This window comes from Pseudomonas sp. Marseille-QA0332, from assembly GCF_054950175.1.
This window is the reverse complement of sequence record NZ_CM143106.1, coordinates 3,375,268-3,486,801: the sequence shown is the minus strand read 5'-3', so window position 1 is coordinate 3,486,801 and position 111,534 is coordinate 3,375,268. Positions and strand designations below refer to the sequence as shown.

Below are 111,534 nucleotides of genomic sequence, written 5' to 3'. Positions count from 1 at the left end.
TTGCGAGCTGCGCTTGTCCTGGCTGTCGGCGATCCGCTCGACCATGCCGGCGCTTTCCAGCCGTGCCAGCCGATTGGTCATGGCACCGGAGGTGACCAGCAGCGAGCGGTAGAGCTCGGTGGGGGTGAGCCGATACGGCGCCCCCGCGCGGCGCAACGTGGCCAGCACGTCGAACTCACCTTCCTTGAAGCCATACTGGGCCAACGCCTCGGCGCGCAGGCGTTCGAGATGCTTATGGATGCGCACCATGCGCCCGAAAATCGCCATGGAAGAAACGTCCACTTCGGGCATCGCCTGCGCCCACTGCGCCACCACGAAATCCACATGATCGTCCATCGTTTCCCTCGACCGTGCCCTTCATCACTGTTAACCCGCACACAAACCTGAACCCCAGCGCCTTTAAAGTATCTTAACGTTAAGTTATCTTTCGAGCATGCGACTGAAGGATCAGGAGAGACACATGGCATTTTTCACACAGGGGCCGCACCGCCACTATTACTACGATGCCGGTGCCGGCAGCCCGGTGCTGTTGCTGCACGGCCTGGGCAACAGTGGGCGCGCCTGGATGCCCCAGGTCAGCGCGCTGCTGGGCCTGGGTCACCGCGTCATCGTACCTGACCTGCTGGGCCACGGCGCCTCCAGCCAAGCGCCGGAAGGTATCACAGCCCACGCCCAGGCACTGCAGATGCTTGCACTGCTCGATCACCTGGGGTTGGAATCCACGCATGTCATCGGCCTGTCGCTCGGCGGCATGGTGGCGCTGGAGATGGCCTGTCATGCGCCGCATGCCGTGCAGAAGCTGATCGTCGCCGGCACCTTCGCCCACATGAACGATCGTCACCGCCAAGCGACGCTCAGCGACTGGGCCGACGGCCTGCGGCAAACCGATGGGTGCTCGAAGCGCTTCAAGTCGACCTGGCCGGCATTGGTCGGAGCCGAGTTCGCCGCTTCCAGTCGTGGTCAACGGCTGTACCAGGCTTGGCCCAGGCCGCGCAGCTGGCCACCGCCAACCAGGTGCACTGGTGCCAGGGCATGCAGCAGTACGACCTCAGGGAGCAGCTGCCGGCGATCCAGGCCGCGACCCTGGTGCTGGCGGCCACAGGCGACCAGCTCAGTCCGCGTTCGGAAGCCGAGCTTCTGAGCGAGCGCATCGGCCATGCCCAGCTGCTGACCTTGGCAGGCGACGGTCACGTCTTCAACATTCCGCTCGCCCCAGCGTTCAATCAGGCGATGGGCAGTTTTCTGCAGGAGCAACCTGAGCATGCGTAACGTACCGAGTAAAGCCTGCGTCGGCCTGTTGGCCGTATTGATTGGCCTGAATCTGCGCCCGATCATGGCGGCCATCGGCCCGCTGCTCGGCATCTTGCAGCAGGACCTTGGCCTGAGCAACGCGCAGGCCGGGCTGCTGACTACTTTGCCGGTGATGATGATGGGTTTGTTCGCCCTCTGCGGCCCCTGGTTGCTACGCCTGATTGGCGCGATCAAAGGGGTAGCGTTGGGCATCACCTTGATCGCCATCAGTTGCGCGGCGCGCGCCTATGTCACTTCAGGCGCAGCGTTGATCGCCACGGCCATGCTCGGCGGCGTGGGCATCGCGGTGATCCAGGCGCTGATGCCTGCGTTTCTCAAGCGCAGCCACCCGCAAAGCGCCGGCATGCTCATGGGGTTGTTCACCACCGGAATCATGGCCGGTGCGGCGCTGGCGGCTGCTTTCGCGGCGCCCGGCGCAGCAACCTTCGGCTGGCAGCTGACGCTCGGCTGGGCGGCCTTGCCTGCGCTGACCGGCTTGATCGCCTGGGTGCTGGCAGCCGGTAGCGACCCGGCGCGTACCACCGATGCGAGGTTGCCGTACGACAGCGCGCGGGCCTGGTTGCTGCTGGCGTTCTTTGGCATCGGCACCGGTGCCTACACCTTGGTGCTGGCGTGGTTGCCACCGTTCTATGTGGAGCTTGGCTGGAGCGCTGCCGAGGCCGGTTATTTGTTGGGTGCCCTGACCCTCACTGAGGTGGCCGCCGGGCTGATGGTGTCGGCACTGATCCATCGCTATCCGGACCGTCGCCAGCCACTGACGGTGGTTATTCTGCTGTTGCTGGCCGGTCTGATCTGCCTGATGAGCGCACCGCTGCAACTGGCGATCTTCGCCACCCTTTGCCTGGGCCTTGGCATCGGCGCATTGTTTCCGCTGTCGCTCATCGTCACTCTCGACCACGCTGACTCCCCGGCCCAAGCCGGTGCGCTGCTGGCCTTCGTACAAGGCGGTGGCTACCTGATCGCGGCTAGCGTGCCGCTGATCGCCGGTATCGTGCGCGATCAGCTCAGCTCGTTGCACTGGGCCTGGGGCATCATGGTCATCGGCGCCCTGTGCCTGCTGGGCCTGGCCACACTGCTGCGCCCACCGGTAGTACCAGCGGCGCAAGCGAGCAGTGCCTAGATCACCTTGACCGCGCGGCCGATGAATTTCACCGGGCCGGTGGGTCGCCCGCTCGGCGAACCACCGGCCTGCTCCAGGTCAGCTCGAACAGCTGGTTACTATCCGGGTACCAAAGGCTTGGTGGCTTGAACATGAAACTGAACATCGGCGCCCGGGCGGGCAGGGCCTCCGCGAAAGCCAGGTCTCTCACTGCTGCAGATCGCGCTGCCCTGGAGGCCCTCCCTGCTGAGGGATGGTTCATTGCTGCAACCGCACCGATCGCAAGGGCCTCTTTTCGCTGTGAGCGATTGGCGTACCAAGCGGACTCATCACCCATTGCTAAGTAGGTGCCCCATCCTTTCTGAACTAACCTCGAAAAGCCGTGCACGCCAAGATCCAGCGTCAAATCATCGATGTCGTCATAATGCGAGAGGATTGCTTTTGTGATGATCTCAAGCGAATTCTCTATGTGCGCAGCATCATTGTCGACAGCCTTATCCCGCATGCGAATGGCCGCAAATTCGAGGTCTTTTTCCAGCCAGTAGATATCGTGCCACGTTGTGACCCCTTCTGGCATCGAAGCCTGTACCTTGCGCCGCACAGCGCTCACTGCAGGAACAAAGCACGTTCCAAATATGAGCGAAGTGACTCTTCAGCCTGAATTTGCAAACGCGGTATGGCGAGCATGCTGAGGCTGCCTGGTAACGTAACTGAGGTGTGCTGACTGACGCGACCACGCCCCCCCTAAAGGAGGCCGCGATCGCGCATGACAGCTTTTATTATCGCGGGACCGCTTTTATTGTCGGAAACCATTGGTCCCGAACAGGGTTACCTGCGACAGCTTTAATTCCCGTGCGACAGGTTTAATTCCCTAAATCTAACTGGGGATCAACAATATAGTTTGACACAGCCCACCCCATAATTCGTGGTCTCCAGCGCGATGACCAGACACTGCTGACGAATCAAAGTTTGACACAACCAGATGTACTGCCGAAAAAAGCACTCCGATTTTTGCATTATAGTTTGACACAAGCCACGGATAGCCAGCTCTGTGCGACTTCACCATCCTCAAGCTTATTTACTGATCTTAGATGTCCTGGGCTTGTGGGCACGCAGGCGAGCAGCTTGATGAGCGCCTCGAAGATCTGATTGCCAGGAGGCGCGCCATCCCTGCGGAATGGGGCGAAGGCTCGTCCACAATCATCCAAATACATGTGAGGGACGGCGTAGTACCGGATCGAATGGATTGACGCGTTCACCAATCGCTGCCGCCTCGCGTTTGAGCAATGCCACTACGGTGGGCATGCGGTTAGGCCCCAAGCGGTCGCTGATGGTCGCCACGCTCAATGCCGCTACGGCATGGCCGTTGCGATCAAGAATTGGCACCGCCAGACCGGCCATGCCATCAAGCACACCGGTATTGCGCCCGGCATACCCTAAGCTGCGCACATTGTCGATTTCGGCACGCAGCAGCACTTCGTCGTAATGGTGAAAGTCCTTGAGCCGCGGCAGGTTGTATCGGATCACCTCGTCACGTTCTTCCTCAGGCAGGAAAGCCAGAATGGCCAGGCTGCCCTGCCCCACGCCCAAGGCCACACGGCCGCCGATGTCGCCGGTAAAGGTGCGGATCGGGTATGGCCCTTCGCTGCGGTCCAGGCACACCGCATCGAACCCCGAACGCGCCAGCAGGAACAGCGAATCACCCAACGAGGCCGACAGCCGCAGCAGGCTTGGGCGCACCACATCGCGCAGGTTGCCAGCTTGCCCGGCCTTGGCCGCCAGGGCAAAAAAATCCAGGCTCAGGCGGTAGCGCTTGCTGGTCGCGCACTGGTCGACCATGCCTTCTTCAATCAGGCTGCGCAGCAGACGGTGAGTGGTGGGTTGCGCCAGGCCCACCCGCTGGGCCAGCTGGCTGACCTTCTCGCCCTCGCCGCCGCACTCGCCCAACGCTCGCAGCACGGCGAACAAACGGGACACGGCACTGACGCCCACTTCCCTGGCTTGCTCATTTCGTTTATCGGAATCCACTTTTCGCTAAACCCTTTTAAATTTCATTTAGTGGAATAATTTCAAAATAGCTGTCACTCAGTGAAATTACCCTTTGTCGCCATCCTAATCATTGCCCTACTCTCCGGTCCATAGGGCGATATCACAACATCGGCCGCCGCCACAGAAGCGAGCGCCAACGTCCGTAAAGCACTGCTTTTCGCCGCTGGCGCTCTGCCCACCCTGAAACTTCCGGTTTATCCCGGTTCCGTTTGCGATGGAGCACAGCCATGACCTTTCTGTTGATCGACAAACTCTGCAAGCGCTATGGCGCCATGGAGGCCGTGGCCAGTTCGTCACTGGCCATCGAAAAAGGTGAGTTTGTCTCCCTGCTCGGGCCTTCCGGCTGCGGCAAGACCACCACCCTGCAGATGATTGCCGGCTTCGTCGAGGTTACCAGTGGCCGCATCGTGCTCGATGGCCGCGACATCACCCACGCCAAACCAGCCAGCCGCGGACTAGGCGTGATGTTTCAGAGCTATGCGCTGTTCCCGCACATGACCGTGCGCGACAACGTTGCCTTTGGCTTGCGCATGCGCAAGGTGGCCAATGCCGACATCGCCCGCCGCGTCGACCAGGCGCTGGCGCTGGTACGCCTGGACAAGCATGCCGACCGCTACCCGCGAGAACTGTCCGGCGGCCAGCGCCAGCGTGTGGCACTGGCACGCGCGCTGGTAATTGAACCGCCAGTGCTGCTGCTAGACGAGCCGCTGTCCAACCTGGACGCGCACTTGCGTGAAGAAATGCAGTTCGAAATCTGCCGTATCCAGAATGAAGTCGGCATTACCACGTTGATGGTCACCCACGACCAGGCAGAAGCCTTGTCGATCAGTGACCGGGTGGTGGTAATGGAAGCCGGGCGCATCACCCAGGTCGATGACCCTTACCGCCTCTACGAACACCCGGGCACGCCGTTCATTTCCGATTTTGTCGGCAAGGCCAACCGCCTGCGTGGCATCACAGGCCCCGGCGGTCAACCGCAGGCGGCGGCCCAAGGGCCGCTGACCCTCAGCCTGCGCCCGGAAAAGATCAGCCTCGGCCCGTCGGGCAGCGGAAAACTGACAGGGCGCATTAGCTGTCGCTACTTCCTCGGCAGCCAGTGGCTGTACCGCGTTGATACTGCCCTGGGCAACCTGGCCGTGGTCCGCGCCAACGATGGTAGCGCGCCGCTTGACGAAGGTGCGCCGGTCGGACTGGACTGGAACGATGCCCTGCTTCGGGTGCTGAACGCGGCCGAGGTGGCGGCATGAGTACGGCAAAACTGCGCAACAACGCCTGGGGCTACGGCCTGAGCAGCCCGGCCCTGCTGTTATTCCTGGCCTTGCTGGTGATGCCGCTGGGGTTGACCGTACTGCTCTCATTCAACGCGTTCGACTATACCAGCGGCATCCAGGCCGGCCAGTACACCCTAAGCCATTACCTGAGCCTGGTGACCGACACCTATTACTACGAGATTTTCTTCCGCACCTTCTGGATCAGCGCCCTGGTCACCTTGCTGTGCGTGCTGATCGGCATCCCCGAGGCCATGGTGCTTAGCCGCATGGGCGCGCCGTGGCGCTCGATCTTCCTGATCCTGGTGCTGACCCCGCTGCTGATTTCGGTGGTGGTCCGCGCCTTCGGCTGGAGCCTGCTGCTGGGCTCTGATGGGCTGATCAACCAAGGCATCAGCGCCCTCGGCGGGCAGCCGGTAAAGCTGCTGTACACACCGTTTGCGGTGATCATCGGCCTGGTCCACGTGATGCTGCCGTTCATGATCATCCCGGTATGGACCTCGCTGCAGAAGCTCGACCCGGCCGCCGAGCAGGCTGCACTGTCGCTGGGCGCCAGCCAGTGGACGGTGTTCCGTCGCATCGTGCTGCCACAAATCATGCCCGGCGTGCTGTCGGGCACGCTGATCGTATTCGGCCTGGCGGCCAGTTCGTTCGCAATCCCCGGCCTGCTGGGCGGGCGCCGGCTGAAGATGGTCGCCACCATGATTTACGACCAGTACCTGGCCGAACTGAACTGGCCGATGGGCGCCACCATCGCTGTCGCCCTGCTGCTGATCAACCTGCTGGTGATGCTCAGCTGGAACCGGCTGGTGGAACGCCGCTACAAACGCGCACTTGGAGTTTGAGCCCATGACCCGTAACGGCCCGCTGGCCCTGTCTTTTCACGCCCTGGTGATGCTGTTCATGCTCGCCCCTCTGGTGGTGGTGTGCCTGGTGGCATTCACTCCGGAAAACACCCTGAGCCTGCCCACCGCCGGCTTCTCGCTGCGCTGGTTCAGCGCCGTGTTCGAGCGCGCCGACTTCCTTGACGCGTTCTACAACAGCCTGAAACTCGCCGCCCTGGCGGCCTCGCTGGCCACCTTGATCGCCGTGCCCGCAGGCCTGGCGCTGACACGCTACAACTTCCCGGGCAAGGGCTTTGTCAACGGCCTGCTGCTGTCACCTATCATCATCCCGCACCTGGTGCTGGGTGTGGCCCTGCTGCGGCTGTTCGCCTTGCTTGGGGTCAATGGCAGCTTCGCCTGGCTGGTGTTCGCCCATGTGGTGGTGATTATCCCCTACGTGCTGCGCCTGGTGCTGGCTGCCGCCATTGGCATCGACCGCAGCGCCGAGCAGGCCGCACAGAGCCTGGGCGCAGGCCGGGTCACGCTGTTCTGCAAAGTGACGCTGCCGATGATCTTGCCGGGTGTAGCCGGTGGCTGGCTGCTGGCGTTCATCAACAGCTTCGACGAAGTCACGCTGTCGATCTTCGTCACCTCACCCGCCAGCCAGACCCTGCCCGTGCGGATGTACGTGTACGCCACCGAATCGATCGACCCGATGATGGCTGCCGTTTCAGCGCTGGTAATCGCCGTCACCGCCCTGACCATGATCGCCCTGGACCGGGTATACGGCCTGGACCGCGTACTGGTGGGCAAGCAATGACAAGGAATGCCCCGATGCCCCTGTTCAAGCGCGTGGCCGAGCACGACCGCGAACCACTGCCCTTTCTGCTCGATGGCCAACCAGTCCAGGGTATGAACGGCGACACTCTGCTGACCGCCATCCTGACCAATGCCACGCACCTGCGCGGCAGCGACTTCAGCGCCGAGCCGCGCGCCGGCTTCTGCCTGATGGGTGCTTGCCAGGACTGCTGGGTACGCCTGCAGGATGGGCGCCGGGTGCGAGCCTGCTCGACATTTCTGGAAGCCGGCCAGTGCATCACCCGCGACCCGGGGCGCCGTCCATGACTGCAATCGTGATCATCGGTGCCGGCCCCGCCGGCATCCGCGCCGCGCAAACCCTGGTAGCCCACGGCGTGCGCCCGGTGCTGCTGGACGAAGCCAACCGCGGCGGAGGGCAGATCTACCGCCAGCAGCCGGTCAACTTTCGCCGGTCGGCAAACGCGTTGTACGGCTTCGAGGCCGGCAAGGCACAAGCCGTTCACACCACCCTTGAGCAACTACGCGGGCAACTCGACTACCGTCCGGATACCTTGGTGTGGAACGCCGAGCAGCAGGTGCTGGACACCTTGCAGCAGGGTGAGTTGGCCGACCGCCTGGCGTTCGACCGGGTGATTGTCGCCACCGGCGCCATCGACCGCGTGTTGCCGATCCCCGGCTGGACCTTGCCTGGGGTCTATACCCTGGGCGCCGCACAGATTGCCCTGAAGTTCCAGGGTTGCGCCATCGGCGAGCGGGTGGTGCTGGCAGGCAGTGGGCCGCTGTTGTACTTGGTGGCCTATCAGTACGCCAAGGCCGGGGCCACGGTCAGCGCAGTGCTCGACACCTCGCCGTTCAGCGCCCAAGTACGTGCCCTGCCACGCCTGCTGCTGCAGCCGGGTACCTTCGCCAAGGGCCTCTACTACCGCGCCTGGCTTGCCCGCAAAGGCATACCGGTGCACCAGGGCGTAACCCTGACAAGCATTGACGGCGAACAACGCGCCAGCGGCGTTCGCTGGTCACTCAACGGTCAGCAGCATCAACTGCCTTGCGATGCCGTGGCATTTGCCCACGCCCTGCGCAGCGAAACCCAGCTCGCCGACCTGCTGGGCTGCCAGTTTGCCTGGAACGCTCTCAACCGCGCCTGGCTACCGGTGCGTGACCCCCAGGGCCGCGCCAGCAGCCCCGGCGTGTACCTAGCAGGCGACGGTGCCGGCATCCTGGGTGCCGATGGTGCGGAAATGACCGGCGAACTGGCAGCCCTGACGCTGCTGGCCGACCTCGGCAAACCTGGCAACCCGCAACGCCAGCGACAGCTGCAAAAGCGCTTGGCCACGTTGCAGCGCTTTCGTCAGGGCCTGGAACAAGCCTTCCCGTTCCCCGAACAATGGGCCAGCCAAGCCTCGGACCTGTTGACAGTGTGCCGTTGCGAGCAGGTCAGCGCTGGGGAAATCCGCGCTACCGTGCGCGCCGGGCACTGGGAAATCAACCGGGTCAAAGCCATGTGCCGGGTCGGCATGGGCCGCTGCCAGGGCCGCGTGTGCGGCGCCGCTGCCGCCGAACTGATTGCATGCGAAAGCGGTCGGCCCATTGACCAGGTCGGGCGCCTGCGCGGCCAGGCACCGGTCAAGCCCCTGCCCTTTGGCCTGGAGATCAAGCCATGAAGCTGATCGAGTTGGACGCCATTGTTGTCGGCGGTGGCATCGTCGGCAGCAGCGCTGCATTGACCCTGGCCCGCGGTGGCAAACAGGTGGCGCTGCTTGAACGCGACTTCTGTGGCTCGCATTCCAGCGGGGTGAACTATGGCGGGGTCCGACGCCAGGGCCGCTCGCTCGCCCAGCTACCATTGTCGATGCGCGCCCACGTCATCTGGGGGCAATTGCGCGAGTGGGTCGGCATCGACGGTGAGTACACCCGCAGCGGCCACCTGAAGCTGGCACGCAGCGAAACCGACTTCGACGCCTTGAAGGCTTATGCCCGGCGGACCGCGGCCTTTGACCTGCGCCTGCAACTGCTGGAGCACCGCGAACTGCGCCAGCGCTTCCCTTGGGTGGGCGATATCGCCGTCGGTGCGTCATATTGCCCCGAGGACGGCCATGCCAACCCGCGCTTGGTGTCACCGGCCTTCGCCCAGGCGGCCCGGCACAGCGGCGCCCAGTTGCACGAACAATGCAAAGTGCTGGAGGTAGACCACGACGGCCAGCGCTTCACCGTGCGCACCAGCACAGACCAGTGCTTCAAGGCACCCTGGCTGCTGAACTGTGCCGGCGCCTGGTCGGCGCACCTGGCCGAATACTTTGGTGAACCAGTACCGCTGACGGCGGCCCACCCGGCCATGCTGGTCACCGAGCCACTGCCATTGTTCATGACCGCAAGCACCGGGGTCGAAGGCGGCGGTATCTACGCCCGCCAGGTGGCGCGTGGCAACTGCGTACTGGGCGGCGGGCGCGGTTTTGCCCTGACGGCCACCACCGCACGCCCGGGGCAAGCCGCAGTGCTCGACATCCTGCGCAACGCCACCGAGCTGTACCCGGCCCTGGCCGGCGCCCAGGCGATTCGCACCTGGAGCGGCACCGAAGGCTACCTGCCCGATGGCGAGCCGGTGATTGGCCCCAGCCTGCGCCAACCCGGCCTGCTGCATGGCTTCGGCTTTGCCGGCGCTGGCTTTCAGATTGGCCCGGCAGCCGGTGAAGCCTTGGCGCAATGCGTGCTTCATGGCGCGCCGGCCATCAGCCTGGCGGCCTTTTCCATCAACCGCTTTCAGCCCAACCACCACTACAAGGAAAACCTGTCATGACGCACAAGCAACGTTTGCTCGCCCTGTTCTGCACCGTACCTGGCCTGTTCGCCTGCCTGCCCGCCATGGCGCAACCCACGCTGTACCTGGGCATGAACGGCGGTACCATGGAACGGTTGTTCAGCGACAACATCCTGCCCCGGTTCGAGAAGGCCAACGATGTAAAGGTGGTGATCGTGCCCGGCACGTCGGCCGACATCCTGGCCAAAGTCCAGGCTACGCCGAACAAGCCGTCGATCCATGTGATGGTGCTGGATGACGGCATCATGTACCGCGCCATTGGCATGGGGCTGTGCAGCACGCTCAAGCCAAACCCGACACTGGCCCAGCTGCCGGAAAAGGCCCTGATCAAGGACAAGGCCGCCGCCGTCAGCCTGGGGGTAACCGGGCTGGCCTACAACAGCCGCCTGTTCAAGGAAAAAGGCTGGGCCGCACCCACCTCCTGGAATGACCTGGCCGACCCGCGCTTCAAAGACAAGGTGGTGTTCCAGTCGATGGCCTCGTCCACTTTCGGCCTGCACGGTTTCCTGATGTACAACCGCCTGCACGGTGGCACCGATACCGACGTCAACCCGGGCTTCGCTGCCTGGAAGCAGAACGTTGGCCCGAACGTGCTGGAGTACATCCCCAACTCAGCCAAGCTCTCGGAAATGGTGCAAACCGACGAAGCCGCGCTGTTCCCGCTCACCCCCACCCAGGTGACGGCACTGAAGCTCAAAGGCATCTCGGTGGAGTACGCAGCGCCGAAGGAAGGCGCCGTGGTGCTCAACCAGGCCGAATGCGTCACCGCCAACAACGACCAGCCGGAGCTTGCGCAAAAGCTCGCCGAATTCCTGCTGAGCCCCGAAGCGCAGGCACCGGCTCTGGAGCTGGGGGACCAGATCCCGTCCAACCCCAACACCCCGACCAGCGACAAGACCCGTGGTCAGGTCGAGGCCATGCAGACCTACCTGCAAACGGCCGTGACCATCGACTGGGACCAGGTAAACACCCAACGTCCGGAATGGAACGCCCGCTGGAATCGCCAGATCGAGCGATAGGCCGAGGCCACCTGGCCCGCTGCCGGTACCTCGGGTACCGGCCAGCGGGCGCACCACCCGCTTGAGCCATCTGTAAACGTACGAATGCTCTGCCCTGCACAGGCGCGGACAGGGCTTCTGCACGCCTGCAAAACGGCTCAGGCACCCCTTGCATCACGCTGCCACCTAAATAGAACAAGCAAACGGAGCATGAAATGAGCATCAACACACTCGGCGTCACCGCCCTTTTGCTGGTGTCTGCCAGCCCCTTGCTGCAGGCCAGCGAGCAGTCCGAATCGCCAGGTTTCATCGGAGGCAGCAAGCTGTCTGTCAAGGCACGCAACATGTACATGCAGCGTGACAACCGCGCCAGCGGCGCACGGCAAAACTACGGCGAGGAATGGGCCCAGGGGTTTATCGGTACCTTTCAGTCCGGCTTCACCCAAGGCACCGTTGGCTTTGGCATCGACCTGATCGGCCAGTACGCTTTCAAGCTCGACACGGGTGACGGCCGCATGGGCGGGGGTACGGGCTTGCTGGAGCAGGACACCCATGGCGCCAAGCAAGACATGAGCAAAGCCGGCGCAGCGCTGAAAATGCGCGCGTCCAACACCGTGCTCAAATACGGCACGCAGGTCATGGTAGTGCCTGTGTTGGCCACCTCCGACAGCCGCCTGCTGCCGGAAACCGTCGACGGTTTCTCACTCACCAGCAAGGAAATCCGCAATCTGCAGTTGGACGCGGGGCACTTCACCGGCCTGACCAACCGTAACCAGTCATCCCGAGACAGCGGGCGCATGACCGCCGTGGACTACCTGGGCGGGGTGTACACGTTCAATGAGCGGCTCTCCAGCAGCCTGTACTACGCCAAAACTGCCGAGCACTTTCGCAAGTACTACGTGAACACCCGCTACCTGTTGCCGCTGGGTGGCGGCCAGTCGCTTAAGTTCGACTTCAACGCCTACGACACGCAAAGCATCGGCCAGGCCCGCAGTGGCGACCTGGACAACCGCATCTGGAGCCTGGGGGGTACCTGGACGCTGGGCGCTCATGCCTTCACCCTGGCCTACCAGAAGGTGTCCGGCACCGGCGACTACGTGTACGGGCCAGACGGCAACGCGGTCTACAACTTTGCCAACTCGGTGCAGTACTCCGACTTCGACTACGAGAACGAAAAGTCCTGGCAGGCCCGTTACGACCTGAATATGGCCGCTTATGGCGTACCGGGGCTGAGCTTCATGACCCGCTATGTGAGAGGCACCGACTTCAAGAGCGGCACCGGCGGCGACCTGGATGGCAAGGCCTGGGAGCGTGACGTTGAAGTACGCTATGTGGTGCAGGCAGGCGTAGCCAAAGACTTGTCGTTCCGGGTGCGGCAGGCCAGCTACCGTAGCTCAGATCGCGGAGGGCGTATTGATGAAGTCAGAGTGATCACCGAGTACCCTTTCAACTTCTTCTAGATGCTGGTCCCAATAAGCATACGGCATCACTGGGTGACCCTAGTGGTGCCTGCACTGACAAAATAGTTCTAGGAAAAACCGACGTACCAAGCGGCTCGTCGATGGGCTTCCTACACTACTCCCGCTGACAAGCGAAGCGGCTTATTCAGATCAACGGCTTGACCCAAAAACGTAAAACCCCCGTAGATACGGGGGCTTAAGCGTTGTGTCAAACTTTAAGATCTTGTGTCAATCTTTGTTGTTCAAAGCCACCGTGGTTGATGGCGACACTGGATTGAATCGCTCCTGGTTTCGTAGACACCTTCAAGCCTCATAATGAGGCCCAAATAGGAGGTGCCATGAGTCGTCAGTTACCCGGAAGAGTTCAAGATCGAAGCGGTCAAGCAAGTGACCGAAAAAGGCAAGCCTGTCGCCGATGTCGCCCAGCGCCTGGGCATGTCCGTGCACAGCCTCTACGCCTGGATCAAGGTCTACAGCAAGCCCCAAGAGCAGCGTCAGCAAGACGACGATCAGCAGGCCGAACTTCGCAAGCTACGCGCTGAACTCAAGCGTGTGACTGAAGAGCGAGATATCTTAAAAAAGGCCGCCGCGTACTTTGCCAAGGAGTGCGGCTGAAGTACGCCTTCATCAAGAAGCACTCGACTGATTACTCGGTGCGGCGCCTTTGCCAAACCCTCAAGGTGCACCCCAGCGGCTACTACGCCTGGCTGGCCGAGCCTCAGTCTGCCCGAGCAAAAGAAGATCAACGTCTGCTTGGCTTAATCAAACACGCTTGGCTGGAAAGCGGAGGTGTATACGGCTACCGCAAAATTCACGATGACCTGCGTGAGCTGGGGGAGGAATGCGGTCGAAATCGAGTCGGGCGCTTGATGCAGGCGGAGGGGCTGCGTTCGCAAACGGGCTAACGGCGGCGTCCAGGGTTTCATGGTGGAAAACCAACAGTGGCCTCGCCCAACCACCTCGCGCGGCAGTTCAAGGTCAGTGAGCCGAACAAGGTCTGGGTGACAGATATCACTTACATCCGCACCTATGAAGGGTGGCTCTACCTCGCGGTAGTGCTGGATCTGTTCTCACGCCAAGTAATTGGTTGGTCAATGAAGCCAAGGATGTGCAGCGACTTGGCAATCGACGCGATGTTGATGGCCGTTTGGCGACGCAAGCCACAGCAGCAAGTGATGATTCACTCAGACCAAGGCAGTCAGCTCAGTAGTTCAGATTGGCAAAGCTTCTTGAAGGCCAACAATGTAATCAGCAGCATGAGCCGCCGGGGAAACTGCCACGACAATGCCGTAGCCGAGAGCTTTTTCCAGCTTTTGAAGCGGGAGCGAATCCGACGAAAGATCTACACAACGCGTGAAGAAGCCCGAAGTGATATTTTCGATTACATCGAGATGTTCTATAACCCTAAGCGCCGACACAGCAGTGCTATGCAGCTGTCTCCAGTAGAGTATGAGAAACGCTATTTCCTGAGCTTGGAGAGTGTCTAGGAAACCAGGGGCGATTCAGTTTTAGGATATCTCGGATACCTCACACCTATCGCGGTCGCGATCGCTTGTGCACGCTCAATCGGAAACAGTGGGTACTGCTCACGAATATCCACTACATCTTCAGAGAACTCGCAAACAAGAAAGTAAGAACGCTCAAGATCGGAAAAAAAATGGTGGATCCGATCTACCTTTACTCCCTGGATCTTGTGTGAGCGCCCTCTCGAAGGAACGTCCTGCACTCGGAGCCATGGCACATAGCTGACGCCGGCGCCCTCGCCAAATCCATTTGCTACGTGCCGTTCAATGTCCTGCTGTGATGCAAACCTGCGACCTCGCAACCCACGCCTCCTCAGTCCATGCGTACAGCTTCACCTCACGCCGGAAAAAGACAGTAGGGATCGCCGTGGCGACCAGCTAGAGGGACTCCTACCCTACACCCGTCACAAATCGAAGCGATGAATCCAGACCAGTGGAAAAGGCCTGGAAAAGGAAAACCCCGTAAATACGGGGGTTTCAGGAACGTGTCAATCTATGTTACGTGGTGTCAAACTTTATTGTTTTGTGTCAATCTTTATTGTTCAAAACCACTAACCCCGTGAAGCGATCCGACGCTTATTCCACCGTCACCGACTTGGCCAGGTTGCGCGGCTGGTCCACATCGGTCCCCTTGAGCACTGCCACATAGTACGACAGCAGCTGCAGCGGGATGGTGTAGAGGATCGGTGCCAGGGCGTCGGCGATATGCGGCAGCTCGATGACATGAGTGCCTTCGCCATTGGTCAGGCCGGCCTCGGCGTCGGCGAAGACCACCAGCTGGCCACCTCGGGCGCGGACTTCCTGGAGGTTGGACTTGAGCTTCTCGAGCAGCTCGTTGTTAGGTGCCACGGTGACGACTGGCATGTCGCTGTCGACCAGCGCCAGCGGGCCATGCTTGAGTTCGCCTGCCGGATAGGCCTCGGCGTGGATGTAGGAGATCTCCTTGAGCTTCAGTGCTCCTTCCATGGCCACGGGGAATTGCGCGCCACGGCCGAGGAACAACGTGTGGTGCTTGTCGGCGAACAGTTCGGCGGTCTTCTCCACCACGTTGTCCATCGCCAAGGCTTCGCCCAGTCGTGCCGGCAGGCGACGCAGTTCTTCGACCAGCTCGGCTTCCACGCCCTGCTCCAGGATGCCACGCACCTGGCCGAGCGCCAGGGTCAGCAGCATCAGCGACACCAGCTGGGTAGTGAAGGCCTTGGTGGAAGCCACGCCGATTTCCGGACCGGCCAGGGTCAGCAAGGTCAGGTCGGACTCACGCACCAGCGAGCTGATGCCGACGTTGCAGATCGCCAGGCTACCAAGGAAGCCCAAAGCCTTGGCGTTGCGCAGGGCAGCCAAGGTATCGGCGGTCTCGCCGGACTGGGAGATCGAGACGAACAGCGTGTCGGGCTGCACGACCACCTTGCGATACCGGAACTCGCTGGCCACTTCCACCTGGCACGGAATGCCCGCCAGGCTTTCGAGCCAGTAACGCGCGACCATGCCGGCATGGTAGCTGGTACCGCAGGCGACGATCTGCACGTTGCGGACCTTGGCGAACAGCTCGGCCGCCTGGGGTCCGAAAGCCTGGACCATCACATGATCCTTGCCAAGGCGGCTTTCCAGCGTGCGCTGGACCACGCTAGGCTGCTCGTGGATTTCCTTGAGCATGAAGTGACGATAGCTACCCTTGTCGGCTGCCTCGGCGCCTTCATGGTATTGCACCGTCTCACGCTGCACGCGCTCGCCGTGCTGGTCCCAGACGGTCACCTGGTCGCGGCGGATCTCGGCGATGTCGCCCTCCTCCAGGTACATGAAACGGTCGGTGACCTGGCGTAGCGCCAGCTGGTCGGAAGCCAGGAAGTTCTCGCCTAGGCCCAGGCCGATCACCAGCGGGCTGCCGCTGCGGGCTGCCAGCAGGCGGTCGGGCTGGGCGACACTGATCACGGCCAGCCCGTACGCGCCATGCAGGCGCTTGACGGCTGCCTTCAGCGCATCGCCCAGGTCGGGCAGTTCCTTGAGCAAGTGATGGATCAGGTGGACGATGACTTCGGTATCGGTCTGCGAACTGAACAGGTAACCCATGCCCTTGAGCTCTTCGCGCAGGGCTTCGTGGTTCTCGATGATGCCGTTGTGCACCACCGCCAGCTCGTGGCCGGAGAAGTGCGGGTGGGCATTGTCTTCGCTAGGGGCGCCGTGGGTTGCCCAACGGGTATGGGCGATGCCCAGCTGGCCGGACAGCGGATCGTCAGTCAGCGCCGCTTCCAGTTCGCTGACCTTGCCGATGCGGCGGCGGCGCTCCAATTGTTCGTTGCCAGTCAGCACTGCCAGCCCGGCACTGTCGTAGCCGCGGTATTCCAGCCGCTTGAGGCCTTCGATGAGGATGGCGGTGATATTACGCTCGGCAACGGCTCCGACGATTCCACACATGGGTTTTGCTCCTAGCTGAGAGCGGCGCAGATCAGGTTTACGCCGCGGGCTTGAATCTGTTCGCGCGCCTCTGCGGGCAGGCGGTCATCGGTGACAAGGGTATTGATACTGTTCCACGGCAGTTCGAGGTTGGGGATCTTGCGGCCGACCTTGTCGGACTCGACCATGACGATCACCTCGCGAGCCACTTCGGCCATCACTCGGCTCAGGCCGAGCAGTTCGTTGAAGGTGGTGGTGCCGCGGTCCAGGTCGATGCCGTCGGCACCGATGAACAGCTGGTCGAAGTCGTAGGAGCGCAGCACCTGTTCGGCGACCTGCCCCTGGAAGGATTCGGAATGCGGATCCCAGGTGCCGCCGGTCATGAGCAAGACGGGCTCGTGCTCGAGTTCGCTGATGGCTTGGGCGACGTTCAAGGAATTGGTCATGACTACCAGGCCTGGCTGCCGTCCCAGTTCGGGAATCATCGCGGCCGTGGTGCTGCCGCTGTCGATGATGATCCGCGCATGCTCGCGGATGCGCCCTACCGCAGCCCTGGCGATGGCTTGCTTGTACAGGGAAACGGGCTGGACCGAATCGGCCAGCAGTTCCTGAGGCATGGTGATGGCGCCGCCATAGCGACGGAGCAGCAGACCGTTGGCCTCGAGCGCGGCCAAGTCCTTGCGAATGGTGACCTCCGAGGTCTCGAAGCGTTTGGCCAGGGCATCGACGCTCACCTCGCCCATTTCGTTGAGCAAGGCCAGGATGTTGTGACGACGCTGGGGCGTGTTTCGTTTCGACATGACCGCTTTAAGTTTCGATTCGAAAGATAATGGTTGCAATCAAAACCTAAAGCGGGCCTTTCGTCAAGTCATTTGATTGTGGACAGAAACTGCCGGCCAGAGACGAAAAAACCGACTTATTCACATAAGTCGGTTTTTTCATGCTCCTGTGGATATCAGTCCTTGCGGATCTTTTCCGGACGTTTCCAGCCATCGATATTGCGCTGACGACCACGGGCCACGGCCAGTTGCCTGGCTTCCACCGACTGGGTGATGGTAGAGCCCGCCGCCGTGGTCGCGCCTGCCTGGATTTCCACCGGCGCCACCAGGGAATTGTTGGAACCGATGAAGACGTCCTCGCCCATTACCGTCTTGAATTTGTTGGCACCATCGTAGTTGCAAGTGATGGTCCCGGCACCGATGTTGGTGCGTGCGCCGATCTCGGCATCGCCCAGGTAGGACAGATGACCGGCTTTGGCGCCTTCGCCGAGGTGAGCGTTCTTCAGTTCCACGAAGTTACCCACATGCGCACGGGCTTCGAGCACGCTGCCAGGGCGCAGGCGAGCGAACGGACCAGCATCGCTGCCCTCGCCCAGTACGGCGCCCTCCAGGTGACTGTTGGCCTTGACCACTGCGTTCCTGCGCAGCGTACTGTCCTTTATCACACAGTTCGGACCGATCTGCACGCCATCCTCGAGCACCACCTTGCCTTCGAGGACCACGTTGACATCGATCAGCACGTCACGACCGACCGTCACCTGCCCACGTACGTCGAAGCGTGCCGGGTCACGTAGGGTCACGCCCTGGGCCATGAGGCGACGGCCTTCGCGCAGCTGGAAGTGACGCTCGAGCTCGGCCAGTTGCCGACGGTCGTTGGCACCCTGCACTTCCATCGGATCCTGCGGTTGCTCGGTGGCTACCACCAGGTCATCGGCGACCGCCATGGCGATCACGTCGGTCAGGTAATACTCGCCTTGCGCATTGTCGTTGGACAACCGGCTCAGCCAGTCGGCAAGCCGCGCAGCCGGGACTGCGAGGATTCCGGTATTGCCTTCCTTGATCGCGCGCTGGGCTTCGCTGGCGTCCTTGTGCTCGACGATCGCCGTCACCTCACCGCGTTCGTCGCGCACGATACGGCCGTACCCGGTCGGATCTTCCAGCGAGACGGTCAACAGGCCCAACTGACGATCGTTCACCTTGGCCAGCAACCGCTGCAGAGTTTCCACTTCGATCAGCGGCACGTCGCCGTAGAGGATCAGCACGGTATCGGCAGACAGTGCCGGCAGCGCCTGGGCCACCGCGTGGCCAGTACCGAGCTGCTTGTCCTGCAGGACGAAATTCAGGTCATCGGCGGCCAGGCGTTCACGGACCAGCTCGGCGCCATGCCCGATGACCACATGGATGCCCTGCGGCTGCAACTGGCGCGCGCTGTGGATGACGTGACCGAGCATCGAGTTGCCAGCAACCGGATGCAACACCTTGGGCAGCGCAGAGCGCATGCGGGTACCTTGGCCTGCAGCGAGAATTACGATATCGAGTGACATTGACTGGCTACCAATCCTGGGCGGTCAGCGATGACCGGTTATGAGTGACGGAAAAAGAAAAAGGGTAGCCGATGGCTACCCTTTTTCTCAATCGGCGCGAAGCCAGTGACATCAGCCACCGAACTTCTTGCGAATCTGCTGGACGGTACGCAGCTGGGCTGCGGCCTCGGCCAGACGTGCGGCGGCGGCTCCGTAGTCGAAGTCGGCGCCTTTTTCGTGCAGGGCCTTTTCGGCGGCCTTGACCGCTTCCTGAGCCGAAGCCTCGTCCAGGTCTGCAGCACGTTGCACGGTATCGGCAAGCACCTTGACCATGTTCGGCTGCACTTCGAGGAAGCCACCGGAGATGTAGAACACCTCGCGCTCGCCACCCTGCTTGGTCAGCGTGATCGGACCCGGCTTCAGATTGGTGATGAGCGGGGCGTGGCCTGGGGTGATACCGAGATCACCCAGGTTGCCGTGCGCAATCACCATCTCGACCAGACCGGAGAAAATCTCTCCTTCCGCGCTGACGATATCGCAATGGACTGTCATAGCCATCTGCTTGCCTCAACCTGATTAGCGCCCCTTGCGAGGCGCCGGGATTACAGTTTCTTGGCTTTCTCGACCGCTTCTTCGATGCTGCCGACCATGTAGAACGCTTGTTCCGGCAGGTGGTCGTAGTCACCCTTGAGAATGCCGCTGAAGCCAGCGATGGTGTCTTTCAGCGAAACGTACTTGCCTGGCGAGCCGGTGAAGACTTCTGCCACGAAGAACGGCTGGGAAAGGAAGCGCTGGATCTTACGAGCGCGGGATACCAGCTGCTTGTCGGATTCGGACAGTTCGTCCATACCCAGGATCGCGATGATGTCCTTGAGCTCCTTGTAGCGCTGCAGTACGTACTGCACGCCACGCGCGGTCTCGTAGTGCTCGGTGCCGATCACGTTCGGGTCCAGCTGGCGCGAGGTCGAGTCCAGTGGATCGACCGCTGGGTAGATACCCAGGGAGGCGATGTCACGCGACAGAACGACGGTAGCGTCCAGGTGGGCGAAGGTGGTGGCTGGCGACGGGTCGGTCAGGTCGTCCGCAGGTACGTATACGGCCTGGATCGAAGTGATCGAGCCCTGCTTGGTGGAGGTGATGCGCTCCTGCAGGACACCCATCTCCTCGGCCAGGGTCGGCTGGTAGCCTACTGCCGAAGGCATACGGCCCAGCAGTGCGGATACTTCGGTACCGGCCAGGGTGTAACGGTAGATGTTGTCGACGAACAGCAGAACGTCGTTGCCTTCGTCACGGAACTTCTCGGCCATGGTCAGGCCGGTCAGAGCGACGCGCAGACGGTTTCCTGGTGGCTCGTTCATCTGGCCGTAGACCAGTGCGACCTTGTCCAGTACGTTCGAGTCCTTCATCTCGTGGTAGAAGTCGTTACCCTCACGAGTACGCTCGCCCACACCAGCGAACACGGAATAACCGCTGTGCTCGATGGCGATGTTACGGATCAGTTCCATCATGTTGACGGTCTTGCCGACGCCGGCGCCACCGAACAGGCCTACCTTGCCGCCCTTGGCGAACGGGCAGACCAGGTCGATGACCTTGATGCCGGTTTCCAGCAGGTCGTTGCCGCCTGCTTGTTCTGCGAACGAAGGCGCGGCACGGTGGATGCCCCAGCGCTCTTCTTCACCGATCGGACCGGCTTCGTCGATGGGGTTACCCAGGACGTCCATGATGCGACCCAGGGTCGCCTTGCCGACCGGTACTGCGATCGCAGCGCCAGTGTCGGCAACGCTCAGGCCACGCTTGAGGCCTTCGGTCGAACCCATTGCGATGGTACGAACCACGCCGTCGCCCAGCTGCTGCTGAACTTCCAGGGTGGTTTGCGCGCCTTCTACCTTCAGCGCGTTGTATACACTCGGTACCACGTCGCGTGGGAATTCCACGTCGATGACGGCGCCGATGATTTGAACGATGCGTCCGCTACTCATAGCTGGATCCTCTGAATATGTGAACCGTTAAACCGCGGCAGCGCCGCCGACGATTTCCGAGATCTCCTGGGTGATCGCAGCCTGACGCGCCTTGTTGTAGATCAGCTGGAGGTCGCTGATCAGGTCACCGGCGTTGTCTGTGGCGTTCTTCATGGCGATCATCCGGGCAGCCTGTTCGGCCGCATTGTTCTCGACCACCGCCTGGTAGACCTGCGACTCCACGTAACGCACCATCAGGCCGTCCAGCAGCTCCTTGGCGTCGGGTTCGTACAGGTAGTCCCAGTGGTGCTTGAGTTCCTGATCCGGGGTTGCCACCAACGGTACCAGTTGCTCGACCGTCGGTTGTTGAGTCATGGTATTGATGAACTTGTTCGACACCACGGAGAGGCGATCGATACGGCCATCGAGGTAGGCGTCCAGCATCACCTTGACGCTGCCGATCAGATCGTTGATCGACGGCTCTTCGCCCAGGTGGCTGATCGCGGCCACGACGTTGCCGCCAAAGCTGCGGAAGAATGCCGCACCCTTGCTGCCGATCACGCACAGGTCGATTTCCACGCCCTGTTCGCGGTTGGCGTTCATGTCCTTGACCAGGGCCTTGAACAGGTTGGTATTCAAGCCGCCGCACAGACCACGGTCGCTGCTCACCACGATGTAACCGACGCGCTTGACGGCGCGCTCGATCATGAACGGGTGGCGGTATTCCGGGTTGGCGTTGGCCAGATGACCGATCACCTGGCGGATACGCTCCGCGTAAGGACGGCTAGCAGCCATGCGCGTTTGTGCCTTGCGCATCTTGCTGACCGCCACTTTCTCCATGGCGCTGGTAATCTTTTGCGTGCTTTTGATGCTCGCAATCTTACTGCGAATCTCTTTTGCGCCTGCCATGTATCACCTATCAGGTTAGCAAGCGGGGGCCGGGCCCCCGCTGCGGCTTACCAGGTCTGGGTGGCCTTGAACTTCTCGATGCCGGCTTTCATGCCAGCGTCGATTTCGTCGTTGAAGTCACCTTTCACGTTGATCTTGGCCATCAGGTCGGCGTGATCGCGGTTGAAGTAGGCGATCAGCGCTTGCTCGAAGCTGCCGATCTTGGCGATTTCGACGTCGGTCAGGAAGCCACGCTCGGCGGCGTACAGCGACAGCGCCATGTCCGCGATGGACATCGGAGCATACTGCTTCTGCTTCATCAGCTCGGTAACGCGCTGACCATGCTCCAGCTGCTTGCGGGTCGCTTCGTCCAGGTCCGAGGCGAACTGGGCGAAGGCCGCCAGTTCACGGTACTGGGCCAGCGCGGTACGAATACCACCGGACAGCTTCTTGATGATCTTGGTCTGAGCGGCACCACCGACACGGGATACCGACACACCGGCGTTCACTGCAGGGCGGATGCCCGAGTTGAACATGGCCGATTCCAGGAAGATCTGACCGTCGGTGATGGAGATCACGTTGGTCGGAACGAACGCGGAAACGTCGCCAGCCTGGGTCTCGATGATCGGCAGCGCGGTCAGCGAGCCGGTCTTGCCGGTCACGGCACCGTTGGTGAACTTCTCGACGTATTCCTCGGAAACGCGCGAAGCACGCTCCAGCAGGCGGGAGTGGAGATAGAACACGTCACCTGGATATGCTTCGCGTCCTGGTGGACGGCGCAGCAGCAGGGAGATCTGACGGTAGGCGACAGCCTGCTTGGACAGGTCATCGTAGACGATCAGCGCGTCTTCGCCGCGGTCACGGAAGAATTCGCCCATGGTGCAGCCGGCATAAGGTGCCAGGAACTGCAGCGCGGCGGATTCCGAAGCACTGGCAGCCACGACGATGGTGTTGGCCAGGGCGCCGTTCTCTTCCAGCTTGCGCACGACGTTGGCGATGGTCGACTGCTTCTGGCCGACGGCCACGTAGACGCAGAAGATGCCGCTGTCTTTCTGGTTGATGATCGCATCGACCGCCATCGCGGTCTTGCCGATCTGACGGTCACCGATGATCAGCTCGCGCTGGCCACGGCCGACAGGGATCATGGCGTCCACGGCCTTGTAGCCAGTCTGTACAGGCTGGTCTACCGACTTACGCCAGATCACGCCTGGAGCGACCTTCTCGACAGCGTCGGTCTCGGTGTTGTTCAGCGGGCCCTTGCCATCGATCGGGTTGCCCAGTGCATCGACGACGCGACCCAGCAGTTCCTTGCCGACCGGAACCTCCAGGATGCGGCCGGTGCACTTGGCGCTCATGCCCTCGGCGAGGGTGGTGTACGCGCCCAGCACGACCGCGCCCACGGAGTCTTGCTCCAGGTTCAGGGCCATGCCGTACACGCCGCCCGGGAACTCGATCATTTCGCCGTACATGACGTCGGCCAGACCGTGGATCCGCACGATACCGTCGGAAACGCTGACAACGGTACCTTCGTTACGGGCTTGGGAGCTGACATCGAGTTTCTCGATGCGGCCCTTGATGATTTCACTAATTTCGGAAGGATTGAGTTGCTGCATTGCTCTGCTGCCCCTTCAAACTCAAGATTTCAATGCTTCGGCCAGTTTCGCGATCTTGCCGCGAACAGAGCCATCGATTACCAGGTCGCCGGCGCGGATGATGACACCGCCGATCAGGCTGGCATCCTCCGACGCGTGCAGGCGCACTTCCTGGCCTAGCCGTGCACTGAGAACCTTGGCGAGTTTGTCTTGCTGTTCTTGGTTCAACGCAAAAGCACTGGTGACTTCCACGTCCACGGATCTTTCCTGCTCGGCCTTGTACAGCTCGAACAGGTTGGCGATCTCCGGCAACAGCAGGAGACGGTCGTTTTCCGCGGCAACATGAATGAAATTCCGTGCCTGTTCGTCGAACTTGTCACCGCACACTTCAATGAAAGTGGCGGCCTTTTCTGCGCTCGTCAGTCGCGGGGCCTTGAGCAGGCGCTGCATGGTGTCGTCTTCCGACACCGCAGCAGCCAGGCCGAGCATGGCTGACCAATTGGCCAGCTGCTGATGGGCCTGGGCGTGCTCGAAGGCAGCCTTAGCGTAAGGTCGGGCCAACGTGGTCAGTTCTGCCATGATCGCCCTCGCTTAAATTTCAGCGGCCAGTTTGTTAACCAGCTCCGCATGCGCGTTTTGATCGATTGTGGCGCCAAGGATCTTTTCAGCACCGCCGACCGCCAGGCTGCCCACTTGGGCACGCAGGGCGTCCTTGACGCTGTTGAGCTCCTGTTCGATCTCGGCCTGAGCCTGAGCCTTCACACGGTCAGCTTCGACGCGAGCCTGATCACGGGCTTCCTCGACAAGCTGAGCAGCGCGTTTCTTGGCCTGCTCAATGATTTCAGCCGCCTGTGCCTTTGCTTCGCGCAGTTGCTGACCCACTTTCTCCTGGGCCAGCTCCAGATCGCGAGCAGCGCGGTTGGCAGCGTCCAAACCATCGGCAATCTTCTTCTGGCGATCCTGCAGAGCGGTGATGACCGGAGGCCACACGTACTTCATGCAGAAGACGACAAAAATCAGGAAAGCAACGGATTGGCCAATCAGGGTTGCATTAATGTTCACGCCAACACCTCGCTCGGTCTTTGTTCATCACAGCCATCCACTCGTTGGAAACGAGTGATTAGCCGGCGATCTGACCAACGAAGGGGTTTGCGAAGGTGAAGAACAGAGCGATACCAACACCGATCATGGTCACGGCGTCGAGCAGACCGGCGACGATGAACATCTTGACCTGCAGCATCGGAACCATCTCTGGCTGACGAGCAGCACCTTCCAGGAACTTGCCGCCCAGCAGGCCGAAACCAATGGCGGTGCCCAGAGCACCCAGACCGATCAGCAGAGCAACAGCGATAGCGGTAAGACCAACTACAGTTTCCATCTTTCCTCCCGACTTTTACGTCGTATTGGTTAGGTTTTTAGTTTGAAGCGGTAAAACAAATCGTCAGGTACAACTGCCCTTGCGGACTTATTCCGGCCTTCCTCCCGGACGAGCGAGGAAGGCCTTCAGACACGCCAGGCGGTCTTAATGGTTATCTTCATGGGCCATCGACAGGTAGACGATGGTCAGCATCATGAAGATGAAGGCTTGCAGGGTGATGATCAGGATGTGGAACACCGCCCACGCCCACTGCAGCACCACGCCCAGGCCGCTGAGCCAGAGGATGCCGGCACCGAACATCACCGCGATCAGGATGAACACCAGCTCGCCGGCATACATGTTGCCGAACAGACGCAGCGCCAGCGAGATCGGCTTGGCGATCAGGGTGACGAACTCGAGCAGGAAGTTGACCGGGATCAGCAGGATCTGCACGAAGATGTTCTTGCTGCCGAACGGGTGTAGGGTCAGCTCGCCGATGAACCCGCCCAGGCCCTTGACCTTGATGCTGTAGAAGATGATCAGGGCGAACACGCAGAACGCCATGGCCAGGGTCGCGTTCGGGTCGGTGGTCGAGACCGCGCGGAACGGGATGTGCGGGTCACCCGAGATCAGGATGGCCAGCTGCGGGATCCAGTCGACCGGCACCAGGTCGATGGCGTTCATCAGGAACACCCAGACGAAGATGGTCAAGGCCAGCGGGGCGATGACCGCGCTGCGACCGTGGAACGAGTCCTTGACGCTGCCGTTGACGAAGTCGACCAGCACTTCGACGAAGTTCTGCAGGCCGCTCGGCTGGCCGGAGGTGGCTTTCTTCGCCGCCATGCGGAAGATGAACAGGAAGATCAGACCCAGCGCGACGGACCAGCCCAGGGTGTCCAGGTGGAACGCCCAGAAGCCCATTGCCTTGGCTTCGGCGGCCGAATGGGCGAAGCCCCAGCTGCCGTCTGGTAGTTGACCGTAGGTCAGGTTCTGCAAGTGGTGCTGGATATAGCCCGAAGCGGTTTCTGCTGCCATGGTTGCCTCAAACGCCCTAAGGTCTCGAAAGTCTTTTATTCATCAGCAGGGGCGTGAACCAGCTGACCGACAAGGTCAGCACGAAGACGCCGAATACTGCCAACGGCGCCAATGGCTTCACTCCTGCGAAGGTCAATGCGAACAGCACTGCCGTCATAATCAATTTGCCTGCCTCGCCCGCGTAGAACGACCTGACGATGGCCTGCGCTGCCCTGGCCCCGCTGTAGCGAAAGGCCTTCCAGGCGAAATACACGTTCGGCAGCCAGGCGATCAGCCCTCCGCAGAGGCCCGAGTATCCGCTGACCGCGCCTTGCCACTGCCACAACACCATTGCTGCCAGCAGAAACACGATGCATTGAGCCAGCAGTACCGGAAAGACCGCCCAGCGATGGAATGGCAAGCGGTTCGGCGTGCGTGTTTCCATCACTGCTGCTCCTCGAAAGTCGACCTGCCAGCCAGCGATGACTTGGCATAATTTGTGCCGACAAAATGCGCGCAGAGTATAGGGGGGGATCCACCCCTATTCAACTATCGGGTAGTGATTTCCGACTACGCGCTACAATGGCAATTGTTTCAGCGAATGTGTGCAAGGACACCCTGCAACTCGTCCAGCGAGTTGTAGCGAATCACCAGCTGGCCCTTGCCCTTGTTGCCGTGGCGTATCTGTACCGCCGAGCCCAGGCGCTCTGCGAGCCGCTGCTCCAGGCGTGCGATGTCGGGGTCGGGACGAGCCGGTTCCACCGGTTCGGGCTTGCCAGTGAGCCACTGCCGGACCAGTGCTTCGGTCTGCCGCACGGTCAGCCCACGTGCGACAACATGTCGCGCCCCTTCGACCTGTCGTTCTTCGTCCAGACCGAGCAGCGCGCGGGCATGCCCCATCTCCAGGTCGCCATGGGCGAGCATGGTCTTGATCTCATCAGGCAAGCTGATCAGGCGCAACAGGTTGGCCACCGTCACCCGCGACTTGCCGACCGCATCGGCGACTTGCTGCTGGGTCAGCTCGAATTCCTGTTGAAGACGCTGCAACGCCATCGCTTCCTCGAGCGGGTTGAGGTCTTCGCGCTGGATGTTCTCGATCAGCGCCATGGCGATGGCCGCCTCGTCCGGCACTTCGCGAACCATTGCCGGGATGCTCTCCAGGCCAGCCTGCTGGGTCGCGCGCCAGCGGCGCTCGCCGGCGATGATCTCGTAGCGACCGCCTTCGATCGGACGTACCACGATCGGCTGCATCACGCCATGGCTGCGAATCGAATGCGCCAGTTCCTCCAGCGCCTGCGGGTCCATGTCGCGGCGCGGCTGGTACTTGCCACGCTGGATCAGGTCCACAGGCAGCTGCTGCAGCTCCTTCTGGTCGATCTTGACAGCCTGCTCCTCGAGCGCGCTGACGGAAGGACCACTGAGCAGTGCGTCCAATCCACGTCCGAGACCCCGTTTCTTGACGGCCATGCGGGTTCCTTAACTTGTCTGTGCAGTACGGGATTGACGACGTTGGCGACGGACCAGCTCGCCGGCGAGCGCCAGGTAGGCCTGGGCGCCACGCGACTGCTTGTCGTAGGCCAGGGCCGGCATCCCGAAACTGGGCGCCTCGGCAAGCCGGATGTTTCGCGGGATGACGGTGTCGTAGAGCTGCTCGCCGAAGTGCTCTTTGAGCTGGGCGGAAACATCGTTGTTCAGGCTCAGGCGCGGATCGTACATGGTTCGCAGCAGGCCCTCGATCTTCAGTGCGGGATTGAGCTTGGCGGCGATGCGCTTGATGTTGTCGACCAGGTCGCTCAGGCCCTCGAGCGCGTAATACTCGCACTGCATGGGGATGATCACCCCGTCGGAGGCGACCAGGGCGTTGAGCGTGAGCATCGACAGCGACGGCGGGCAGTCGATGAGGATGTAGTCGTAGTTGTCGCGGATCGGCGCCAGCGCATTGCGCAGACGACTCTCCTTGACCTGCATCTCGAGCAACACCACCTCGGCCGCGGTGAGATCCCGGTTGGCCGGCAGCAACTGGTAGTTGCCGTGCTCGGAGAAGTGCATGGCCTGGGCGAGGTCGCACTCGCCGATCAGCAGGTCATACACCGAGTGCTCCAGCACGTGCTTGTCCACGCCGCTGCCCATGGTGGCGTTGCCCTGTGGATCGAGATCGATCAGCAGCACCCGGCGCTTGGTCGCGGCCAGCGATGCGGCAAGATTGATGCAGGTGGTGGTCTTGCCCACGCCACCCTTCTGGTTCGCGATTGCGAATACCTTAGCCATTGTTGCGTGTGTTCCCAGTCATGCCTTGCGGCGCAGTATCAGTAGATGGCGTTGGCCTTGGCAACCCGGTACGGTCAAGGCGTGTTCGCTTTCCACTGTGAAGTCTGCCGGCAATGCTACCAGTTCATCGGCAGGATGCAGCCCTTTCATTGCAAGCCAGCGCGTTTCGACGTCGCCAAGGTGACGTGTCCAGCCGGTGAAGTTTTCCATGCTGCTGAATGCACGGGATATGATTCCGCAGAAAGGCCGTGGCGGCTGGAACGCTTCGACCCGGCTGTGGATAACCTGCAGGTTGTCCAGGCCCAGCTCCATCTTCACCTGAGTCAGGAAACGGGTCTTCTTGCCGTTGCTGTCAAGCAGGGTGACCTGCTTGCCAGGATGGAGAATGGCCAGCGGGATGCCGGGCATGCCCCCGCCGCTGCCGACATCCAGCCAGTGCTGGGTGTCGCTGTGGATAAACGACATGACGCTGAGGCTGTCGAGCAAATGTCGAGACACCATCTCGTCAGGGTCACGTACGGCCGTCAGGTTGTACGCTCTGTTCCACTTGATCAGCAACGCCAGGTAATCCAGCAGCCGCTGCTGCTGCTGGGCATCCAGCTTCACGCCCAGCTCGCGGGCACCTGTGGACAACTCTTGTGCATGTTGCGGGGTGACCAGGGCATTCAAGCGCTTTGCTCCAGTTCGCGGCCAGCGCCACGCTTTTTCAGATGGATGAGCAACAGGGAAATCGCCGCCGGCGTCACGCCAGGGATCCGGGACGCCTGGCCGAGCGTTTCCGGACGCGCCTGGCTGAGCTTGCCCTGGATCTCCTTGGACAGTCCGCAGATGCCGGAATAGTCGATATCCACAGGCAGGCGAGTATCTTCGCTGGCCCGCAGGCGGGCGATTTCTTCCTGCTGCCGATCGATGTAGCCGGCGTACTTGGTCTTGATTTCCACCTGCTCGGCAACCTGGGGATCGACCAGCGCGGCCCCTGTCGCCTCGACCAGCCCGGCGTAGTCCACTTCCGGACGAGTCAGCAGGCTGAGCAGGTTGTATTCGTGACTCAGCGGCGTGCCGAAGCGTTCGGCGATCGCTTCGCCCTGGGGCGTGTTTGGGCGAACCCAGGTGCTCCTGAGACGTTGTTCCTCGCGTTCGATGCCTTCGCGTTTGCTGCAGAAGGCCGCCCAGCGAGCGTCGTCGATCAACCCCAGTTCACGGCCTTGCTCGGTCAGGCGCAGGTCGGCGTTGTCTTCGCGCAGGATCAGACGGTATTCGGCGCGCGAAGTGAACATGCGGTACGGCTCCTGGGTGCCCAGGGTGATCAGGTCATCGACCAGCACTCCGATGTAGGCCTCGTCGCGGCGTGGACACCAGCTTTCACGGCCCTGCGCGCGCAAGGCGGCGTTGGTACCGGCCAGCAGGCCCTGCGCGCCGGCTTCTTCGTAGCCGGTGGTGCCGTTGATCTGCCCGGCGAAGAACAGGCCTCCGATGACCTTGGTCTCGAGGCTGTACTTGAGGTCACGCGGATCGAAGTAATCGTATTCGATGGCATAGCCGGGACGGACGATATGGGCGTTTTCCATGCCGCGGATCGAACGGACGACTTCCAGCTGCACGTCGAACGGCAGCGAAGTGGAGATCCCGTTGGGATACAGCTCGTGGGTCGTCAGGCCTTCGGGCTCTATGAACACCTGGTGGCTCTGCTTGTCGGCGAAACGATGGATCTTGTCCTCGATCGACGGGCAGTAGCGCGGGCCGATGCCTTCGATCATGCCTGAATACATCGGCGAGCGATCGAGATTGGCAGCGATGATCTCGTGGGTACGCGCGTTGGTGTGGGTGATCCAGCAACTGACCTGCCGTGGGTGCAGGTCGGCGCTACCCATGAAGGACATTACCGGGATGGGCGTATCGCCTGGCTGTTCGGTCATCACCGAGTAGTCCACCGAGCGGCCATCGATACGTGGCGGCGTCCCGGTCTTGAGCCTGCCGACCCGCAGCGGCAGCTCGCGCAGGCGATGCGCCAGGGCGATCGACGGTGGATCACCGGCGCGGCCGCCGGAATGGTTCTGCAGACCGATGTGGATAAGCCCGCCAAGGAAGGTCCCGGTGGTCAGCACCACGGCATCGGCGAAGAAGCGCAGGCCCATCTGGGTCACCACGCCCTTGACCTGGTCCTGCTCGACGATCAGGTCGTCGCACGACTGCTGGAATATCCACAGGTTGGGCTGGTTTTCCAGGATCTCCCGCACGACCGCCTTGTAGATGGCGCGGTCGGCCTGGGCGCGAGTAGCGCGTACCGCCGGGCCCTTGCGGTTGTTCAGGACGCGGAACTGGATGCCGCTCTTGTCGGTGGCCAACGCCATGGCACCACCGAGCGCATCGATCTCCTTGACCAGATGGCTCTTGCCAATGCCACCAATTGCTGGGTTACAGCTCATGTGACCGAGGGTTTCCACGTTATGGGTCAGCAACAGGGTCTTGGCCCCCATGCGTGCCGACGCAAGCGCAGCCTCGGTACCGGCATGGCCGCCGCCGATGACGATCACTTCAAAACGGGAAGGGAAATCCACCACGCACCTCGTGCCTGTTTCGCGAATAGAGAAGGTAAGCCGCCAAGTATAGGGACTTCAGAGGGTTACAGGAAAGCGTTTGGACAATTTTTGATCAGCCTGTGGATGAACGGCAAGCAATAGACATCATGAAGAGAAATTAAGAAAAGCTTGTTTTTATGTTTATTCTTAAGCACCACACCTTCTGTGGATAAATCTCTACAAGCCTTTGTTTGCACGATGTACAGAGATTTTGAAAGCTGTTATCCAAAGGCCCTGAACCCTCTGTATAACTCTGTTCATCCTGTGGACTGAATGGTTCGTTATGCACAGGGCGGTTTATGCACAGGCATGCTGGACGGGTTATCAACGGAGCTGCCGATAGGTTTTCCACAGGGCTCCGAAGGATGGGACGCGCTTGGATGGGGTCATACGTTCGCACTGGAGGGAAGCCGGAAGGGCAAGCAGGGCTGGAAGCGAACGAGAAAGGCCGACGTCACTGAGGGACGCCGACCAGCTGTGAGCTATTTACCGATACAGAAACTCGAGAAGATACGGCCGAGCAGATCATCCGAGCTGAAGGCGCCAGTGATCTCGCCAAGCGCGTGCTGCGCCTGGCGCAAGTCTTCGGCCAACAATTCACCAGCACCAGCCAGAGTCAGCTGGTCACGCCCGTGCTCCAGATGCGAACTGGCCTGGCGCAGCGCTTCGAGATGACGTCGGCGAGCGCTGAAGCTGCTTTCGGCGGTCTGTTCATACCCCATGCAGGACTTGAGATGTTCGCGCAACAGATCGAGGCTCATGGCGTCCTGGTTGGCACTCAAGGTGAGCGTGACGTGGCCGTCGGCGCTTTGCTCGAGCCCGACCACCTCGCCACTCAGGTCGGCCTTGTTCCTGATCAGGGTGACCTTGGCGGCATCCGGTCGCTCGGCGAGGAATTCCGGCCACAGGGCGAAGGGATCGTTCGCTTCCGGCGCGGTACTGTCGACGACCAGCAGGATCCGGTCGGCTTCACCAATCGCTTTGAGGGCGCGCTGCACGCCTATCTGCTCCACCTGGTCCTCGGTGGCACGCAGACCCGCGGTATCCACCACATGCAGTGGCATGCCATCGATGTGGATATGTTCACGAAGAATGTCTCGAGTGGTGCCGGCGATATCGGTCACGATGGCGGCTTCACGTCCGGCCAGCAGGTTCAGCAGGCTGGACTTGCCGGCGTTCGGCCGGCCGGCGATCACCACGGTCATGCCATCGCGCAGCAGAGCGCCCTGCCCGGCCTCGTGCCGTACTGTGGACAACTCTTGGCGGACGGCGTCGAGCATCGACAGCACATGTCCGTCGGCCAGAAAGTCGATCTCTTCCTCGGGAAAGTCGATCGCCGCCTCGACATAGATCCGCAAGGCGATGAGCGCTTCGTTGAGCTTGTGCACACGTTGCGAGAACGCCCCTTGCAGCGAACGCAAGGCATTGCGTGCCGCCTGGGCCGAACTGGCTTCGATGAGGTCGGCGATGGCTTCGGCCTGGGCCAGGTCGAGCTTGTCATTGAGAAAAGCCCGCTCGCTGAACTCGCCAGGACGGGCAAGCCTGCAACCATGTTGCACACAGGCCTGCAGCAACATGTCCAGGACCACCGGGCCGCCATGTCCATGCAGTTCGAGCACATCCTCCCCGGTAAACGAATGCGGTCCCGGGAAGAATAACGAGATGCCCTCGTCGAGGACTTGTCCGTCTCCGCCACGCAACGGGCCATAGTGGGCATGGCGTGGCGTCAGGCTGCGTCCGGTGACGGCTTGCCCGACCTTTCCGGCAAGCGGACCGGATAGCCTTACGATACCGACTCCGCCACGTCCTTGGGCCGTGGCGATGGCGGCAATGGTTTCACGCGTGGTGTTCATGCTTGCAAGCCTCTACGACGATTCGACAGATAACAAAAACGCCCCCGAAGGGGCGTTTCATTCACAGGCTAGCGCAGTCTGCCATCAGGCAGTGGCTTTCTTGCCTGCTTCGATCCTGCGAGTGATGAACCACTGCTGGGTGATGGACAGGCAATTGTTCACCACCCAGTACAGCACGAGACCTGCCGGGAACCACAGGAAGAAGAAGGTGAAGATGATCGGCATCATTTTCATCACCTTGGCCTGCATCGGGTCCGGTGGGGTCGGGTTCAGACGCTGCTGGAGGAACATGGTCGCGCCCATGATGATCGGCAGGATGAAGAACGGATCCTTGATCGACAGGTCGGTGATCCACAGGATCCACGGAGCCTGACGCATCTCGACGCTTTCCAGCAAGACCCAGTACAAGGCCAGGAAGACCGGCATCTGCACCAGGATCGGCAGACAGCCGCCCAGCGGATTGATCTTCTCCTTCTTGTACAGCTCCATCATTGCCTGGGACATCTTCTGGCGATCATCGCCGAATTGTTCCTTCAGCGCCTGCAGGCGAGGCGAAACCGCGCGCATGCGCGCCATCGAACGATAGCTGGCAGCCGAGAGCGGGAAGAACAGGCCCTTGATCAGCATGGTCAGGACGATGATGGACCAGCCCCAGTTACCCAGCAGGCTGTGGATATGTTGCAGCAGCCAGAAGATCGGCTGGGCAATGAACCAGAGGAAGCCGTAGTCGACGGTCAGTTCCAGGCCTGGGGACAACTCCTTGAGCTTGGACTGGATCTTCGGCCCCGCATACAGCGTCGCGCTGGTCTGAGCCTGCGCGCCCGCTGCCACGTTCAGCGCAGGTCCGGTGTAGCCGATGATGTAGTTGCCCTGGCTGTCCTTGCGGGTCTGGACGATGTTGCTGTCCGACTTCTCGGGAATCCAGGCGGTCACGAAGTAATGCTGCAGCCAGGCGACCCAGCCACCAGCGACGGTTTCCTTCAGGCTGCCCTTGTCGATGTCCTTCATCGATACTTTCTTGTAGGGCTCCGAACTCGTCCACAAGGCCGCGCCCAGATAGGTGGCGGTGCCGGTGGCTGTGCTCGAGGAAGGGTCGGAACTGGCGTCGCGCTTGAGCTGGGCGAACAGGTTGCCGGTCCAGGCCTGGCCACTCTGGTTGTCGATCAGGTAGGTGACGGTCAGGTCGTACTCGCCACGCTTGAAGCTGAAGCGCTTGGTGTAGTTGACACCGTTGGCGCTGAACTTGAGATCGACGTCCAGCTGCTCCTGGCCATCGGCGAGCTGGTAGCTGCGCCGCTCGACGCTGTAGAGCGGACGACCGGAGGCGCGGGCATCGGGACCGTTGACACCGGTCAGACCGCTCTGGGCCAGGTAGGTGCGTTCGTTGCCATTGTCGAACAGCTGGAACGGAATGTCCGGATGGTCCTGGCGACGCGGGTACTGCGGCAGGTTGAGCTGGACGATGTCACCACCAACCGGATCGATAGCCAGGTCGAGCACATCGGTCCTGACCCGTACCAGGTCCTTGCTGACAGCGGCAGGCGCCAGTTCGGCAGGGCTGGAGTCGGTACCGGTGCTCGGCACGTCGGCGTTCGCGCCATCGTTGCCGGCCGGAACGGTATCAGGCAGGGCTGGAGCCACGTTGCTGGAAGCAGTCTGGGTCGGCAGGGCAGCTTGGCCATAGTCCTGGTTCCACTTGAGAACCAGTACATAGGACACGATTGCCAGGGCGACGATCAGGATCGTGCGTTTAATATCCATGATTACTCGGCTATCGAAGGGGTTCGGGAGGAAGCGGCAGGCGGAACCGGGTCGAATCCGCCGTCATTCCAGGGGTGACAGCGTCCCAGGCGACGAACGGTCAGCCACCCGCCACGCAAGAGGCCGTGTGTCTCGATGGCTTCATAGGCGTAACAGGAACAGGAGGGGTAGAAACGACAGTGACTGGCCATCAATGGACTGATGGCGTAACGGTAGAACTGGATCGGAACGAGGGCCAGCTTACGCATCGTGACTGTCTACCCTTGCGGAATCGGCATTCGGCGCTGGAGTGGGCCGAATGCGGACCAGGCGCTTCCAGAGTTTCGCGAAGTGTTGGTGCAATTCTGGGTTTTCTGTCTCGCCCAACCCTCTGCGCGCGACGATCACGATATCCCAACCTGCAAGCATCTGCTGGTTCAGTCGGAAGGAATCGCGCATCAAGCGTTTGAGACGATTGCGCTGAACGGCGAGCTTGACGCTCTTCTTGCCGATCACCAGGCCAAGCCGTGGATGATCCAGCCCGTTCTCGCGGGCAAGGATAAGCAGGTTTTTCCCTGGAACCTTGCCGGTTGGGGAGTCGAAGACCGCTTTGAAATGTCGGGGTGTAAGCAGTCGCTTTTCCCGACTGAAGTCCTGACTCACCACCTGTGCCGGAAAATCAGATGGCCAGACGCTTGCGGCCTTTGGCACGACGACGCGACAGAACGGCGCGGCCATTCTTGGTAGCCATACGAGCACGGAAACCGTGAGTGCGAGCGCGCTTGATGGTGCTTGGTTGGAAAGTACGTTTCATGGCGTGTTACCTGGTTCGTCGACAACGGGCCGGAATGGCCCCCGTTTTAAGAGACCGGCGATTCTAGAGAAACGAAGGCCGTAGGTCAATTTCCAACCAGCTGTCCCTATAAGGAATGCAACCCGAACGAGCGATTCCGGACAGGCGGTAGCTTGTCGGCGGGAGGATGAAACAGAAAAAATAAGAGAGACATATAAAAGCTTTTCTGAAGAACTTATAACGCTTAAGGCGACCTGTTTCTGTGGATAAGTAGGTGTGGAGCCGTTATCACGGGGCTTTGCCGAGATTTCAACCCTGTCGGTAACAGGTGCTGCGGATGTGACGAGGCTGGTAAAAGTCTGTGGATTAAATGGTGTCTTATCCACACCGATATTATCCACAGGCTTTCCGGTAGGGTTGTGCATAGTGCTCAGGTGGGTTTATCCACAGAGCTTACCCACAATCCTGAAGGGATCGAAAGGGACTGTTCGGGGCGATCAACGGTGCGCGACGCGAAGCCGCATGTGGATAAGTGGACCTGCGCCCGCTACAATAGGCCGCTTGTATTTGCCGTATGGCTTTCAATCAGGGGATATCCGTGTCAGTGGAACTTTGGCAGCAATGCGTGGAGCTTTTGCGCGACGAACTGCCTGCCCAGCAATTCAACACCTGGATCCGTCCGCTTCAGGTCGAAGCCGAGGGCGACGAGTTGCGTGTGTACGCACCCAACCGGTTCGTACTCGACTGGGTCAATGAAAAGTACCTAGGCCGTCTCCTGGAGCTGTTGGGTGAGCACGGCAGCGGCAGCATGCCTGCACTCTCCTTGTTGATAGGCAGTCGCCGCAGCTCGGCGCCGCGAGCCGCGCCCAATGCCCCGGTAAGCGCGGCAGTGGCACAATCGCTGGCGCAGCAGTCGGCCAAGCCCGCGGAGCGGAACGAACCTGCTGCCGCAGCTGCGGTGGCCACGACACCGGTCATCGACGGCGACGGCGCGGTGATTCAGGACAGTTTCGAAACCCTGGACGAGGCACCAGCGCCCCCCGCTCCTCCCGCCGGTGGTCGCGCCGAGCCGCGCACGGTGCAGGTCGAGGGCGCGCTCAAGCACACCAGCTACCTGAACCGCACGTTCACCTTCGAGACATTCGTCGAGGGCAAGTCCAACCAGCTGGCGCGTGCCGCGGCCTGGCAGGTCGCGGACAACCCCAAGCATGGTTACAACCCACTCTTCCTTTATGGAGGCGTAGGCCTGGGCAAGACCCACCTGATGCATGCCGTCGGCAACCATCTGCTGAAGAAGAACCCCAATGCCAAGGTCGTCTACCTGCATTCGGAGCGATTCGTCGCCGACATGGTCAAGGCCTTGCAGCTCAATGCGATCAACGAGTTCAAGCGCTTCTACCGCTCGGTGGACGCTCTGCTGATCGACGACATCCAGTTCTTCGCGCGCAAGGAACGTTCTCAGGAAGAGTTCTTCCACACGTTCAACGCCCTGCTCGAAGGTGGCCAGCAAGTCATTCTCACCAGTGACCGGTACCCCAAGGAGATCGAAGGACTCGAGGAGCGCCTCAAGTCGCGTTTCGGCTGGGGGCTGACCGTGGCGGTCGAGCCACCCGAACTCGAGACCCGCGTGGCCATCCTCATGAAGAAGGCCGATCAGGCCAAGGTCGAGCTGCCGCATGATGCGGCCTTCTTCATCGCCCAGCGCATCCGCTCCAACGTGCGTGAACTCGAAGGCGCCTTGAAGCGGGTCATTGCCCACTCCCATTTCATGGGCCGTGACATCACCATCGAGCTGATTCGCGAGTCGCTCAAGGATCTGCTGGCCCTGCAGGACAAGCTGGTGAGCGTGGATAACATCCAGCGCACCGTGGCCGAGTACTACAAGATCAAGATCTCCGATCTGCTGTCCAAGCGCCGATCCCGGTCGGTGGCGCGTCCTCGCCAGGTGGCCATGGCCTTGTCCAAGGAACTGACCAACCACAGCCTGCCGGAAATCGGCGACATGTTCGGCGGACGCGACCACACCACGGTCTTGCATGCGTGCCGCAAGATCAACGAACTCAAGGAATCCGACGCGGACATTCGCGAGGACTACAAGAACCTGCTGCGTACGCTGACGACCTGAAGCCCGTCAGCACAGCTTTTTGAAGGCAAGGACTAGACCATGCATTTCACCATTCAACGTGAAGCCCTGTTGAAACCCCTGCAACTGGTCGCGGGCGTCGTCGAGCGCCGCCAGACCTTGCCGGTATTGTCCAATGTGCTGCTGGTCGTCCAGGGCCAGCAGCTTTCGCTGACCGGTACCGACCTGGAAGTCGAGCTCATCGGCCGCGTACAACTCGAAGAGCCCGCCGAACCGGGCGAGATCACCGTGCCGGCGCGCAAGCTCATGGACATCTGCAAGAGCCTGCCCAGCGATGTGCTGATCGATATCAAGCTCGACGAGCAGAAGCTGCTGGTCAAGGCCGGCCGAAGCCGTTTCACCCTATCCACGCTGCCAGCCAACGATTTCCCTACGGTCGAGGAAGGCCCCGGCTCGTTGACCTGCAATCTCGAACAGAGTCGACTGCGTCGCCTGATCGAGCGCACCAGCTTCGCCATGGCCCAGCAGGACGTGCGCTACTACCTCAACGGCATGCTGCTCGAAGTGTCCACCGATACCTTGCGCGCCGTGGCTACCGATGGCCACAGGCTGGCCTTGTGCGCCATGCATGCGCCGGTCGGTCAGGCCGACCGGCACCAGGTGATCGTGCCACGCAAGGGCATCCTTGAGCTGGCGCGGTTGCTTACCGACCCGGAGGGCATGGTCAGTATCGTGCTGGGCCAGCATCATATCCGCGCGACGACCGGCGAGTTCACCTTCACCTCGAAGCTGGTGGATGGCAAGTTCCCCGATTACGAACGTGTCCTGCCCAAGGGTGGCGACAAACTGGTTATCGGTGATCGACAGCTGTTGCGCGAAGCCTTCAGCCGCACCGCAATTCTCTCGAACGAGAAATATCGAGGCATTCGCCTGCAGCTTGCCAGCGGCCAGATGAAGATCCAGGCCAACAACCCTGAGCAGGAAGAAGCGGAAGAGGAAATCAGCGTCGACTATAACGGCGCCTCGCTGGAAATCGGTTTCAACGTCAGCTATCTGCTGGATGTGCTGGGTGTGATGACCACCGAGCAGGTGCGTCTGATATTGTCCGATTCAAACAGCAGTGCGCTTTTGCAAGAAGCGGGCAACGACGATTCGTCCTATGTTGTCATGCCGATGCGTCTCTGATCCGCAGTAGGCTGAATGTCTCTTCGACGCGTTTCCGTCACCGCGGTGCGCAACCTGCACCCGGTGACCTTCAACCCCTCCCCGCGTATCAACATCCTGTATGGCGCCAACGGCAGCGGTAAGACCAGCGTTTTGGAGGCTATCCATCTGCTGGGCCTTGCACGCTCATTTCGCAGCACGCGCCTGAACCCGGTCATCCAGGATGACCAGCCTACCTGCACCGTCTTTGGCCAGGTCGATTTGCTCGAGGGTGGCGTCAGCAATCTGGGCATCTCAAGAGACCGTCACGGAGAATTCTCCATCCGCATCGACGGACAAAATGCCAGAAGCACCGCGCAGCTTGCCGAAATACTGCCGTTGCAGCTGATCAACCCAGACAGTTTTCGTTTGCTTGAAGGTGCGCCGAAGATCCGAAGGCAGTTTCTCGATTGGGGCGTGTTCCACGTGGAACCTCGCTTCCTGGCTACCTGGCAACGTCTGCAGAAGGCGCTGCGACAAAGAAACTCCTGGCTACGGCATGGTACAATCGACCCAGCTTCTCAAGCTGCCTGGGACCGGGAATTGTGTTTGGCCAGTGCAGAAATAGACGACTTCCGCCGTGACTATATCAAGTCCTTGAAACCGGTCTTCGAGCAGATTCTGAGCGAATTGATCGACCTCAAGGGACTCACGTTGAGCTATTACCGAGGCTGGGACAAGGATCGCGACCTGATGGACGTTCTTGCTTCGTCATTGGTGCGTGACCAACACCTCGGTCATACCCAGGCCGGGCCGCAACGAGCGGATCTTCGCCTGAGACTCGGTACCCACAACGCTGCGGATATCCTTTCCAGGGGACAGCAGAAACTGGTTGTCTGCGCCTTGCGGATCGCGCAAGGACATCTGGTCAGCCAGGCTCGTCGCGGCCAGTGCATTTACCTGGTGGATGATTTGCCGTCCGAGCTGGACGAGCAACATCGTAGAGCCTTGTGCCGCTTGCTTGAAGAATTGAACTGCCAGGTTTTCATCACCTGCGTAGATGACGACTTACTGAGGGACGGCTGGCAAAGCGAAACGCCAGTTGCCTTGTTCCACGTGGAACAAGGGCATATCACCCAGACCCACGACCATCGGGAGTGAAGGCATGAGCGACAATCAAACATACGACTCTTCCAGCATCAAGGTGCTGAAAGGGCTGGATGCCGTGCGTAAGCGCCCCGGCATGTACATTGGCGATACCGATGATGGAAGCGGCCTGCACCACATGGTCTTCGAGGTCGTCGATAACTCGATCGACGAAGCCTTGGCAGGTCATTGCGATGACATCACGGTGATCATTCATCCTGATGAATCGATCAGCGTACGCGACAACGGCCGGGGCATCCCGGTCGATGTACACAAGGAAGAAGGCGTGTCTGCAGCAGAGGTCATCATGACCGTGCTCCACGCTGGCGGCAAGTTCGATGACAACTCCTATAAGGTGTCAGGTGGCCTGCACGGTGTAGGTGTTTCGGTAGTGAATGCCTTGTCGGAAAAGCTGGTATTGACCGTACGTCGCAGCGGAAAGATCTGGGAGCAGACCTACGTGCACGGTGTGCCACAGGCGCCGATGGCCATCGTCGGTGACAGCGAGACCACCGGTACCCACATCCACTTCAAGCCTTCGGCGGAAACCTTCAAGAATATCCATTTCAGCTGGGACATCCTGGCCAAGCGGATTCGCGAGCTGTCATTCCTGAACTCTGGCGTTGGCATCCTTCTCAAGGATGAGCGCTCCGGCAAGGAAGAGTTCTTCAAGTACGAGGGGGGGCTGAGCGCTTTCGTCGAGTATCTGAATACCAACAAGAACCCGGTCAATGCCCAGGTCTTCCACTTCAATGTCCAGCGTGACGACGGGGTGGGCGTGGAAGTGGCCTTGCAGTGGAACGACAGTTTCAACGAGAACCTGTTGTGCTTCACCAACAACATTCCGCAGCGTGATGGCGGTACGCACCTGGTCGGCTTCCGTTCGGCCCTGACGCGCAACCTGAACAACTACATTGAGCAGGAAGGCCTGGCGAAGAAGAACAAGGTTTCCACCACCGGTGATGATGCGCGTGAGGGCTTGACCGCGATCATTTCCGTGAAGGTGCCCGATCCCAAGTTCAGCTCCCAGACCAAGGACAAGCTGGTTTCCTCGGAAGTGAAGACTGCCGTGGAACAGGAGATGAACAAGTACTTCGCGGACTTCCTGCTGGAGAATCCGAACGAAGCCAAGGCGGTCGTCGGCAAGATGATCGATGCGGCACGGGCGCGCGAGGCAGCGCGAAAAGCGCGGGAGATGACCCGTCGCAAGGGCGCCTTGGACATCGCGGGCTTGCCAGGCAAGCTGGCGGACTGTCAGGAAAAGGACCCTGCCCTTTCCGAACTCTACCTGGTGGAGGGTGACTCCGCCGGTGGTTCGGCAAAGCAAGGTCGCAACCGCAAGACCCAGGCCATCCTGCCGCTCAAGGGCAAGATCCTCAACGTCGAGAAAGCACGCTTCGACAAGATGATCTCGTCCCAGGAAGTGGGCACCCTGATCACTGCCTTGGGCTGCGGGATCGGCCGCGAAGAATACAACATCGACAAGCTGCGCTATCACAACATCATCATCATGACCGATGCTGACGTCGACGGTTCGCACATTCGTACCTTGCTGCTGACGTTCTTCTTCCGTCAGTTGCCGGAGCTGGTCGAGCGCGGCTACATCTATATTGCCCAGCCGCCACTGTACAAGGTCAAGAAAGGCAAGCAGGAGCAGTACATCAAGGACGACGAGGCCATGGAAGAATACATGACCCAGTCGGCCCTGGAAGACGCCAGCTTGCACCTGGACGAATCCGCACCTGCTGTGGCCGGTGTCGAGCTGGAGCGCCTGGTCAACGAGTTCCGCTCGGTGATGAAGACCCTCAAGCGTCTGTCGCGCCTGTATCCGCAGGAGCTGACCGAACACTTCATCTACCTGCCCGAAGTGACGCTCGAGCAACTGGGTGAGCATTCGGTCATGCAGGGTTGGCTGGACAAGTTCCAGGCGCGCCTGAACAACAGCCAGAAGTCCGGTTTGGTCTACAAGGCCAGCCTGCGTGAGGACAAGGAGCGCAATGTCTGGCTGCCTGAGGTCGAAATCACCTCGCACGGCCTGGCCAGCTATGTGACCTTCAACCGCGACTTCTTCGGCAGCAACGACTACCGTTCTGTCGTGACCCTGGGCGCCCGCCTCGCCACCCTGCTGGGTGAAGGTGCCTACGTCCAGCGTGGCGAGCGCAAGAAGTCTATCCAGGAGTTCAAGGAAGCCCTGGACTGGTTGATGAACGAGAGCACCAAGCGCCACACCATCCAGCGCTACAAGGGGTTGGGCGAGATGAACCCGGACCAGCTATGGGAAACCACCATGGATCCGAACGTGCGGCGCATGCTGAGGGTGACGATCGAGGACGCGATTGCCGCGGACCAGATCTTCAACACCCTGATGGGCGACGCAGTGGAACCGCGCCGCGAGTTCATCGAAGACAATGCGTTGGCGGTATCGAACCTGGACTTCTGATCCAACCGATGCGTCGTCAAGCCCCAGCCCGCGCTGGGGCTTTCTTTTTCTGGCTCACTGAGCCAGCAACTCCCCCTGCGCCCCGGCGCAGAGCTGCAACAGATAATCCCATACCACGCGCAAGCGAACCGACTTGTGCAGCTCCCGGCGCGTGCTGATCCAGTAGCTGCGCTGGATCGTCTCGCCAGGCAGTATGCGAACCAGCGTCGGGTCAAGGCGCGCCATGTAGTTGGGCAGCACCGCAATGCCGAGCCCGGCGCGCGCGGCCTGCTGCTGGGCGATCACGCTGGTGCTGCGAAACACTACGTTGGGCGTGCGACAGAAGCTGTTGAGCAATAGCAGCTCCTGGCTGAACAGCAGGTCGTCCACGTAACCGATCCAGCTGTGCCGCGCCAGGTCTTCCCGTGTCTCCAAGGGTGGCGCCTGGTCGAGGTACGTCCGGCTGGCATAGAGTGCCAGGCGATAGTCGGTAAGTTTGCGGGTGATCAGCAGGTCGGTGCCGGGCCGTTCCAGGTGGATGCTGATTTCCGCTTCGCGATTGAGAATGCTGACGAAGCGTGGCACGGCGACCAGTTCCACCTCAAGGCCAGGATAGCGTTCGAACAAGGCGTTCATGCGTGGCGTGAAGAACATGATGCCAATGCCTTCGGTTACCCCAAGACGGATCTTGCCCAGTGGCGTGATGCTCTGGGTAATTTCCTCCTGGGCCAGCAAGGCGACGTTCTCCATGGCTTCGGCATGCTTGAGCAGGGCCTGGCCCGAGGGCGTCAGGTCGAAGCCCTGGGCGTGCTGCACGAACAGCGCGGTGCCCAGGCTCTTCTCGATGTTCTCGATATGCCGGGCCACCGTGCTATGGGTGGTGTTCAGACGCTTGGCAGCCGTGAGCAGACGGCCGCTGCGCTGCAACTCGAGAAAGAACCGCAGATCATTCCAGTCGAACATGCTTTTCCTTGTGAAGCGGTCGTTCACGGGCGTTGTGTCAAAACGCACAGCAGTTGCGCGAAATCTAACGTTTTCACTGCGAAATTAATCAATAAGATTACAGGGGACAAGAACAATAAGCAGGCGCGAGGTTGCACATGCCATCAGCCGATTCTGTCTTCGATTACGTAATCGTGGGGGCCGGCCCCGCCGGTTGCCTACTGGCCAATCGACTTTCCGCGGACCCATCGTGCCGGGTGGCGCTGCTCGAAGCCGGCGGCCGTGATACCTATCCCTGGATCCATGTCCCTGTCGGTTATCTCTATTGCATCGGCAACCCGCGTACGGACTGGTGCTTCAAGACCGAGCCGCAGCCTGGCCTGGCAGGCCGCAGCCTGGGATATCCGCGAGGCAAGGTACTGGGAGGTTGCTCCTCGATCAACGGCATGATCTACATGCGTGGCCAGGCCGCCGACTATGACGGCTGGGCGGCACAAGGCAATCCAGGTTGGGCCTGGAAGGACGTGCTGCCGTTGTTCAAGGCCGGGGAAAATCATTTCGCCGGTGCGTGCGAAGCCCATGGTGCCGAGGGCGAATGGCGCGTGGAACAGCAGCGCTACAGCTGGCCGATCCTCGATGCATTCCGTGACGCCGCCGAGCAGTCCGGCATTGCCAAGATCGATGATTTCAACACCGGCGACAACCAGGGGTGCGGCTATTTCCAAGTCAACCAGCGCAGCGGCATCCGCTGGAATTCCGCCAAGGCGTTCCTGCGTCCGGTGCTGCGCCGTCCTAACCTCACCGTGCTGACCCAGGTCCAGGTCGATCGCATCCTGCTCGACACCACGCGCGCCAAGGCAGTCAGGGCCCTGCACGAAGGCCGCTGGCATGAGTTCGGGGCTCGTCGGGAAATCATCCTGTGTGCCGGTGCGGTGGGCTCGCCGGGCATCCTGCAACGCTCCGGCATTGGCCCGCGACGGCTGCTCGAAAGCCTCGGTATCGGAGTACGCCATGAGCTTCCCGGGGTTGGCGGCAACCTTCAGGATCATCTGCAACTACGGCTGATCTACCGGGTCCGTGATACCCGTACCCTGAACCAGATGGCCGGGAGTCTGTGGGGCAAGATGGGCATGGGCTTGCGTTATCTGTATGACCGTACCGGCCCGCTGGCCATGGCACCGAGCCAGCTGGGCGCGTTCGTCCGTTCCGGCCCCGAGCAGACCACGGCCAACCTGCAATACCACGTACAGCCGCTGTCCCTCGACCGGTTCGGCGAACCCTTGCACACCTTTCCGGCCTTTACCGCCTCGGTCTGCAACTTGCGCCCGATGAGTCGCGGCCGGGTGGATATCCGCTCCTGCGACATGGCCGAGCCACCCTCGATCGATCCCAACTACCTCAGCGACCCGCAGGATCTGCAGGTAGCCGCCGATGCCATCCGCCTGACTCGGCGAATCGTCCAGGCCCCTGCCCTTGCGCGGTTCGATCCCCAGGAATACCTGCCAGGCACGCATCTGCAAAGTACCGAGCAGCTTCACGAGGCGGCCAGCCAGATCGGCACGACCATCTTCCACCCCGTGGGCACCTGCCGCATGGGAAGCGGCACCCTCGATGTGGTCGACAGTCAGTTGCGGGTGCACGGCGTGCCTGGCCTGCGCATAGCCGATGCATCGATCATGCCGCTGATCGTTTCAGGCAATACCTGTTCACCGACGCTCATGATCGCTGAGAAGGCCGCTCGCCTGATACTCGATCAGGCCAAAAGCAGTACGTGCCTGATCGACGAGCGCGTTGTACCGGCACCCTGACCAGGGTACGGGCTTTATCGGCAGCCCAGCGGTCGGAGGCTGCCACAGTGGAACAACAACAATTATTCACTGGGGCCTGCGGGCCGAGGACAGCAACGATGTCGGACTACATCCAGGAACAGGGCGCGGCCGTGGCTCGCGCCGATCACCGTGAGGAGCGCAAGGTCATCTTCGCCTCCTCGCTGGGAACGGTCTTCGAATGGTATGACTTCTTTCTGTACGGGGCGTTGGCGGCCGTCATCAGCAAGCAGTTCTTCGCCGGCGTGAACGAAACCACGGCATTCATCTTCGCCCTGATGGCCTTCGCGGCAGGTTTCCTGGTAAGGCCCTTCGGCGCATTGGTATTCGGTCGCCTGGGTGACATGATCGGACGCAAATACACCTTCCTGGTCACCATCGTGCTCATGGGGCTGTCCACGTTCGCGGTCGGCCTGTTGCCCACTTATGCCAGCATTGGCATCGCCGCCCCCATCATCCTGGTGGTACTGCGCATGCTGCAAGGTCTGGCACTGGGCGGCGAGTACGGTGGGGCCGCCACCTACGTGGCCGAACACGCACCGCCTGGCAAGCGAGGCTTCCATACCGGGTTCATCCAGTCGACCGCGACGCTGGGGCTGCTGCTTTCGCTGGTCGTGGTGCTGGGCAGCCGCTATGTCAGCGGCGACGAGTTCGAGACCTGGGGCTGGCGCCTGCCCTTCCTGCTGTCGATCATCCTGCTCGCCATCTCGACCTGGATTCGCATGAGCATGGAAGAGTCGCCTGCCTTCGTGCGCATGAAGGCCGAAGGCAAGGTGAGCAAGTCGCCGATCCGCGAGTCGTTCACTTCCTGGCCCAACCTCAAGGTGGTGCTGACCGCTCTGTTCAGCATCAATGCCGGACAGGCGGTGACCTTCTACACCGCGCAGTTCTATGTGCTGTTCTTCATGACGCAAATGCTGAAGATGGATCCGGCCCAGGCCAACACGCTGCTCATCATCAGCGTCATCATCGGCGCGCCGTTCTTCGTCTTCTTCGGCTGGCTGTCGGATCGCGTCGGTCGCAAGCCGATCCTCATGCTTGGCTTGCTGTTGGCCACCGTACTGTACTTTCCTCTGTTCAAGGCGCTCAGTCATTACGCCAATCCCCAGATCGACGCTGCCAGCCGGCAGGCCCCTATCGTCGTCAGCGCCGATCCGCAAGGATGCACCTTCCAGTTCGATCCCGTCGGCAAGGCCCGTTTCGACAGCCCTTGCGACAAGGTCAAGACGTTCCTGGTCAAGCAGGGCCTGCCCTACAGCTCCAAGGATGTGACGGGTAGCGCGGTCACGGTGAGCATTGGCGAAACGACCATCGACGGCTACGACGAGGCCGCCATGCGCCAAGCGATCAGCGCGGCCGGTTATCCGGCCAAGGCCGATCCGGCGCAGGTCAACCAGGTCATGGTCGTGGTCTTGATCGTCGCGATGATCCTGATCGCCACCATGACCTACGGGCCCCTGGCCGCCGTGATGGTGGAGCTTTTCCCGACGCGCATACGCTACACCTCGATGTCCCTGCCCTATCACATTGGCAACGGCTGGTTTGGCGGATTCCTCCCAACCGTGTCCTTTGCCTTGGTGGTGTACACCGGGGATATCTTCTATGGATTGTGGTATCCCGTTTTGATCACGGGCGTCAGCCTGTTGGTTGGGATTTTCTGTCTCAAGGAAACGCGCAAGGTGGATATCGACAAGGTCTGAACCGCAACCATGAAAAACCGGCTTAAACGCCGGTTTTTTTATACCTCGGAAAAACTTATGCACGAATTTCAGAAATTCGTCATACACACAAATATCTTTTAAATTCAAAGAGTTACTGTGCTTTTAGGCAATTAATCCAAAAAAAGTACACAAGTTATCCACAATTCTAGGCGATTGGTTCGGATGGGTTCTCCGCAACCGGGGCAAGCGACCCCAAGGCGCGCTGGGTGGCCTCGTTCCAGGCAGCGACACGGTCATTGAGTTCTGCGATGGCGCGTGGGCCGCTGCCGTTGGCGAACATCGGTTCGCCAATCACCACCTCGATGGTCCCCGGCCGCTTGCCCCAGCCGTCACGTGGCCAGAACTTGCCGGCATTGTGGGCGATGGGCAGTACCGGCAAGCCAGCATTGACCGCCAGGGCAGTCCCGCCACGCGAGAATTTGCCAACCTGCCCATACGGCACACGCGTACCTTCAGGGAAGATCAGCACCCAGACACCCTCCTTGAGCAGGGCGTCGCCCTTGTTGGCTACCTGGCGCAAGGCTTCCTTGGGGTTGTCACGATTGATGGCGATGGGCCGCAGCATGGCCATGGCCCAGCCGAAGAACGGCACGTACAGCAGTTCACGCTTGAGCACCTGGCTCAAGGGTTCGAAATAGGCGGAGAGAAAAAACGTCTCCCAAGTACTCTGGTGGTTGGCCAGGATCACGCAGGGTTGCTGCGGCACGTTCTGCGCGCCAGTGATCTTGTAGCGGATCCCCAGTACGACACGCGCCAGCAGCACGGCGAAACGGCACCAGTACACGTTGATGAAGCGGTAGCGCTGACGGAAGGACAGCAGCGGTGCAACGATGAAACTCAGCGAGCACCACAGCAGCGAACTGGTCCCCAGCAGCAGGTAAAAAAGAAGGATTCTGATCGCCTGCAGGATCGACATAGTGACATGTACCATTTGCGGGGGTTGCCCGTCTTGAGAAGAGTGCGCCGAATGGCGCACTACCGAACCAGTGTTCCGGCAATCGCTGCCAGGTCGTCGAAAACCAGTGTGCCCTGCGGCACGCCCTTGTCCAGGGTCCGCGCGCCCTTGCCGGTCCTGACCAGGACTGGCTGGGCACCCACGGCCAGGGCGGCATCCAGGTCGCCCGTGCTGTCGCCGACGAACCATACCCCGGCCAGATCGACCTGGTAATGCTCGGCGATGGCTTGCAGCATGCCTGGCTTGGGCTTGCGACAGTCGCAGCTGTCGTCCGGACCATGCGGGCAGTGCACGATCAGCCCCAGTTCCCCACCCTGCTCGGCGACCAGCCCGCGCAGACGCGCATGCATGGCCTCGAGCGTGGACAAAGGATAGTAGCCGCGAGCGATGCCGGACTGGTTGGTGGCCACCGCCACCGTCCAGCCAGCCTTGCTCAACCGTGCGATCGCCTCGATCGAACCGGGGATGGGAATCCATTCCTCCAGCGACTTGATGTAGGCATCGGAGTCATGGTTGATCACTCCGTCTCGATCAAGGATCAGCAGCTTCAAGGCCCGGCTACCCCAGCAGCGAGATGTCGGCCACGCCCAGGAACAGGCCGCGCAGACGGCTGAGCAGGGCGTAACGGTTGGCGCGCACGCTGGCATCCTCGGCATTGACCATCACCGCCTCGAAGAAGGCGTCGACAGGTTCGCGCAAGGCGGCCAGGCGGGCCAGCGATTCCTTGTACTGGCGAGCCGCGGCCATGGGCTGCACGGCATGGTCGGCCTGCTGGATGGCCGAGTACAGGGAGAACTCGTTGGCGTTGTCGAAGTACTTTGGTTCGACCTGGGCGGCGATCGCGCCTTCGGCCTTGCTCAACAGGTTCGATACACGCTTGTTCACCGCCGCCAGGGCATCGGCCTCGGGCAGCTGGCGGAAAGCCTGCACAGCCTGTACGCGCTGGTCGAAGTCCAGGGCCGAGCCCGGCTTGAGTGCGCGCACCGACAGGTAGGTCGCCACATCGACGCCTTCGTCCTCATAGCGCGCGCGCAGACGGTCAAAGATGAACTCCAGCACCTGGTCGGCCAGGCCCGCTTCCTTGACCTTGCCGCCGTACTGGACGACGGCGAAGCTCACGGCATCGGTCAGGTCCAGGTCCAGCTGCTTGTCGATCAGGATGCGCAGGATGCCGAGCGCGGCACGACGCAGGGCGTACGGGTCCTTGCTGCCGGTAGGCAGCATGCCGATGCCGAAGATACCAACCAGGGTATCGAGCTTGTCGGCGATGGCGACCGCCGCGCCGGTCAAGGTCCTGGGCAGTTCGGCACCCGCACCGCGAGGCATGTACTGCTCGTTCAGCGCTTGCGCGACGTCTTCCGGCTCGCCGTCATGGGTGGCGTAGTAGTAACCGGCGATGCCCTGCATTTCCGGGAACTCGCCCACCATTTCGGTGGCCAGGTCGCACTTGGACAACAGGCCGGCACGACCGGCGCGCTGGGCATCGCCGCCCAGGTGCGGGGCGATGAATGCGGCCAGGCGCGAAACCCGCTCGGCCTTGTCGAACACGCTGCCCAGCTGGGCCTGGAACACCACGTTCTTCAAGCGCTCGTTGAAGCTTTCCAGCGGCTGTTTCTTGTCCTGGTTGAAGAAGAACTCGGCATCGGTCAGGCGTGGACGCACGACTTTCTCGTTGCCCAGCACGATCTGCCGCGGATCGCGGCTCTCGACGTTGGCCACGGTGATGAAGCGCGGCAGCAGCTTGCCTTCGCTGTCGAGCAGGCAGAAGTACTTCTGGTTGTCCTGCATGGTGGTGATCAGGGCTTCCTGCGGCACGTCGAGGAAGCGTTCCTCGAACGAGCACACCAGTGGCACCGGCCATTCGACCAGGGCGGTGACCTCGTCGAGCAGGCCCGGCGGCACGATCGCGCTACCTTCCTGCTGCATCGCCAGCTCCGCGGTACGCTTGGCGATCAGTTCGCGGCGCTCGGCGAAGTCGGCCAGCACATAGGCCTTGCGCAGGGCTTCCTGGTAGTCGGCGGGCATGCCGATGGTGACGTTTTCCGGGTGGTGGAAGCGGTGCCCGCGCGACTCGCGGCCGGCCTTCTGGCCCAGCAGGGTGCAATCGACCACCTGGTCACCGAGCAGCATCACCAGCCACTGGGTCGGACGGACGAATTCCTCGCGGCTGGCGCCCCAGCGCATGCGCTTGGGAATCGGCAGGTCGTTGAGCGAATCCTCGACGATGGTCGGCAGCAGACTGGCGCTCGGCTTGCCCGGAATGTGCTGGGAAAAGCGCAGCTTCGGGCCGCTCTGGTCGATGTCCGCCAGTTCGACACCGCACTTCTTGGCGAAGCCCAGGGCGGCCTGGGTCGGGTTGCCGTCGGCATCGAAGGCTGCCTGGCGAGGCGGGCCATCGATGTTGATGCTGCGGTCCGGCTGCTGCACGTCCAGCTGGCTGATCAGCACGGCCAGGCGGCGCGGCGCGGCGAAGACGCGCTTGCCGGTGTAGTTCAGGCCGGCGGCCTGCAGGCCCTTCTCGATGCCTGCCAGGAATGCGTCGCCGAGGCTGGCGAGCGCCTTGGGTGGCAGCTCTTCGGTGCCCAGTTCGACCAGGAAATCTTGTGCACTCATTGTGCCGCCTCCAGCTTAGCCAACACTTCGTCACGCAGTTCAGGGGGTGCCATCGGGAAGCCCAGGCGCGCACGGGCTTGCAGGTAGCTTTGCGCCACGTCGCGGGCCAGGGTCCGCACGCGCAGGATGTAGCGCTGGCGTTCGGTGACCGAGATGGCACGACGGGCATCGAGCAGGTTGAAGGTGTGCGAAGCCTTCAGCACCATTTCGTAGGTCGGCAGCGGCAGCTCCAGCTTGATCAGCCGGTTGGCCTCGCTTTCGTAGAAGTCGAACAGTTCGAAGAGCTTCTCGACGTTGGCGTGCTCGAAGTTGTAGGTCGACTGTTCCACCTCGTTCTGGTGGAACACATCGCCATAGGTGACCTTGCCGAACGGGCCGTCGGCCCATACCAGGTCATACACCGAATCGACCCCCTGCAGGTACATGGCCAGGCGCTCCAGGCCATAGGTGATCTCGCCGGTCACCGGGTAGCACTCGATGCCGCCGGCCTGCTGGAAGTAGGTGAACTGGGTGACCTCCATGCCGTTGAGCCAGATTTCCCAACCCAGGCCCCAGGCGCCGAGCGTCGGCGATTCCCAGTTGTCCTCGACGAAGCGCACGTCGTGCACCAGCGGGTCCAGACCGATCGCCTTCAGCGAGCCCAGGTAGAGTTCCTGGAAGTTGGCCGGGTTCGGCTTGAGCACCACTTGGAACTGGTAGTAGTGCTGCAGACGGTTGGGGTTTTCGCCATACCGTCCGTCGGCCGGGCGACGGCTGGGCTGCACGTAGGCGGCGTTCCAGCTTTCCGGGCCGACGGCGCGCAGGAACGTGGCGGTATGGAAAGTGCCGGCGCCTACTTCCATATCGTAGGGCTGAAGCACCACACAACCTTGCTCGGCCCAGTATTGCTGCAGGGCGAGGATCAGGTCTTGGAAGGTACGCACGGCTGGCGTAGGCTGGCTCACGAAATTCACCTGTATCGAGGGATGCGGATGTAAAGAGCGGGAGTATAACCCGATTCGTCCGTCCCTCTACCTTTGGAGCCTTATGCCACGCTGCTTTTGGTGTACCGAGGATCCGCTGTACCAGGCCTATCACGACGAGGAATGGGGGCGGCCGCAGCACGACCCGCGAGCCTTGTTCGAAATGCTCCTGCTCGAAGGCTTCCAGGCCGGGTTGTCGTGGCTGACCGTGCTGCGCAAGCGCGAGCGCTACCGGGCAGTGCTGGACGGCTTCGACCCGCGGCGACTGGCATGCATGAGCGACCAACGCATCGAAGAACTGATGGGCGATCCGGGGATCATCCGCAACCGCCTCAAGCTGCAGGCCGTGCGCCGCAATGCCCAGGCCTGGCTCGAGCTGGAGCGGCCGGCGCACTGGCTATGGTCGTTCGTCGGTGGCCGACCCAAGGTCAATCATTTTCGTACCCGCGACGAGGTGCCGGCCGTGACGCCCGAGGCCATCGCCATGAGCAAGGCCCTGCGCAAGGCTGGCTTCACCTTCGTCGGCCCGACCATCTGCTACGCCTTCATGCAGGCCACCGGCATGGTCATGGACCACACCACCGATTGCGACCGCCATGCCGCACTGGCGCACGCTGCGGTTACAATGCCCGCCTTGCTCAACTGAGGAATCGGCCTGTGGAAAAGTTCAAGGGTGCCTTGATGGTCGGGGTGCTTCGATTGTTCGCCAAGCTGCCCTGGGGCGCGGTGCAGCGTGTCGGCGCCGGGATCGGCTGGTTGATGTGGAAGATTCCCAACGGTTCGCGCAACGTGGTGCGCATCAACCTGGCCAAGTGCTTTCCAGAGATGGACGCCCAGGCTCGCGAGCGGCTGGTCGGTCGAGCCCTGATGGACATCGGCAAGTCCTTCACCGAAAGCGCCTGTGCCTGGATCTGGCCGGCGCAGCGCTCGTTGGCGCTGGTGCGCGAAGTGCAGGGCCTGGAGGTGCTGCAGGCTGCGCTGGCTTCCGGCAAGGGCGTGGTGGGCATCACCAGTCACCTGGGCAACTGGGAGGTGCTGAACCATTTCTATTGCAACCAGTGCAAGCCGATCATCTTCTACCGTCCCCCGAAGCTCAAGGCCGTCGACGACCTGCTGCGCGAACAGCGGGTGCAGATGGGCAACCGGGTCGCGCCTTCGACCAAGGAAGGCATCCTCAGCATCATCAAGGAGGTTCGTCGTGGTGGCCAGGTGGGCATTCCCGCCGATCCGGAGCCAGCCGAGTCGGCCGGGGTCTTCGTGCCCTTCCTCGGCACCCAGGCGCTGACCAGCAAGTTCGTGCCCAACATGCTCGCTGGCGGCAAGGCGGTCGGCGTGTTCCTGCATGCCCTGCGACTGCCGGATGGTTCGGGCTTCAAGGTGATCCTCGAGGCCGCCCCCGAGGCGATGTACAGCGAGGATACCGCAACGGCCGTGGCCGCCATGAGCAAGGTGGTCGAACGCTATGTCCGGGATTATCCGAGCCAGTACATGTGGAGCATGAAGCGCTTCAAGAAACGGCCGGCCGGGGAAGCTCGCTGGTATTGAAAACAGCCTTGGCGTGACGCCGATTGCCCCCGCTCGTCCAACGCGCAGCAGGCAACGGCACGGGCAAGTCCGTCTTTCAGCCCTGCCTTGCCTTCTCCAGCTTCGCGAGGAACACCGTCATCTCCTTCTCGGCCTGCTTGTCGCCGTGCGCCTGGGCCGCCAGCACCCCGTGCTGCCAGGCCTGGCGGGCCGCCACGAGGTCTCCTCGAGCTTGTTGCGCCTTGCCCAGCAGCTTCCACGCTGCCGAATACTTCGGGTCGAACTCGACGCACCGCTGCAGGTGCGTCGCGGCCTGGGCCGCCTCGCCCTGGTCCAGCCAGGCCTTGCCCAGTCCAAAACGCAACAAGGCGTTATCCACACCCTTGGCCAGCATCTTTTCCAGCGACTCGCGCATGCGTGTGCTCCCGGATTGGTCTGAAAAGTCGCCGAGCCGGCGCCTTCGTACACAGCCTAGAAGAAACTCAGCCCTACATGGAAGAGCTTCTCCACATCGCGGATGTACTTCTTGTCGACCACGAACAGAATCACATGGTCGCCTGACTCGATCACCGTGTCGCCATGGGCGATCAGAACCTGCTGGTCCCGGATGATCGCACCGATGGTGGTGCCTTCTGGGAGCAGGATATCGCCTATCGCCTTGCCGACCACCTTGCTCGAGCGGGCATCGCCATGGGCGATCGCCTCGATGGCTTCGGCCGCGCCACGCCGCAGCGAATGCACGCTGACGATGTCGCCACGGCGCACATGGGCCAGCAAGGTACCGATGGTCGCCAGCTGTGGACTGATGGCCACGTCGATTTCGCCGCCCTGGACCAGGTCGACGTAGGCCGGGTTGTTGATCAGGGTCATCACCCTGCGGGTGCCGAGCCGCTTGGCCAACAGCGACGACATGATGTTGGCCTCGTCATCGTTGGTCAGCGCCAGGAAGATGTCGGCCTGGGCGATGTTCTCCTCGACCATCAGGTCGCGGTCCGAGGCGCTGCCTTGCAGGACCACGGTACTTTCCAGGTTGTCGGACAGATGCCGGCACCGGGCCAGGCTCTTCTCGATGATCTTTACCTGATAGCGACCTTCGATGGCTTCGGCCAGACGTTCGCCGATTTGCCCGCCGCCGGCGATGACCACCCGCTTGTTGCTTTCGTCGAGTCGGCGCAGCTCGCCCATCACGGCACGGATATCGTGCCTGGCGGCAATGAAGAAGACCTCGTCGTCGGCCTCGATGACCGTATCGCCCTGAGGCTTGATCGGCCGGTCACGGCGGAAGATCGCCGCGACCCGGGTGTCCACGTTCGGCATGTGCGCACGGATCTGGCGCAATTGCTGGCCGACCAGCGGGCCACCGTAGTAGGCCCGGACCGCCACCAGCTGAGCCTTGCCCCGAGCGAAGTCGATGACCTGCAGGGCGCCGGGGTGTTCGATCAGGCGGCTGATGTAGTTGGTCACCACCTGTTCCGGGCTGATCAGTACGTCGACCGGGATGGCCTCGTTGTCGAACAGTTCCTTGTGAGTCAGGTAGGACAGTTCACGGACCCGGGCGATCTTGGTCGGAGTGTGGAACAGGGTGTAGGCAACCTGGCAGGCGACCATGTTGGTCTCGTCGCTGTTGGTGACAGCGACCAGCATGTCTGCATCGTCGGCACCGGCCTGGCGCAATACGGTCGGTAGCGAGCCGCGCCCTTGCACGGTACGGATGTCCAGGCGGTCGCCCAGGTCGCGCAGGCGGTCGCCATCGGTGTCGACCACGGTGATGTCGTTGGCTTCGCTGGCCAGGTGCTCGGCCAGGGTACCGCCAACCTGACCGGCGCCAAGGATGATGATCTTCATCCGCGAGTCCCTTCGCTGTGCCGCTGAGCGTGAGCGGCGATCTTGATCAGCTTGGCATAGTAGAAACCGTCGTGGCCGCCTTCTTCGGCCAGCAGCTGGCGCCCATGGGGCTGGCGCAGGCCGGCGTCGGTCGTCAGGTCGAGCTCGCGGGCACCCGGGGTACGGGCCAGGAAAGCCTCGATCACCTCGGTGTTTTCCGTTGGCAGGCTGGAGCAGGTGGCATAGAGCAGCACGCCGCCGACTTCCAGGGTCGGCCACAGGGCATCGAGCAGCTCGCCTTGCAAGGCTGCGAGCGCGGCAATGTCATCGGGCTGGCGGGTCAGCTTGATGTCCGGGTGGCGGCGAATCACGCCGGTCGCCGAGCAGGGTGCGTCCAGCAGGATGCGCTGGAACGGCTGACCATCCCACCAGCTGGCGGTATCGCGGGCATCGCAGGCCAGCAGTTGCGCATCCAGGCCCAGGCGCTCGAGATTCTCGCGCACGCGTGCCAGGCGCTTGGCTTCCAGATCGATGGCCAGCACCGCGCCGAGGCCGGGCTGCGCTTCGAGCAGGTGGCAGGTCTTGCCCCCCGGTGCACAGCAGGCATCCAGCACCCGTTGGCCTGGCGCCAGGTCGAGCAGTTCGGCGGCCAGCTGCGCGGCTTCGTCCTGGACACTGATCCAGCCCTCGGCGAAGCCGGGCAGGCTGCGCACGTCGCAGGCCTGAGCGAGCACGATGCCATCGCGGGAATGGCGGCATGGGGTGGCCTCGATGCCGGCTTCGGCGAGCAGCGCCAGATAGGCATCCCGGGCGTGGTGGCGGCGGTTGACCCGCAGGATCATGGGCGGATGGGCATTGTTGGCCGCGCAAATGGCTTCCCAGCGCTCGGGCCAGGATGCCTTGAGCGCCTTCTGCAACCAGCGCGGATGCGCGGTACGCACGACCGGATCGCGTTCCAGGCCGGCCAGGATGGTTTCGCCCTCGCGTTGCGCACGACGCAGCACGGCATTGAGCAAACCCTTGGCCCAGGGTTTCCTGAGCTTGTCGGCGCAGCCAACGGTTTCGGCGATCGCCGCATGGGCGGGAATACGGGTGTGAAACAGCTGGTACAGCCCCACCAGCAGCAACGCCTGCACGTCGCTGTCGGCGCTCTTGAAAGGTTTCTGCAACAGTTGCGCGGCCAGCAGGTCCAGCCGGGGCTGCCAACGGGCCGTACCGAAGGCCAGGTCCTGGGTCAGGCCACGATCGCGTTCGTCGACCTTGTCCAGTTGCGCGGGAAGCGAGCTGTTCAACGATGCCTTGCCGCTCAGGACAGCGGCCAGGGCGCGGGCGGCAGCCAGGCGCGGATTCATTGGCCCAGTACCTTGCCGCTGGCGAATTTATCGCGGCGGCTGTTGAGCAGGTCGGCGAAGCTCAATGGCTTGCCACCTGGCAGTTGCAGGCGCGTCAGGCGCAGCGCCTGTTCGCCACAGGCGACGACCAGGCCGTCCTTGGTGGCGGCCAGTATTTCCCCAGGCGTGCCACTACCTGTGGACAACTCGGCGGCGAGCACCTTGACGGTCTCGGCGTCCAGCGTGCTATGGCAGACCGGCCAGGGATTGAAGGCACGAACCAGGCGTTCGAGTTCTGCAGCCGGAAGGCGCCAGTCGATCCTGGCTTCGTCCTTGTCGAGCTTGTGGGCATAAGTGGCCAGGTGGTCATCCTGCACTTCCCCTGGCAGCGAGCCTTCAGCCAGTCCGGCGATGGCCTGCAGCACCGCCGCAGGTCCCAGGTTCGCCAGGCGGTCGTGCAGGCTGCCGCCGGTATCGTCGCTGCCGATCGGCGTGCTGACCTTGAGCAGCATCGGCCCGGTGTCCAGGCCGGCTTCCATGCGCATCACGGTGACACCGCTTTCGGCGTCGCCCGCTTGCACGGCGCGCTGGATCGGCGCGGCCCCACGCCAGCGTGGCAGCAGCGAGGCGTGGCTGTTGATGCAGCCAAGGCGCGGGATGTCCAGAACCGCCTGCGGCAGGATCAGGCCATAGGCGACCACCACCATCAGGTCCGGTGCCAGCGCCTGCAGTTCGGCCTGGGCCTGGGCATCACGCAAGGACGGCGGTTGGAAGACCGGAATGTCATGGGCCAGCGCCAGTTGCTTGACCGGGCTGGGCATGAGCTTCTGGCCGCGACCGGCGGGGCGGTCTGGCTGGGTATAGACAGCCACCACGTCATGGGGACTGTCGAGCAGGGCCTTGAGGTGTTCGGCGGCGAACTCAGGGGTACCCGCAAAGACGATGCGCATGGTGTTCTCGCTTGCAAAAGAAAAAGGCTTGCCGGAGCAAGCCTTCTGGATAGTGGGGGTTACGCTTGCTGGCGGTGCTGCTTTTCCAGCTTCTTCTTGATCCGGTCACGCTTGAGCTGCGACAGGTAGTCGACGAACAGCTTGCCGTTGAGGTGATCGCACTCATGCTGGATGCACACGGCGAGCAGCCCTTCGGCGATCAGCTCGTAGGGTTTGCCGTCGCGGTCGAGCGCCTTGACCTTGACCTGCAGCGGGCGGTCGACGTTCTCGTAGAAACCAGGCACCGACAGGCAACCTTCCTGGTACTGGCCCATGTCCTGGGTCAGCTCTTCGAGCTCGGGGTTGATGAAGACCCGAGGCTCGCTGCGATCTTCGCTCAGGTCCATGACGATCACGCGCTTGTGGACATTGACCTGGGTGGCGGCCAGGCCGATGCCGGGCGCCTCGTACATGGTTTCAAACATGTCGTCGATCAGCTGGCGCAGGGCGTCGTCGACTTCCGTCACCGGTTTGGCGACGGTGCGCAGGCGCGGATCCGGGAATTCGAGGATGTTCAAGATGGCCATAGTCTGTGACGTACTGTGCGTTCGGTTGAAAACTGAACACACATAATAAAGGGAATCGTGGCATTCGGCACCTGGCAAAGCTCGGCTAGGGTATGAGCGGCCGTCTGTACACACATGTGATGGACAGCTTTTCAAATCATTATCAACAGAGTTATCCACAGGTTGTCAGCCTGGGACGAACCTGTGTCGATCAAGGAAGATCCGCATGTCCAGCCCTGCTTTTCCAGACTGTTCCCCCGCCGAGCTCGAAGCGCGCCTGCGTATCCATCGTCTGCCCGAGCTGGGTCCGCAGCGCTTTCGCACACTGATCCAGGCCTTCGGCAATGCCTCTTCGGCCCTGGGTGCGCCTGCCAGCGCCTGGCAGGCGCTGGGCCTTCCGCCAGCCTGCAGCGAGGCCCGCCGCAGCCCCGAGGTACGTGACGGTGCCGCCGCGGCAATGGCCTGGCTAGAGCGGCCGAACCAGCATTTGCTGATGTGGGACGATGCCGCCTACCCGCCCTTGCTGGCGGAAATCGATGCACCGCCACCGCTGCTGTTCGTGGCAGGCGACCCGCAGCTGCTGGAGCGTCCACAGCTGGCGGTCGTCGGCAGCCGCCGCGCCTCGCCGCCAGCGCTCGACACCGCGGCGGCGTTTTCCCGCTGCCTGGCGCAGGCAGGTTTCTGCATCACCAGCGGCCTGGCCCTGGGTATCGATGGGGCTGCCCACCAGGCGGCGATGAAAGCCGGTGGGCATACCATCGGGGTGTTGGGAACAGGCTTGCAGAAACTTTATCCACAGCGCCACCGCAGCCTGGCGCAAGCCATGATCGACGTCGGTAGCGCGGTGGTTTCCGAGTTCCCGCTGGACGCCGGTCCGCTCGCTGGCAACTTTCCGCGACGCAACCGGATCATCAGCGGCTTGTCGCTGGGTGTGCTGGTGGTCGAGGCCAGCCTGGCCAGCGGCTCGTTGATCACGGCGCGACTGGCGGCCGAACAGGGACGCGAGGTGTATGCGATTCCCGGCTCGATTCATCACCCTGGCGCGAAAGGCTGTCATCAGTTGATCCGCGACGGCGCCCTGCTGGTGGAAAGCGTCGAGCAGATCCTCGACAGCTTGCGTGGCTGGCAGAACTTGCCGCCGGCGCCTGTGGAAAATCCCTCCCATCCCTTGCTGGCGCTGCTGCACGCGGCGCCCCAGACTGCCGAAGGGCTGGCCCATGGCAGCGGCCAGCCGCTTGCCCAGGTGCTGGCCAGCCTGACGGAACTGGAGCTGGAGGGGCGGGTCAGCAACGAAGCCGGACGTTGGTTTGCCCGGTGCGTCTGAGTAAACTGCACGACGAAATTCTCGGGAGAGCGAACATGGTCAGCAGTTGGCGTGTGCAACAAGCCGCGCGTGAGATTCGGGCAGGCGCGGTGATCGCCTATCCCACGGAGGCGGTCTGGGGCCTGGGCTGCGATCCATGGAACGAAGACGCGGTGTATCGCCTGCTGGCGCTCAAGTCGCGTCCTGTGGACAAGGGCCTGATCCTGGTGGCCGACAACATCCGCCAGTTCGACTTCCTGTTCGAGGGCTTCCCCGAAGCGTGGATCGACCGCATGGCCAGTACCTGGCCTGGCCCGAACACCTGGCTGGTACCGCACCAGGACCTGCTGCCCGAGTGGGTGACCGGCCAGCATGACACCGTGGCCCTGCGCGTGAGCGATCATCCCCAGGTCGGCGAACTGTGCGCCCTGGTCGGGCCGTTGATCTCCACCTCGGCCAACCCGGCAGGTCGCCCCGCTGCCAGGACCCGGCTGCGGGTCGAGCAGTATTTCCACGGCGACCTGGACCACGTGCTCGGTGGTGCGCTGGGGGGCAGAAAGAACCCGAGCGTCATTCGCAACCTGATCACTGGCGAAGTCGTGCGGCCAGGTTGAAGGGCCAGCCGAGGCCGGTCGCGCGGCGCCTGGCAGCGGCCCGGCGGCGCGCTACGGCGCGTCTGTCGGCCACGGTCGAGGATTGCGCGGCGCTGCCTGTGGACCCGCGTTGCGACACCTGCATCCCCTGCAGGAAGCTGGAATGCCCCAGCGAGCGTGCTGGAGCCTTCCTCGAAGCCTGTCTGACCGATAGCTAGCGAAAGACCTACGGACCCTGTCGATTGCCTTGGGTTCGCATCGCCAGGCACTGGCGCAGCCGGGGGCCGCCAAGCGACCCCGAACCACTTCAGGGCAGCAGTACCGTCGACCCGACGGTGCGCCTGGCCGACAGCTCGCGCTGGGCCTTGGCCGCCTCGTCCAGCGGGTAGCGCTGCTGGATGTCCACTTTCAGCTTGCCGCTGGCGATCATGCCAAACAGGTCATCGGCCATGGCCTGGGTGTTCTGCGCGTTATCGGCGTAGGTCGCCAGGGTCGGGCGAGTGACGTAGAGCGAGCCCTTCTGCGCCAGGATCCCCAGGTTGACGCCGCTGACCGCGCCCGAGGCATTGCCGAAGCTGACCATCAGCCCGCGCGGCTGCAGGCAGTCGAGCGAGGTCAGCCAGGTATCGGCACCGACCCCGTCGTAGACCACCGGGCATTTCTTGCCCGCGGTCAGCTCGAGCACGCGCTTGGCGACGTCCTCGCGGCTGTAGTCGATGGTCTCCCAGGCACCCAGCGCCTTGGCGCGCTCGGCTTTTTCCGGCGAGCCGACCGTGCCGATCAGGCGCGCGCCGAGGGCCTTGGCCCATTGGCAGGCCAGGGAGCCGACACCACCGGCAGCAGCATGGAACAGGATGATGTCATCCGGCTGCACGGCGTAGGTCTGCTTGAGCAGGTACTGGACCGTCAGGCCCTTGAGCATCACCGCGGCGGCCTGTTCGAAGCTGATGGCCTCGGGCAGCTTGACCAGGTTGGCCTCCGGCAGGGTGTGGACCTCGCTGTAGGCACCCAGCGGTCCGACCGCATAGGCCACGCGATCGCCGACCCTCAGTCGGGTCACCTCCTCGCCCACCGCCTCGACCACGCCGGCGCCTTCGGTACCCAGTCCGGAAGGCAGCGATGGCGGCGCATACAAGCCATCACGGAAATAGGTATCGATGAAATTCAGGCCGATCGCCCGGTTGCGCACGCGCACTTGTCGCGGGCCTGGGTCGGCTGGCTCGAAGTCCACCAGTTGCAGGACCTCCGGGCCGCCATGCTGGGCGAATTGTATACGCTTGGGCATCTTGCACTCCTGTCGTCGGGCTCAGGGAAGGCTTTCTATCTGGCGCCTTTGCCGGCCTGTCGTCAACTGCGGCGCGCCGCCAGCCAGTGGTATGCTAGCGGCCAAATCCTTCCCTGCCATGCCCAGGTGACCCGATGACCAGCCGTACCGAGGCCGTGAAGGCCTATCTGCTCGATCTGCAAGACCGCATCTGCACCGCCCTGGAGGATGAGGACGGTGGCGCCCGTTTCGTCGAGGATGCCTGGGTGCGCGAGGCAGGTGGCGGAGGCCGCACGCGGGTCATCGGCCAGGGCGCGCTGATCGAGAAAGGTGGCGTGAACTTCTCCCACGTGTTCGGTGCCGGTCTGCCGCCATCGGCCAGCGCCCATCGCCCCGAGCTTGCCGGGCGTGGCTTCGAGGCCCTTGGCGTATCGTTGGTGATCCACCCGCATAACCCGCATGTCCCGACTTCGCATGCCAACGTGCGCTTCTTCATCGCCGAAAAGGAAGGCGAGGAAGCGGTCTGGTGGTTCGGTGGCGGCTTCGACCTGACCCCCTACTATGGTCACGAGGAAGACTGCGTGCACTGGCATCGGGTCGCCGAGCGGGCCTGCGCGCCCTTCGGGGCCGATGTCTACCCGCGCTACAAGGCCTGGTGCGACCGTTACTTCCATCTCAGGCACCGCGGTGAGCCACGCGGGATCGGTGGGCTGTTCTTCGATGACCTGAACGAATGGGATTTCGATACCTGCTTCGCTTTCATCCGCGCCATCGGCGATGCCTACCTGGAGGCCTACCTGCCCATCGTGCGACGTCGCAAGCACACCCCTTATACCGAGCAGCAGCGTGAGTTCCAGGAGTACCGTCGCGGTCGCTACGTGGAGTTCAACCTGGTCTACGACCGCGGCACCCTGTTCGGCCTGCAATCGGGCGGGCGTACCGAATCGATCCTGATGTCACTGCCGCCGCAAGTGCGCTGGGGCTACGATTGGAAGGCCGCTCCCGGCAGCGAGGAAGCGCGCTTGACCGACTATTTCCTCACCGACCGTGACTGGCTCGGCCAGTGACCCTTGTGCATGACCCAGGAGCTTCCATGGACCAGTACGTCGTTTTCGGCAATCCGATCGGCCACAGCAAGTCGCCATTCATCCATCGGCTATTCGCCAGGCAGACTGGCCAGGCGCTGGAATACAGCACCGTGCTGGCGCCCATCGATGGGTTCAGCGATTGTGCCTTGGGATTCTTCAAGCAAGGCCAGGGGGCGAACGTCACCGTGCCGTTCAAGGAGCAAGCGTATCGCCTGTGCGACAGCCTGACGCCACGCGCGCGACGAGCCGCTGCGGTGAACACCCTGACCAGGCTGGAGGACGGTTCCTTGCAGGGGGACAACACCGACGGTGCCGGGCTGGTGCGCGACCTGACGGTCAACGCCGGGGTCGAGCTGGCCGGCAAGCGGATCCTGATCCTGGGGGCCGGTGGCGCCGTGCGCGGTGTGCTCGAGCCGATCCTGGCGCAACGGCCCAGGTTGTTGCTGATCGCCAACCGCACCGTGGAGAAGGCCGAGCACCTGGCTCTGGAGTTCGCCGACCTGGGAGCGGTGGTCGCCAGCGGCTTCGCCTCGCTCGATAAGCCGGTCGACCTGATCATCAACGCCACCTCCGCCAGCCTGTCCGGCGAGCTTCCTCCGCTTGCCGACAGCCTGGTCGAGCCTGGGCGCACGGTGTGCTACGACATGATGTATGGCAAGGATCCGACGCCGTTCTGCCAATGGGCCACGCGGCTGGGCGCGGCGAAGGTGCTCGATGGGCTGGGCATGCTCGCCGAACAGGCAGCCGAGGCCTTCGCAGGTTGGCGCGGGGTACGGCCAGAGACTGGCCCGGTACTGGAGGAGCTGCGCCGACAACTGGCCCAGGGATGAGCGTGGCCAGCGTCGGCTGGCCGGTTGCAGCCTCACCCCTGGCCATCGAAACGAATCGGGCACGCCTGCGCCCCTTCGAGCCTTTGCAGTTCCTCGATCACCTGTGGGCGGGCGCGCTGCAGGGTCAGGTTGCCTCCGGCACGCCTCAGCCGGCGCGCTTCGCGATGCAGCATGTCCACGCCCGAATAGTCGATGAAGTTGATCTGCCGGGCGTCGATGATCACATGCGGGCCCTGGCAGCGTTGCAGGCGTACCTGCAGATAATGCGCGGCGCCGAAGAAGATCGAGCCGCCGACCCGTAGCACGTCGGCGTCGCCTTCCCTGCCCTGCTGCACGCGGGGCCGCGAGGTGCGCTTGAGGTAGAAGAACAGCGAGGCCAGCACCCCGGCATAGATCGCTGTCTGCAGTTCCAGCAGCAAGGTGGCGCCTGCCGTCAGGGCCATGACCGCGAACTCGGAGCGGCTGACCCGGAACAGCGCACGAATGGCCCGATGATCGACCAGCCCCCAGCAGATCAGCAGGATGCTGCCAGCCATGGCCGGAATCGGCAGATGGGCGATCAGGCCGGCACCCGCCACGGCGAACAGTGCCACCCAGCCGGCCGAGAACACCCCGGCCATGGGCGAGCGAGCACCGGCGTCAAGGCTCAGCCCGGAGCGGGTGAAGGAACCGGATGACAGGTAACCGGAAAAGAACGGGCCGATGATGTTCGACAGCCCTTGGGCGCGGATTTCCTGGTCGGCATCGATCAGCTGCTCGGAGCGAGCCGAGAGCGAGCGCGCGATGGACAGGCTGGTGACCAGCCCAAGCATGCCCACCGCCACCGCGCTGGGCAGCAGGCGCAGGAGCAGCTCCAGATCGAGCAGGGGCAGACCGGCCAGTGGTGGCAGTTGTCCGACGAACGCCGGCACGCGCGGTACCTGGCCGAACAGGCTGGGCAGCGACCAGGCGGCCAGGCTGACCAGCACCAGGCTTATCAACAGGCCCGGCCAGCGTGGACGCCAGGACTTGAGCACAAGCCCGATCAACAGGGTGCAAAGGCCCAGGGTCAGCGAAGGCAGGTCCACTTCGCCTGCATGACGCGCCAGGTCCTGCACGCTCTTGAGTGCCGTCGCCTGGCTGGCCAGGTCCAGACCCAGCAGATTGGGCAACTGGCCCAGGGCGATCACCACCGCCGCGCCCAGGGTGAAGCCCAGGACCACCGAGTGCGAGACGAAATTGACCAGCGTGCCGAAGCGCAGCAGCCCGAGCAGCAGCTGGAATGCACCGCCGAGAAAGGTCAACAGCAATACCAAGGTGATGTAGTCGGCACTACCAGGCAGGGCCAGGGGGCTGATGCCCGCGTAGAGCACGATCGAGATCGCCGCGGTCGGGCCGCAGATCAGATGCCAGGACGAGCCCCACAGGGACGCCACCAGCACCGGAACGATGGCGGCGTACAAGCCGTATTCGGCGGGCAGGCCAGCGATCAGCGCGTAGGCGATCGATTGTGGCAGGGCCAGGATGGCGCCGCTCAGGCCGACCAGCAGATCCTGGCGCAGGCTGCGACGCGTCAGCAGGGGCAGCCAGTCGAGAAGGGGCAGCAGGTAGTTCGAGCGGCGCATGGTCGGGTGTCGATCCTCGAAGCTGGAGGGACTCAGGGTGAAGGCAGTCGAGCCGAGCTGCAAGCATTGGCAAGTGCCCAGACCTCGGCCTGACCTTCATAACGCCTTCTTCACTGCCTCCAGCGCATCGCCACCCGCCTTGTCGGTGACACCTGCCAGCCAGCCTGTCAGGCGCTCGGGATGCGCCTTGATCCAAGCCTTGGCAGCCGTGTCGAAGCTGAGCCTTTTATCCACAACCTCGGCCATGATGGCGTTTTCCATGTCCAGGTCGAACTTGAGGTTCTCCAGTAACCTGGCGGCATTGGGGCAGGCTTGTGGATAACCTCGACGCGCCACTGTGTATACCTCGCCCTTGCTACCGAACCATTTCTCGCCTCCCGAGAGATAGTGCATCTTCAGCTGCACGTTCATCGGATGAGGGGTCCAGCCGAGAAAGACGATGAACTGCTGCTTCTGCGTTGCCCGCTTGACCTGGGCGAGCATCGCCTGTTCGCTGGATTCCACCAGTTTCCACTCCTCGAGATCGAAGGCGTTCTGGTCGATCAGTTCCTGCAGCGAAAGATTGGCCGGGGCGCCGGAACCTATGCCGTAGAGTTTCCTGCCGAACTGGCTGGCATGCTTGTGCAAGTCGGAGAAGTCCTTCACCCCGGCAGCCCAGACGTAATCAGGTACCGCCAGGGTGAACTGGGTGCCTTCCAGGTTACGGGCCAGTCGCTGGACGTCGCCAGTGGCGATGAACTTGTCGTGAAAGCCTTGGTGGGCTGGCATCCAGTTGCCGAGAAACGCATCGATACGCCCATCCTTGAGCCCTCCATAGATGATCGGAACGGCCAGGCTGTCGATCCTGACTTCATAGCCAAGACTTCCCAGCAGCAGGCGGGCCACGGCATTGGTCGTCGCGATGTCGCTCCAGCCAGGGTCGGCCAGCTTCACGGCAGTGCATTGCGCGTCGGAATCGACGTCGGCCATGGCATGGGTGCACAGACAGAAAACCAGGGCGAGCACGCTTGTGGAAAACTTTTTCATGGCGGCCTCTCTAGTCGATCGATGGGACGGGCTGTGGATAACGTGCCTTGCGCTCGAGGTCGTCGAGATCGATGTGGTTGCGCATGTACTGCTGGCTGGCGTCCACCCAAGGTTGATGGTCCCAGCTTTTCAGCTTGCCGATGGCCAAGGCTTCGGCCACCAGTCGGCGACGACGTTGACTGGCCAGTACCTGCTGGCGCAGCCTGGGCATGTCCCAGCGCTGGCGAGCTTGCTCGGCGAACGCCTGGAGCGGTACCTGGTGCTCGGGGCTGCTGGCCAGGTTCTGCCGTTCGTGCGGGTCACGGCTCAGGTCATAGAGTAGCCAAGGGTCTTCCTCGCTGTAGATGAACTTGTACGCGCCCCGGCGGATCATCATCAGCGGGCCGGTGGTGCCTTCGGCCATGTATTCGCCGATCACCTCGTCATGACCGCCCTGACCCTGCAGATGGCCCAGCAACGAACGGCCATCGAGCGGCAGGTCCGGTTCAGGCGTTGCGCCGGCCAGTTCCACCAGGGTCGGCAGCAGGTCGCAGGTAGAGACGGCTTGCGTTACCCGGCGCGCAGCGAACCTTGTGGGCGCATGGATCAGCAACGGGACGCGCGCGGACATCTCGAACCAGTGCATCTTGTACCACAGGCCACGCTCGCCAAGCATGTCGCCGTGGTCGCCGGAAAAGACGACTATCGTGTCGTCGGCCAGGCCACACTCCTCGAGCGTGCGCAGCAGCGCGCCAATGTTGTCGTCGATATAGCTGCAAGCACCGAAGTAGGCACGTCGAGCTGCGCGGATCCGCGCCTGCGGCAGTGGCTTGTCCCAGAGATCGTAGACCTTCAGCAGGCGTTGGGAATGAGGGTCCTGTGCGTCCTGCGGCAAGGCTTCGGGCATGGGGATGTCCACGCCCTGGTAGAGATCCCAGTAGCGTTGAGCAATGGTGTAGGGATCGTGGGGATGGGTCATGGACACGGTGAGGCAGAACGGCTGATCGGCGGCGGCTCGCACATGGTCATAGAGGTACTGGCGCGCCTTGAATACCACCTCGTCATCGAAATCCAGCTGGTTGGTGCGCACGCACGGCCCGGCCTGCCACACCGATGACATGTTGTGGTACCAGCTTGGCCGATGCTCGGGCTGGTCCCAGTTGACCGTCCAGCCGTAGTCGGCCGGGTAGATGTCGCTGGTCAGGCGTTCCTCGTACCCGTGCAACTGGTCGGGACCGCAGAAATGCATCTTCCCCGAAAGCGCCGTGCGGTAACCGAGACGGCGCAGGTAGTGGGCATAGGTAGGCACGTCGGCGGGCAAGTCGGCGGCGTTGTCGTAGGCGCCGATGCGGCTCGGCAGCTGGCCGCTGACCAAGGTGAAGCGCGACGGCGCGCACAAGGGACTGTTGCAGTAGGCATTGTCGAAAACCACCGCCTTGGCGGCGAGCCGACTCAAGTGTGGCATGCGGATCGGCGACGGCCCGTGAATGGGCAGCAGCGGCGCGGCCATCTGGTCGGCCATGATGAACAGGATATTGGGGCGCTTCATCGAGGGTTTTCCATCTTCCAGGCTTATGGGGACCGCTTGCCAGCAAGGATGGATAGGCGCATAAATCGGGTAAAGCCCATGGCGGACAATGACTAGGATTAGCCACGCTTATGTTAGAGCCTCTGGGGAGCCTTGCCCTCGATAGCCTGCGGGTTTTCGAGGCCGCCGCTCGCGGTCGCAGTTTCACGCTGGCCGCGCTGGAGCTGGGTACTACCCAGCCCGCCATCAGCCAGCAGATCAAGCGTCTGGAACGGCAACTGGGCAAGCGCCTGTTCGATCGCATCTATCGAGGCATCGAACTGACCGAGGCTGGCAGCCTGCTGTTCGAGCATGTCCGGCAAGGCCTGTCGCTCATCGATGAAGGACTCGTCCAGGTGGCTGGCCAGGGGCAGCGCGAAGTGCTCCAGGTCGCCACCGATTTCGCCTTCGCATCCTTCTGGCTGATGCCCCGTCTGCCACGCTTTCATCAGGCCAACCCGCACGTGGATGTCAGCCTGGTCACTGGCGAGCGCAACCAGGCCATGCTGCGGCCTGACATCGACGTGGCCGTGCTCTTCGGCGATGACCGAGTGAACCACGGCCAGGGTCGGCGATTGTTCGACGAAGAAGTCTTTCCCGTGTGCAGCCCGCGTCTTGTGGAGAGCCTGGCGCTCTCGATCGCCGACCTACCGCGCATGCCATTGCTGCATTTGCGCGGCGAGCAGGCCAGCCGCTGGTTCGACTGGACGGCTGTGTTTCGCCGTCTGGGCCTGGAGGCTCCGCCGCCGTCGGGCCAGTTGCGCTTCGACAACTACACATTGCTGATCCAGGCCGCGATCGCTGGCCAGGGCATGGCGATCGGCTGGCACCACCTGGTCGATGGGTTGGTCGACCAAGGATTGCTGTGCCGGCCTTTCGAGGGAAGCCTGAAGTCGGACTACGGTTACCATGTAGTGCTGCCGCCACGTAAGCGCCGACGCGCGTTGGTCGAGTGTTTCGTCGATTGGCTGACGCACGAGCGCTCCGGTCGCCCGAGGGAAGTGGGCCAGGTATAGTCCGGTCCACTGGCAGGCCGGAATCGACTGGCGTGGCCTGTACCCTTCCCGGTAAGGAGTCATCGTGCAGAAGATCCAGGGCTACCATGCCCACGTCTATTACGACGCCGCCCGCTTCGAGCAGGCGCGACACTTGTGCGAAGAGGCCGCCAGCCTGTTTCCGGTGAGCATGGGACGGATGCATCGACGGCCGGTAGGCCCTCATCCGGACTGGAGTTGCCAACTGGCGTTCGGGCCCGAGGTCGTGGGCGTGGTCCTGCCCTGGCTGGCACTCAACCGGCGCGGGCTGGTGGTGTTCATGCATCCGTTGACCGGAGACGAACTGGCCGATCACCGCGACCATGCGATCTGGATGGGCGCGGTCAGGCCGCTGGATCTGACGATTTTCGCGGGGTGAAATGCCTGGCTGGCGCAGCGCTGGGCCGCGCCAGCAGGTTCCTGCTCAACGGGCGCTGCGTACCCCTTGGGCCAGCGCCGAACACAGCGTCAGCACATCGCTCACCGCCTGCTCGGCGGTCTTGGCCTGGGCGATCTTGTCGATCAGCGCCGAACCCACCACCACACCATCGGCCAGTCGGGCGATGGTCGCGGCCTGCTCGGGGGTGCGGATGCCGAAGCCTACACTGACCGGCAGGTCGGTATGCCGGCGCAGCCGGGCGATCGCTTCGCCGACATGCTCGGTGGTCGCCGAGCCCGCGCCGGTCACGCCCGCCACCGAAACGTAGTAGACGAAGCCGGAGCTGCGTTCGAGCACGCGCGGCAGGCGCGCGTCGTCGGTGGTCGGAGTGGTCAGGCGGATGAAGTCGATGCCGGCGGCATGGGCCGGGTCGGCTAGTTCGGCATCATGCTCCGGTGGCAGATCGACGATGATCAGGCCATCGACGCCCGCTTCACGCGCCTGGGCGATGAAGCGTTCGACGCCAAAACGGTGGATCGGGTTGTAGTAACCCATCAGCACGATCGGCGTGGTCTGGTCGCCGACCCGGAATTCGCGGACCATCTGCAAGGTCCTGGCCAGCGTCTGGCCCGCCTCCAGGGCGCGCAGGGTCGCCAGCTGGATGGCCACGCCATCGGCCATTGGATCGGTGAACGGCATGCCCAGCTCGATCACGTCGGCACCAGCCTGGGGCAGGCCCTTGAGGATCTCCAGCGAAGCCTCGTAGCCAGGGTCGCCGGCGGTGATGAAGGTGACCAGCGCGGCGCGGCCTTCGGCCTTGAGGTCGTGGAAGCGTTGTTCGAGGCGGCTCATGCCTGTTTCTCCTGGGCGGCCATGTGATTCATCACGGTCTGCATGTCCTTGTCGCCACGACCGGACAGGCACACCACCATCAGGTGGTCGCTGGGCAGCGAGGGCGCGCGACGCATGGCTTCGGCCAGCGCATGCGAGCTTTCCAGCGCTGGAATGATGCCTTCCAGGCGGCAGGTGGCATGGAAGGCGTCCAGCGCCTGGTCATCGGTGATGCTGACGTATTCGACACGTTTCACTTCGTGCAGGTGGGCATGCTCCGGGCCGATGCCGGGATAGTCCAGGCCGGCCGAAATCGAGTGGGCATCGGTGATCTGGCCATCCTCGTCCTGCAGCAGGTAGGTGCGATTACCGTGCAGGACACCCGGCACACCACCGTTGAGGCTGGCGGCATGCTTGTCGGTATCCACGCCGTGGCCACCGGCCTCGACACCGATGATCTGCACGCTCGGCTCATCGAGAAACTCGTGGAACAGACCCATGGCATTGGAGCCGCCACCGACGCAGGCGACCAGGCTGTCGGGCAGGCGACCTTCCTTCTCTTGCAACTGGGACCGGGTTTCCTTGCCGATGATCGACTGGAAATCACGCACCATCGCCGGATAGGGGTGCGGGCCGGCCACGGTGCCGATCAGGTAGAAAGTGTCCTCGACGTTGGTGACCCAGTCGCGCAAGGCCTCGTTCATCGCATCCTTGAGCGTGCCGGTACCAGCGGTGACCGGGACGATCTCGGCGCCCAGCAGCTTCATGCGAAAGACGTTGGCCTGCTGGCGCTCGATGTCGGTGGCCCCCATGTAGATGACGCAGGGCAGGCCGAACCGCGCGGCGACCGTGGCGGTGGCCACGCCGTGCATGCCGGCGCCGGTCTCGGCGATCAGGCGCTTCTTGCCCATGCGCCGGGCCAGCAGCACCTGCCCGATGCAGTTGTTCACCTTGTGCGCGCCGGTATGGTTGAGTTCTTCGCGCTTGAAGAAGATCTTCGCGCCGCCGCAGTGCTCGGTCAGGCGTTCGGCGAAATACAGCGGGTTGGGCCGACCGATGTAGTCGCGCTGGAAGTAGGCCAGCTCCTCGAGGAACTTCGGGTCCGCCTTGGCGGCTTCGTACTCGCGAGCCAGGTCCAGCACCAATGGCATCAGGGTCTCTGCCACGTAGCGGCCACCGAACGAGCCGAACAGGCCATTGGCATCGGGGCCGGCGCGGAAGTTGGTCTGGGTCATGGTGTTCTCCAGGGAGGATCGGGATGGGCTTCACTCTACCCAGCGCAGGCTTGGCTGAAAACCGATAAGATTGCACCCTCCTGTCAGGAAAACTCACACGATATGTCTCGAGAACTTCCACCGTTGAATGCTCTGAAGGCGTTCGAGGCAACCGCCAGGCTCGGTAGCGTGAGCCGCGCCGCGCAGTCGCTGCATGTCACCCATGGGGCGATAAGCCGTCAGCTCAAGGTACTTGAGGAACATCTTGGCGTGGCCCTCCTCGCCAAGGATGGGCGCGGCCTCAAACTCACGGCTGCCGGCAGCCAGCTTCACGAGGCCAGTCACGAAGCGTTCGGCCGCCTGCGCGACACCTGTGCGGCCCTGATGCGAGGGGCCAGCGATGCGCCTTTCGTGCTGGGCTGCCCTGGCAGCCTGCTGGCGCGCTGGTTCATTCCGCGCCTGGGGCGGCTCAATGCCGAGCTGCCCGAGCTGCGCCTGCACCTGTCGGCAGGTGAAGGCGACCTTGATCCACGCCGGCCAGGGCTGGACGCCCTGTTGGTGTTCGCCGAACCACCATGGCCTGCGGACATGCAAGTGCATGTGCTGGTGCGCGAATGCATCGGCCCGGTGCTCAGCCCGCACTTCGAAGGCGTCGAACGCCTGCGCGGCGCACCGGTCCAGGCCCTGCTCCACGAGCCCCTGTTGCAGACCAGCTCGCGTCCGCAGGCCTGGCCGACCTGGGCCCGCCAACAGGGCTTGGACCCGGCCGACCTCGAGCTCGGCCAGGATTTCGAGCACCTGTACTATCTGCTGGAAGCGGCCTTGACCGGCCTGGGCGTGGCAATCGCGCCGCAGCCGCTGGTAGCGGACGATTTGCGTGCGGGCAGGCTGCTGGCCCCTTGGGGCTTCACCGCGACCAGGGCGGTGCTTGCCCTCTGGGTGCCGCGCTACGCCAGCGACGGCCGAGCCGAGCGGCTGGCCTTGTGGTTGCGTACCGAACTGGAGCGGCAGGTCGACTAGTTGCGCTTGCAGAGCAGCCAGGCCGCCAGCAGGCCGACGGCGCCTACCGCCACGCCGGCGGTGGTCCAGGGATGCTCCTGGGCATAGTCACGGGTAGCGACACCGGTCTTGCGGGTGCGGGTCTTGACCTCTTCGTAGGCATCGCTGATCAGGTTGCGCGAGTGCTTGAGCGCGGTCTCGGCGTTCGAGCGGATGGCCTTGAGACTCTTGGTCGACTCTTCGGAGGCGTCGCTCTTGAGGTTCTCCAGAGTCTTGAGCAGGCTCTCGATCTCCGCTTCCATGCTTTCCAGCGAGGCCTTGCGCAGCGAGTTGTTGGCCATGAGGTGTCTCCTTCGAAGTGGGATGGGCTGTTACTGGAAAATGCGACTGCCTCGCTGGCCGAAAGTGCAATCGAACTTTCCGCTTCGAGGGAGGCTCGCAGCTAGACAAGGCCCGCCCGTCAGGCCGGGATTGGCCACTGTCCAATACCTCCCAAGGAGAGCATTCATGTCGGATCACCACACCTACAAGCTGGTCGAACTGGTCGGTTCGTCGACCACCAGCATCGAAGACGCCATCCACAATGCGCTGGCTGAAGCGAGCAAGTCCATCGAGCATCTGGAATGGTTCGAAGTGGCGGAAACCCGTGGCCATATCCAGGACGGCAAGGTGGCGCACTTCCAGGTGACCTTGAAGGTCGGCTTCCGCATCAACGCCAGCTGAGGAGCACCCAGCGGCGTGGCGCCTGGCCGCTGCAACGACGATCCAGGGACGTCCGGATGGCGCCCTGGCCCTGATCTGGAAAAGGAGTACGAGCATGAAGAAGCTGGTTGTGGCAATGAGTCTCATGGCCATGGCAGGTACCGCGCTGGCGGCAGGCAAGCCGTGCGAGGAACTGAAGGCGGAAATCGATGCCAAGCTGCGTGACAAGGGCGTACAGGGATATGTGCTGGAGATCGTCGACAAGGGCGCCGGTGGCGGCAAGGTCATCGGCAGCTGCGAAGGCGGTACCAAGGACATCGTCTATCGCCGCGACTGAGGGCATTGAGCGCCGTCCAGGCTGCCGCAGCCGCCTCGGGCACGCAGGGCCTGCCCTGCCTGTCCCGAGGCGGCTTCGAAGTGCTCAGTCGCCCTTCAATGCCTGCGCCAGCAGCTCATAGGAACGTACCCTGTCGGCATGTTCGTAGAGGTCGCAGGTAAAGATCAGCTCATCGGCGCCAGTCTGTTGCAGCAGTACATCCACCTTGGCGCGTACCTTCGCCGGGCTGCCGATCATGGCCAGGCCCAGGAAGCTGCCTACCGCGTCGCGCTCATGAGGCAGCCACAGGCCATCCATGCTTTCGACTGGGGGCTGCTGCATCAGGCTCTGGCCGCGAATCAAGGCCAGGATACGCCGGTATACCGACGTGGCCAGGTACTCGGCGCGCTCGTCGGTGTCAGCCACGACCATCGGTACTCCCAGCATGACGTAGGGCTTGCCGAGGACGTCCGATGGCTGGAAATGATCGCGATAGATGCGGATCGCCTCGTGCATGTAGCGCGGCGCGAAGTGCGAGGCGAAGGCATATGGCAACCCGCGCATGCCTGCCAGCTGGGCGCTGAACAGGCTCGAACCAAGCAGCCAGAGGGGAACCTCGGTGCCATGGCCTGGCACGGCGATGACCCGTTGTTGCGGTGTACGCGGGCCGAGATAGCGCGCCAGCTCCTCGACATCGTCGGGGAAGTCGTCGGCGCTGCCGGAGCGCTCCCGGCGCAAGGCATGAGCAGTCATCTGATCGGAGCCCGGGGCGCGACCCAGGCCAAGGTCTATGCGCCCTGGATAAAGGCAGGCCAGGGTGCCGAACTGCTCGGCGATCACCAATGGCGCATGGTTGGGCAGCATCACGCCGCCTGCGCCGACCCGGATCGTCGAGGTGCCGTTGGCCAGGTAGCCCAGCAGCACGGCAGTGGCGGAGCTGGCGATGCCATCCATGTTGTGGTGCTCGGCGATCCAGAAGCGCTCGTAGCCGAAGCGCTCCACGTTCCGGGCCAGGTCCAGGGAGTTGTGCAGGGCCTGGGCTGTCCCCAGGTCGGCACGCACTGGCACCAGGTCCAGGGTTGAAATCTTCAGATCACGCAAGTGCTTCATTGGAATCTCCACAAGGGTCTTGGGCGACGAGGCCTTTGCAACGTTGTATGGGCATATCCTTGAGAGTCAATGCGTCGCCAATGATTGCGCTGAACTTGCCGAACGGACTGTTTTCTCAATCCCTAGGCACATAACGCATGTCCAGGAGGCATCATGAAAAAGACCGCATCGGCAATCTGGGAAGGTGATCTCAAGCAGGGCAAGGGCCGTGTGTCCACCGAAAGTGGCGCGCTCAAGGAGCAGCCCTACGGTTTCAATACGCGTTTCGAAGGCGCTCCGGGCACCAACCCGGAAGAGCTGATCGGCGCCGCGCATGCCGGCTGCTTCTCCATGGCGCTGTCGATGATGCTGGGCGAGAGTGGCCTGACCGCCGAGCGCATCGATACGATCGCCGAAGTGACCCTGGACAAGAAGCCGGATGGCTTTGCCATCACTGCCGTGCATCTCAAGCTGCAGGCCAAGGTACCTGGTACCAGCGAAGAGCAGTTCAGGCAGATTGCCGAGAAAGCCAAGGCCGGCTGTCCTGTCTCCAAGGTGCTCAATGCCCAGATCACCCTGGATGCCAAGCTGGTGTCCTGAGGTCACGCAACGGGAACGGCTCGTGCTGGTCAAACGCTCATCCGAGGTCGTCAAATTGCCAGGAGCCGTTCCATGATCCGTCCCGCCTTCATCGCCGTGCTCTCGCTGCTGGCAACGGCCAGCATGGCTGCCCCCAAGCCGTGCGAGGAGCTCAAGGCCGAGATCGAAGCGAAGATCCAGGCCAGTGGGGTCAGTGTCTATACCCTGGAAATCGTGCCCAACAGCGAGGTGCATGACCAGAACATGGTGGTAGGCAGCTGTGAAGGCGGCACGAAGAAGATCATCTACCAGAACAACGACCGTTGAAGGTCGGCAGCCTGGGTCACTTCAGGGAATGCAGAAGGTTTCGCTGGGTTCGTCGACCAGCACCTTGCGTTGCCCGTCGTACAGCGACAGGGTTGGCTGCATGACCGGAGCACGGGCTTCGAGGCGATAGCGCTGGCCGGCCTGGAACTGGTCGTAGCGCACCGTCAGGTAGCAGGTGCGGTCGACAGGATCGGTGGCGAAGCCGCCGGCATACACCTCGTAATCGAAGCGAACCACCAGCTCATGACGGCCTGGGGGGACCTGGAAGAAGCGGCCGTCCGGCAGGCGCTGGCCATCGAGGCGGTCGGCCATGAGCAGACGGCCTGGGATGATGGTATGAAGTTCGACCCAGGCCTTGCCGGGGTCGGCCGGTGGCAGCGGACTGGCGCAGGCGCCCAGCATGGCGAGGCCGATCAGCGTGATGAGCTGGCGCATATCCTGTCCTGTGGCGGGTCATGCCCAACAGTATAGCCCGCCAGGGCCGGCTCAGGTGCTCTGGCAACCGGCTGGCTGCCCTTCGCTGACCAGCTTGTGCCGCTCGTCGAACAGCTTGATCCATGGCCGAAAGCCGATGTTGCCCGCCTGCAGGCGATACCGCTGGCCGGCATCGAACTGCTTGAATGTGACGTTGAGCTGGCAATCGCGCCAGAGCGGATCCTCGACCGGGCCGATGTTGCTCGGCGTCACGGCGAATTGGTACCTGACGGTCAGCTCATGGCTGCCGGGCGGAACTTCGAAATAGCGCCGGTCGGCCCAGTCACGTGTGTCGACCTGCACGGCATGCAAGGCAGTGTCCTGCCCAGGCGCGAGATCGATCCAGGCCTGGCTGGGGTCTGGATCCGGCAGGCTGGAGCAGCCGGCAAGCAGCACGAGCGTGCCGATAGCAAAGCGTATACGCATGGCGAAACTTCCCCTTGGCAAGTAGTCTTGGCGGCACCGGTTGTTGAGCGAAATGAGTAGTCCGATGCCCCGACCTGTTCTGTTGCGCTCAAGCCATGGGGCACTCGACCGCATTGGCCGGGTTTTTGTTCCCCTGTTGGCGATCCTTTTGCTCAACGGTTGCGCTACCGCGACCTACTATGGACAGCTGGCCCGCGGCCAGTGGCAATTGCTGCAGGCTCGCGAGCCAATAGACGCCCTGCTGGACGACCCGGCTACCGCACCACGCTTGCGCCAGCAGCTGATCCAGGCCGGGCAGGCCCGGGCATTCGCCAGCGAACGGCTGAAACTGCCGGACAACCGCAGCTACCGGGTGTATGCCGACCTGGGCCGGCCTTTCGTGGTGTGGAACCTCTTCGCGACCCCCGAACTCTCCCTGCAACCTGTGACCCATTGCTTTCCCATTGCCGGCTGCGTGGCCTACCGGGGGTACTACGAGCAGGGCGCCGCACGTGGCGCGGCCGCCTTGATGCGCCAGCAAGGACTGGATGTGTACGTGGCTGGCATCGAAGCCTATTCCACCCTCGGCTGGTTCGACGACCCCCTTCTTTCGACGATGCTCAACTGGGGCGAGGAGCGCCTGGCTGCGCTGATCTTCCACGAACTGGCGCACCAGCGCTTCTACGTCAAGGGCGATACCGAATTCAACGAATCCTACGCCACCTTCGTCGAGCGCGAGGGCAGCCGCCAATGGCGAGCGGCTCGCGGGAAACGCCAGGCGCCCGATGCTGGCGCGCGCCAGCGCGAGCAGTTCACCCAGCTGGTGCTGGCGACGCGTGGACGATTGCAGGCGATCTATGCCGGCCCGCTCGATGAAGCGGCCAAGCGCCAGGCCAAGCAGGCCGAGTTCGAACGGCTGCGTCGTGACTACCGGCGCTTGCGCGACGAACGGTGGGGTGGCATCGGGCGCTATGACAGCTGGATCGAAGGGCCCCTGAACAATGCCAAGCTACTGCCGTTCGGGCTGTATGACCGCTGGGTGCCGGCGTTCGCCAGGCTGTTCGAACAGGTGGGCGGGAACTGGATGCGCTTTCACCAGGAGGTCGTGGCGCTGGGAAGATTGCCATCAGCGCAGCGCCAGGCGGCCTTGCACAAGCTTGAGTCGAGGTGACCCCCGTGGCGTCGAGGTCTCGAGCCTGGCTGCTCCAGCGCCGGCAGACACTCGAGCGCCGGCCTTGCGTCACGCTTGCATGAACGCCTCATGCAACTGCGCCAGGGTCTGGAAATGGAACGCCGGCTGCTCGGCGAGCAGCTCCTCGCGACTGCCGAACCCATAGCCGACCGCCACGGCCTGCAGGCCATTGCGGTGCGCACCGATCAGGTCGTGCTTGCGGTCACCGATCATCAGGGTTTGCGCCGGATCCAGCCCTTCCTGCTCGAGCAGGTGGCGGATCAGCTCGACCTTGTTGGTGCGGGTGCCGTCGAGCTCGCTGCCGTAGATCACCTTGAAATGCTGATCGAAGGCGAAGTGCCGGGCGATCTCACGAGCGAACTCCCATGGCTTGGACGTAGCCACGTACAGGGTACGGCCTTGCTCGCCCAGGGCGCCGAGCAGCTGCGGTACGCCTTCGAACACCTGGTTTTCGTACAGGCCAGTGACCCGGAATCGCTCGCGATAGAAGTTGACGGCCTCCCAGGCCCTGGCTTCGTCGAAATCGTAGAACTGCATGAAGGCCTGCAGCAGGGGTGGCCCGATGAAGTGTTCGAGGCGCGTCAGGTCGGGTTCGTCGATGCCCAGCCTGGCCAGGGCATGCTGGATCGAGCGGGTGATACCCAGGCGCGGATCGGTGAGCGTGCCGTCGAGGTCGAACAGGATATTCTGATGATGCATGGGGCTTCCCGAGGTCGGATGAATCAGATGCGATCGTAGCCTTCGGCCAGATGCTGGTCCTTGAGCTTGACGTAGTTGGCAGCGCTATAGGAAAAGAAGGCGCGCTCCTGGTCGGTCAGCGGCCGTGACTGGCGCACCGGACTGCCTACGTACAGGAACCCGCCTTGCAGGCGCTTGCCCGGCGGCACCAGGCTGCCGGCGCCGATGATCACTTCGTCCTCGACCACCGCGCCGTCCATGATCGTGCTGCCCATGCCGACCAGGATGCGGTTGCCCAAGCTGCAGCCGTGCAGCATGACCTTGTGACCGATGGTCACCTCGTCGCCGATCGACAGCGCGAAGCCCTGTGGATTGAACGGGCCGGCATGGGTGATGTGCAGCACGCTGCCATCCTGGACGCTGGTACGCGCGCCGATGCGGATGCCGTGCATGTCGCCGCGAATCACGACCAGCGGCCAGACGGAGCTGTCCTCGCCGATCTCGACGTCGCCCAGCACCACTGCCGAACCGTCGACGAACGCTCGTGGTCCCAATTTCGGGGTATGCTGCTGAAAGGTCCTGATGGCCAAGATAGTGCCCCTCTTGAAGGCTGATAGTCGGGCCGCCTGCTGCGGTCCGTGCCGATTGTAATTAAGATGGTTCCGTGTTTCTCCTGCCAAGGTATCCAAACGTGAGTGCGAACAACCCGCTTCTGCAGCCCCATGATCTGCCGCCATTCTCGGCGATCCGTGCCGAGCATGTGTTGCCGGCGATCGAGCAGATCCTGGCCGACAACCGCAAGGCCATCGCCGAGATGCTCGCGACCCAGGGTGAAAACCCCACCTGGGAGGGCCTGGTACTGGTGCTGGATGAACTCAACGACCGCCTCGGCGCGGCCTGGAGCCCGGTCAGTCACCTCAATGCCGTGTGCAACAGCCCCGAGCTGCGCGAAGCCTATGAGTCCTGCCTGCCGGCGCTGAGCGCCTACTCTACCGAGCTGGGCCAGAACCGGGCACTGTTCGAAGCCTACCAGGCATTGGCCAGCAGCCCGCAGGCCGCAGGTTTCGACGCGGCGCAAAAGACCATCATCGAGCATGCGCTGCGCGATTTCCGCCTGTCGGGTATCGACCTGCCGGCTGACAAGCAGCAGCGCTACGCACAGGTACAAAGCAAGCTCAGCGAGCTGGGCAGCCGCTTCTCCAACCAGCTGCTCGATGCCACCCAGGCATGGACCAAGCATGTCACCGACGAAGCCGCGCTGGCCGGGCTGACCGAGTCGGCCAAGGCACAGATGGCCGCCGCCGCCCAGGCCAAGGGCCTGGACGGCTGGCTGATCACCCTGGAGTTCCCCAGCTACTACGCCGTGATGACCTACGCCGCCGATCGGGCGCTGCGAGAGGAGCTTTACGCCGCGTATTGCACCCGTGCTTCGGACCAGGGGCCCGATGCCGGCCAGTTCGACAACGGTCCGGTGATGCGCGAGATCCTCGACCTGCGACAGGAATTGGCCGAATTGCTTGGCTACGCCAACTTCGCCGAACTGAGCCTGGCGACCAAGATGGCCGAGTCCAGCGACCAGGTACTCGGATTCCTGCGCGACCTGGCCAGGCGCAGCAAGCCATTCGCTGAGCAGGACCTGCGAGCGCTCAGGGCCTATGCCGCCGAGCAAGGTTGCAGCGATCTGTGCAGCTGGGACGTCGGCTACTTCGGCGAGAAGCTGCGCGAGCAGCGCTACAGCGTCTCCCAGGAGACCCTGCGGGCGTACTTCCCGATCGACAAGGTGCTGTCCGGCCTGTTCGCCATCGTCCAGCGTCTGTATGGCATCCAGATCGCCGAGCTCAAGGGCTTCGATACCTGGCACCCGGACGTGCGCCTGTTCGAGATCAAGGAAAACGGCCAGCACGTCGGGCGTTTCTTCTTCGACCTCTATGCCCGCGCCAACAAGCGTGGCGGGGCCTGGATGGACGGCGCCCGTGATCGCCGCCGTACCGCCGCTGGCGAACTGCAAAGCCCGGTCGCCAACCTGGTCTGCAACTTCACCCCGGCCACGCCTGGCAAGCCGGCCTTGCTCACGCATGACGAGGTCACTACCTTGTTCCATGAGTTCGGGCACGGCCTGCACCACCTGCTGACCCGCATCGAGCACGCCGGGGTTTCCGGGATCAATGGCGTGGCCTGGGACGCGGTCGAGCTGCCGAGCCAGTTCATGGAGAACTGGTGCTGGGAGCCGGAAGGCCTGGCGCTGATCTCCGGCCATTACCAGACTGGCGAGCCGCTGCCGCAGGACCTGCTGGACAAGATGCTGGCCGCCAGGAACTTCCAGTCTGGCCTGATGATGGTGCGCCAGCTGGAGTTCTCGCTGTTCGACTTCGAGCTGCATGCTCGCCATGGCGACGGCCGCGGCGTGCTGGAGGTGCTCGAAGGGGTGCGTGACGAGGTATCGGTGATGCGTCCTCCGGCCTACAACCGCTTCCCCAACAGCTTCGCGCATATCTTCGCTGGCGGCTACGCAGCGGGCTACTACAGCTACAAGTGGGCCGAGGTTCTGTCCGCCGACGCGTTCTCCCGCTTCGAGGAGGAAGGCGTGTTCAACGCCGAAACCGGCCGTGCCTTCCGTGAGGCGATCCTGGCCCGCGGTGGCTCGCGCGAACCGATGGTGCTGTTCGTCGACTTCCGGGGACGTGAGCCGTCCATCGATGCGCTACTGCGTCATAGTGGCCTGGCCGAGGACGCGGCAGCGTGAACGAGGTGACCGTGAAAAAGACCAAGAAGCGCTTCATCGCCGGAGCGGTCTGCCCGGCCTGTAGCGAAACCGACAAGCTGATGATGTGGGACGAGGACGGCGTGCCGCACCGCGAGTGCGTGGCCTGCGGCTTTTCCGACACGCTCAACGAGCAGGGCCTGTCGATTCCCAAGGAACTCGGCACGCGTGTCAACCAGGCGGCGCCCAAGGCGCCCGCCAAGGTACAGGCCGTGCAGTTCTTCCCCAATCCGAAGCTGAAAAAGCCGACCGAGTGACCTCCCCCCTGGATGGCCGGATCCGATTCGGCCATCCTCATTCGCTCCTTGCCTGGTGGTAGTTATCCATGGCCTGGGTGGGCTGCCGGCCGGCTAGCTTGCATACCTCCGTTTCCAGGAGGACCCTCCATGATTCCCATCATCGCTCGGCTGCAAAGCACCGGTCTTCTCGACTATCCGGCCCTGAGCCTCGAACAGCTCGCGCCTGCAATGCGTCAGGCCGTGCACGAGGCCCGGCTGGCGATCACCGAACGGCTTTTGGCCCACGGCCAGGCACCCGGCTGGGACAACTTCATCATGCCGATCGAGCAGATCGATCAGCAGGTAGAGGACCTTTTCAGCGCGCTGGTGCCGCTGGCCTATGAAAGCGACCAGGGCGGCTCGGTCATCGATGCATGCCACGCGACCCTGCAAGCGTATCGACAGGACAAGGCAGCCCTCGAGCCTTTGTTCGAGGCCTATCGACGCGTCGATGCCAGCTCGCTGGATACCACGCAGCGCAAGGTGCTGACGGCCATTCTCAGTTCGTATCGGCAGTCAGGCGCCGGGCTTGCGGGCGAGCTGCGCGTGCCCTTCGAGCGCACCCAGTCAGCCATCGACGCACTGGAAAAGCAGTTCCTGCAGAACCTCGACGATGCCCGTCAGGCTTGGTCGCTGTTGATCAGCGATCCTCGCCGGCTCGCCGGCATCCCGGAGTCGGAACTCGACAGATGGGCGGCCAACGCGGCAGCTCGCAACCTCGAGGGCTGGTCGCTGGACCTGCGAGAGGCCTCGGTGACTGCCGTCCTGGAATATGCGCACGATCGTGCCTTGCGCGAGCAGGTGTACCGGGCCGCTACCACGCTGGCTTCGAGCCTTGGCGACCAGCCTGTGCTGGATAACGCCCCGGTCTTGCAGGCGCTGGTACGGCTGCGGCAGGAACGAGCCCAGCTGCGGGGTTTCGCCAATGCCGCCGAGGCGAGCCTGGAAACCAAGGTGGCCGAGTCCACCGAGCAGGTCGTCCGCTTGCTCGAGACGCTGATCGAGCACAGCCGCGCGGTGATGACGCCGATCGCCCAAGGCATCGAGGCACTGGCCAGCGAACTTGGCTACGAGCAACTGCGTCCCTGGGACCATGCCTTCCTGGCCAGACGCTTGCGCGAGCGGGACACGGGCGATCCGGAACAGCAGATGCGTGACTACTTCGCACTCGATCGTATCCTGGAAAAGCTTTTCAGATTTTGCGAGCAGCTGTTCGACCTCCAGTTCGTGAGCATCGCCGCCCATGCCTGGCATGAAGAGGTGCAGCTGCTGGAGGTTCGCCGGCAAGGCGTCACGCTGGGCCATGTCTATGTGGATCCGTATGACCGGCCAGGCAAGCTGCCTTGGCCCTATGCCTTCGCGATTCGCACGCGGCATGTCGACAGCCAGGGCAACGTCACGCTTGCCGCCGCCTGGCTGAACTGCTGCTTTGCCAGGCCCGACGCTGGCGGACCCACGCTGCTCGGGCATCTCGATCTGTGCAAGCTGTTCCATGAGTTCGGCCATTGCCTGCACCAGCTGGTCATGGGCAGTGACCACCGGCGCTTGAACAGCATCGAACGGCTGGGCACCGATGGCAGCGAACTGATTGGCAAACTGCTCGAGCAGTGGTGCTGGTCGGCGAAGACATTGCAAAGCCTTTCCGCGCACATGGCCGATGGCCGTCAGGCAGACCTGGCGCGGATCGAGCGCTGGCTTCAGGCCAGGCGCGCGCAACGCCACTGGACCCTGGCCAGGGACCTCAAGCTGGCCTGGTTCGATTTCGAGCTGCACCGCCTGCCCGCTGCCCCGCGCCAGCTGCAGCGACTGGCCAGCGCCGCCAGCCAGCGCACCTCGGTGTTTCCCGACGACCCGAGCGACCGTTTCGCCGAACGTTTCGATTACCTGGTGACCGGCTATGACGCCGGTTACTACTGCTATCTCTGGGCCGAAGTGCACGCCGTGGACATCTTCGAGCGGTTCGAGCAGGCCCAAGGGGATGCGAAGGCGCTGGGGCGGCGCCTGCTTGAGGAGATCTTCGCGCCAGGGGGCGCACGGTCCATGAGCGCATCCTTCGAGGCGTTCCAAGGTCGGCCCTTGTCCATGCGAGCCTGGTCCGAGCGTCATGCTCGCAGCTAGGCTTCGCATGAAAAGTGCCTGCGCGGCCATTTTCCGCGGCGTGCCGCGCACCTGTCGAGTCTGATTCGCCGAACTCGTGGCGGCACATGCATGAGCGGCAAGATGTGGCCGTGGCACTGGCACAGCGTTTCGACAAGGTTGCGCATCGCCTGCGCTGGACGCGTGCATGGACTTCGGCCTGGATTGCACGGTTTTCTGCTCGCTGCATAGGCAATTCCAGTTGCTGTAGCCGGGCCTGGATGGCAGCAGTTGATGTTTTTTTGCTACTATGACGCCCCTCCCCCCAGTGAAGCTGGAACGTCCGTTCTAGAGCCCGCCAATTCAGTTTGAGTTAAGTTTTCCTCGGTAGCGTAGGAAATCAGTCCGCAGCAACTGTGATTTATACCGTGTACCTGTCATCCAACAGCTGCATGGCCTGCATTTTTCACCGGTAAAATGGACTTGCCTTCACACCGTCAAGAGGATGAATCATGCCCGTCAAGGACCCATCCAAGCCCGCCCCGGCTGTTCCCGCCGAGAGCGCGGATGCTGCCCTGAAGCATATCGTCGACGGCTTCCTGCGGTTTCACACCGAAGTTTTCCCCGAACAGCAGGAGCTGTTCAAGAAACTTGCCACCGCGCAGAAGCCGCGAGCCATGTTCATCACCTGCGCCGACTCGCGCATCGTGCCTGAACTGATCACCCAGAGCTCCCCAGGCGACTTGTTCGTCACCCGCAACGTTGGCAACGTGGTACCGCCGTACGGCCAGATGAACGGTGGCGTCTCGACTGCCATCGAATACGCGGTGCTTGCCCTGGGCGTGCATCACATCATCGTCTGCGGACATTCCGATTGTGGCGCGATGCGAGCGGTGCTCAACCCGCATTCGCTGGAGAAGATGCCGACCGTCAAGGCCTGGCTGCGCCATGCCGAGGTCGCCCGGACCGTGGTCGAGGACAACTGCTCCTGTTCCAACGAGCACGAGAGCATGCAGGTACTGACCAAGGAAAACGTCATTGCCCAGCTCCAGCACCTGCGTACCCACCCTTCGGTGGCATCGCGCCTGGCGGCCGGCCAGCTGTACATCCATGGCTGGATCTACGACATCGAGACCAGCCAGATCGAAGCCTACGACGCCACCAGCGACAGCTTCGTGCCATTGACCGCAGGCGATACGATTCCCTGCGCGACGCCGAGAGGCCGCTACTAAGCGACCCGGGTATCCATCGGTGACCGGTCGCACCTGCGGTGCGGCCTGCCATCGACTGCCTTGAATCCCCTGATCGGCTTGCCGGCCTCGCTGGCGGCTGGCGCCTGCGCGTCTTTCGGGGACCTTGTGCCATCGACCACTGGAATGGTCGTGAAACTGAGAGAGGGAACAACATGGTGAACAAGACACAGATCCAAGCGGCCCTGCCGCGCGAACTGCTGGCCTCGGTGGTGGTTTTCCTGGTAGCCCTGCCACTGTGCATGGGTATCGCCATCGCTTCGGGCATGCCGCCGGCCAAGGGCCTGATCACCGGAATCATCGGTGGGATAGTGGTCGGCTTCCTGGCCGGCTCGCCGTTGCAGGTCAGTGGCCCGGCCGCTGGCCTGGCGGTACTGGTGTTCGAACTGGTGCGCCAGCATGGCGTGGCGATGCTTGGCCCCATCCTGCTGCTGGCCGGCCTGCTGCAGCTGCTGGCGGGGCGCATGCGGCTGGGCTGCTGGTTCCGGGTTACCGCGCCGGCAGTGGTCTATGGCATGTTGGCGGGGATTGGCGTGCTGATCGTGCTGTCGCAGGTGCATGTGATGTTCGATACCGCGCCACAGCCCTCCGGCGTGCAGAACCTGCTGGGGTTCCCGACCACGCTGGCGGCGGCCTTGCCGCTGGAGAGCGACGGCGCTGCCTGGCAGGCCGGCCTGCTGGGCCTTGGCACCATTGGCGTGATGTGGACCTGGGAGCGCTGGCGGCCACGACGGCTGCGCTTCGTGCCAGGTGCGCTGCTCGGCGTGATGAGCATGACCTTGATCAGCCTCTGGCTGGCATTGCCGGTGAAGCGGGTGCAGGTGCCGGCGGATCTGTCGCAAGCCATCGACTGGCTGCGCCCGGATGATCTGTTCAAGCTGGCCGATCCGAGCCTGTTGATGGCTGCCGTCGCCCTGGCCTTCATCGCCAGCGCCGAGACGCTGCTGTCGGCGGCGGCAGTGGACCGCATGCACAGTGGGCAGCGCTCGGACTTCGATCGCGAGCTGTCCGCGCAAGGCGTCGGCAACATGCTCTGCGGGATCCTCGGGGCACTGCCTATGACGGGCGTGATCGTACGCAGTTCGGCCAACGTGCAGGCCGGTGCCAGAACCCGGGCTTCGGCGATCCTCCATGGTATCTGGCTGCTGGCGTTCGTGGTCGTGCTGGGCAGCGTGCTGCAACGGATCCCGGTGGCGAGCCTGGCCGGGGTGCTGGTTTACACCGGGGTGAAGCTGGTGGACTTCAAGGCGCTGCGCGGCCTGCGACGCTATGGTCGGTCACCGGTGCTGATCTATGCCGCCACGGCCTTGGCGATCATCTTCAGCGACCTGCTGACCGGCGTGCTGCTGGGCTTCGCGCTGACCCTGCTCAAGCTGGCGCTCAAGGCCGCCCGGCTCAAGATCCATCTCGTGGACTTGCCTGAGCCCGGCCACAAGGCGTTGCGCCTGAGCGGCGCGGCCACCTTCCTGAAGGTCCCTGCCCTGACCCAGGTGCTCGAGCGGGTGCCAGCCGGCACCACCTTGCATGTGCCGCTGGCGAATCTGAGCTACATCGACCATTCCTGCCTCGAGCTGCTGGAAGACTGGGGTCGTGCCAACCAGTCGGTCGGCACCCGGCTGCTGATCGAACAGCGCGGACTCAAGCGCAGGATCGAAGGGCGGCTGCGCAGCGCTGCCGAAGTCTGATCAGTCTTCCTCGAGCACGATCATCTTCGGCGACCCCGGCCAGGTACCGGTCAGGTGGATGGTCCGAGTGCCGCCCACCCACTGGCTGAGCGGCGTATTCCATTCGCGCACCTGGATATCGTTGCTGCCGACGTTGACGAACTCGGCAGTCACCCTCAGGCGCGTGGCAGTGAGTGGAATGTCGTTGAAGTTGGCGGAGCTGCCGCCGAGGATGGTGGCGCTGCGTTCGACCCTGCCGCCCGGCGTGTCATAGGACACGTTCACCTTGGTGATGTAGGTAGTTGCCGACGTGGCCTTGCTGTCCACGTGCAATTTCAGGCTGCCGAGCTTGCCGATCCAGTTGGGGATCAACAGCTCGCTGCCGGCGAAGGAGGTGAAGCTGTAGGCCAGCGGCAGCGGTACGCCAGGAATTTCCCCGCTCTTGGCAGGCAGCGTATGGGTCTCGACGGCGGCGCTGTCGCGGGACACGATGAAACTGGCCTTGCCGCTGCCAACGATGCCCGAGTCACCTAGCAGCGTGTTGAGCCCACTGGCGGTGCCAGCCAGAGAGAACCTGGCGTCCTTCTTCTTTGCCCCGGCATTGATGCCACTGCTGGCATGGATCACGCTGGTGACGACCCCGAAACCTTCCGAGATGCCCTTGTCGGTGGCCATGCCGACGCGCTTGGCCTGTTCGTGCAGCCAGCGGTAATGCTCCTGGATCAAGGCCATGTCGCTCAGGCGCTCTTCGGAGTGGATGGCGAATTCGGAGGCGATGGAGGCTTCCCGGCCAAAGCTCCATTCGATGGTGGTGTCGGGCTTGACCTGGGCACCGCTGGCCGGGTCGGTCACCGTGCCGCCTACAGTGGCCTGGCTTTCGCGCCGGCTGACGTCTTTCGAACTGATGTTCCACTTGCGGCTCTGTTCGACCTTCACGGTCTGGACCTTGGGCAGGCTTTCCTTGACCAGGGTGAACTCGCCCGTGCTCGGGTCGACCATGCCGACCGCACCAGGCCGGATGATCGGGTTCAGGGCCCAGTTGCCCCACAGGGTGGAACGGCTGCCGCGCAGCAGGTCGGTGAAAAGGCGGTTCCAGCGAATCGTCATGAGCAGTCTTCCTGTCTGATTGAGTTGGCCGTGACGGACACGGCCATCAGACGCTATCAATCAGCATGCGGACGGTATCAGCGGGAGCCGCTTCCTGGCAGGGCGGCCCGGATGCTCGATTCAGTGCCTGGAGCCCAGTGCCAGTTCGACGTTGAGCTGGCGCGAGAGGCTCGGCCAGTCCTGCCACGCCGCACCCGTTTGCGGGCTGCACAGGGCCTGGCGATAGCGCTCGACCGATTCCAGGGCAAAGTGCTCGTCGTCGAGCAGCTTGTCCACGGAATGATGGACCACCTCGTCAAGCTGGTTGGCGAAGGTTTCGCCGATCAGCTGGTGGGCGATGAGATTGGCCACGGTGGTATCGACCGGGATCAAGGGTTGCTGGAAATGACGGATGTACACGTCGTTCACTTCCTCGACCAGGCGATGGGCCAGATAGGCTTCGTCGAGCAGGCAGTCCAGGCCGACCTGATTGTCGACCTGCTCGGGCGGTTGCAGGAAATAGGCTTCGGCGATCCGCAGGACCGGCAGTACCTGGGCCTGGATGCCTGCTTCGCGAGCGACGCCATTGGCCGCTTCGAGCAGTTCCGGGACCTGGTCGATATAAGCGCCGACGAAGCGGGCCAGGATCTCCTGGGCATCATGTTCAGGTAGCTCGATGGCGCGGTGCAAGTGAGGCAACTGCTGCCCCAGGCGCAACCGGAGCTGGCCGGTACGGGCTTCGTGTTGGTGGGCAAGGGTGATCTGCTCGCGCACAGCGGCGATGTTCATGACAACTCCAGGGACAAGGTGTTACACAGAGAAGACACTAAGTTAGCTGGTCTTGAGGAAAACCTAAGATGGAATCGTTATAGGCAGCCATATTTATGACGTCAATTGGCATATGGTAGACCGGATGGCCGATAGAGCGTGGCAATCAGCCGTACACGGGCTCGCTCCGACTCGATGAAATCTTGTTCATCCAGGCCATTGCAGCCATGCAGTCGCTGTCTATACTCCGGTTGAACGTGATTCGTTGATGAGGCCCGACTGCGTGCGCAGCGGCTCGGTCGTCGAAGTTCGCAGTCTTGGCACCGCTTCCCGCCTACGTGGCCGCCCTGGTTGATCCGACATGCAAGGCTCCCAGGCAGCACTGCCATTCCCGCCGTAGCACCGCCTACGACCCGTCACGGCACATTGCCTGGCCGCCCTCGAGTGCAGCGTCCACCCATCCAGCCCGGCAGGCTTCGCGGCCCATGCCTCCAGGACGACGAAACGATGAGGGGTCGCGCGATGCTGCATCCACGCGTCTGGACGGGCCTGTTATGTTCGGCGGCATTGGGCCAGGCGCATGCCGCCTGGACGGTCAACATGGCGCCAGGCGTCACGGACGTTTCGAGCGCCGTGTTCGACCTGCACATGACCATCTTCTGGATCTGCGTGGCCATCGGCATCGTGGTCTTCGGCGCGATGGCCTGGGCGATCGTCAAGCACCGGCGCGCCACGGGCCGCCAGCCCGCGACCTTTCACGAGCATACGCCGGTGGAAATCCTCTGGACGCTCGTGCCGTTGCTGATCCTGGTAGCCATGGCCATTCCGGCGACGCGGACCCTGATCGACATCTACGATGCCAGCGAATCGGATGTCGACATCCAGGTCACCGGCTACCAGTGGAAATGGCACTACAAGTACCTGGGCGAGGATGTCGAGTTCTTCAGCAACCTGGCCACCCCTGTCGAACAGGTTCGCAACCAGGCAGCCAAGGGTGAGCACTACCTGCTCGAGGTCGACCAGCCCCTGGTGCTGCCGGTAGGCGCCAAGGTGCGCTTCCTGGTCACGGCCGCCGACGTCATCCATTCCTGGTGGGTGCCGGCCTTCGCGGTCAAGCGTGATGCCATACCCGGCTTCGTCAACGAGGCCTGGACCCGCATCGACGAGCCGGGCCTCTATCGTGGCCAGTGCACCGAGCTGTGCGGCAAGGACCATGGCTTCATGCCCGTGGTGGTGGAGGTGAAACCCAGGGCCGACTACGACGCCTGGCTGGCCGATCGCAAGGCCGAGGCGGCCAAGCTCGAGGAATTGACCAGCAGGCAATGGACGCTTCAGGAATTGGTGGAGCGTGGCGACAAGGTCTATCACACGGCCTGTGTTGCCTGCCACCAGCCGCAGGGCCAGGGCTTGCCGCCGATGTTCCCGGCGCTCAAGGGCTCGAAGATCGCCACCGGCCCCAAGGAAGCACACCTGGACATCGTCTTCCATGGCAAGCCCGGAACTGCCATGGCGGCGTTCGGCAGGCAGCTGTCGGAAGTCGACATCGCCGCCGTGGTGACCTACGAACGCAACGCCTGGGGCAATGACAAGGGTGACATGGTCACGCCAGCCGATGTGCTGGCGCTCAAGCAGGCGCAGGACCCATGAACGCTGGCGCCGGGCCAGGCTCCGGATGGCGCAGCGCAGGAGATTCGAGATGAGCGCGGTGATCGACGACAGCGGCCAAGAGCACGTCCACGGTCCGGCCAAGGGGCTGATGCGCTGGGTGCTGACCACCAACCACAAGGACATCGGCACCTTGTACCTGTGGTTCAGCTTCAGTCTGTTCCTGTTGGGCGGCTCCTTCGCCATGGTGATCCGCGCCGAGCTGTTCCAGCCGGGGTTGCAGATCGTCGAGCCGGCCTTCTTCAACCAGATGACCACCATGCATGGGCTGATCATGGTCTTCGGCGCGGTCATGCCGGCGTTCGTCGGCCTGGCCAACTGGATGATCCCGCTGATGATCGGCGCGCCGGACATGGCCCTTCCGCGCATGAACAACTTCAGCTTCTGGTTGCTGCCCGCGGCTTTCCTGCTGCTGGTCTCGACCCTGTTCAGTCCAGGCGGCGGGCCGAACTTCGGCTGGACCTTCTATGCCCCGCTGTCCACCACCTACGCTCCGCAAAGCGTGACCTTCTTCATCTTCGCCATCCATCTGATGGGCATCAGTTCGATCATGGGCGCGATAAACGTGATCGCCACGGTGCTCAACCTGCGGGCGCCAGGCATGACGCTGATGAAGATGCCGCTGTTCGTCTGGACCTGGCTGATCACCGCGTTCCTGCTGATCGCCGTGATGCCGGTGCTGGCCGGCGTGGTGACGATGATGCTGATGGACATCCATTTCGGCACCAGCTTCTTCAGCGCGGCCGGGGGTGGCGACCCAGTGCTGTTCCAGCATGTGTTCTGGTTCTTCGGCCATCCCGAGGTGTACATCATGATCCTGCCGGCCTTCGGCGCGGTCAGTTCGATCATCCCGGCCTTCTCGCGCAAGCCCCTGTTCGGCTATACCTCGATGGTCTACGCCACGGCGGCGATCGCCCTGCTGTCGTTCATCGTCTGGGCCCATCACATGTTCGTGGTCGGCGTGCCGGTGGTCGGCGAGCTGTTCTTCATGTACGCCACCATGCTCATCGCCGTACCGACCGGGGTCAAGGTGTTCAACTGGGTCAGCACCATGTGGCGGGGAGCGCTGAGCTTCGAGACGCCGATGCTGTTCGCCGTCGCCTTCGTCATCCTGTTCACCATCGGCGGGTTTTCCGGGCTGATGCTGGCCATCGCGCCGGCGGACTTCCAGTATCACGACACCTACTTCGTGGTGGCGCATTTCCATTATGTGCTGGTGCCGGGCGCGATCTTCGGCATCTTCGCCTCTGCCTACTACTGGCTACCGAAATGGACCGGCCACATGTACGACGAAACCCTGGGCAAGCTGCATTTCTGGCTCTCGTTCGTCGGCATGAACCTGGCATTCTTCCCGATGCACTTCATCGGCCTGGCCGGCATGCCGCGCCGGATCCCGGACTACAACCTGCAGTTCGCCGATTTCAACATGGTGTCGTCGATCGGCGCCTTCACCTTCGGTGCCACTCAGGTGTTGTTCCTGTTCATCGTCATCAAGTGCATTCGCGGTGGCGCCCCGGCACCGGCCAAGCCTTGGGACGGTGCCGATGGCCTGGAATGGTCGGTGCCTTCCCCGGCGCCCTACCACACGTTCCAGACGCCGCCCGAAGTGAAATAGGAGGCCGCCATGAGCGCTGCATCCACGAAACGCCTGGTCATCCGCCTGCTGCTGTCGAGCGTGGCGATGTTCGGCTTCGGCTTTGCCCTGGTGCCGCTCTACGACGTCATGTGCCAGGCGTTCGGCATCAATGGCAAGACCGCGGGCCCCTACCTGGGCAGCCAGCAGCGCGACCCGAGCCGCCTGGTCAGGGTGCAGTTCCTGTCGACCAACGCACAGGGGATGCCTTGGGTGTTCCATGCCCAGGTGGACCAGCTCGAGGTTCATCCGGGCGCCGTGAACCAGGTGGTCTTCATTGCTCGCAATCCTACCGGCAGCACCATGACCGCCCAGGCCGTGCCCAGCGTCACGCCTGCCGAGGCGGCAAGCTACCTGCACAAGACCCAGTGCTTCTGTTTCAGCCAGCAGACCTTGCAGCCAGCGCAACGCCTCGAGATGCCCGTGCGCTTCATCGTCGACCGCGAGCTGCCAGCCCATGTCAGGCAACTGACCCTGGCCTACACCTTGTTCGATATCAGCGCGCGCCAGGCACCGGTTGCCGATGCCAGGATCCCGCGCGTCGAGCGTACTCGTTGAGGAGCACCGCATGGCCGAACATCCACGCTACTACGTCCCGGCCCAGAGCAAATGGCCGATCATCGCCACGTTGGGGCTGTTCTTCACCCTGTTCGGGCTCGGTACCTGGTTCAATGACCTCAAGGCAGGGCAGGCCGGCTCGCATGGCCCCTGGTGGCTGCTGGGCGGCGCGCTGTTGCTGGCCTACATGCTGTTCGGCTGGTTCGGCGCGGTGGTCAGGGAAAGCCGCGCCGGCCTGTACAGCGCGCAACTGGACCGGTCCTTGCGCTGGGGCATGGGCTGGTTCATCTTTTCCGAGGTGATGTTCTTCCTGGCCTTCTTCGGCGCGCTGCTCTACGTGCGCATGCTGGCCGGTCCCTGGCTCGCTGGCGATGGGCACAAGGGCGTCACCCACATGCTCTGGCCGGCGTTCGAGTTTTCCTGGCCGTTGCTGCAGACGCCCGATCCGAAGCTGTTCCCGCCGCCCAGGGCGGTGATCGATCCCTGGCACCTGCCGCTGCTCAACACTGTCCTGCTGGTCAGTTCCAGCGTCACCATCACCCTCGCCCATCATGCCCTGCGGCGCGAACACCGGCTGGCCCTCAAGGGCTGGCTGGGGCTGACCGTGCTGCTTGGCCTGGCCTTCCTTGCATTGCAGGCCTACGAATATCACCACGCCTATACCGAACTGGGGCTGACGCTCGGCTCGGGGATCTACGGCGCCACCTTCTTCATGCTCACCGGCTTCCATGGCGCCCATGTCACCCTCGGCACCTTGATCCTGATCGTCATGCTGGCGCGGATCATGCGCGGACATTTCACGGCGCAGAAGCATTTCGGGTTCGAGGCGGCCAGCTGGTACTGGCATTTCGTCGATGTGGTCTGGGTCGGCCTGTTCATCTTCGTCTACGTGCTCTAGCGCGGTTCAGAAAGGCGCCGTGGAAACTAGCTGGCCGCTCCACAGCCCCCAGGCCACCAGCAGCAGGGTCAAGGTCGCGAGGGCCACGCGGACCGTCAACGCCTTGAGCAGGCGTGTCGACCGCTCATCGTCCTTGACCAGGAACACCAGGCCGCTGAACAGGCTGGCAATGGTAGCCAGCAGCAACAGGACGATCGCCGCCTTGAGCATGGCGACACTCCATCGGGACGGGATGATGAAGACAAGTATAGCGAGCACCTGGGAGACGCCCCGTTGAAACGGTTCCGCCCAGGCCTGGTGCCGACCCTGGTGGTGCTGGCCTTGTTGCCCGCACTGGTCGCCCTCGGCTGCTGGCAGCTCAGCCGGGCCGAGCACAAGCGCGCGCTGTTGGCCATGCATGCAGCGCGTCAACTGGAAGAGCCGCTGACGGTCGAGCGCTTGCGTGAATCCAGCGAGCCGGCATTCCGTCGCGTGCAACTGCGGGGGCGTTTCGATGCGCGCCACAGCATCCTGTTGGACAACCGGATGCGTGGTGGCAAGGCGGGCGTGGAGCTGTTGCAGCCCTTCCAGGACGAGGCCAGTGGCGTGTGGCTGCTGGTCAATCGAGGCTGGCTGGCCTGGCCGGACCGACGCCTGCCTGTCACGTTCGAAACGCCGTCCCGGTCGCTGGCCTTGCAGGCTTGGGTCCACGAGGCGACCGGGCAGTTGCTCCAGCTGCGGGCCGACCCGGTCGCAGGCCAGTGGCCGCGCCTGCTCAATGGCATCGAGCCTCGGCACCTGTGGCAGGAGCTGGAGCGCGAAGGCATCGCCCATGAACTGCGCCTGGAGCCGGGTCCGGCCAGCTACCGGCTGGATTGGCCGGTGGTGACCACAGAGCCGGAAAAGCACCTGGGCTATGCCGTGCAGTGGTTCGCCCTGGCCACGGCATTGCTGGCGCTCTATCTGTATTTCGGCTGGAACCCTCGCAAGGAGAACCCCCATGTGCAGCGCGACCCGTCCGATGGACATGCCTGAGCGAGCCGCCATGCGCCGTCGCGGCCGCTGGCAGCTGGCGTTGATCTTGCTGGTGGCGTTCGGCCCGATGCTGCTGGCCACCAGCATGTATCACCATGGCTTCTGGATCCCGCATGGCCGTAGCTATCACGGTGCGCTGATCGGCAACGGCGAGCAGCGCAGCGACATCGGCGTGCGAGTCGATACCCCGCCGCCGGGCTGGCAGTTGCTGGTGACCGCGCCTGGGGCCTGCGACCAGGCATGCGAGGCACTGGTCTACCTGGCCAGGCAGGTACATGTCGGCCTGGGCCGTGATGTCCACCGCGCCAGCCATGCACTGGCGACGGCGCAGCCATTGACGCCGGCCTACCAAGCGTTGCTGGCGCGAGACTATCCACGCCTGCAGCGCTACCCGCTCGACCGGCACCGGCATGCCACCAGGATCGTCGAGCCTGGCCCACAACTGTGGATCGTCGACCCTCACGGCAACCTGGTGCTGCGTTATGACGCCAAGGTCAAGGGCAGGCATGTGCTCGACGATCTGAGGCATCTGCTCAAGCTCTCCAACATCGGCTAGGAGCCCGCCATGCCCAGACCCGGATATCGCCTCGCGGCTTGCGCCACCTGCCTGGCCCTGCTGGTCGTGCTGCTCGGCGCCTATACTCGGCTGACCCACGCGGGCCTGGGCTGCCCGGACTGGCCAGGCTGCTATGGCCTGGCCGGGGTGCCTGGCAGCCCGGCGCAACTGGCCCACGCCGAGCTGCATTTCCCCGACCATCCAGTCGAGGCGGCCAAAGGCTGGGCCGAAATGCTTCATCGCTATTTCGCGGGTGCGTTGACGCTGGTCATCTTCATGCTGGCCTTGCAGGCCTGCCGCGTGCGGACCAGCCATGAGCGGCCCTGGTGCCTGCCGCTGGGGTTGGTCGGCATGGTGCTCGCCCAGGCGGTCTTCGGCATGTGGACGGTAACCCTCAGGCTCTGGCCGCAGGTCGTCGTCGTCCACCTGCTTGGTGGCTTCACCACGCTGAGCCTGTTGCTGCTGCTCAGTCTGCGCCTGTCGGGCGCCTTTGCACCTGGCGCCAGCCGCTGCAAGGGCTTGCAGCGGCTGGCGCTGCTTGGCTTGCTGGTTGTGATCGGGCAGATCGCCCTCGGCGGTTGGGTCAGTGCCAACTATGCCGCGGTGGCCTGCATCGACCTGCCAACTTGCCATGGGCAATGGTGGCCAGCCGCGGACTTCGCCAACGGCTTTCATCTTGCCCAACGGATAGGCCCCAATTATCTCGGCGGCCAGCTGGACAGCGAGGCGAGGACGGCCATCCATCTGACGCATCGGGCCGGCGCGCTGGTGGTGCTGGGGGTGCTGGGGCTGTTGAGCTGGAAACTGGTGCGTCATGGCCTGGCCGGGCTGGCTTGCCTGGTCGCAGGCATGCTGCTGGTGCAGCTTGGCTTGGGGCTCGCCAACGTGCTGCTGCATGTGCCGTTGCCCATCGCGCTGGCGCACAGTGCCGGCGGTGCGTTGTTGCTGATGGTGATGGTGGTCGTCAACTACCGCATCGGGCTCGGCCTGCTGCACCGCAGCCAAGCGCAAAGAGGCTGGTCGGTGGTGGTTGACAGCGATGTGGGGCGTCCGAGGGCCGGTTGGGAGCGTTGGCGACGCTTGCGCGATCCAGGGTCCTGAGGCGCCTTGCGCTTTCGCCCTGGCGATGGCTCCTGTACCGTGCGATCGACGCCCTGGCTAACCAGGACGTCTGACGGCGTGACCACCTGCACCTTGGCCGGTGGCGTGCTCGCTTTCCTCCATCTGCCAGTGCTGCCGGAACCATGACCCGAACCCAGAAAACCGTCTTCATTCTCGTTGGCCTGGTCGCGTTGATCCTGGGCCTGACCGTCCATCGGGTACTCGATGGACGAGGCGCGGCCAACCCGGCCGAGTTGGTCGATGCCGGAATCATCCTGTTGCCGCAGAGTCGTGTGCTGCCAGAAGTGGGGATGCTCGACCAGGATGGGCAGCCCGTTCGGCTCGACCAGTTGCAAGGCAAGTGGTCGCTGGTGTTCTTCGGCTATACCTATTGCCCGGATATCTGCCCGACGACCTTGGCGCAACTGCGCCAGGTCAAGAGCGAACTACCCCGGCAGGCGCTGGAGCGGCTGCGCATCGTGCTGGTGAGCGTCGACCCAGCCCGCGACACGCCGGCGCAGCTCAAGCAGTACCTGGGCTATTTCGACAAGGACTTCCTGGGCCTGAGCGGGACGCTGGACGATACCCAGAAACTGGCCAATGGCCTGAGCATTCCGTTCATTCCGGCCGATACCAGCAAGCCGGGCTATACCGTCGATCACAGCGGCAACCTGGCCATCGTCGGGCCGGACGGGCGCCAGCGTGGGTTCATCCGGGCACCGTTCGACAACCGCAAGCTGGTGGCGCAACTGCCGGGTCTGGTCGCGCGCGATTGAGGAACCGGATCGAGCTATCCGGTAAGCCAAGGGGCCGCGAAACGGCCCTAGGCTCTGGCAGGCGACGCGGGCTCCAGGCCCGCTTGCCTGCTCGGGGCTGGCTCAGAACGCGGGTACTACCGCGCCCTGGTATTTCTCACCGATGAACTGCTTCACTTCTGGCGAATGCAGGGCAGCGGCCAGTTTCTTCATGGCATCGCTGTCCTTGTCGTCGGGGCGGGCGACCAGGATGTTCACGTACGGCGAATCGCTGCCCTCGATGACCAGTGCATCCTTGGCCGGATCGAGCTTGGCTTCCAGCGCGTAGTTGGTATTGATCAGGGCCAGGTCGACCTGGGTCAGCACGCGCGGGATGGTGGCTGCCTCCAGCTCACGGAACTTGAGGTTCTTGCCATTTTCGGTGATGTCCTTGATGGTCGAGAGGATGTTGTTGCCGTCCTTGAGCTTGATCACCCCGGCCTTGTCCAGCAGCAGCAGGGCGCGGCCGCCGTTGGTGGCGTCGTTGGGAATGACCACGGTCGCGCCAGCTGGCAGTTCGTCGAGCTTCTTCAGCTTGCTGGAGTAGGCGCCCAGCGGTTCCAGGTGAACGCCGGTCACACTGACCAGGTTGGTGCCCTTGGCCTTGTTGAACTCGTCCAGGTAAGGCTGGTGCTGGAAGAAGTTCGCGTCCAGGCGCTTTTCCGCCACCTGTACGTTCGGCTGGATGTAGTCGGTGAACTCCTTGACCTTCAGCTCCACGCCCTGCTTGGCCAACTGCGGCTTGACGAAGTCGAGGATCTCGGCGTGCGGCACCGGGGTGGCGGCGACGGTGAGGGTTTCGGCATGGGCCGAGAAGGCCGCGACAGCGGCAAAGACAGCGAGCAGCTTTTTCATTGACTCTCCTTGAAAGGGACCACCCGGGCCCCCGACCGAGCGTTTGGGTTACTTGCGGGAAAAATGCATGACCAGCCTGTCGCCGACGCTTTGCAGCACCTGCACCAGGATCAGCAACAGCACCACGGTGACGACCATGACTTCGGTCTGGAAGCGCTGGTAGCCGAAACGGATGGCCAGGTCGCCGAGGCCGCCGGCGCCGACCACGCCGGCCATTGCCGTGTAGGACACCAGGGTGATGGCGGTGACCGTGATGGCGGCGAAGATGCCCGGACGCGCCTCCGGCAGCAAGGCCTTGACGATGATCTGCCGGGTCGTGGCGCCCATCGACTGGGCCGCCTCGATGATGCCCCGGTCGACTTCGCGCAGGGCGGTTTCCACCAGGCGCGCGAAGAATGGCGTGGCGCCTACCACCAGCGGCGGTATCGCGCCGAGAACACCGAGCGAGGTGCCAGTGATCAGCACCGTGAGCGGGATCATCACGATCAGCAGGATGATGAACGGCAGCGAGCGCAGAATGTTGACCACCAGCGACAGCAGCGCGTAGACGCCCTTCTGCTCGAACATCTGCCGAGGCCCGCAGAGGAATAGCAGCACGCCCAGCGGCAGGCCCAGCAGCACCGTGAAGAACAGCGAGCTGAACAGCATGGTCATGGTGTCGAGGGTGGCCAGCCAGATTTCGGCCCAGTCGACTTTGGCGAAGAAATCCAGGGCGTCCATCAACGCAGTACCTCCATATGTACGTCAGCTGCCTTGAAGCGGTCGAAGGCCGCCTCGATGTCGCCGCCGGTGACGGCCAGGGTGAGTTGCCCGTAGGGCACATCCTTGATGCGGTCGATCCGTCCGGCCAGGATGCTGTAGTCCACGCCGGTCTCGCGGGCGACGGTGCCCAGCAGTGGCGCGTAGGTGGCTTCGCCCTGGAACGTCAGGCGCACGATGCGTCCGGGAACATGGGCGAAATCGTCGCGCTGCTCGTTCTCGTCGAGCTGTTCGTCTTCCTGGACGAAGCGCCGGGTGGTGGGGTGCCGCGGGTGCAGGAACACCTCGGCGACCGGGCCCTGCTCGACGATACGGCCGGCATCCATCACCGCCACGCGGTCGCAGACCCGGCGGATCACGTCCATCTCGTGGGTGATCAGCACGATGGTCAGCCCTAGCTCGCGGTTGATCTCTGCCAGCAGCTGCAGGACCGAGGCCGTGGTCTGCGGATCGAGGGCGCTGGTGGCCTCGTCGCACAGCAGGATCTTCGGGCGTGTGGACAAGGCGCGGGCGATGCCGACGCGCTGCTTCTGTCCACCGGACAGTTGCGCGGGGTACTTGCGGGCATGGTCCGAGAGCCCGACACGGGCCAGCAGTTCGGCCACGCGCTGGTCGATTTCGGCGCGCGACAGCTCGCCAGCCAGGGTCAGGGGCAAGGCCACGTTGTCGGCAACGGTCTTGGAAGCCAGCAGGTTGAAATGCTGGAAGATCATGCCGACCTGCTGGCGGAAGCGGCGCAGCTGCCTGGCATCGAACGCGGTGACTTCCTCGCCATCGACGATGATCCGGCCCCCGCTGGGGTTCTCCAGGCGGTTGATCAGGCGCAGCAATGTGCTCTTGCCCGCACCGGAATGGCCGATCAGGCCATACACCTGGCCATCCTCGATGGCCAGGCGGGTCGGCTGCAGGGCGGGAATGTCCTTACCGGCGACGCGGTAGGTCTTGTGTACGTCTTGAAACTCGATCACTTAGCGAACCTTGTGGGGCGCATGAATAAAGGCGGCGTTTGGCCGAGCCGTGCATTTTAGCCTTTTCCGATAGCCGTTCTTAGCATTTATTTCGGTTTCGACCAGCCTGGCGGGCATAACGCGACGGTTGGCAGCTTCGATGGAACGCGCGCTTCGTTTGTTCAGTCCTTAGCAGGACAAGCCCGAAACGGGCGGCCTGAACAACGAGGGAGAGCTAGCATGACCCGCAAGCACACCGATACCCCGCGCGAGAGCCAGCTCGCCGGCACCCAGACGCCGGACAGGGCCAACACCAATGCCAAGCTGCAGGCGCTGGAGGCCGTTCGCAGCGATGCCACCGGCCAGGCCCTGCGTACCAACCAGGGGGTGAAGATCGCCGACAACCAGAACACCCTCAAGGCCGGGGCCCGCGGGCCTTCGCTGCTCGAAGACTTCATCATGCGCGAGAAGATCACCCACTTCGACCATGAGCGCATCCCCGAGCGTATCGTCCATGCCCGCGGGACCGGGGCGCACGGCTACTTCCAGAGCTACGGCAAGCATGCCGAGCTGACCAAGGCGGGCTTTCTCCAGGATCCGGAACAGATCACCCCAGTGTTCGTGCGCTTCTCCACCGTGCAAGGGCCGCGTGGCTCGGGCGACACGGTGCGGGACGTGCGCGGCTTCGCGGTGAAGTTCTATACCGACGAGGGCAACTTCGACCTGGTCGGCAACAACATGCCGGTGTTCTTCATTCAGGATGCGCTCAAGTTCCCGGATTTCGTCCATGCGGTGAAACCTGAGCCGCACAATGAAATCCCCACGGGCGGCTCGGCCCATGACACCTTCTGGGACTTCGTCTCGCTGGTACCCGAATCGGCGCACATGGTCATCTGGGCCATGTCCGACCGTGCCATTCCGCGCAGCCTGCGAATGATGGAAGGTTTCGGCGTGCACACCTTCCGCCTGATCAACGCCGAGGGCGTGGCCAGTTTCGTCAAGTTCCACTGGAAACCCAGGCAGGGCGTGCACTCGGTACTGTGGGACGAGGCGCAGAAGCTGGCCGGCAAGGACACCGACTACCACCGTCGCGACCTTTGGGAGGCCATCGAGACCGGCGACTACCCGGAATGGGAACTGGGCGTGCAGATCGTTCCCGAGGCCGACGAGCACAGGTTCGACTTCGACCTGCTCGACCCGACCAAGATCATTCCCGAGGAACTGGTGCCGGTGACCCCGCTGGGCAAGATGGTCCTCAATCGCAACCCTGACAACTTCTTCGCCGAGGTCGAGCAGGTCGCCTTCTGCCCTGGCCATATCGTGCCTGGCATCGACTTTACCAACGATCCGCTGCTGCAAGGCCGGCTGTTCTCCTATACCGATACCCAGCTGAGCCGTCTGGGCGGCCCGAACTTCCACGAAATCCCGATCAACCGACCCGTGGTGGCGAATCACAACGGCCAGCGCGACGGCATGCACCGCATGACCATCGACAAGGGGCGTGCCTCCTACGAGCCCAATTCCATCGATGCAGGGTGGCCGAAGGAAACCCCGCCCGCGCCGCGCGATGGCGGTTTCGAGAGCTACCAGGAGCGCATCGACGCTCGCAAGATCCGCGAGCGCAGCGAGTCGTTCGGTGATCATTTCTCCCAGGCCCGGCTGTTCTACAAGAGCATGAGCCCGAACGAGCAGCAGCACATCGTCAAGGCCTACAGCTTCGAGCTGGGCAAGGTCGAACGCGAGCACATCCGTGCGCGCCAGGTGAACGAGATCCTGGCCAACATCGACCTGGATCTGGCGGCAGCCGTCGCGGCCAACCTGGGCCTGCCGGCACCGAAGGCGCCTACCGTGCAGGTCAAGGGCTCGAGCCTGCAGCAGTCGCCAGCGCTGAGCCAGATGAATCACCCAGGCAGCGTCGGCATCAAGGGTCGCAAGATCGCCATCCTGGTGGCCAACGGCGTGGAGGAGGACAGCGTCGATCGGCTGGTCAAGGCATTCGAGGCGCTCAGCGCCCGTCCCCTGCTGCTTGGCCCGTCCTCGGCACCGGTCACCACGGCCGAGGGCAAGCAGTTGCCCGTGGATGCCTCCATGGAAGGCATGCCATCGGTGATGGTCGACGGCCTGTGGGTGCCGGCCGGCAAGGCGGCGCTGGAAGCCTTGGCGGCCAGTGGCCTGGCCAAGCACTACCTGCTCGAAGCCTTCAAGCACCTCAAGCCCATGGGCGTGGCCAGCGCGGGCAAGGCGCTGCTCGACGGCCTGGGGCTCGCGCAAGACAAGGGATTGCTGCTCGGTGACGACCAGCAGACCGTGGAGGCCTTCGCCAAGGTGCTCGAACAGCACCGCGTGTGGGAGCGTGAAGCCGTCGCCGAGGCGATTCCAGCCTGAGGTCGGCTACCGGTGCAAGCAGACGCTCGCCGCGCCTGCTTGCACCGAACCCATGGGCAGGCTCACTCCTGATGCGGGACCAGCACTACCTGCGCAGGCAGGGAACGCTGGATCTGGTGGCGCTGGCGTAGCTCGAAGCCGCTGTCGAGCCGACTCACGCGTTTGCGCAGCAAGGTCTTGAGCCAAGGGGCGTCCTGAGTGCGTGGCACCTGGAAGATCACCTCGCAGCGATAGTTGACCACGTCACTGGCGATCGCATCGAGCTGTCTGCGCATCGCACGGATGTCCGTGGTTTCCAAGGCAATGACCGTGCTGGGGGCGGTAGGGTCGATGACCTGCGCCGGTGGCCTGGCTTCGGCGGCCTTTAGCGCGGCCTCGGCCTTTTCCAGTTCGAGCTTGCGAGCCTGGGCGAGCGCTCCGCCGTTCACCCCCCCGGTCAGTGCCGGTGCCTCGGGCATCAGTACCCGGGCCCGCGCCAGGGCGGTGGCTGCGGCATTGACGTCGCCTTTCTGCAGAACGATCTGGCTGCGTTGCAGGTAGGCTTCGGCCAGCTGGCGCTGGAACTGCTCGAGGCGTGCGTCGTCGGGCGAATGCGCCTGTAGGGTCGCCAGCTGGTCTTCGGCCGTGGCGAGTTCGTTGCTGGCGATGTTCTGCTGCAACTGTTGCCAGACATCGCCTTGGGCCGGCGCCTGCGCCTGCTCGACCGGCTTGCCGGAGCAGGCGGACAGCAGCAGCGAAAAAGCGGCAAGGAGCAGATAACGGGTAGCGAACGGCTTCATTCCTGCGACTCTCTAGTTGCGCAAAAAGCGAGCAAGTCTACACCCACGGCAGCACGCTCGGAAACAGATCTTCAAGACCCGTCACCCAGACCAAGGTTGCACGAGGCGCTGGAACGCCTCCATTCAACGCTTGGGCAAGGTCAGGCTGAGCAAGAATAGCATCGCCGCGCAGACCACGATCGACGGCCCGGCCGGCGTGTCCTTGAACCACGACAGGGCCAGTCCGGCGCATACCGCCGTCACGCCCAGCAGGCTGGCACCGAGCGCCATCTGCTCGGGAGAGCGGGCGTGACGCTGGGCCGCGGCGGCCGGAATGATCAGCAGCGAGGTGATCAGCAGCACGCCGACGATCTTCATCGCCACGGCGATCACCACCGCGATCAGCAGCATCAACGTCATGCGCAAGGCGCCTACCGGCAGTCCTTCCACCGTCGCCAGCTCCTCGTGCACGGTCACTGCCAGCAGCGGGCGCCAGAGCACGGCCAGCAACAGCAGGACCAGCGCACTGCCACCAAGGATCCAGCCCAGGTCGCTGGTGCTGATCGCCAGCAGGTCGCCGAACAGGTAGGCCATCAGGTCGATGCGCACATCGTGCATGAAGCTCAGCGCCACCAGGCCGAGCGACAGCGTGCTCGGCGCCAGGATGCCGAGCAAGGTATCGGATGCCAGCGGCTGGCGTCGCTGCAAGGTCACCAGCAGGATGGCCAGCAGCAGGCAGCCGACGGTCACGGCCAGCGCGGGACTGACGTCCAGGGCCAAGCCAAGGGCCACGCCCAGCAATGCGGCATGCGACAAGGTATCGCCGAAATAGGCCATGCGCCGCCATACCACGAACGAGCCCAGCGGGCCGGCCACGATCGCCAGGGCCAGTCCGGCAAGCAGGGCGTAGAGAAGAAAATCAGCCATGCTTGCAGTGCTCTCCATGGACATGAGTGCCAGGCGCGACCACCGAACCGTGCAGGTCGTGACTGTGGTCGTGGTGATGGTGGTAGATCGCCAGGCTCGGGGCATTGTTGCCGAACAGCTCGACGAAGGCCGGATCGCCGCTGACCTGTTCGGGGTGGCCGGAGCAGCAGACGTGGCGGTTGAGGCAGACCACCTGGTCGGTGGTGCTCATGACCAGGTGTAGGTCATGGGACACCATCAGCACACCGCAACCATGACGATCACGCAGTCGCGTGATCAGGCTGTACAACTCCGACTGCCCGGCCACGTCGACACCCTGCACGGGCTCGTCGAGAACCAGCAGCTGCGGTTTGCGCAGCAGGGCCCGAGCGAGCAGGACCCGCTGCATCTCGCCGCCGGAGATGGCCTGCACCGGGTTGTTGATGACATGCGGCGCGCCGACTTCCTGCAAGGCCTCAAGCGCCGCTGCACGGCTGACGCCCGGTACCAGGCGCAGGAAGCGCAGCACGGAAAGTGGCAAGGTGGCGTCCACCTGGATCTTTTGCGGCATGTAGCCGACCCGCAGGCGCGGCTGGCGCCAGACGCTGCCGCGGTGCGGCTTGAGCAGGCCCAGCACCGTGCGTACCAGGGTGGTCTTGCCGGCGCCATTGGGGCCGATCAGTGTGACGATCTGACGGGGGGCTACGCTCAGGTCGATGTTGTCGAGTACCGGTTCGCCGGCAAAGCTGACACCGACCTGCTGCAATCGAATAAGCGCGTCGCTCATGCCGCGCCCCGGCAATTGGCGCACAGGCCGACGACCTCCACCGTCTGCCCTTCCACCGCGAAGCCCACCGCGCGCGCACTGGCGACGATGGCATCGCTGATGCTCTGCTGCTCGAGCTCGATGGCCACGTGGCATTCGCGGCAGATCAGGAACTGTCCCTGGTGGGCATGTTCGGGATGGCTGCAGCCAATGAAGGCGTTGAGCGAGGCGATGCGGTGAACCAGGCCGTTTTCCAGGAGGAAGTCCAGGGCGCGGTAGACGGTTGGCGGCGCGGCGCGGCGGCCATCCTGTTCGCTCAGCACGGCAAGGATGTCGTAGGCGCCCAGCGGCTTGTGGCTCTGCCAGACCAGTTCCAGCACCCGGCGGCGCAAGGCGGTCAGGCGGAGGCCCTGGCGCGTGCAAAGGGCATCGGCCTCGGCCAGTGCGCTATGGACGCAATGGGAATGATCGTGGGGACGATGAGCCAGCAATGTGATGGACATGGGGAGCGACGGTTCCGGGTAGAGACGTTATTATGTTACCCGTTTCTGGCCTGTCGAGTATCTACCGTGTCCCGATTCCTTGCTCTTTTCGTCGTTTTCCTAGGTTCGCTCGGTGCCACCTTGGCCCGGGCCGACGTGCAGGTGCTGACCAGCATCAAACCCTTGCAGCAGATCGCCGCTGCTGTGCAGGAAGGGGTCGGCAGCCCTGAGGTGCTGTTGCCGCCAGGGGCTTCGCCGCATCATTACGCCCTGCGTCCATCGGATGTGCGCAAGGTCGCCCAGGTCGACCTGCTGTACTGGATCGGGCCGGACATGGAAGGTTTCCTGCCACGGGTACTGGCCAGCCGCCAGAAAGCCACGGTGGCCGTACAGGATCTGCCAGGCATGCACTTGCGTCGTTTCGGCGAAGACAGCCATTCCCACGAAGCCGGCCACGACCACGACGACCACGACGACCACGACCATGACCACCGCCCCGGCAGCCTCGATGCCCACCTGTGGCTGTCGACGGCCAATGCGCGGGTCATCGCCGCGCGGATGGCAACCGACCTGGCAGCGGCCGATCCGGCCAACGCGACGCGCTACCAGGACAACCTGAAAGCCTTCGTCGGCCGCCTCGACGGCCTGGACCGGCGGATCAGGGAAAAGGTCGCCAGCGTGGCCGGCAAGCCCTACTTCGTCTTCCATGAAGCCTTCGACTACTTCGAGGCGGCCTACGGCCTGAAGCACACCGGCGTCTTCAGCGTGGCCGCCGAGGTCCAGCCAGGGGCGCAGCACGTTGCCGCCATGCGCAAGCGCTTGCAGGCAGTGGGCAAGACCTGCGTGTTCAGCGAGCCGCCGCTGCGGCCGCGGCTGGCAGAGACCCTGACGGCCGGCCTGCCGGTACGCCTGGCCGAACTCGACGCCCTGGGCGGCGACGATGCGGTGGATGCCAGGGGCTACGAGCGCCTGCTGGCCAAGCTGGGCGATGACCTGGCGGGATGCCTCGAGGCACTTTGAGCGACGGCGGCCGGGTAGTCGCCCCGTCCCCGTGCGCCTGGAGCCGCTTGCGTGGCTCCAGGTGGATCTGCCCGCTACAGGGCGAACGGCAGCTGCACGTCGACCTGCTGGCGCCGCGCCAGGCGCACTTCGAATTCGGCGGGGTCATGGATCAGCACATCCATGCCGGCAAACGACTGCGCGGCGATCAACCGCGACAACCAGAAGCGTACGCAGGCCACCCGCAGCATCACCGGCCACAGCTCGGCCTCGGCGGCGGTGAACCGGCGCAGGGCGGCATAGGCGCCTAGCAGAGCCTGGGCGCGCGCCACGTCGATAGCGCCCTGCTCGTCGCAGCACCAGTCGTTCAGGGTGATGGCGATGTCGTAGAGCATCGGTCCTGAGCAGGCGTTGTAGAAGTCGATGACGCCGGTCAGGTGGGTGCCTTCGAACATCACGTTGTCGCGGAACAGGTCGGCGTGCAGGTTGGCCCTGGGCAGCGCCAGGATCTGTGCCTGGTGGGCGACGATCTCGTCCAGGGCCGCCTGCAGCAGCCCGGCCTGGCCAGGAGCGAGGCTCGGCAGCAGTTGCGCGCCGCTTTCGAGCATCCAGTCCAGGCCACGATCGGTACGTCGTTCGAGAACCTGCTCGCGCGTGGCCAGGTGGATGTGGGCCAGCAACTCGCCGACCTGGACGCAATGCTGGTTGTTGGGCGCCTTGATGTGCTTGCCCGAGAGTCGAGGCTGCAACAGCGCCGGCTTGCCGGCCAATTCGCGCAGAGCATTGCCATCGGCATCGCGCAAGGCGAAAGGTACCGGCATGTCGGCGTCGTGCAGGACGTCGAGCAACTCGATGAAGAACGGCATGTCCTCGACGGGCCCGCGCTCGACCAGCGTCAACACGAACTCTCCCTGCTCCAGACTGATGAAGAAATTGCTGTTTTCGGTCCCGGCGGCGATGCCCTGGAAGTCGAGCAGGCGACCCAGGCCGTACGGCGCCAGGAAGGTTTCCAGCTGTGGTCGGGTCAGGGGGGTGAAGACTGACATGATGAAAGAATGCCCATGCGGGCACTTCCGTCGGGAAGTGCCAGGTTGATGTGAAAGGTGCGCGTCAACTTACCACTCGAAGATTTTCCACGACGGAATCAGCATGTCCGGTTGGTCGGAGCGGACGAAGTTGCCGTCCGAGCCGTCGGCGCGTACCAGAAAATAGGGTTTGCCGTGTTTCGGCGTGATCTTGATGGCATACAGGAAGCCGTTCTGCCGGTATTCCTGGATGGTTCTGTCGCCTTCCGTGCGAATGGTTACCTCGGGATCTGCCGAGGGGGCGTCGTCCGCCGCCAGGGTGACGACCGGCGTGGTGGCCAGCAGACCGAGCAACAACAGGCGATTGAATGTACCCATGATAACCTTGTCCCTTTGTCGTCAATGATTCGGGCTATTCTAGCGCCGGACCCGTCGAAAAGGTTGATTCTGCTCATGAGCCTACCCCCCCTCGTCCTGGTGGACGGTTCCTCCTACCTGTACCGCGCCTTTCACGCGCTGCCACCACTGACTACCTCCAAGGGCATGCCGACCGGCGCGGTCAAGGGCGTGCTGAACATGCTCAAGAGCCTGCGCAAGCAATACCCGGACAGCCTCTTCGCGGTGGTCTTCGATGCCAAGGGGGGCACGTTCCGCGACGCCATGTTCGCCGAGTACAAGGCCAATCGGCCAAGCATGCCCGATGACCTGCGGGTGCAGGTCGAGCCGTTGCACGCCAGCGTGCGCGCCCTCGGCTACCCACTGCTGTGCGTGGAAGGGGTCGAGGCCGACGACGTGATCGGCACCCTGGCCCGCAGCAGCGCCGCGGCCGGCCGGCCAGTGATCATCTCTACCGGCGACAAGGACATGGCGCAGCTGGTGGATGGCCACATCACCCTGGTCAACACCATGACCGGCAGCGTGCTGGACGTGGCGGGGGTTCGCGAGAAGTTCGGCGTGGGGCCTGAACACATCATCGATTTCCTGGCCTTGATGGGCGACAAGGTCGACAACATTCCCGGCGTGCCCGGGGTGGGCGAAAAGACGGCGGTGGGGCTGCTGACCGGTATCGGTGGCGGCCTGCGCGAACTGTACGAGAACCTCGACAAGGTACCGGCCCTGCCGATCCGCGGCGCCAAGAGCCTGCCGGCCAAGCTCGAGGAGCATCGCGCCGCGGCGTTCATGTCCTACGAGCTGGCGACCATCAAGATCGATGTCGCGCTGGATATCGAAGTCGATGCGCTGGTATGTACCGAGCCCGATCGCGAGAAGCTGCTGGCGCTGTACACCGAAATGGAATTCAAGAGCTGGATTTCCGAGGTGCAGCGAGAGGCCAGCCAGGCTGGCGAGACCATCGAGCCGCTGGAGCAGCCAGTGGCCATGGTCGAGTCAAGGTACGAAACCGTCCTCGAGCAGGCGCGCTTCGAGGCCTGGCTCGAGAAGCTACGCCAGGCCTCGCTGTTCTCGTTCGATACCGAGACCACCAGCCTCGATGCCCAGCAGGCGCAGCTGGTCGGTGTCTCGTTCGCCGTCGAGCCGCATGAGGCCGCCTATGTTCCGCTGGCCCACGATTACCCCGGCGCACCGCAGCAGCTGGACCGCGATGCGGTGTTGCTGGCGCTCAAGCCGCTGCTGGAAGACCCTGCCAAGGCCAAGGTCTGCCAGAACGCCAAGTACGACATCAACATCCTGGCCAACTGCGCCATCGGTGGCGATCGTGCTCAGGGCATCGCCTTGCAGGGCGTGGCCTATGACACCATGCTCGAATCCTATGTGCTCGACTCGACCGCCACCCGTCACGACATGGACAGCCTGGCCTCGAAATACCTCGGGCATTCGACGATCGCCTTCGAGGACATCGCTGGCAAGGGTGCCAAGCAACTGACCTTCAACCAGATTCCCCTGGAAAAGGCCGGCCCGTACGCGGCCGAAGATGCCGACATCACCCTGCGCCTGCATGAGGCGCTGCAGGCACGCATGGCCAAGACGCCAAGCGTGCTGCCCGTGCTGATGGATATCGAGATGCCGCTGGTCCAGGTCCTGGCTCGGATCGAGCGGCAGGGCGCACTGGTCGATCCCGCGCCGCTGGCCATCCAGAGCGAGGAGCTGGGCGTGAAGCTTGCCAGCCTCGAGAGCGAGGCCTTCGAACTGGCCGGCGAGACCTTCAACCTGGGCTCGCCCAAGCAGCTTGGCTCGATTCTCTACGACAAGCTGGGCATGCCGGTGTTGAGCAAGACCGCCAAGGGCCAGGCGTCCACGGCCGAGGCAGTGCTGGCGGAGCTGGCCGAGCAGGATTACCCGTTGCCCAAGGTGCTCATGCAGTACCGTTCGCTGAGCAAGCTCAAGAGCACTTATACCGACCGCCTGCCGGAACAGATCAATCCGCGCACCGGGCGTATCCATACCTCCTACCAGCAGGCCGTGGCGGCGACCGGTCGATTGTCCTCCAGCGATCCGAACCTGCAGAACATTCCGATCCGTACCGCCGAAGGCCGGCGTATCCGCCAGGCCTTCGTCGCCAGCCCCGGCTACAAGCTGCTGGCTGCCGACTACTCGCAGATCGAACTGCGCATCATGGCCCACCTGGCCAAGGACGAAGGTTTGCTGCACGCTTTTCGCCACGACCTGGACGTCCACCGGGCGACCGCCGCCGAAGTGTTCGGGGTCGAACTGGAGCAGGTCAGCAACGACCAGCGGCGTAGCGCCAAGGCCATCAACTTCGGGCTGATCTACGGCATGAGCGCGTTCGGCCTGGCCAAGCAGATCGGCGTCGACCGCAAACAGTCCCAGGACTACATAGACCGTTACTTCGCCCGCTATCCTGGCGTGCTGGCCTACATGGAGCGCACACGTACCCAGGCAGCCGAGCAGGGCTACGTCGAGACGTTGTTCGGTCGTCGCCTGTACCTGCCGGATATCAATGCCAAGAACCCGGCCCTGCGCCGTGGGGCCGAGCGCACGGCGATCAACGCGCCCATGCAGGGCACGGCGGCCGATATCATCAAGCGCGCCATGGTCGCGGTCGACCATTGGCTGCTCGACAGCGGCCTGGACGCTCGGGTCATCCTGCAAGTGCATGACGAACTGGTGCTCGAAGTGCGCGAAGACCTGGTCGACCAGGTCGGCAGCGAGATTCGTCAGCACATGAGTGGCGCGGCCCGCCTGGATGTCCCGCTGCTGGTCGAAGTGGGCGTGGGCGCGAACTGGGACGAAGCGCACTGAGGCTTGCGCCTCGTTGCCGAGCGGTGAATGGCTGCCGGCCCGGCCCGGCCCGCAAGCAGCGCTGGCGTGGGCAATCGCAAATAGTTTTCAATGCCCGGAACTAAACTGGTGAAATCGCACTCAGAGTACCTGAATGGCTGGTGAAGCCTTTCGATGCTCCTATGTTGTGTTAAGTGTTGGCAGATATCCGGACCCCGCCCTAGCGGTCCGGTCTTGGACCCCGAACTTCCCCCTCCCCATATGAAGTCCGGGGTTTTTTTTGCCCGCGATTCGCCCTTGGCGCATCAGGCGACTGGCCGGTCCTCCAGCGCCATCCAGGCGGCCAGCACCGCATAGGCCTCTTCGAGCCCTTGTCGCTTGGGCGCCGAGAACAGTTGGATGGTCACGCCTGCGTGCCACTCCTTGCGGATCTGCGTCTGCACCTTGAGCAGGGTGTTCTTGGCCGCCCCGTAGGTGAGCTTGTCGGCCTTGGTCAGCAGGATGTGCATTGGCATGCCGCTGGCCTGCGACCAGTCGAGCATCATCTTGTCGAAATCGGTCATCGGGTGGCGGACATCCATCAGCAGGATCACGCCCTTGAGGCATTCGCGACTGCCCAGGTAAGCCTCCAGGTGGCGTTGCCAGTGCTGCTTGAGCGGAATCGGCACTTTCGCATAGCCATAGCCTGGCAGGTCGACCAGACGCCGTTGATCGTCCAGACTGAAGAAGTTAAGCAATTGGGTCCGCCCAGGCGTCTTGGACGTGCGCGCCAGGTTGGCATGGGTCAGGGTATTCAGGGCGCTGGACTTGCCGGCATTGGAGCGGCCGGCGAAAGCCACTTCGTAGCCCTGGTCGTCGGGACATTGTTCGACCTTGGCGGCGCTGATGGCGAAACGAGCCTGCTGGCACAGGCCGAGGATGGGGTTCTTGACTTGCATGGGATATCCGATGTGGGTGTCGCCGAGCCAGTGCACGGCAAGCGGTGTCGTTTCCGTTTGGGTGCCGGAAGTATATAATGCCCCAGTTTTTGTGTGCGCATTATCCCAGCGTAGGATGATGCACGAGGGGAGCCGTCCGACAGGTTGCGCGTCAGAACGCAGCGCGGTCCCCGCCCTGGAAGAAGATGCATGTTACACAGGGTTTCAAGGCTATGCCGCCGCGTGGATTGTGCGGGAATTGCAGTGCCGAGTCATGCGCGCCGCAGCCCGCGACCTGACATTCACTTTAGCCGTGTTGGATTAGCTGATGAACACACTATTCGCGAGTCTGCTGTTGACCCTGGGCGTCGCCGGCATGGCCGCTGCCGCGCAGCCCATCGAAGGCAATGCCACCGCCGGCCGGGCCAAGAGCATGGTCTGTGGTGCCTGCCATGGTCCTGATGGCAACAGCCTGGCGGCCAATTTCCCCAAGCTCGCCGGCCAGGGCGAACCTTACCTCCGGAAACAGCTGGATGACATCAAGTCCGGCAAGCGCGTGGTGCTGGAGATGACCGGCATGCTCGCACCCTTCGATGACCAGGACCTGGCCGATATCGCCGCCTGGTTCGCCAGCCAGAAAGGCAGCATCGGCGCGGCCGATCCCAACCTGGTGGAGCGCGGGCGCGGCCTGTTCAATGGTGGCGACCTGGAGACCGGCATGCCTGCCTGTATCGGTTGCCATGCACCGGACGGCGCCGGCCTGGCCCTGGCCAGCTTCCCGCGGCTCGGTGGCCAGCATTCGCAGTACGTGGCCAAGCAGCTCACCGACTTCCGCGAAGGCACTCGCGTCAACGACGGCGATGCGATGATCATGCGCACGATCGCCGCCAGGTTGAGCAACAAGGATATCGAGGCCCTGTCCAGCTACATCCAGGGCCTGCATTGAACGTCTTGTTAACAGACTGTTAATGATGCAAGGCTAACAAGGGTGGCGCCGGCTGCCCTTTTTTGTCTCTGCAACCGGTACACTTGAGAACTCGGGCCTTGCCTGACTTGTCTGAGGATTCCAGCCAGGTCGCGTCGAGGCGACCCAAGACTGTCCAGGAGTAAAGCATGCGTAAACTGATCCTCAGCGCTGCGCTGGTCGCCGCCAGCGTGTTTGGAGTAACCGCCGTCCAGGCCGCGGAGCCTGTGGCCGGCGAGCAGTACATCCAGCTGAGCAACCCGGTTCCTGTCGCGGATCCGGGCAAGATCGAGGTCGTGGAACTGTTCTGGTACGGCTGCCCACACTGCTACCACTTCGAGCCGACCATCAATCCATGGGTCGAGAAGCTGCCGCAGGACGTCCATTTCAAGCGCGTCCCCGCCATGTTCGGTGGTCCCTGGGATGCCCATGGCCAGATGTTCCTGACCCTGGAGGCGATGGGGGTGGAGCACAAGGTGCATACGGCGGTGTTCGATGCCATCCAGAACAAGCGCATGCGCCTGACAAAACCGGAAGAAATGGCCGAGTTCCTGGCAACCCAGGGTGTCGACAAGGACAAGTTCCTCTCCACCTTCAACTCCTTTGCCATCAAGGGCCAGGTGAACCAGGCCAGGGAACTGGCCAAGAAGTACGAAATCACTGGCGTGCCGAGCATGGTGGTCAATGGCAAGTACCGTTTCGACCTGGGTACCGCGGGTGGGCCTGAGGGCGTGCTGCAGGTGGCCGACCAGCTGATCGCCAAGGAGCGCGCCGCGAAGTAGGCGGCGATTGCCCATGGCCCGCTGGAAAAGCACGCGCGGCATCGGCCTGCACCAGCCGCAGGTCAACCATGACCATCTGCAGGGCTCGGGGCTGCCGGCCGATGGCCGGCTGCGCCTGTTGAGCTTCAATATCCAGGTCGGGATCAGCACCGAGCGCTACCGGCACTACCTGACCCGCAGCTGGCAGCACTTGTTGCCGCATACCGGTCGTGCCGGCAACCTGCAGAAGATCGGGGCGCTGATTGGCGACTTCGACCTGGTCGCCCTGCAGGAAGTGGATGGCGGCAGCCTGCGTTCGGGCTACGTCAACCAGGTCGAGCACCTTGCCCAGCTGGGCGCCTTTCCCTACTGGTACCAGCAGCTCAACCGCAACCTCGGTCGTTTCGCCCAGCACAGCAATGGGGTGCTGAGCCGGCTCAAGCCGCAGGTGCTGGAAGACCATCCCCTGCCCGGCCCCTCGGGCCGTGGTGCCATCCTGGTGCGCTTCGGCGAGGGCGAGGATGCGCTGGTGGTGGTCATGATGCACCTGGCCCTGGGGGCAAAGACGCGTGCCTTGCAGCTTGGCTACATTCGCGAGCTGATCGGTGGCTACCGCCACCAGGTGCTGATGGGCGACATGAATACCCATGCCAACGACCTGCTCGAGCGCTCACCCCTGCGCGACCTTGGGCTGGTGGCGCCGCAAGTCGAGGCGACCTTCCCCAGCTGGCGTCCGCAACGCTGCCTGGATCACATCCTGCTCAGCTCGGACCTGGCGCTGGAGCGGGTCGAGGTGCTCGCGCAGCCTATTTCCGATCATCTCCCCGTCGCGGTGGAGATTCGTTTGCCTGATGCATTGAGTGTGGATACGCTGCCGGTCCTGAGCTGATGGCCCCTACCCTGGCGCGTATCCACCGATGACCGACGAAGCCCAACGCTGGAAAGCGAAGTACCTCCAGAGCCTCGAGCAGCAGGAAAAGCTGGAGCGACGCTGGGAAGCGCGTCTGGACCTGCTGCGTCGCGGCCTGGTGCGCAGTACCCTGGCTGCCGAAGGCAGCGACAAGTCCGTCGACCTGTGCATGAAGGAGATGCGCGAGGTCATTCGCCACGATGACATGGATGCCGCCCTCGCCCGGCTTCTTCCACGCCTGGAAAAGGCCGTGCTCGATTCCGAGCAGCGCCGTGCGGCACGCGAAGACCAGGTCGGCTCGGCCTTGGCCCAGCTGGTCAGCCAGTTGCAGCGCCTGCCGTTGCCTGGTGATATCGCCCGGCCGCTGAAGAAGTACGCCAAGCAGCTTGACGGGCGAGTCGGCCAGGTCCGTGAGCTGCCGTTGCTGCTCGGCGAGCTCAGC

General features: G+C 63.1%; 109 protein-coding genes and 3 pseudogenes (2 of these 112 cut by a window edge). 52 read left to right on the top strand and 60 right to left on the bottom strand.

The window, feature by feature from the left end:
• Window positions 1-336: the 5' portion of a MarR family winged helix-turn-helix transcriptional regulator gene (locus ACY8GK_RS16070; protein WP_462401619.1), read on the bottom strand. 171 nt of this gene lie to the left of the window's left edge; only the first 336 of its 507 coding nucleotides appear in the window; its start codon is at window positions 334-336; its stop codon lies off the left edge, out of view.
• A gap of 97 nt (window positions 337-433) precedes the next feature.
• Here ACY8GK_RS16070 and ACY8GK_RS16065 point away from each other — a divergent pair, with 97 nt between their 5' ends.
• Genes ACY8GK_RS16065 through ACY8GK_RS16055 form a run of 3 tightly spaced genes read left to right on the top strand, consistent with a single transcriptional unit; the run spans window position 434 to window position 2,431 of the window.
• Entirely contained in the window at window positions 434-1,141 is a 708-nt protein-coding gene (locus ACY8GK_RS16065; RefSeq protein ID WP_462401618.1) for an alpha/beta fold hydrolase, read from the top strand.
• Window positions 1,033-1,269, top strand: coding sequence for an alpha/beta fold hydrolase (locus tag ACY8GK_RS16060; protein ID WP_462401617.1), 237 nt, complete (start codon window positions 1,033-1,035; stop codon window positions 1,267-1,269). The genes ACY8GK_RS16065 and ACY8GK_RS16060 overlap by 109 nt, the downstream gene beginning before the upstream one ends.
• On the top strand, window positions 1,262-2,431 hold the full coding sequence (locus ACY8GK_RS16055; RefSeq protein WP_462401616.1) for an MFS transporter: 1,170 nt from the start codon (window positions 1,262-1,264) through the stop codon (window positions 2,429-2,431). Before ACY8GK_RS16060 ends, ACY8GK_RS16055 begins: the two co-directional genes overlap by 8 nt.
• Here the strand turns inward: ACY8GK_RS16055 and ACY8GK_RS16050 are convergent.
• Together ACY8GK_RS16050 and ACY8GK_RS16045 are read right to left on the bottom strand one after the other, a co-directional pair.
• A pseudogene (locus tag ACY8GK_RS16050) lies at window positions 2,428-2,534 on the bottom strand (RNA polymerase subunit sigma-70); the annotation flags it as partial. The gene ACY8GK_RS16055 and the pseudogene ACY8GK_RS16050 sit on opposite strands and share 4 nt — an antisense overlap.
• Before the next feature lie 1,076 nt (window positions 2,535-3,610).
• Complete coding sequence (locus ACY8GK_RS16045) at window positions 3,611-4,438, bottom strand: IclR family transcriptional regulator (RefSeq protein ID WP_462401615.1); 828 nt, start codon at window positions 4,436-4,438, stop codon at window positions 3,611-3,613.
• 248 nt (window positions 4,439-4,686) lie between these two features.
• Between ACY8GK_RS16045 and ACY8GK_RS16040 the strand changes: the two genes are divergently transcribed.
• From ACY8GK_RS16040 to ACY8GK_RS16000, 9 genes and pseudogenes are all read left to right on the top strand, one after another.
• Complete coding sequence (locus tag ACY8GK_RS16040; protein WP_462401614.1) at window positions 4,687-5,706, top strand: ABC transporter ATP-binding protein; 1,020 nt, start codon at window positions 4,687-4,689, stop codon at window positions 5,704-5,706.
• Complete coding sequence (locus ACY8GK_RS16035; RefSeq protein ID WP_019099339.1) at window positions 5,703-6,572, top strand: ABC transporter permease; 870 nt, start codon at window positions 5,703-5,705, stop codon at window positions 6,570-6,572. The genes ACY8GK_RS16040 and ACY8GK_RS16035 overlap by 4 nt, the downstream gene beginning before the upstream one ends.
• Window positions 6,573-6,576: 4 nt before the next feature.
• A complete protein-coding gene (locus ACY8GK_RS16030) occupies window positions 6,577-7,371 on the top strand; it encodes an ABC transporter permease (RefSeq protein WP_462401613.1) in 795 nt (264 codons plus the stop codon).
• Between the two features lie 14 nt (window positions 7,372-7,385).
• Complete coding sequence (locus ACY8GK_RS16025) at window positions 7,386-7,676, top strand: (2Fe-2S)-binding protein (protein ID WP_462401612.1); 291 nt, start codon at window positions 7,386-7,388, stop codon at window positions 7,674-7,676.
• Window positions 7,673-9,031 carry an FAD/NAD(P)-dependent oxidoreductase gene (locus tag ACY8GK_RS16020; protein ID WP_462401611.1) on the top strand — a complete coding sequence of 453 codons (1,359 nt, stop codon included), beginning with the start codon at window positions 7,673-7,675 and terminating at the stop codon, window positions 9,029-9,031. The genes ACY8GK_RS16025 and ACY8GK_RS16020 overlap by 4 nt, the downstream gene beginning before the upstream one ends.
• On the top strand, window positions 9,028-10,164 hold the full coding sequence (locus ACY8GK_RS16015; protein ID WP_462401610.1) for an NAD(P)/FAD-dependent oxidoreductase: 1,137 nt from the start codon (window positions 9,028-9,030) through the stop codon (window positions 10,162-10,164). Before ACY8GK_RS16020 ends, ACY8GK_RS16015 begins: the two co-directional genes overlap by 4 nt.
• On the top strand, window positions 10,161-11,204 hold the full coding sequence (locus ACY8GK_RS16010; RefSeq protein WP_462401609.1) for an ABC transporter substrate-binding protein: 1,044 nt from the start codon (window positions 10,161-10,163) through the stop codon (window positions 11,202-11,204). Before ACY8GK_RS16015 ends, ACY8GK_RS16010 begins: the two co-directional genes overlap by 4 nt.
• A 194-nt stretch (window positions 11,205-11,398) precedes the next feature.
• Complete coding sequence (locus ACY8GK_RS16005) at window positions 11,399-12,643, top strand: OprD family porin (protein WP_462401608.1); 1,245 nt, start codon at window positions 11,399-11,401, stop codon at window positions 12,641-12,643.
• Between the two features lie 338 nt (window positions 12,644-12,981).
• Window positions 12,982-14,130, top strand: a pseudogene (locus ACY8GK_RS16000) (IS3 family transposase).
• Window positions 14,131-14,132: 2 nt separating this feature from the next.
• Here the strand turns inward: ACY8GK_RS16000 and ACY8GK_RS15995 are convergent.
• The 22 genes and pseudogenes from ACY8GK_RS15995 to rpmH all read right to left on the bottom strand — a co-directional run.
• A pseudogene (locus ACY8GK_RS15995) lies at window positions 14,133-14,468 on the bottom strand (PDDEXK family nuclease); the annotation flags it as partial.
• 274 nt (window positions 14,469-14,742) lie between these two features.
• Window positions 14,743-16,578: a glutamine--fructose-6-phosphate transaminase (isomerizing) gene (gene glmS / locus ACY8GK_RS15990; RefSeq protein WP_462401607.1), complete on the bottom strand. Its 1,836-nt coding sequence runs from the start codon at window positions 16,576-16,578 to the stop codon at window positions 14,743-14,745.
• 11 nt (window positions 16,579-16,589) lie between these two features.
• Window positions 16,590-17,357 carry a DeoR/GlpR family DNA-binding transcription regulator gene (locus ACY8GK_RS15985; protein WP_196175353.1) on the bottom strand — a complete coding sequence of 256 codons (768 nt, stop codon included), beginning with the start codon at window positions 17,355-17,357 and terminating at the stop codon, window positions 16,590-16,592.
• Window positions 17,358-17,512: 155 nt separating this feature from the next.
• Entirely contained in the window at window positions 17,513-18,880 is a 1,368-nt protein-coding gene (gene glmU / locus ACY8GK_RS15980) for a bifunctional UDP-N-acetylglucosamine diphosphorylase/glucosamine-1-phosphate N-acetyltransferase GlmU (RefSeq protein ID WP_196175355.1), read from the bottom strand.
• A 111-nt stretch (window positions 18,881-18,991) separates the two neighbouring features.
• Window positions 18,992-19,417 (bottom strand): F0F1 ATP synthase subunit epsilon, encoded by a 426-nt coding sequence (locus tag ACY8GK_RS15975; protein WP_196175357.1) that lies wholly within the window; start codon window positions 19,415-19,417, stop codon window positions 18,992-18,994.
• 44 nt (window positions 19,418-19,461) lie between these two features.
• Window positions 19,462-20,838 (bottom strand): F0F1 ATP synthase subunit beta, encoded by a 1,377-nt coding sequence (gene atpD / locus ACY8GK_RS15970; protein ID WP_196175360.1) that lies wholly within the window; start codon window positions 20,836-20,838, stop codon window positions 19,462-19,464.
• A 27-nt stretch (window positions 20,839-20,865) separates the two neighbouring features.
• A complete protein-coding gene (atpG, locus tag ACY8GK_RS15965) occupies window positions 20,866-21,726 on the bottom strand; it encodes a F0F1 ATP synthase subunit gamma (protein WP_196175362.1) in 861 nt (286 codons plus the stop codon).
• Window positions 21,727-21,773: 47 nt separating this feature from the next.
• On the bottom strand, window positions 21,774-23,318 hold the full coding sequence (gene atpA / locus ACY8GK_RS15960) for a F0F1 ATP synthase subunit alpha (RefSeq protein WP_196175364.1): 1,545 nt from the start codon (window positions 23,316-23,318) through the stop codon (window positions 21,774-21,776).
• Window positions 23,319-23,339: 21 nt separating this feature from the next.
• Window positions 23,340-23,876, bottom strand: coding sequence for a F0F1 ATP synthase subunit delta (locus tag ACY8GK_RS15955; protein ID WP_462401606.1), 537 nt, complete (start codon window positions 23,874-23,876; stop codon window positions 23,340-23,342).
• 12 nt (window positions 23,877-23,888) lie between these two features.
• Window positions 23,889-24,359, bottom strand: a complete 471-nt coding sequence (locus ACY8GK_RS15950) for a F0F1 ATP synthase subunit B (protein WP_196175369.1) — start codon at window positions 24,357-24,359, stop codon at window positions 23,889-23,891.
• A gap of 58 nt (window positions 24,360-24,417) precedes the next feature.
• A complete protein-coding gene (gene atpE / locus ACY8GK_RS15945) occupies window positions 24,418-24,675 on the bottom strand; it encodes a F0F1 ATP synthase subunit C (RefSeq protein ID WP_003097235.1) in 258 nt (85 codons plus the stop codon).
• 144 nt (window positions 24,676-24,819) lie between these two features.
• The gene (atpB, locus tag ACY8GK_RS15940; RefSeq protein ID WP_196175371.1) at window positions 24,820-25,689 is read right to left on the bottom strand and encodes a F0F1 ATP synthase subunit A; all 870 of its coding nucleotides are present in this window, start codon (window positions 25,687-25,689) and stop codon (window positions 24,820-24,822) included.
• Window positions 25,690-25,705: 16 nt separating this feature from the next.
• On the bottom strand, window positions 25,706-26,113 hold the full coding sequence (locus ACY8GK_RS15935) for a F0F1 ATP synthase subunit I (RefSeq protein WP_196175373.1): 408 nt from the start codon (window positions 26,111-26,113) through the stop codon (window positions 25,706-25,708).
• A gap of 149 nt (window positions 26,114-26,262) precedes the next feature.
• On the bottom strand, window positions 26,263-27,135 hold the full coding sequence (locus ACY8GK_RS15930; RefSeq protein WP_196175376.1) for a ParB/RepB/Spo0J family partition protein: 873 nt from the start codon (window positions 27,133-27,135) through the stop codon (window positions 26,263-26,265).
• Between the two features lie 9 nt (window positions 27,136-27,144).
• Window positions 27,145-27,936 carry a ParA family protein gene (locus ACY8GK_RS15925; RefSeq protein ID WP_196175378.1) on the bottom strand — a complete coding sequence of 264 codons (792 nt, stop codon included), beginning with the start codon at window positions 27,934-27,936 and terminating at the stop codon, window positions 27,145-27,147.
• A gap of 18 nt (window positions 27,937-27,954) precedes the next feature.
• Window positions 27,955-28,605: a 16S rRNA (guanine(527)-N(7))-methyltransferase RsmG gene (gene rsmG, locus ACY8GK_RS15920; RefSeq protein WP_462401605.1), complete on the bottom strand. Its 651-nt coding sequence runs from the start codon at window positions 28,603-28,605 to the stop codon at window positions 27,955-27,957.
• Entirely contained in the window at window positions 28,602-30,494 is a 1,893-nt protein-coding gene (gene mnmG, locus ACY8GK_RS15915) for a tRNA uridine-5-carboxymethylaminomethyl(34) synthesis enzyme MnmG (protein WP_462401604.1), read from the bottom strand. The genes rsmG and mnmG overlap by 4 nt, the downstream gene beginning before the upstream one ends.
• A 503-nt stretch (window positions 30,495-30,997) precedes the next feature.
• A complete protein-coding gene (gene mnmE, locus ACY8GK_RS15910) occupies window positions 30,998-32,368 on the bottom strand; it encodes a tRNA uridine-5-carboxymethylaminomethyl(34) synthesis GTPase MnmE (RefSeq protein ID WP_462401603.1) in 1,371 nt (456 codons plus the stop codon).
• A gap of 84 nt (window positions 32,369-32,452) precedes the next feature.
• Window positions 32,453-34,129 carry a membrane protein insertase YidC gene (yidC, locus tag ACY8GK_RS15905; RefSeq protein WP_462401602.1) on the bottom strand — a complete coding sequence of 559 codons (1,677 nt, stop codon included), beginning with the start codon at window positions 34,127-34,129 and terminating at the stop codon, window positions 32,453-32,455.
• 2 nt (window positions 34,130-34,131) lie between these two features.
• Complete coding sequence (gene yidD / locus ACY8GK_RS15900) at window positions 34,132-34,377, bottom strand: membrane protein insertion efficiency factor YidD (RefSeq protein WP_196175388.1); 246 nt, start codon at window positions 34,375-34,377, stop codon at window positions 34,132-34,134.
• Window positions 34,370-34,774, bottom strand: coding sequence for a ribonuclease P protein component (gene rnpA / locus ACY8GK_RS15895; protein ID WP_462403033.1), 405 nt, complete (start codon window positions 34,772-34,774; stop codon window positions 34,370-34,372). Before rnpA ends, yidD begins: the two co-directional genes overlap by 8 nt.
• Before the next feature lie 13 nt (window positions 34,775-34,787).
• Window positions 34,788-34,922 (bottom strand): 50S ribosomal protein L34, encoded by a 135-nt coding sequence (gene rpmH / locus ACY8GK_RS15890; protein ID WP_003253163.1) that lies wholly within the window; start codon window positions 34,920-34,922, stop codon window positions 34,788-34,790.
• Between the two features lie 577 nt (window positions 34,923-35,499).
• Between rpmH and dnaA the strand changes: the two genes are divergently transcribed.
• From dnaA to gyrB, 4 genes are read left to right on the top strand one after another with little or no spacing between them, the layout of a single operon-like run.
• Window positions 35,500-37,026: a chromosomal replication initiator protein DnaA gene (dnaA, locus tag ACY8GK_RS15885; protein WP_196175390.1), complete on the top strand. Its 1,527-nt coding sequence runs from the start codon at window positions 35,500-35,502 to the stop codon at window positions 37,024-37,026.
• A 39-nt stretch (window positions 37,027-37,065) separates the two neighbouring features.
• Complete coding sequence (gene dnaN, locus ACY8GK_RS15880) at window positions 37,066-38,169, top strand: DNA polymerase III subunit beta (RefSeq protein ID WP_196175392.1); 1,104 nt, start codon at window positions 37,066-37,068, stop codon at window positions 38,167-38,169.
• A 15-nt stretch (window positions 38,170-38,184) separates the two neighbouring features.
• The gene (recF, locus tag ACY8GK_RS15875; RefSeq protein WP_462401601.1) at window positions 38,185-39,288 is read left to right on the top strand and encodes a DNA replication/repair protein RecF; all 1,104 of its coding nucleotides are present in this window, start codon (window positions 38,185-38,187) and stop codon (window positions 39,286-39,288) included.
• A gap of 4 nt (window positions 39,289-39,292) precedes the next feature.
• Window positions 39,293-41,713: a DNA topoisomerase (ATP-hydrolyzing) subunit B gene (gyrB, locus tag ACY8GK_RS15870; protein ID WP_196175396.1), complete on the top strand. Its 2,421-nt coding sequence runs from the start codon at window positions 39,293-39,295 to the stop codon at window positions 41,711-41,713.
• Window positions 41,714-41,767: 54 nt separating this feature from the next.
• Here gyrB and ACY8GK_RS15865 read toward each other — a convergent pair whose 3' ends face one another.
• Window positions 41,768-42,655 carry a LysR family transcriptional regulator gene (locus ACY8GK_RS15865; RefSeq protein WP_196175398.1) on the bottom strand — a complete coding sequence of 296 codons (888 nt, stop codon included), beginning with the start codon at window positions 42,653-42,655 and terminating at the stop codon, window positions 41,768-41,770.
• Window positions 42,656-42,792: 137 nt separating this feature from the next.
• Between ACY8GK_RS15865 and ACY8GK_RS15860 the strand changes: the two genes are divergently transcribed.
• The gene (locus ACY8GK_RS15860) at window positions 42,793-44,442 is read left to right on the top strand and encodes a GMC family oxidoreductase (RefSeq protein ID WP_462401600.1); all 1,650 of its coding nucleotides are present in this window, start codon (window positions 42,793-42,795) and stop codon (window positions 44,440-44,442) included.
• A 98-nt stretch (window positions 44,443-44,540) separates the two neighbouring features.
• On the top strand, window positions 44,541-46,160 hold the full coding sequence (locus ACY8GK_RS15855; RefSeq protein WP_196175402.1) for an MFS transporter: 1,620 nt from the start codon (window positions 44,541-44,543) through the stop codon (window positions 46,158-46,160).
• A gap of 166 nt (window positions 46,161-46,326) precedes the next feature.
• Here the strand turns inward: ACY8GK_RS15855 and ACY8GK_RS15850 are convergent, their stop codons facing one another.
• From ACY8GK_RS15850 to glyQ, 4 genes are read right to left on the bottom strand one after another with little or no spacing between them, the layout of a single operon-like run.
• Window positions 46,327-47,097 carry a lysophospholipid acyltransferase family protein gene (locus tag ACY8GK_RS15850; protein WP_230375407.1) on the bottom strand — a complete coding sequence of 257 codons (771 nt, stop codon included), beginning with the start codon at window positions 47,095-47,097 and terminating at the stop codon, window positions 46,327-46,329.
• A gap of 59 nt (window positions 47,098-47,156) precedes the next feature.
• Window positions 47,157-47,687, bottom strand: coding sequence for a D-glycero-beta-D-manno-heptose 1,7-bisphosphate 7-phosphatase (gene gmhB, locus ACY8GK_RS15845; protein ID WP_230375413.1), 531 nt, complete (start codon window positions 47,685-47,687; stop codon window positions 47,157-47,159).
• 7 nt (window positions 47,688-47,694) lie between these two features.
• Window positions 47,695-49,749, bottom strand: coding sequence for a glycine--tRNA ligase subunit beta (gene glyS / locus ACY8GK_RS15840; protein ID WP_196175406.1), 2,055 nt, complete (start codon window positions 49,747-49,749; stop codon window positions 47,695-47,697).
• The gene (glyQ, locus tag ACY8GK_RS15835) at window positions 49,746-50,693 is read right to left on the bottom strand and encodes a glycine--tRNA ligase subunit alpha (RefSeq protein WP_196175408.1); all 948 of its coding nucleotides are present in this window, start codon (window positions 50,691-50,693) and stop codon (window positions 49,746-49,748) included. The genes glyS and glyQ overlap by 4 nt, the downstream gene beginning before the upstream one ends.
• 82 nt (window positions 50,694-50,775) lie before the next feature.
• On the opposite strand from glyQ, the gene ACY8GK_RS15830 reads away from it, so the two are divergent.
• Both ACY8GK_RS15830 and ACY8GK_RS15825 read left to right on the top strand, forming a co-directional pair.
• Entirely contained in the window at window positions 50,776-51,357 is a 582-nt protein-coding gene (locus ACY8GK_RS15830; protein ID WP_462401599.1) for a DNA-3-methyladenine glycosylase I, read from the top strand.
• An 11-nt stretch (window positions 51,358-51,368) separates the two neighbouring features.
• Window positions 51,369-52,256, top strand: coding sequence for a lysophospholipid acyltransferase (locus ACY8GK_RS15825; protein ID WP_196175412.1), 888 nt, complete (start codon window positions 51,369-51,371; stop codon window positions 52,254-52,256).
• Window positions 52,257-52,332: 76 nt separating this feature from the next.
• Here the strand turns inward: ACY8GK_RS15825 and ACY8GK_RS15820 are convergent, their stop codons facing one another.
• Genes ACY8GK_RS15820 through def form a run of 5 tightly spaced genes read right to left on the bottom strand, consistent with a single transcriptional unit; the run spans window position 52,333 to window position 56,906 of the window.
• On the bottom strand, window positions 52,333-52,650 hold the full coding sequence (locus ACY8GK_RS15820) for a tetratricopeptide repeat protein (protein ID WP_196175414.1): 318 nt from the start codon (window positions 52,648-52,650) through the stop codon (window positions 52,333-52,335).
• Between the two features lie 56 nt (window positions 52,651-52,706).
• Entirely contained in the window at window positions 52,707-54,080 is a 1,374-nt protein-coding gene (gene trkA / locus ACY8GK_RS15815) for a Trk system potassium transporter TrkA (protein ID WP_196175416.1), read from the bottom strand.
• Complete coding sequence (rsmB, locus tag ACY8GK_RS15810) at window positions 54,077-55,411, bottom strand: 16S rRNA (cytosine(967)-C(5))-methyltransferase RsmB (protein ID WP_462401598.1); 1,335 nt, start codon at window positions 55,409-55,411, stop codon at window positions 54,077-54,079. Before rsmB ends, trkA begins: the two co-directional genes overlap by 4 nt.
• The gene (gene fmt, locus ACY8GK_RS15805; RefSeq protein WP_196175420.1) at window positions 55,408-56,340 is read right to left on the bottom strand and encodes a methionyl-tRNA formyltransferase; all 933 of its coding nucleotides are present in this window, start codon (window positions 56,338-56,340) and stop codon (window positions 55,408-55,410) included. Before fmt ends, rsmB begins: the two co-directional genes overlap by 4 nt.
• Window positions 56,341-56,399: 59 nt before the next feature.
• On the bottom strand, window positions 56,400-56,906 hold the full coding sequence (gene def, locus ACY8GK_RS15800; protein ID WP_196175422.1) for a peptide deformylase: 507 nt from the start codon (window positions 56,904-56,906) through the stop codon (window positions 56,400-56,402).
• Window positions 56,907-57,111: 205 nt separating this feature from the next.
• Here def and dprA point away from each other — a divergent pair, with 205 nt between their 5' ends.
• On the top strand, window positions 57,112-58,209 hold the full coding sequence (dprA, locus tag ACY8GK_RS15795) for a DNA-processing protein DprA (RefSeq protein WP_196175423.1): 1,098 nt from the start codon (window positions 57,112-57,114) through the stop codon (window positions 58,207-58,209).
• A gap of 35 nt (window positions 58,210-58,244) precedes the next feature.
• Window positions 58,245-58,802 (top strand): L-threonylcarbamoyladenylate synthase type 1 TsaC, encoded by a 558-nt coding sequence (gene tsaC, locus ACY8GK_RS15790; protein WP_196175425.1) that lies wholly within the window; start codon window positions 58,245-58,247, stop codon window positions 58,800-58,802.
• Between the two features lie 286 nt (window positions 58,803-59,088).
• On the opposite strand, the gene ACY8GK_RS15785 is transcribed toward tsaC, so the two are convergent.
• Window positions 59,089-60,066 carry an NADPH:quinone reductase gene (locus tag ACY8GK_RS15785; RefSeq protein WP_462401597.1) on the bottom strand — a complete coding sequence of 326 codons (978 nt, stop codon included), beginning with the start codon at window positions 60,064-60,066 and terminating at the stop codon, window positions 59,089-59,091.
• A gap of 134 nt (window positions 60,067-60,200) precedes the next feature.
• Here ACY8GK_RS15785 and hemF point away from each other — a divergent pair, with 134 nt between their 5' ends.
• Together hemF and aroE are read left to right on the top strand one after the other, a co-directional pair.
• A complete protein-coding gene (gene hemF / locus ACY8GK_RS15780) occupies window positions 60,201-61,112 on the top strand; it encodes an oxygen-dependent coproporphyrinogen oxidase (RefSeq protein ID WP_196175429.1) in 912 nt (303 codons plus the stop codon).
• Window positions 61,113-61,138: 26 nt separating this feature from the next.
• Entirely contained in the window at window positions 61,139-61,963 is an 825-nt protein-coding gene (gene aroE / locus ACY8GK_RS15775; RefSeq protein WP_196175431.1) for a shikimate dehydrogenase, read from the top strand.
• A gap of 32 nt (window positions 61,964-61,995) precedes the next feature.
• On the opposite strand, the gene ACY8GK_RS15770 is transcribed toward aroE, so the two are convergent.
• The 3 genes from ACY8GK_RS15770 to betC all read right to left on the bottom strand — a co-directional run bounded on the left by ACY8GK_RS15770 (window position 61,996) and on the right by betC (window position 66,121).
• Window positions 61,996-63,567 carry a SulP family inorganic anion transporter gene (locus tag ACY8GK_RS15770; RefSeq protein ID WP_462401596.1) on the bottom strand — a complete coding sequence of 524 codons (1,572 nt, stop codon included), beginning with the start codon at window positions 63,565-63,567 and terminating at the stop codon, window positions 61,996-61,998.
• Window positions 63,568-63,663: 96 nt separating this feature from the next.
• A complete protein-coding gene (gene choX / locus ACY8GK_RS15765; protein WP_196175434.1) occupies window positions 63,664-64,593 on the bottom strand; it encodes a choline ABC transporter substrate-binding protein in 930 nt (309 codons plus the stop codon).
• A gap of 10 nt (window positions 64,594-64,603) precedes the next feature.
• Complete coding sequence (gene betC / locus ACY8GK_RS15760; RefSeq protein WP_462401595.1) at window positions 64,604-66,121, bottom strand: choline-sulfatase; 1,518 nt, start codon at window positions 66,119-66,121, stop codon at window positions 64,604-64,606.
• A 110-nt stretch (window positions 66,122-66,231) separates the two neighbouring features.
• On the opposite strand from betC, the gene ACY8GK_RS15755 reads away from it, so the two are divergent.
• Complete coding sequence (locus tag ACY8GK_RS15755) at window positions 66,232-67,155, top strand: choline sulfate utilization transcriptional regulator (RefSeq protein ID WP_196175439.1); 924 nt, start codon at window positions 66,232-66,234, stop codon at window positions 67,153-67,155.
• A 64-nt stretch (window positions 67,156-67,219) separates the two neighbouring features.
• On the top strand, window positions 67,220-67,552 hold the full coding sequence (locus tag ACY8GK_RS15750) for a DOPA 4,5-dioxygenase family protein (RefSeq protein WP_196175441.1): 333 nt from the start codon (window positions 67,220-67,222) through the stop codon (window positions 67,550-67,552).
• Between the two features lie 45 nt (window positions 67,553-67,597).
• Here ACY8GK_RS15750 and trpA read toward each other — a convergent pair whose 3' ends face one another.
• Together trpA and trpB are read right to left on the bottom strand one after the other, a co-directional pair.
• Window positions 67,598-68,404 (bottom strand): tryptophan synthase subunit alpha, encoded by an 807-nt coding sequence (gene trpA / locus ACY8GK_RS15745; protein WP_462401594.1) that lies wholly within the window; start codon window positions 68,402-68,404, stop codon window positions 67,598-67,600.
• Window positions 68,401-69,618: a tryptophan synthase subunit beta gene (trpB, locus tag ACY8GK_RS15740; RefSeq protein ID WP_196175445.1), complete on the bottom strand. Its 1,218-nt coding sequence runs from the start codon at window positions 69,616-69,618 to the stop codon at window positions 68,401-68,403. The genes trpA and trpB overlap by 4 nt, the downstream gene beginning before the upstream one ends.
• A 102-nt stretch (window positions 69,619-69,720) precedes the next feature.
• Here trpB and ACY8GK_RS15735 point away from each other — a divergent pair, with 102 nt between their 5' ends.
• Window positions 69,721-70,617 (top strand): LysR family transcriptional regulator, encoded by an 897-nt coding sequence (locus tag ACY8GK_RS15735; RefSeq protein WP_196175447.1) that lies wholly within the window; start codon window positions 69,721-69,723, stop codon window positions 70,615-70,617.
• Here ACY8GK_RS15735 and ACY8GK_RS15730 read toward each other — a convergent pair.
• Entirely contained in the window at window positions 70,614-70,937 is a 324-nt protein-coding gene (locus tag ACY8GK_RS15730) for an ElaB/YgaM/YqjD family protein (protein ID WP_196175449.1), read from the bottom strand. The two genes, ACY8GK_RS15735 and ACY8GK_RS15730, sit on opposite strands and share 4 nt — an antisense overlap.
• A gap of 166 nt (window positions 70,938-71,103) precedes the next feature.
• Here ACY8GK_RS15730 and ACY8GK_RS15725 point away from each other — a divergent pair, with 166 nt between their 5' ends.
• Together ACY8GK_RS15725 and ACY8GK_RS15720 are read left to right on the top strand one after the other, a co-directional pair.
• Window positions 71,104-71,319, top strand: a complete 216-nt coding sequence (locus ACY8GK_RS15725) for a dodecin (RefSeq protein WP_196175451.1) — start codon at window positions 71,104-71,106, stop codon at window positions 71,317-71,319.
• Between the two features lie 94 nt (window positions 71,320-71,413).
• The gene (locus ACY8GK_RS15720) at window positions 71,414-71,635 is read left to right on the top strand and encodes a DUF1161 domain-containing protein (RefSeq protein ID WP_196175453.1); all 222 of its coding nucleotides are present in this window, start codon (window positions 71,414-71,416) and stop codon (window positions 71,633-71,635) included.
• 84 nt (window positions 71,636-71,719) lie between these two features.
• On the opposite strand, the gene ACY8GK_RS15715 is transcribed toward ACY8GK_RS15720, so the two are convergent.
• Window positions 71,720-72,724: an LLM class flavin-dependent oxidoreductase gene (locus ACY8GK_RS15715; protein ID WP_462401593.1), complete on the bottom strand. Its 1,005-nt coding sequence runs from the start codon at window positions 72,722-72,724 to the stop codon at window positions 71,720-71,722.
• Window positions 72,725-72,877: 153 nt separating this feature from the next.
• On the opposite strand from ACY8GK_RS15715, the gene ACY8GK_RS15710 reads away from it, so the two are divergent.
• Window positions 72,878-73,303: an OsmC family protein gene (locus ACY8GK_RS15710; RefSeq protein ID WP_196175457.1), complete on the top strand. Its 426-nt coding sequence runs from the start codon at window positions 72,878-72,880 to the stop codon at window positions 73,301-73,303.
• A 72-nt stretch (window positions 73,304-73,375) separates the two neighbouring features.
• A complete protein-coding gene (locus ACY8GK_RS15705) occupies window positions 73,376-73,609 on the top strand; it encodes a DUF1161 domain-containing protein (RefSeq protein WP_196175459.1) in 234 nt (77 codons plus the stop codon).
• Window positions 73,610-73,630: 21 nt separating this feature from the next.
• On the opposite strand, the gene ACY8GK_RS15700 is transcribed toward ACY8GK_RS15705, so the two are convergent.
• Complete coding sequence (locus ACY8GK_RS15700) at window positions 73,631-74,044, bottom strand: PA0061/PA0062 family lipoprotein (RefSeq protein ID WP_196175461.1); 414 nt, start codon at window positions 74,042-74,044, stop codon at window positions 73,631-73,633.
• Between the two features lie 51 nt (window positions 74,045-74,095).
• On the bottom strand, window positions 74,096-74,509 hold the full coding sequence (locus tag ACY8GK_RS15695; RefSeq protein ID WP_196175463.1) for a PA0061/PA0062 family lipoprotein: 414 nt from the start codon (window positions 74,507-74,509) through the stop codon (window positions 74,096-74,098).
• A 79-nt stretch (window positions 74,510-74,588) separates the two neighbouring features.
• Between ACY8GK_RS15695 and ACY8GK_RS15690 the strand changes: the two genes are divergently transcribed.
• Complete coding sequence (locus ACY8GK_RS15690; RefSeq protein WP_196175600.1) at window positions 74,589-75,659, top strand: aminopeptidase; 1,071 nt, start codon at window positions 74,589-74,591, stop codon at window positions 75,657-75,659.
• 69 nt (window positions 75,660-75,728) lie between these two features.
• Here ACY8GK_RS15690 and ACY8GK_RS15685 read toward each other — a convergent pair whose 3' ends face one another.
• Together ACY8GK_RS15685 and ACY8GK_RS15680 are read right to left on the bottom strand one after the other, a co-directional pair.
• A complete protein-coding gene (locus ACY8GK_RS15685) occupies window positions 75,729-76,379 on the bottom strand; it encodes an HAD family hydrolase (RefSeq protein WP_196175465.1) in 651 nt (216 codons plus the stop codon).
• A gap of 23 nt (window positions 76,380-76,402) precedes the next feature.
• Window positions 76,403-76,948 carry a gamma carbonic anhydrase family protein gene (locus ACY8GK_RS15680; protein WP_196175467.1) on the bottom strand — a complete coding sequence of 182 codons (546 nt, stop codon included), beginning with the start codon at window positions 76,946-76,948 and terminating at the stop codon, window positions 76,403-76,405.
• 101 nt (window positions 76,949-77,049) lie between these two features.
• Between ACY8GK_RS15680 and prlC the strand changes: the two genes are divergently transcribed.
• From prlC to ACY8GK_RS15655, 5 genes are all read left to right on the top strand, one after another.
• Window positions 77,050-79,101 (top strand): oligopeptidase A, encoded by a 2,052-nt coding sequence (gene prlC, locus ACY8GK_RS15675; RefSeq protein WP_196175469.1) that lies wholly within the window; start codon window positions 77,050-77,052, stop codon window positions 79,099-79,101.
• Window positions 79,098-79,376, top strand: a complete 279-nt coding sequence (locus ACY8GK_RS15670) for a YheV family putative zinc ribbon protein (RefSeq protein ID WP_462401592.1) — start codon at window positions 79,098-79,100, stop codon at window positions 79,374-79,376. Before prlC ends, ACY8GK_RS15670 begins: the two co-directional genes overlap by 4 nt.
• 129 nt (window positions 79,377-79,505) lie before the next feature.
• Window positions 79,506-81,515: a M3 family metallopeptidase gene (locus ACY8GK_RS15665; RefSeq protein WP_462401591.1), complete on the top strand. Its 2,010-nt coding sequence runs from the start codon at window positions 79,506-79,508 to the stop codon at window positions 81,513-81,515.
• 470 nt (window positions 81,516-81,985) lie between these two features.
• The gene (locus ACY8GK_RS15660; RefSeq protein WP_196175473.1) at window positions 81,986-82,705 is read left to right on the top strand and encodes a carbonic anhydrase; all 720 of its coding nucleotides are present in this window, start codon (window positions 81,986-81,988) and stop codon (window positions 82,703-82,705) included.
• Window positions 82,706-82,878: 173 nt separating this feature from the next.
• Window positions 82,879-84,408 (top strand): SulP family inorganic anion transporter, encoded by a 1,530-nt coding sequence (locus ACY8GK_RS15655; protein ID WP_196175475.1) that lies wholly within the window; start codon window positions 82,879-82,881, stop codon window positions 84,406-84,408.
• Here ACY8GK_RS15655 and ACY8GK_RS15650 read toward each other — a convergent pair whose 3' ends face one another.
• Both ACY8GK_RS15650 and ACY8GK_RS15645 read right to left on the bottom strand, forming a co-directional pair.
• A complete protein-coding gene (locus ACY8GK_RS15650; RefSeq protein WP_196175477.1) occupies window positions 84,409-85,494 on the bottom strand; it encodes a hypothetical protein in 1,086 nt (361 codons plus the stop codon).
• A gap of 120 nt (window positions 85,495-85,614) precedes the next feature.
• Window positions 85,615-86,262 carry a hypothetical protein gene (locus ACY8GK_RS15645; RefSeq protein WP_196175479.1) on the bottom strand — a complete coding sequence of 216 codons (648 nt, stop codon included), beginning with the start codon at window positions 86,260-86,262 and terminating at the stop codon, window positions 85,615-85,617.
• Between the two features lie 501 nt (window positions 86,263-86,763).
• On the opposite strand from ACY8GK_RS15645, the gene coxB reads away from it, so the two are divergent.
• Genes coxB through ACY8GK_RS15625 form a run of 4 tightly spaced genes read left to right on the top strand, consistent with a single transcriptional unit; the run spans window position 86,764 to window position 90,995 of the window.
• Window positions 86,764-87,888, top strand: coding sequence for a cytochrome c oxidase subunit II (gene coxB / locus ACY8GK_RS15640; RefSeq protein WP_196175481.1), 1,125 nt, complete (start codon window positions 86,764-86,766; stop codon window positions 87,886-87,888).
• A 49-nt stretch (window positions 87,889-87,937) separates the two neighbouring features.
• Window positions 87,938-89,521, top strand: a complete 1,584-nt coding sequence (gene ctaD, locus ACY8GK_RS15635; protein ID WP_196175483.1) for a cytochrome c oxidase subunit I — start codon at window positions 87,938-87,940, stop codon at window positions 89,519-89,521.
• Window positions 89,522-89,530: 9 nt separating this feature from the next.
• A complete protein-coding gene (locus ACY8GK_RS15630) occupies window positions 89,531-90,097 on the top strand; it encodes a cytochrome c oxidase assembly protein (protein ID WP_196175485.1) in 567 nt (188 codons plus the stop codon).
• Window positions 90,098-90,107: 10 nt separating this feature from the next.
• On the top strand, window positions 90,108-90,995 hold the full coding sequence (locus ACY8GK_RS15625) for a cytochrome c oxidase subunit 3 (protein WP_196175487.1): 888 nt from the start codon (window positions 90,108-90,110) through the stop codon (window positions 90,993-90,995).
• A 6-nt stretch (window positions 90,996-91,001) separates the two neighbouring features.
• Here the strand turns inward: ACY8GK_RS15625 and ACY8GK_RS15620 are convergent, their stop codons facing one another.
• Window positions 91,002-91,205, bottom strand: coding sequence for a twin transmembrane helix small protein (locus ACY8GK_RS15620; protein ID WP_196175489.1), 204 nt, complete (start codon window positions 91,203-91,205; stop codon window positions 91,002-91,004).
• A 63-nt stretch (window positions 91,206-91,268) separates the two neighbouring features.
• Here ACY8GK_RS15620 and ACY8GK_RS15615 point away from each other — a divergent pair, with 63 nt between their 5' ends.
• From ACY8GK_RS15615 to ACY8GK_RS15600, 4 genes are all read left to right on the top strand, one after another.
• The gene (locus tag ACY8GK_RS15615; RefSeq protein ID WP_462401590.1) at window positions 91,269-92,009 is read left to right on the top strand and encodes an SURF1 family protein; all 741 of its coding nucleotides are present in this window, start codon (window positions 91,269-91,271) and stop codon (window positions 92,007-92,009) included.
• A complete protein-coding gene (locus ACY8GK_RS15610) occupies window positions 91,975-92,565 on the top strand; it encodes a hypothetical protein (RefSeq protein WP_462401589.1) in 591 nt (196 codons plus the stop codon). Before ACY8GK_RS15615 ends, ACY8GK_RS15610 begins: the two co-directional genes overlap by 35 nt.
• A 9-nt stretch (window positions 92,566-92,574) precedes the next feature.
• Window positions 92,575-93,666, top strand: coding sequence for a COX15/CtaA family protein (locus tag ACY8GK_RS15605; RefSeq protein WP_196175495.1), 1,092 nt, complete (start codon window positions 92,575-92,577; stop codon window positions 93,664-93,666).
• 143 nt (window positions 93,667-93,809) lie between these two features.
• The gene (locus ACY8GK_RS15600) at window positions 93,810-94,442 is read left to right on the top strand and encodes an SCO family protein (RefSeq protein ID WP_196175497.1); all 633 of its coding nucleotides are present in this window, start codon (window positions 93,810-93,812) and stop codon (window positions 94,440-94,442) included.
• A 102-nt stretch (window positions 94,443-94,544) separates the two neighbouring features.
• Here ACY8GK_RS15600 and ACY8GK_RS15595 read toward each other — a convergent pair whose 3' ends face one another.
• From ACY8GK_RS15595 to ACY8GK_RS15585, 3 genes are read right to left on the bottom strand one after another with little or no spacing between them, the layout of a single operon-like run.
• Window positions 94,545-95,315 carry a MetQ/NlpA family ABC transporter substrate-binding protein gene (locus ACY8GK_RS15595; protein ID WP_462401588.1) on the bottom strand — a complete coding sequence of 257 codons (771 nt, stop codon included), beginning with the start codon at window positions 95,313-95,315 and terminating at the stop codon, window positions 94,545-94,547.
• Window positions 95,316-95,363: 48 nt separating this feature from the next.
• Window positions 95,364-96,035, bottom strand: a complete 672-nt coding sequence (locus tag ACY8GK_RS15590) for a methionine ABC transporter permease (RefSeq protein WP_196175501.1) — start codon at window positions 96,033-96,035, stop codon at window positions 95,364-95,366.
• Window positions 96,035-97,042, bottom strand: coding sequence for a methionine ABC transporter ATP-binding protein (locus tag ACY8GK_RS15585; RefSeq protein WP_462401587.1), 1,008 nt, complete (start codon window positions 97,040-97,042; stop codon window positions 96,035-96,037). The genes ACY8GK_RS15590 and ACY8GK_RS15585 overlap by 1 nt, the downstream gene beginning before the upstream one ends.
• Before the next feature lie 219 nt (window positions 97,043-97,261).
• Between ACY8GK_RS15585 and katE the strand changes: the two genes are divergently transcribed.
• A complete protein-coding gene (gene katE / locus ACY8GK_RS15580; RefSeq protein WP_196175505.1) occupies window positions 97,262-99,406 on the top strand; it encodes a catalase HPII in 2,145 nt (714 codons plus the stop codon).
• A 62-nt stretch (window positions 99,407-99,468) separates the two neighbouring features.
• Here the strand turns inward: katE and ACY8GK_RS15575 are convergent, their stop codons facing one another.
• The 4 genes from ACY8GK_RS15575 to zur all read right to left on the bottom strand — a co-directional run bounded on the left by ACY8GK_RS15575 (window position 99,469) and on the right by zur (window position 102,339).
• Window positions 99,469-100,185: a PA5502 family lipoprotein gene (locus tag ACY8GK_RS15575; protein ID WP_462401586.1), complete on the bottom strand. Its 717-nt coding sequence runs from the start codon at window positions 100,183-100,185 to the stop codon at window positions 99,469-99,471.
• A gap of 123 nt (window positions 100,186-100,308) precedes the next feature.
• Window positions 100,309-101,091 (bottom strand): zinc ABC transporter permease subunit ZnuB, encoded by a 783-nt coding sequence (gene znuB / locus ACY8GK_RS15570; RefSeq protein ID WP_196175509.1) that lies wholly within the window; start codon window positions 101,089-101,091, stop codon window positions 100,309-100,311.
• Window positions 101,084-101,857, bottom strand: coding sequence for a zinc ABC transporter ATP-binding protein ZnuC (gene znuC / locus ACY8GK_RS15565; protein WP_196175511.1), 774 nt, complete (start codon window positions 101,855-101,857; stop codon window positions 101,084-101,086). Before znuC ends, znuB begins: the two co-directional genes overlap by 8 nt.
• Window positions 101,854-102,339, bottom strand: coding sequence for a zinc uptake transcriptional repressor Zur (gene zur, locus ACY8GK_RS15560; RefSeq protein WP_196175513.1), 486 nt, complete (start codon window positions 102,337-102,339; stop codon window positions 101,854-101,856). Before zur ends, znuC begins: the two co-directional genes overlap by 4 nt.
• A gap of 66 nt (window positions 102,340-102,405) precedes the next feature.
• Here zur and ACY8GK_RS15555 point away from each other — a divergent pair, with 66 nt between their 5' ends.
• Window positions 102,406-103,338, top strand: coding sequence for a zinc ABC transporter substrate-binding protein (locus ACY8GK_RS15555; RefSeq protein WP_462401585.1), 933 nt, complete (start codon window positions 102,406-102,408; stop codon window positions 103,336-103,338).
• Between the two features lie 74 nt (window positions 103,339-103,412).
• On the opposite strand, the gene ACY8GK_RS15550 is transcribed toward ACY8GK_RS15555, so the two are convergent.
• On the bottom strand, window positions 103,413-104,363 hold the full coding sequence (locus tag ACY8GK_RS15550) for a homoserine kinase (protein WP_462401584.1): 951 nt from the start codon (window positions 104,361-104,363) through the stop codon (window positions 103,413-103,415).
• Between the two features lie 69 nt (window positions 104,364-104,432).
• Window positions 104,433-104,720: a DUF2782 domain-containing protein gene (locus ACY8GK_RS15545; RefSeq protein WP_196175520.1), complete on the bottom strand. Its 288-nt coding sequence runs from the start codon at window positions 104,718-104,720 to the stop codon at window positions 104,433-104,435.
• Between the two features lie 75 nt (window positions 104,721-104,795).
• Between ACY8GK_RS15545 and polA the strand changes: the two genes are divergently transcribed.
• Entirely contained in the window at window positions 104,796-107,561 is a 2,766-nt protein-coding gene (gene polA, locus ACY8GK_RS15540) for a DNA polymerase I (RefSeq protein WP_196175522.1), read from the top strand.
• Window positions 107,562-107,845: 284 nt separating this feature from the next.
• Here the strand turns inward: polA and yihA are convergent, their stop codons facing one another.
• Window positions 107,846-108,478: a ribosome biogenesis GTP-binding protein YihA/YsxC gene (gene yihA / locus ACY8GK_RS15535; RefSeq protein WP_196175524.1), complete on the bottom strand. Its 633-nt coding sequence runs from the start codon at window positions 108,476-108,478 to the stop codon at window positions 107,846-107,848.
• Between the two features lie 307 nt (window positions 108,479-108,785).
• Between yihA and ACY8GK_RS15530 the strand changes: the two genes are divergently transcribed.
• From ACY8GK_RS15530 to ACY8GK_RS15515, 4 genes are all read left to right on the top strand, one after another.
• Complete coding sequence (locus tag ACY8GK_RS15530) at window positions 108,786-109,403, top strand: c-type cytochrome (protein ID WP_196175526.1); 618 nt, start codon at window positions 108,786-108,788, stop codon at window positions 109,401-109,403.
• A gap of 167 nt (window positions 109,404-109,570) precedes the next feature.
• The gene (gene dsbA / locus ACY8GK_RS15525; protein ID WP_196175528.1) at window positions 109,571-110,203 is read left to right on the top strand and encodes a thiol:disulfide interchange protein DsbA; all 633 of its coding nucleotides are present in this window, start codon (window positions 109,571-109,573) and stop codon (window positions 110,201-110,203) included.
• Between the two features lie 13 nt (window positions 110,204-110,216).
• Window positions 110,217-111,071: an endonuclease/exonuclease/phosphatase family protein gene (locus ACY8GK_RS15520; RefSeq protein WP_196175530.1), complete on the top strand. Its 855-nt coding sequence runs from the start codon at window positions 110,217-110,219 to the stop codon at window positions 111,069-111,071.
• A gap of 28 nt (window positions 111,072-111,099) precedes the next feature.
• On the top strand, window positions 111,100-111,534 hold the 5' end (the start) of the coding sequence (locus tag ACY8GK_RS15515) for a GGDEF domain-containing protein (RefSeq protein ID WP_196175531.1). 1,548 nt of this gene lie beyond the right edge of the window; the window shows 435 of its 1,983 coding nt (coding positions 1-435); it begins with the start codon at window positions 111,100-111,102; the stop codon falls past the right edge of the window.

Coding starts and splice junctions, on each gene's coding strand:
- ACY8GK_RS15600 (WP_196175497.1), top strand. CDS start 93,810: ATGACCCGAACCCAGAAAACCGTCTTCATTCTCGTTGGCCTGGTCGCG.
- ACY8GK_RS15700 (WP_196175461.1), bottom strand. CDS start 74,044: ATGCGCCAGCTCATCACGCTGATCGGCCTCGCCATGCTGGGCGCCTGC.
- rpmH (WP_003253163.1), bottom strand. CDS start 34,922: ATGAAACGTACTTTCCAACCAAGCACCATCAAGCGCGCTCGCACTCAC.
- ACY8GK_RS15930 (WP_196175376.1), bottom strand. CDS start 27,135: ATGGCCGTCAAGAAACGGGGTCTCGGACGTGGATTGGACGCACTGCTC.
- glmS (WP_462401607.1), bottom strand. CDS start 16,578: ATGTGTGGAATCGTCGGAGCCGTTGCCGAGCGTAATATCACCGCCATC.
- ACY8GK_RS15830 (WP_462401599.1), top strand. CDS start 50,776: ATGCCACGCTGCTTTTGGTGTACCGAGGATCCGCTGTACCAGGCCTAT.
- ACY8GK_RS15695 (WP_196175463.1), bottom strand. CDS start 74,509: ATGCGTATACGCTTTGCTATCGGCACGCTCGTGCTGCTTGCCGGCTGC.
- ACY8GK_RS15590 (WP_196175501.1), bottom strand. CDS start 96,035: ATGGACGCCCTGGATTTCTTCGCCAAAGTCGACTGGGCCGAAATCTGG.
- ACY8GK_RS16035 (WP_019099339.1), top strand. CDS start 5,703: ATGAGTACGGCAAAACTGCGCAACAACGCCTGGGGCTACGGCCTGAGC.
- ACY8GK_RS15625 (WP_196175487.1), top strand. CDS start 90,108: ATGGCCGAACATCCACGCTACTACGTCCCGGCCCAGAGCAAATGGCCG.
- yidC (WP_462401602.1), bottom strand. CDS start 34,129: ATGGATATTAAACGCACGATCCTGATCGTCGCCCTGGCAATCGTGTCC.
- ctaD (WP_196175483.1), top strand. CDS start 87,938: ATGAGCGCGGTGATCGACGACAGCGGCCAAGAGCACGTCCACGGTCCG.
- mnmE (WP_462401603.1), bottom strand. CDS start 32,368: ATGAACACCACGCGTGAAACCATTGCCGCCATCGCCACGGCCCAAGGA.
- ACY8GK_RS16030 (WP_462401613.1), top strand. CDS start 6,577: ATGACCCGTAACGGCCCGCTGGCCCTGTCTTTTCACGCCCTGGTGATG.
- zur (WP_196175513.1), bottom strand. CDS start 102,339: ATGTCCATCACATTGCTGGCTCATCGTCCCCACGATCATTCCCATTGC.
- ACY8GK_RS16015 (WP_462401610.1), top strand. CDS start 9,028: ATGAAGCTGATCGAGTTGGACGCCATTGTTGTCGGCGGTGGCATCGTC.
- trpB (WP_196175445.1), bottom strand. CDS start 69,618: ATGACCCAGACCAACTTCCGCGCCGGCCCCGATGCCAATGGCCTGTTC.
- ACY8GK_RS15865 (WP_196175398.1), bottom strand. CDS start 42,655: ATGTTCGACTGGAATGATCTGCGGTTCTTTCTCGAGTTGCAGCGCAGC.
- ACY8GK_RS15705 (WP_196175459.1), top strand. CDS start 73,376: ATGATCCGTCCCGCCTTCATCGCCGTGCTCTCGCTGCTGGCAACGGCC.
- ACY8GK_RS15715 (WP_462401593.1), bottom strand. CDS start 72,724: ATGAAGCACTTGCGTGATCTGAAGATTTCAACCCTGGACCTGGTGCCA.
- znuB (WP_196175509.1), bottom strand. CDS start 101,091: ATGGCTGATTTTCTTCTCTACGCCCTGCTTGCCGGACTGGCCCTGGCG.
- glmU (WP_196175355.1), bottom strand. CDS start 18,880: ATGTCACTCGATATCGTAATTCTCGCTGCAGGCCAAGGTACCCGCATG.
- aroE (WP_196175431.1), top strand. CDS start 61,139: ATGGACCAGTACGTCGTTTTCGGCAATCCGATCGGCCACAGCAAGTCG.
- ACY8GK_RS16065 (WP_462401618.1), top strand. CDS start 434: ATGCGACTGAAGGATCAGGAGAGACACATGGCATTTTTCACACAGGGG.
- ACY8GK_RS15545 (WP_196175520.1), bottom strand. CDS start 104,720: ATGGGTACATTCAATCGCCTGTTGTTGCTCGGTCTGCTGGCCACCACG.
- recF (WP_462401601.1), top strand. CDS start 38,185: ATGTCTCTTCGACGCGTTTCCGTCACCGCGGTGCGCAACCTGCACCCG.
- ACY8GK_RS15595 (WP_462401588.1), bottom strand. CDS start 95,315: ATGAAAAAGCTGCTCGCTGTCTTTGCCGCTGTCGCGGCCTTCTCGGCC.
- polA (WP_196175522.1), top strand. CDS start 104,796: ATGAGCCTACCCCCCCTCGTCCTGGTGGACGGTTCCTCCTACCTGTAC.
- coxB (WP_196175481.1), top strand. CDS start 86,764: ATGCTGCATCCACGCGTCTGGACGGGCCTGTTATGTTCGGCGGCATTG.
- ACY8GK_RS15520 (WP_196175530.1), top strand. CDS start 110,217: ATGGCCCGCTGGAAAAGCACGCGCGGCATCGGCCTGCACCAGCCGCAG.
- betC (WP_462401595.1), bottom strand. CDS start 66,121: ATGAAGCGCCCCAATATCCTGTTCATCATGGCCGACCAGATGGCCGCG.
- ACY8GK_RS15710 (WP_196175457.1), top strand. CDS start 72,878: ATGAAAAAGACCGCATCGGCAATCTGGGAAGGTGATCTCAAGCAGGGC.
- dsbA (WP_196175528.1), top strand. CDS start 109,571: ATGCGTAAACTGATCCTCAGCGCTGCGCTGGTCGCCGCCAGCGTGTTT.
- trkA (WP_196175416.1), bottom strand. CDS start 54,080: ATGAAGATCATCATCCTTGGCGCCGGTCAGGTTGGCGGTACCCTGGCC.
- ACY8GK_RS15855 (WP_196175402.1), top strand. CDS start 44,541: ATGTCGGACTACATCCAGGAACAGGGCGCGGCCGTGGCTCGCGCCGAT.
- ACY8GK_RS15860 (WP_462401600.1), top strand. CDS start 42,793: ATGCCATCAGCCGATTCTGTCTTCGATTACGTAATCGTGGGGGCCGGC.
- tsaC (WP_196175425.1), top strand. CDS start 58,245: ATGGTCAGCAGTTGGCGTGTGCAACAAGCCGCGCGTGAGATTCGGGCA.
- dprA (WP_196175423.1), top strand. CDS start 57,112: ATGTCCAGCCCTGCTTTTCCAGACTGTTCCCCCGCCGAGCTCGAAGCG.
- ACY8GK_RS15735 (WP_196175447.1), top strand. CDS start 69,721: ATGTCTCGAGAACTTCCACCGTTGAATGCTCTGAAGGCGTTCGAGGCA.
- fmt (WP_196175420.1), bottom strand. CDS start 56,340: ATGCGCATCGTCTTTGCGGGTACCCCTGAGTTCGCCGCCGAACACCTC.
- hemF (WP_196175429.1), top strand. CDS start 60,201: ATGACCAGCCGTACCGAGGCCGTGAAGGCCTATCTGCTCGATCTGCAA.
- ACY8GK_RS15955 (WP_462401606.1), bottom strand. CDS start 23,876: ATGGCAGAACTGACCACGTTGGCCCGACCTTACGCTAAGGCTGCCTTC.
- ACY8GK_RS16020 (WP_462401611.1), top strand. CDS start 7,673: ATGACTGCAATCGTGATCATCGGTGCCGGCCCCGCCGGCATCCGCGCC.
- ACY8GK_RS15550 (WP_462401584.1), bottom strand. CDS start 104,363: ATGTCAGTCTTCACCCCCCTGACCCGACCACAGCTGGAAACCTTCCTG.
- ACY8GK_RS15620 (WP_196175489.1), bottom strand. CDS start 91,205: ATGCTCAAGGCGGCGATCGTCCTGTTGCTGCTGGCTACCATTGCCAGC.
- yidD (WP_196175388.1), bottom strand. CDS start 34,377: ATGCGTAAGCTGGCCCTCGTTCCGATCCAGTTCTACCGTTACGCCATC.
- atpG (WP_196175362.1), bottom strand. CDS start 21,726: ATGGCAGGCGCAAAAGAGATTCGCAGTAAGATTGCGAGCATCAAAAGC.
- atpD (WP_196175360.1), bottom strand. CDS start 20,838: ATGAGTAGCGGACGCATCGTTCAAATCATCGGCGCCGTCATCGACGTG.
- ACY8GK_RS15975 (WP_196175357.1), bottom strand. CDS start 19,417: ATGGCTATGACAGTCCATTGCGATATCGTCAGCGCGGAAGGAGAGATT.
- ACY8GK_RS15725 (WP_196175451.1), top strand. CDS start 71,104: ATGTCGGATCACCACACCTACAAGCTGGTCGAACTGGTCGGTTCGTCG.
- ACY8GK_RS15630 (WP_196175485.1), top strand. CDS start 89,531: ATGAGCGCTGCATCCACGAAACGCCTGGTCATCCGCCTGCTGCTGTCG.
- katE (WP_196175505.1), top strand. CDS start 97,262: ATGACCCGCAAGCACACCGATACCCCGCGCGAGAGCCAGCTCGCCGGC.
- dnaN (WP_196175392.1), top strand. CDS start 37,066: ATGCATTTCACCATTCAACGTGAAGCCCTGTTGAAACCCCTGCAACTG.
- ACY8GK_RS15605 (WP_196175495.1), top strand. CDS start 92,575: ATGCCCAGACCCGGATATCGCCTCGCGGCTTGCGCCACCTGCCTGGCC.
- ACY8GK_RS15850 (WP_230375407.1), bottom strand. CDS start 47,097: ATGTCGATCCTGCAGGCGATCAGAATCCTTCTTTTTTACCTGCTGCTG.
- ACY8GK_RS16010 (WP_462401609.1), top strand. CDS start 10,161: ATGACGCACAAGCAACGTTTGCTCGCCCTGTTCTGCACCGTACCTGGC.
- ACY8GK_RS15820 (WP_196175414.1), bottom strand. CDS start 52,650: ATGCGCGAGTCGCTGGAAAAGATGCTGGCCAAGGGTGTGGATAACGCC.
- ACY8GK_RS15650 (WP_196175477.1), bottom strand. CDS start 85,494: ATGACGATTCGCTGGAACCGCCTTTTCACCGACCTGCTGCGCGGCAGC.
- ACY8GK_RS15925 (WP_196175378.1), bottom strand. CDS start 27,936: ATGGCTAAGGTATTCGCAATCGCGAACCAGAAGGGTGGCGTGGGCAAG.
- ACY8GK_RS15530 (WP_196175526.1), top strand. CDS start 108,786: ATGAACACACTATTCGCGAGTCTGCTGTTGACCCTGGGCGTCGCCGGC.
- ACY8GK_RS16025 (WP_462401612.1), top strand. CDS start 7,386: ATGCCCCTGTTCAAGCGCGTGGCCGAGCACGACCGCGAACCACTGCCC.
- ACY8GK_RS15655 (WP_196175475.1), top strand. CDS start 82,879: ATGGTGAACAAGACACAGATCCAAGCGGCCCTGCCGCGCGAACTGCTG.
- rsmB (WP_462401598.1), bottom strand. CDS start 55,411: ATGAATCCGCGCCTGGCTGCCGCCCGCGCCCTGGCCGCTGTCCTGAGC.
- ACY8GK_RS16040 (WP_462401614.1), top strand. CDS start 4,687: ATGACCTTTCTGTTGATCGACAAACTCTGCAAGCGCTATGGCGCCATG.
- ACY8GK_RS16005 (WP_462401608.1), top strand. CDS start 11,399: ATGAGCATCAACACACTCGGCGTCACCGCCCTTTTGCTGGTGTCTGCC.
- ACY8GK_RS16055 (WP_462401616.1), top strand. CDS start 1,262: ATGCGTAACGTACCGAGTAAAGCCTGCGTCGGCCTGTTGGCCGTATTG.
- trpA (WP_462401594.1), bottom strand. CDS start 68,404: ATGAGCCGCCTCGAACAACGCTTCCACGACCTCAAGGCCGAAGGCCGC.
- def (WP_196175422.1), bottom strand. CDS start 56,906: ATGGCCATCTTGAACATCCTCGAATTCCCGGATCCGCGCCTGCGCACC.
- glyS (WP_196175406.1), bottom strand. CDS start 49,749: ATGAGTGCACAAGATTTCCTGGTCGAACTGGGCACCGAAGAGCTGCCA.
- ACY8GK_RS15610 (WP_462401589.1), top strand. CDS start 91,975: ATGTGCAGCGCGACCCGTCCGATGGACATGCCTGAGCGAGCCGCCATG.
- atpB (WP_196175371.1), bottom strand. CDS start 25,689: ATGGCAGCAGAAACCGCTTCGGGCTATATCCAGCACCACTTGCAGAAC.
- atpA (WP_196175364.1), bottom strand. CDS start 23,318: ATGCAGCAACTCAATCCTTCCGAAATTAGTGAAATCATCAAGGGCCGC.
- ACY8GK_RS15720 (WP_196175453.1), top strand. CDS start 71,414: ATGAAGAAGCTGGTTGTGGCAATGAGTCTCATGGCCATGGCAGGTACC.
- ACY8GK_RS15645 (WP_196175479.1), bottom strand. CDS start 86,262: ATGAACATCGCCGCTGTGCGCGAGCAGATCACCCTTGCCCACCAACAC.
- atpE (WP_003097235.1), bottom strand. CDS start 24,675: ATGGAAACTGTAGTTGGTCTTACCGCTATCGCTGTTGCTCTGCTGATC.
- ACY8GK_RS15770 (WP_462401596.1), bottom strand. CDS start 63,567: ATGCGCCGCTCGAACTACCTGCTGCCCCTTCTCGACTGGCTGCCCCTG.
- choX (WP_196175434.1), bottom strand. CDS start 64,593: ATGAAAAAGTTTTCCACAAGCGTGCTCGCCCTGGTTTTCTGTCTGTGC.
- ACY8GK_RS15730 (WP_196175449.1), bottom strand. CDS start 70,937: ATGGCCAACAACTCGCTGCGCAAGGCCTCGCTGGAAAGCATGGAAGCG.
- ACY8GK_RS15755 (WP_196175439.1), top strand. CDS start 66,232: ATGTTAGAGCCTCTGGGGAGCCTTGCCCTCGATAGCCTGCGGGTTTTC.
- gyrB (WP_196175396.1), top strand. CDS start 39,293: ATGAGCGACAATCAAACATACGACTCTTCCAGCATCAAGGTGCTGAAA.
- ACY8GK_RS16060 (WP_462401617.1), top strand. CDS start 1,033: ATGCAGCAGTACGACCTCAGGGAGCAGCTGCCGGCGATCCAGGCCGCG.
- ACY8GK_RS15935 (WP_196175373.1), bottom strand. CDS start 26,113: ATGGAAACACGCACGCCGAACCGCTTGCCATTCCATCGCTGGGCGGTC.
- ACY8GK_RS15685 (WP_196175465.1), bottom strand. CDS start 76,379: ATGCATCATCAGAATATCCTGTTCGACCTCGACGGCACGCTCACCGAT.
- znuC (WP_196175511.1), bottom strand. CDS start 101,857: ATGAGCGACGCGCTTATTCGATTGCAGCAGGTCGGTGTCAGCTTTGCC.
- ACY8GK_RS15785 (WP_462401597.1), bottom strand. CDS start 60,066: ATGCCCAAGCGTATACAATTCGCCCAGCATGGCGGCCCGGAGGTCCTG.
- yihA (WP_196175524.1), bottom strand. CDS start 108,478: ATGCAAGTCAAGAACCCCATCCTCGGCCTGTGCCAGCAGGCTCGTTTC.
- ACY8GK_RS15575 (WP_462401586.1), bottom strand. CDS start 100,185: ATGAAGCCGTTCGCTACCCGTTATCTGCTCCTTGCCGCTTTTTCGCTG.
- ACY8GK_RS15985 (WP_196175353.1), bottom strand. CDS start 17,357: ATGTCGAAACGAAACACGCCCCAGCGTCGTCACAACATCCTGGCCTTG.
- ACY8GK_RS15660 (WP_196175473.1), top strand. CDS start 81,986: ATGCCCGTCAAGGACCCATCCAAGCCCGCCCCGGCTGTTCCCGCCGAG.
- ACY8GK_RS15665 (WP_462401591.1), top strand. CDS start 79,506: ATGATTCCCATCATCGCTCGGCTGCAAAGCACCGGTCTTCTCGACTAT.